This is a genomic window from Chryseobacterium nakagawai, assembly GCF_900637665.1.
In the GTDB taxonomy this organism is placed as follows: domain Bacteria; phylum Bacteroidota; class Bacteroidia; order Flavobacteriales; family Weeksellaceae; genus Chryseobacterium; species Chryseobacterium nakagawai.
Genome location: NZ_LR134386.1, coordinates 2883329 through 2998671, shown reverse-complemented (window position 1 = coordinate 2998671; position 115343 = coordinate 2883329). Strand labels below are relative to the sequence as shown.

General features: G+C 34.9%; 105 protein-coding genes and 1 pseudogene (2 of these 106 running past the window's edge). 43 read left to right on the top strand and 63 right to left on the bottom strand.

Translation table 11 applies throughout. The features are described from left to right. Positions 1–230: the 5' portion of a helix-turn-helix transcriptional regulator gene (locus tag EL260_RS13555; RefSeq protein WP_123855857.1), read on the bottom strand. 112 nt of this gene lie to the left of the window's left edge; the window shows 230 of its 342 coding nt (coding positions 1–230); its start codon is at positions 228–230; its stop codon lies off the left edge, out of view. Between the two features lie 601 nt (positions 231–831). Here EL260_RS13555 and EL260_RS13550 point away from each other — a divergent pair. Beyond that, on the top strand, positions 832–1425 hold the full coding sequence (locus EL260_RS13550) for a Crp/Fnr family transcriptional regulator (protein ID WP_123855856.1): 594 nt from the start codon (positions 832–834) through the stop codon (positions 1423–1425). A gap of 37 nt (positions 1426–1462) precedes the next feature. Here the strand turns inward: EL260_RS13550 and EL260_RS13545 are convergent, their stop codons facing one another. Continuing rightward, positions 1463–2089, bottom strand: a complete 627-nt coding sequence (locus tag EL260_RS13545; RefSeq protein WP_123855855.1) for a chloramphenicol acetyltransferase — start codon at positions 2087–2089, stop codon at positions 1463–1465. Positions 2090–2354: 265 nt separating this feature from the next. Between EL260_RS13545 and EL260_RS13540 the strand changes: the two genes are divergently transcribed. The 9 genes from EL260_RS13540 to EL260_RS13500 all read left to right on the top strand — a co-directional run bounded on the left by EL260_RS13540 (position 2355) and on the right by EL260_RS13500 (position 11664). Further along, positions 2355–2810 (top strand): PPC domain-containing DNA-binding protein, encoded by a 456-nt coding sequence (locus tag EL260_RS13540; RefSeq protein WP_123855854.1) that lies wholly within the window; start codon positions 2355–2357, stop codon positions 2808–2810. A 141-nt stretch (positions 2811–2951) separates the two neighbouring features. Continuing rightward, entirely contained in the window at positions 2952–3443 is a 492-nt protein-coding gene (locus EL260_RS13535; protein WP_232534809.1) for a Crp/Fnr family transcriptional regulator, read from the top strand. Between the two features lie 86 nt (positions 3444–3529). Further along, complete coding sequence (locus EL260_RS13530; protein WP_123855852.1) at positions 3530–4606, top strand: SDR family oxidoreductase; 1077 nt, start codon at positions 3530–3532, stop codon at positions 4604–4606. Positions 4607–4856: 250 nt separating this feature from the next. Then, positions 4857–5879, top strand: coding sequence for a ligase-associated DNA damage response exonuclease (locus tag EL260_RS13525; protein WP_123855851.1), 1023 nt, complete (start codon positions 4857–4859; stop codon positions 5877–5879). Beyond that, complete coding sequence (locus tag EL260_RS13520) at positions 5876–7456, top strand: ATP-dependent DNA ligase (RefSeq protein ID WP_123855850.1); 1581 nt, start codon at positions 5876–5878, stop codon at positions 7454–7456. Before EL260_RS13525 ends, EL260_RS13520 begins: the two co-directional genes overlap by 4 nt. Before the next feature lies 1 nt (position 7457). Continuing rightward, on the top strand, positions 7458–9890 hold the full coding sequence (locus EL260_RS13515; protein WP_123855849.1) for a ligase-associated DNA damage response DEXH box helicase: 2433 nt from the start codon (positions 7458–7460) through the stop codon (positions 9888–9890). Between the two features lie 122 nt (positions 9891–10012). Then, positions 10013–10624: a 2,3-bisphosphoglycerate-dependent phosphoglycerate mutase gene (locus EL260_RS13510; protein ID WP_123855848.1), complete on the top strand. Its 612-nt coding sequence runs from the start codon at positions 10013–10015 to the stop codon at positions 10622–10624. A 57-nt stretch (positions 10625–10681) separates the two neighbouring features. After that, positions 10682–11326, top strand: coding sequence for a ligase-associated DNA damage response endonuclease PdeM (pdeM, locus tag EL260_RS13505; protein ID WP_123855847.1), 645 nt, complete (start codon positions 10682–10684; stop codon positions 11324–11326). 104 nt (positions 11327–11430) lie between these two features. After that, positions 11431–11664 (top strand): hypothetical protein, encoded by a 234-nt coding sequence (locus tag EL260_RS13500; RefSeq protein WP_123855846.1) that lies wholly within the window; start codon positions 11431–11433, stop codon positions 11662–11664. Positions 11665–11814: 150 nt separating this feature from the next. Here the strand turns inward: EL260_RS13500 and EL260_RS13495 are convergent, their stop codons facing one another. Together EL260_RS13495 and EL260_RS13490 are read right to left on the bottom strand one after the other, a co-directional pair. Continuing rightward, positions 11815–12768, bottom strand: coding sequence for a nitrilase family protein (locus EL260_RS13495; RefSeq protein WP_198418044.1), 954 nt, complete (start codon positions 12766–12768; stop codon positions 11815–11817). A gap of 63 nt (positions 12769–12831) precedes the next feature. Further along, on the bottom strand, positions 12832–13653 hold the full coding sequence (locus EL260_RS13490; RefSeq protein WP_164466518.1) for an AraC family transcriptional regulator: 822 nt from the start codon (positions 13651–13653) through the stop codon (positions 12832–12834). A gap of 275 nt (positions 13654–13928) precedes the next feature. Between EL260_RS13490 and EL260_RS13485 the strand changes: the two genes are divergently transcribed. Continuing rightward, the gene (locus EL260_RS13485) at positions 13929–14435 is read left to right on the top strand and encodes a pyridoxamine 5'-phosphate oxidase family protein (protein ID WP_123855844.1); all 507 of its coding nucleotides are present in this window, start codon (positions 13929–13931) and stop codon (positions 14433–14435) included. Positions 14436–14489: 54 nt separating this feature from the next. Here the strand turns inward: EL260_RS13485 and EL260_RS13480 are convergent, their stop codons facing one another. The 3 genes from EL260_RS13480 to EL260_RS13470 all read right to left on the bottom strand — a co-directional run bounded on the left by EL260_RS13480 (position 14490) and on the right by EL260_RS13470 (position 16217). Then, positions 14490–14723, bottom strand: coding sequence for a thioredoxin family protein (locus tag EL260_RS13480; protein ID WP_123855843.1), 234 nt, complete (start codon positions 14721–14723; stop codon positions 14490–14492). Positions 14724–14732: 9 nt separating this feature from the next. Next, entirely contained in the window at positions 14733–15617 is an 885-nt protein-coding gene (locus EL260_RS13475) for a dihydrodipicolinate synthase family protein (protein ID WP_123855842.1), read from the bottom strand. 144 nt (positions 15618–15761) lie between these two features. Then, entirely contained in the window at positions 15762–16217 is a 456-nt protein-coding gene (locus tag EL260_RS13470) for a cupin domain-containing protein (RefSeq protein WP_123855841.1), read from the bottom strand. A gap of 101 nt (positions 16218–16318) precedes the next feature. Here EL260_RS13470 and pdxR point away from each other — a divergent pair, with 101 nt between their 5' ends. Further along, positions 16319–17752 carry a MocR-like pyridoxine biosynthesis transcription factor PdxR gene (pdxR, locus tag EL260_RS13465; protein ID WP_123855840.1) on the top strand — a complete coding sequence of 478 codons (1434 nt, stop codon included), beginning with the start codon at positions 16319–16321 and terminating at the stop codon, positions 17750–17752. Positions 17753–18071: 319 nt separating this feature from the next. Here pdxR and EL260_RS13460 read toward each other — a convergent pair whose 3' ends face one another. Next, positions 18072–19151 (bottom strand): Atu1372/SO_1960 family protein, encoded by a 1080-nt coding sequence (locus EL260_RS13460; protein ID WP_228445452.1) that lies wholly within the window; start codon positions 19149–19151, stop codon positions 18072–18074. 141 nt (positions 19152–19292) lie between these two features. Between EL260_RS13460 and EL260_RS13455 the strand changes: the two genes are divergently transcribed. Further along, positions 19293–20081, top strand: coding sequence for an AraC family transcriptional regulator (locus tag EL260_RS13455; RefSeq protein WP_198418043.1), 789 nt, complete (start codon positions 19293–19295; stop codon positions 20079–20081). A gap of 68 nt (positions 20082–20149) precedes the next feature. Here EL260_RS13455 and EL260_RS13450 read toward each other — a convergent pair whose 3' ends face one another. The 5 genes from EL260_RS13450 to EL260_RS13430 form a co-directional block, all read right to left on the bottom strand. Beyond that, the gene (locus tag EL260_RS13450) at positions 20150–20650 is read right to left on the bottom strand and encodes a CinA family protein (RefSeq protein WP_123855837.1); all 501 of its coding nucleotides are present in this window, start codon (positions 20648–20650) and stop codon (positions 20150–20152) included. Positions 20651–20842: 192 nt separating this feature from the next. Further along, complete coding sequence (locus EL260_RS13445) at positions 20843–21220, bottom strand: hypothetical protein (protein WP_123855836.1); 378 nt, start codon at positions 21218–21220, stop codon at positions 20843–20845. A 142-nt stretch (positions 21221–21362) separates the two neighbouring features. Beyond that, positions 21363–21983: a Crp/Fnr family transcriptional regulator gene (locus tag EL260_RS13440; RefSeq protein WP_228445450.1), complete on the bottom strand. Its 621-nt coding sequence runs from the start codon at positions 21981–21983 to the stop codon at positions 21363–21365. Between the two features lie 46 nt (positions 21984–22029). Then, positions 22030–22626 (bottom strand): Crp/Fnr family transcriptional regulator, encoded by a 597-nt coding sequence (locus tag EL260_RS13435; RefSeq protein ID WP_123855835.1) that lies wholly within the window; start codon positions 22624–22626, stop codon positions 22030–22032. Positions 22627–22975: 349 nt separating this feature from the next. Beyond that, the gene (locus EL260_RS13430; protein WP_123855834.1) at positions 22976–23860 is read right to left on the bottom strand and encodes a DMT family transporter; all 885 of its coding nucleotides are present in this window, start codon (positions 23858–23860) and stop codon (positions 22976–22978) included. 95 nt (positions 23861–23955) lie between these two features. Between EL260_RS13430 and EL260_RS13425 the strand changes: the two genes are divergently transcribed. Then, positions 23956–25377 (top strand): aminotransferase-like domain-containing protein, encoded by a 1422-nt coding sequence (locus tag EL260_RS13425; protein ID WP_123855833.1) that lies wholly within the window; start codon positions 23956–23958, stop codon positions 25375–25377. 127 nt (positions 25378–25504) lie between these two features. Here the strand turns inward: EL260_RS13425 and EL260_RS13420 are convergent, their stop codons facing one another. The 5 genes from EL260_RS13420 to EL260_RS13400 form a co-directional block, all read right to left on the bottom strand. Then, positions 25505–26101 (bottom strand): Crp/Fnr family transcriptional regulator, encoded by a 597-nt coding sequence (locus EL260_RS13420; RefSeq protein WP_123855832.1) that lies wholly within the window; start codon positions 26099–26101, stop codon positions 25505–25507. After that, complete coding sequence (gene ytxJ, locus EL260_RS13415; RefSeq protein ID WP_123855831.1) at positions 26101–26478, bottom strand: bacillithiol system redox-active protein YtxJ; 378 nt, start codon at positions 26476–26478, stop codon at positions 26101–26103. Before ytxJ ends, EL260_RS13420 begins: the two co-directional genes overlap by 1 nt. Next, the gene (locus tag EL260_RS13410) at positions 26475–26936 is read right to left on the bottom strand and encodes a DUF1569 domain-containing protein (protein WP_228445448.1); all 462 of its coding nucleotides are present in this window, start codon (positions 26934–26936) and stop codon (positions 26475–26477) included. Before EL260_RS13410 ends, ytxJ begins: the two co-directional genes overlap by 4 nt. Beyond that, positions 26930–27466, bottom strand: a complete 537-nt coding sequence (locus EL260_RS13405; RefSeq protein WP_123855830.1) for a YfiT family bacillithiol transferase — start codon at positions 27464–27466, stop codon at positions 26930–26932. The genes EL260_RS13410 and EL260_RS13405 overlap by 7 nt, the downstream gene beginning before the upstream one ends. A gap of 194 nt (positions 27467–27660) precedes the next feature. Then, complete coding sequence (locus tag EL260_RS13400) at positions 27661–28803, bottom strand: DEAD/DEAH box helicase (protein WP_123855829.1); 1143 nt, start codon at positions 28801–28803, stop codon at positions 27661–27663. Between the two features lie 238 nt (positions 28804–29041). On the opposite strand from EL260_RS13400, the gene pncA reads away from it, so the two are divergent. Next, entirely contained in the window at positions 29042–29647 is a 606-nt protein-coding gene (gene pncA / locus EL260_RS13395; RefSeq protein ID WP_123855828.1) for a bifunctional nicotinamidase/pyrazinamidase, read from the top strand. A gap of 79 nt (positions 29648–29726) precedes the next feature. On the opposite strand, the gene EL260_RS13390 is transcribed toward pncA, so the two are convergent. From EL260_RS13390 to EL260_RS13380, 3 genes are all read right to left on the bottom strand, one after another. Further along, on the bottom strand, positions 29727–30569 hold the full coding sequence (locus tag EL260_RS13390) for a sialate O-acetylesterase (protein ID WP_123855827.1): 843 nt from the start codon (positions 30567–30569) through the stop codon (positions 29727–29729). Continuing rightward, complete coding sequence (locus EL260_RS13385) at positions 30566–31135, bottom strand: TetR/AcrR family transcriptional regulator (RefSeq protein WP_123855826.1); 570 nt, start codon at positions 31133–31135, stop codon at positions 30566–30568. The genes EL260_RS13390 and EL260_RS13385 overlap by 4 nt, the downstream gene beginning before the upstream one ends. A gap of 167 nt (positions 31136–31302) precedes the next feature. Continuing rightward, a complete protein-coding gene (locus EL260_RS13380; RefSeq protein ID WP_123855825.1) occupies positions 31303–32487 on the bottom strand; it encodes a pseudouridine synthase in 1185 nt (394 codons plus the stop codon). A 101-nt stretch (positions 32488–32588) separates the two neighbouring features. Here EL260_RS13380 and aroB point away from each other — a divergent pair, with 101 nt between their 5' ends. After that, the gene (gene aroB, locus EL260_RS13375) at positions 32589–33635 is read left to right on the top strand and encodes a 3-dehydroquinate synthase (RefSeq protein WP_123855824.1); all 1047 of its coding nucleotides are present in this window, start codon (positions 32589–32591) and stop codon (positions 33633–33635) included. Between the two features lie 109 nt (positions 33636–33744). Here the strand turns inward: aroB and EL260_RS13370 are convergent, their stop codons facing one another. Then, positions 33745–35601, bottom strand: a complete 1857-nt coding sequence (locus tag EL260_RS13370) for a tail fiber domain-containing protein (protein ID WP_123855823.1) — start codon at positions 35599–35601, stop codon at positions 33745–33747. 568 nt (positions 35602–36169) lie between these two features. Between EL260_RS13370 and EL260_RS13365 the strand changes: the two genes are divergently transcribed. From EL260_RS13365 to EL260_RS13350, 4 genes are all read left to right on the top strand, one after another. Further along, positions 36170–36799, top strand: coding sequence for a porin family protein (locus EL260_RS13365; RefSeq protein ID WP_123855822.1), 630 nt, complete (start codon positions 36170–36172; stop codon positions 36797–36799). Positions 36800–37048: 249 nt separating this feature from the next. After that, entirely contained in the window at positions 37049–37636 is a 588-nt protein-coding gene (locus EL260_RS13360) for a porin family protein (protein WP_123855821.1), read from the top strand. A 415-nt stretch (positions 37637–38051) separates the two neighbouring features. Continuing rightward, positions 38052–38756 carry a porin family protein gene (locus EL260_RS13355; RefSeq protein WP_123855820.1) on the top strand — a complete coding sequence of 235 codons (705 nt, stop codon included), beginning with the start codon at positions 38052–38054 and terminating at the stop codon, positions 38754–38756. Positions 38757–39103: 347 nt separating this feature from the next. Next, positions 39104–39805, top strand: coding sequence for a porin family protein (locus EL260_RS13350; RefSeq protein WP_123855819.1), 702 nt, complete (start codon positions 39104–39106; stop codon positions 39803–39805). Between the two features lie 181 nt (positions 39806–39986). On the opposite strand, the gene EL260_RS13345 is transcribed toward EL260_RS13350, so the two are convergent. The 6 genes from EL260_RS13345 to EL260_RS13320 form a co-directional block, all read right to left on the bottom strand. After that, positions 39987–40934, bottom strand: coding sequence for a glycerophosphodiester phosphodiesterase family protein (locus tag EL260_RS13345; protein WP_123855818.1), 948 nt, complete (start codon positions 40932–40934; stop codon positions 39987–39989). A gap of 233 nt (positions 40935–41167) precedes the next feature. Next, on the bottom strand, positions 41168–42667 hold the full coding sequence (gene purF, locus EL260_RS13340; protein WP_123855817.1) for an amidophosphoribosyltransferase: 1500 nt from the start codon (positions 42665–42667) through the stop codon (positions 41168–41170). A 141-nt stretch (positions 42668–42808) separates the two neighbouring features. Further along, positions 42809–43531 (bottom strand): phosphoribosylaminoimidazolesuccinocarboxamide synthase, encoded by a 723-nt coding sequence (purC, locus tag EL260_RS13335; protein WP_068943250.1) that lies wholly within the window; start codon positions 43529–43531, stop codon positions 42809–42811. A gap of 36 nt (positions 43532–43567) precedes the next feature. Then, positions 43568–44263 (bottom strand): DUF3307 domain-containing protein, encoded by a 696-nt coding sequence (locus EL260_RS13330; RefSeq protein WP_123855816.1) that lies wholly within the window; start codon positions 44261–44263, stop codon positions 43568–43570. 2 nt (positions 44264–44265) lie between these two features. Next, entirely contained in the window at positions 44266–44871 is a 606-nt protein-coding gene (locus EL260_RS13325; RefSeq protein ID WP_123855815.1) for a SatD family protein, read from the bottom strand. A 418-nt stretch (positions 44872–45289) separates the two neighbouring features. Then, positions 45290–47209, bottom strand: a complete 1920-nt coding sequence (locus EL260_RS13320) for an endonuclease (RefSeq protein WP_123855814.1) — start codon at positions 47207–47209, stop codon at positions 45290–45292. A 192-nt stretch (positions 47210–47401) separates the two neighbouring features. Between EL260_RS13320 and EL260_RS13315 the strand changes: the two genes are divergently transcribed. From EL260_RS13315 to EL260_RS13270, 10 genes are all read left to right on the top strand, one after another. Continuing rightward, positions 47402–48541, top strand: coding sequence for an acyl-CoA dehydrogenase family protein (locus EL260_RS13315; RefSeq protein WP_123855813.1), 1140 nt, complete (start codon positions 47402–47404; stop codon positions 48539–48541). Positions 48542–48558: 17 nt separating this feature from the next. Further along, the gene (locus tag EL260_RS13310) at positions 48559–49056 is read left to right on the top strand and encodes a DinB family protein (RefSeq protein WP_123855812.1); all 498 of its coding nucleotides are present in this window, start codon (positions 48559–48561) and stop codon (positions 49054–49056) included. Between the two features lie 204 nt (positions 49057–49260). After that, entirely contained in the window at positions 49261–52194 is a 2934-nt protein-coding gene (locus EL260_RS13305; protein ID WP_123855811.1) for a reprolysin-like metallopeptidase, read from the top strand. A 178-nt stretch (positions 52195–52372) separates the two neighbouring features. Next, positions 52373–54604 carry a reprolysin-like metallopeptidase gene (locus tag EL260_RS13300; RefSeq protein WP_123855810.1) on the top strand — a complete coding sequence of 744 codons (2232 nt, stop codon included), beginning with the start codon at positions 52373–52375 and terminating at the stop codon, positions 54602–54604. A gap of 439 nt (positions 54605–55043) precedes the next feature. After that, entirely contained in the window at positions 55044–55760 is a 717-nt protein-coding gene (locus tag EL260_RS13295; RefSeq protein ID WP_123855809.1) for a glycohydrolase toxin TNT-related protein, read from the top strand. Positions 55761–55771: 11 nt separating this feature from the next. Continuing rightward, entirely contained in the window at positions 55772–56191 is a 420-nt protein-coding gene (locus EL260_RS13290; RefSeq protein WP_123855808.1) for a hypothetical protein, read from the top strand. A 250-nt stretch (positions 56192–56441) separates the two neighbouring features. Further along, positions 56442–56909 carry a pyrophosphohydrolase domain-containing protein gene (locus EL260_RS13285; protein WP_045496588.1) on the top strand — a complete coding sequence of 156 codons (468 nt, stop codon included), beginning with the start codon at positions 56442–56444 and terminating at the stop codon, positions 56907–56909. 3 nt (positions 56910–56912) lie between these two features. After that, a complete protein-coding gene (locus EL260_RS13280; RefSeq protein WP_123855807.1) occupies positions 56913–57476 on the top strand; it encodes a TlpA family protein disulfide reductase in 564 nt (187 codons plus the stop codon). A gap of 3 nt (positions 57477–57479) precedes the next feature. Beyond that, on the top strand, positions 57480–58085 hold the full coding sequence (locus EL260_RS13275) for a DUF4230 domain-containing protein (RefSeq protein WP_123855806.1): 606 nt from the start codon (positions 57480–57482) through the stop codon (positions 58083–58085). 11 nt (positions 58086–58096) lie between these two features. Continuing rightward, positions 58097–58282 (top strand): hypothetical protein, encoded by a 186-nt coding sequence (locus tag EL260_RS13270; protein WP_123855805.1) that lies wholly within the window; start codon positions 58097–58099, stop codon positions 58280–58282. A gap of 123 nt (positions 58283–58405) precedes the next feature. Here the strand turns inward: EL260_RS13270 and leuB are convergent, their stop codons facing one another. Genes leuB through EL260_RS13250 form a run of 4 tightly spaced genes read right to left on the bottom strand, consistent with a single transcriptional unit; the run spans position 58406 to position 62710 of the window. Further along, positions 58406–59530 carry a 3-isopropylmalate dehydrogenase gene (gene leuB, locus EL260_RS13265; protein WP_123855804.1) on the bottom strand — a complete coding sequence of 375 codons (1125 nt, stop codon included), beginning with the start codon at positions 59528–59530 and terminating at the stop codon, positions 58406–58408. Further along, the gene (gene leuD, locus EL260_RS13260; RefSeq protein WP_123855803.1) at positions 59511–60119 is read right to left on the bottom strand and encodes a 3-isopropylmalate dehydratase small subunit; all 609 of its coding nucleotides are present in this window, start codon (positions 60117–60119) and stop codon (positions 59511–59513) included. Before leuD ends, leuB begins: the two co-directional genes overlap by 20 nt. Positions 60120–60127: 8 nt before the next feature. Then, entirely contained in the window at positions 60128–61516 is a 1389-nt protein-coding gene (leuC, locus tag EL260_RS13255) for a 3-isopropylmalate dehydratase large subunit (protein ID WP_123855802.1), read from the bottom strand. A gap of 30 nt (positions 61517–61546) precedes the next feature. Next, a complete protein-coding gene (locus EL260_RS13250) occupies positions 61547–62710 on the bottom strand; it encodes a 2-isopropylmalate synthase (protein WP_123855801.1) in 1164 nt (387 codons plus the stop codon). 148 nt (positions 62711–62858) lie between these two features. On the opposite strand from EL260_RS13250, the gene EL260_RS13245 reads away from it, so the two are divergent. Then, positions 62859–64403 (top strand): hypothetical protein, encoded by a 1545-nt coding sequence (locus EL260_RS13245; RefSeq protein WP_123855800.1) that lies wholly within the window; start codon positions 62859–62861, stop codon positions 64401–64403. 290 nt (positions 64404–64693) lie between these two features. Here EL260_RS13245 and EL260_RS13240 read toward each other — a convergent pair whose 3' ends face one another. Both EL260_RS13240 and EL260_RS13235 read right to left on the bottom strand, forming a co-directional pair. Then, positions 64694–65668, bottom strand: a complete 975-nt coding sequence (locus EL260_RS13240; RefSeq protein WP_123855799.1) for a dipeptidase — start codon at positions 65666–65668, stop codon at positions 64694–64696. A 22-nt stretch (positions 65669–65690) separates the two neighbouring features. Continuing rightward, positions 65691–66878, bottom strand: coding sequence for a DUF4932 domain-containing protein (locus EL260_RS13235; protein ID WP_123855798.1), 1188 nt, complete (start codon positions 66876–66878; stop codon positions 65691–65693). Positions 66879–66969: 91 nt separating this feature from the next. Here EL260_RS13235 and thrS point away from each other — a divergent pair, with 91 nt between their 5' ends. Both thrS and infC read left to right on the top strand, forming a co-directional pair. Continuing rightward, positions 66970–68889: a threonine--tRNA ligase gene (gene thrS, locus EL260_RS13230; RefSeq protein ID WP_123855797.1), complete on the top strand. Its 1920-nt coding sequence runs from the start codon at positions 66970–66972 to the stop codon at positions 68887–68889. 151 nt (positions 68890–69040) lie between these two features. Then, a complete protein-coding gene (infC, locus tag EL260_RS13225; protein ID WP_027372223.1) occupies positions 69041–69541 on the top strand; it encodes a translation initiation factor IF-3 in 501 nt (166 codons plus the stop codon). A gap of 151 nt (positions 69542–69692) precedes the next feature. Here the strand turns inward: infC and EL260_RS13220 are convergent, their stop codons facing one another. Beyond that, positions 69693–70253: a hypothetical protein gene (locus EL260_RS13220; protein WP_123855796.1), complete on the bottom strand. Its 561-nt coding sequence runs from the start codon at positions 70251–70253 to the stop codon at positions 69693–69695. A gap of 148 nt (positions 70254–70401) precedes the next feature. On the opposite strand from EL260_RS13220, the gene EL260_RS13215 reads away from it, so the two are divergent. Together EL260_RS13215 and EL260_RS13210 are read left to right on the top strand one after the other, a co-directional pair. Next, positions 70402–71475 carry a resolvase gene (locus EL260_RS13215; protein ID WP_123855795.1) on the top strand — a complete coding sequence of 358 codons (1074 nt, stop codon included), beginning with the start codon at positions 70402–70404 and terminating at the stop codon, positions 71473–71475. A gap of 106 nt (positions 71476–71581) precedes the next feature. Next, positions 71582–72148, top strand: a complete 567-nt coding sequence (locus EL260_RS13210) for a hypothetical protein (RefSeq protein ID WP_123855794.1) — start codon at positions 71582–71584, stop codon at positions 72146–72148. A gap of 327 nt (positions 72149–72475) precedes the next feature. Here EL260_RS13210 and EL260_RS13205 read toward each other — a convergent pair whose 3' ends face one another. From EL260_RS13205 to EL260_RS13160, 9 genes are all read right to left on the bottom strand, one after another. Continuing rightward, positions 72476–73105, bottom strand: coding sequence for a response regulator transcription factor (locus EL260_RS13205; protein WP_123855793.1), 630 nt, complete (start codon positions 73103–73105; stop codon positions 72476–72478). A gap of 2 nt (positions 73106–73107) precedes the next feature. Beyond that, positions 73108–75438: an ATP-binding protein gene (locus tag EL260_RS13200; protein WP_228445446.1), complete on the bottom strand. Its 2331-nt coding sequence runs from the start codon at positions 75436–75438 to the stop codon at positions 73108–73110. Between the two features lie 86 nt (positions 75439–75524). After that, a complete protein-coding gene (locus tag EL260_RS13195) occupies positions 75525–76289 on the bottom strand; it encodes a hypothetical protein (RefSeq protein ID WP_123855792.1) in 765 nt (254 codons plus the stop codon). A 1-nt stretch (position 76290) separates the two neighbouring features. Continuing rightward, on the bottom strand, positions 76291–76740 hold the full coding sequence (locus tag EL260_RS13190; protein ID WP_185145911.1) for a hypothetical protein: 450 nt from the start codon (positions 76738–76740) through the stop codon (positions 76291–76293). A 21-nt stretch (positions 76741–76761) separates the two neighbouring features. Continuing rightward, complete coding sequence (locus tag EL260_RS13185) at positions 76762–77469, bottom strand: SMI1/KNR4 family protein (RefSeq protein WP_123855790.1); 708 nt, start codon at positions 77467–77469, stop codon at positions 76762–76764. A gap of 169 nt (positions 77470–77638) precedes the next feature. Next, positions 77639–78022 carry a hypothetical protein gene (locus EL260_RS13180; protein ID WP_123855789.1) on the bottom strand — a complete coding sequence of 128 codons (384 nt, stop codon included), beginning with the start codon at positions 78020–78022 and terminating at the stop codon, positions 77639–77641. A 31-nt stretch (positions 78023–78053) separates the two neighbouring features. Beyond that, positions 78054–78506, bottom strand: a complete 453-nt coding sequence (locus EL260_RS13175) for an SMI1/KNR4 family protein (RefSeq protein WP_123855788.1) — start codon at positions 78504–78506, stop codon at positions 78054–78056. Between the two features lie 25 nt (positions 78507–78531). Further along, positions 78532–79068, bottom strand: a complete 537-nt coding sequence (locus EL260_RS13170) for a hypothetical protein (RefSeq protein ID WP_123855787.1) — start codon at positions 79066–79068, stop codon at positions 78532–78534. Positions 79069–79589: 521 nt separating this feature from the next. Beyond that, the gene (locus EL260_RS13160) at positions 79590–81071 is read right to left on the bottom strand and encodes a hypothetical protein (RefSeq protein WP_123855785.1); all 1482 of its coding nucleotides are present in this window, start codon (positions 81069–81071) and stop codon (positions 79590–79592) included. A gap of 233 nt (positions 81072–81304) precedes the next feature. Here EL260_RS13160 and EL260_RS13155 point away from each other — a divergent pair, with 233 nt between their 5' ends. The 8 genes from EL260_RS13155 (at position 81305) to EL260_RS13120 (ending at position 89638) form a co-directional block, all read left to right on the top strand. Then, positions 81305–82126: an alpha/beta fold hydrolase gene (locus EL260_RS13155; RefSeq protein ID WP_123855784.1), complete on the top strand. Its 822-nt coding sequence runs from the start codon at positions 81305–81307 to the stop codon at positions 82124–82126. Between the two features lie 196 nt (positions 82127–82322). Continuing rightward, entirely contained in the window at positions 82323–82880 is a 558-nt protein-coding gene (locus tag EL260_RS13150; RefSeq protein WP_123855783.1) for a hypothetical protein, read from the top strand. Positions 82881–83004: 124 nt separating this feature from the next. Continuing rightward, positions 83005–84774, top strand: a complete 1770-nt coding sequence (locus EL260_RS13145; protein WP_123855782.1) for a glycosyltransferase family 39 protein — start codon at positions 83005–83007, stop codon at positions 84772–84774. 93 nt (positions 84775–84867) lie between these two features. Then, positions 84868–85065, top strand: coding sequence for a 50S ribosomal protein L35 (gene rpmI, locus EL260_RS13140; RefSeq protein ID WP_002979658.1), 198 nt, complete (start codon positions 84868–84870; stop codon positions 85063–85065). A gap of 119 nt (positions 85066–85184) precedes the next feature. Continuing rightward, on the top strand, positions 85185–85529 hold the full coding sequence (gene rplT / locus EL260_RS13135) for a 50S ribosomal protein L20 (protein ID WP_034694451.1): 345 nt from the start codon (positions 85185–85187) through the stop codon (positions 85527–85529). A 307-nt stretch (positions 85530–85836) separates the two neighbouring features. Beyond that, positions 85837–87018: a M20/M25/M40 family metallo-hydrolase gene (locus EL260_RS13130; RefSeq protein WP_123855781.1), complete on the top strand. Its 1182-nt coding sequence runs from the start codon at positions 85837–85839 to the stop codon at positions 87016–87018. Positions 87019–87088: 70 nt separating this feature from the next. Next, entirely contained in the window at positions 87089–88267 is a 1179-nt protein-coding gene (locus EL260_RS13125) for a M28 family peptidase (RefSeq protein ID WP_123855780.1), read from the top strand. 198 nt (positions 88268–88465) lie between these two features. After that, the gene (locus tag EL260_RS13120; protein ID WP_123855779.1) at positions 88466–89638 is read left to right on the top strand and encodes a M28 family peptidase; all 1173 of its coding nucleotides are present in this window, start codon (positions 88466–88468) and stop codon (positions 89636–89638) included. Positions 89639–90972: 1334 nt separating this feature from the next. Here EL260_RS13120 and EL260_RS26200 read toward each other — a convergent pair. The 19 genes and pseudogenes from EL260_RS26200 to EL260_RS13025 form a co-directional block, all read right to left on the bottom strand. Then, positions 90973–91158: pseudogene (locus EL260_RS26200) on the bottom strand (RHS repeat-associated core domain-containing protein); the annotation flags it as partial. A 101-nt stretch (positions 91159–91259) separates the two neighbouring features. Then, entirely contained in the window at positions 91260–91862 is a 603-nt protein-coding gene (locus EL260_RS13110) for a hypothetical protein (RefSeq protein WP_123855777.1), read from the bottom strand. Beyond that, positions 91831–92823: an RHS repeat-associated core domain-containing protein gene (locus EL260_RS25980; RefSeq protein WP_317126502.1), complete on the bottom strand. Its 993-nt coding sequence runs from the start codon at positions 92821–92823 to the stop codon at positions 91831–91833. Before EL260_RS25980 ends, EL260_RS13110 begins: the two co-directional genes overlap by 32 nt. A gap of 185 nt (positions 92824–93008) precedes the next feature. Further along, positions 93009–93437, bottom strand: a complete 429-nt coding sequence (locus tag EL260_RS13100) for a hypothetical protein (protein ID WP_123855776.1) — start codon at positions 93435–93437, stop codon at positions 93009–93011. A 3-nt stretch (positions 93438–93440) separates the two neighbouring features. After that, positions 93441–96884: an RHS repeat-associated core domain-containing protein gene (locus EL260_RS13095; RefSeq protein ID WP_228445444.1), complete on the bottom strand. Its 3444-nt coding sequence runs from the start codon at positions 96882–96884 to the stop codon at positions 93441–93443. 4 nt (positions 96885–96888) lie between these two features. Beyond that, the gene (locus tag EL260_RS13090; RefSeq protein ID WP_123855775.1) at positions 96889–100152 is read right to left on the bottom strand and encodes a hypothetical protein; all 3264 of its coding nucleotides are present in this window, start codon (positions 100150–100152) and stop codon (positions 96889–96891) included. 5 nt (positions 100153–100157) lie between these two features. Then, positions 100158–103271, bottom strand: coding sequence for a hypothetical protein (locus EL260_RS13085; protein ID WP_123855774.1), 3114 nt, complete (start codon positions 103269–103271; stop codon positions 100158–100160). 169 nt (positions 103272–103440) lie between these two features. Then, positions 103441–105057, bottom strand: a complete 1617-nt coding sequence (locus EL260_RS13080; RefSeq protein WP_123855773.1) for a T9SS type A sorting domain-containing protein — start codon at positions 105055–105057, stop codon at positions 103441–103443. A gap of 233 nt (positions 105058–105290) precedes the next feature. Then, a complete protein-coding gene (hisIE, locus tag EL260_RS13075; RefSeq protein WP_123855772.1) occupies positions 105291–105878 on the bottom strand; it encodes a bifunctional phosphoribosyl-AMP cyclohydrolase/phosphoribosyl-ATP diphosphatase HisIE in 588 nt (195 codons plus the stop codon). After that, on the bottom strand, positions 105875–106627 hold the full coding sequence (gene hisF, locus EL260_RS13070; RefSeq protein ID WP_123855771.1) for an imidazole glycerol phosphate synthase subunit HisF: 753 nt from the start codon (positions 106625–106627) through the stop codon (positions 105875–105877). Before hisF ends, hisIE begins: the two co-directional genes overlap by 4 nt. Next, the gene (gene hisA, locus EL260_RS13065; RefSeq protein WP_123860530.1) at positions 106620–107342 is read right to left on the bottom strand and encodes a 1-(5-phosphoribosyl)-5-[(5-phosphoribosylamino)methylideneamino]imidazole-4-carboxamide isomerase; all 723 of its coding nucleotides are present in this window, start codon (positions 107340–107342) and stop codon (positions 106620–106622) included. Before hisA ends, hisF begins: the two co-directional genes overlap by 8 nt. Then, complete coding sequence (gene hisH / locus EL260_RS13060) at positions 107342–107923, bottom strand: imidazole glycerol phosphate synthase subunit HisH (RefSeq protein WP_123855770.1); 582 nt, start codon at positions 107921–107923, stop codon at positions 107342–107344. Before hisH ends, hisA begins: the two co-directional genes overlap by 1 nt. Position 107924: 1 nt before the next feature. Beyond that, a complete protein-coding gene (gene hisB / locus EL260_RS13055) occupies positions 107925–109019 on the bottom strand; it encodes a bifunctional histidinol-phosphatase/imidazoleglycerol-phosphate dehydratase HisB (protein WP_123855769.1) in 1095 nt (364 codons plus the stop codon). 2 nt (positions 109020–109021) lie between these two features. Further along, on the bottom strand, positions 109022–110047 hold the full coding sequence (gene hisC, locus EL260_RS13050; RefSeq protein WP_123855768.1) for a histidinol-phosphate transaminase: 1026 nt from the start codon (positions 110045–110047) through the stop codon (positions 109022–109024). A 1-nt stretch (position 110048) separates the two neighbouring features. Then, a complete protein-coding gene (gene hisD / locus EL260_RS13045; RefSeq protein WP_123855767.1) occupies positions 110049–111326 on the bottom strand; it encodes a histidinol dehydrogenase in 1278 nt (425 codons plus the stop codon). 152 nt (positions 111327–111478) lie between these two features. Then, entirely contained in the window at positions 111479–112336 is an 858-nt protein-coding gene (gene hisG, locus EL260_RS13040) for an ATP phosphoribosyltransferase (RefSeq protein ID WP_123855766.1), read from the bottom strand. Positions 112337–112584: 248 nt separating this feature from the next. Next, on the bottom strand, positions 112585–113682 hold the full coding sequence (locus tag EL260_RS13035; protein WP_123855765.1) for a glycosyltransferase family 4 protein: 1098 nt from the start codon (positions 113680–113682) through the stop codon (positions 112585–112587). Further along, the gene (locus tag EL260_RS13030; RefSeq protein ID WP_123855764.1) at positions 113679–114455 is read right to left on the bottom strand and encodes a polysaccharide deacetylase family protein; all 777 of its coding nucleotides are present in this window, start codon (positions 114453–114455) and stop codon (positions 113679–113681) included. Before EL260_RS13030 ends, EL260_RS13035 begins: the two co-directional genes overlap by 4 nt. Next, on the bottom strand, positions 114456–115343 hold the 3' portion of the coding sequence (locus EL260_RS13025) for a glycosyltransferase family 2 protein (RefSeq protein WP_123855763.1). It continues 42 nt past the right edge of the window; only the last 888 of its 930 coding nucleotides appear in the window; its start codon lies beyond the right edge, outside the window; its stop codon occupies positions 114456–114458.

Genomic DNA, 115343 nt, shown 5'->3' with positions numbered 1-115343 from the left:
GCTATTTCTTTTGTTGTCATGTTAAGCTTAAGGTAAATACAAAAGATCAGTTCAGAATTTTTAAGGCCAGGCTGTATAGCAGATAACTTTTCAAAAAAATCCGGATAGAACAATCTGAATTTGTTAAGCAGACGGGGAGAATTTGCCTTGGCTAATGCTATGATTTCATCTTGTACAAGAATCTTTTGATTCAATTCCTCTAAATTCGGTTCAGTTTTTTTGTTTTTCATAATACTTTCTCATCTCTACTCTTTTCTGTTATGCATCTTTTGCATAGCAGTACAAAATCTTTTTCTTTATAAGTCTGTGTTTAATAATTGATTACAGGGAAATAAAATAGTTTTCATGTATTCAAAACCTCATTGTTTTTTAGATAATATTTAATAATTTTAATACTTTGCCTAGTAGTTATTAAATGATTAAGTTAAAAAATTCATACATCTGAATTTTCATTCATTTTTGTATAGGGCAAAGAAATAAAAAATGATTAAAATTTTATTAAAACAGAGTACCACATACATACCACGTTATGTTTTTCAACAAAATATCCCAACTGCTTTTATCAGCCTGTTTATAATCTTTTTTGCAGGATATAAATGTAGGAGGTTACATCTTTCACTTTTTATGATTCAAATCAATAGTTTTTAAAATTATAGTATGATAAAAATAAATTTTTGTGGTATTTGAATGGTACCTTATGATATGGTTAATGAATGAAATAAACGTTTCTTTATTTTTTTAAAATCCTAAACGTACTTATAGCATTTAAATGCTGTAAGAATTTGTGTTTATTAAGGCTTTTGAAATTGTAACTGGCAATAAATCAGAGATATGATCGTTGAAAATTTATTAATATCATTTGGAGCAGAAACAAAGAACTACAAAGCAGGAGAAATCATTTTCCGTGAAGAAGATCTGCCATTACACTATTATCAGATAGAAAAAGGAAAAATAAAACTAAACAATTATACCGAGGAGGGGAAGGAATTTATTCAGAATATATTCTCTGATGGACATAGTTTTGGAGAATCTCTTTTATTTGTAGAACGTCCCTATCCTATGAATGCTGTAGCCATAGAAGATTCATCTGTTTTCAGATTACCCAAAGCCAGCTTTCTGAATTTGATACAAAGCAATCCGGAAATCTCTTTGAATATTTACCAATGTCTGGCTGAAAGAATGTATTATAAGTATATTATGTTCTACAATCTTTCCTTTCAGAATCCGGTATCTAAACTGAAATTACTATTAGATTACCTGAAAAGTTACCATGATGATAAAGTTCCTTATTCTTTCCAGATTCCCCTAACAAGACAACAATTAGCTTCATTGGTAGGACTTCGTGTAGAAACAGTAATCCGGACCATTAAACAGATGGAAAAAGATAAGATTGTAAAGATTGAGAAAAGGAAAATTTATTATTAAAAATATCCTGTTTTTTTAATTCTAAAACTCTATGTCTCTACAGATCAAGCTGTCTCTGGAATTCTGCCAGGTATTTTGCAATATGAATACCATCTGCCAGTCCGTGGTGAGCTTCAATAGAAACTGGCATGTATTTTCTGCCATCGCGGATATTGAATTTACCAAAAGAAATCTTTGGTACCGATTCATCATTGTTAAAATTTGTTGGGTGAAGAATTGCACTGAATGAATTCCATGGAATAGTCGTGTGTCTTACATGATCCTTTCCCAATCGTTCATTACTTAATCTAAGTCCTGTAGAATGGTGTACACCTCTAATTTCATCTTGTAATGCAGCATTGAATGTTTCAAAGTCCTCTGAAAAAGGAGTGAATGAAAAACCAAAAGTTCCATCCGGTCTACCAATCGTACTTCCGGCATGAACCGTATCAAACTGAACAACCTTCCCATCAATAATCCTCAGTTTTAATTCATCAACCATATTAATGGCCATCATCGATTTGTGATAGTAATAAGCAAAGAAAGAGTATCCGTTTTCTTTAGCTTTTTCATAAGCTTTTGTACAATCTACTTCGGTAGTGAAACCAAAATATGGACTTGCCATTTGAGAGAAAAATTCAAAATGCTCCTTTCTGTTCCATTGCTCGAGGTCTACAATCTTCATTGATTTTAATTTTCGGCAAATTTCCGCAATTTTTCTCGATTTTATAAAGGAAAGCTGCATTAATTTTTTATTAATAGCTTGTTTTTGGATTAAAAATATCATTCAATAGAGAGTGAAAAGCATGATTGTTGCATTAATTGTAGCTGTCGAAAATACTAAGAAGCAAGGATTTTATCTGTGATGATATTAAATGTGGCGCATTGTATTGCTGATTACGTAAATTTTTTGCCCTTGCTTTTTTTCAATAGATTAAATATACATCATTATGGAAATACAAAATTTCAAAGGAAACCAATGGTCTGCAAGAAAGGTAGATCAGATTTATATTGTCAGTATTAAGAATCATTCCGGCATTGTAGAAGCTTTAATGGATTTTGTTCAAAATCAGAAGATTCAATCAGGAGAAGTTACCGGAATTGGAGCTGTGAGTGAAGCAACACTTAGGTTTTTTAGCTTTAAAACCAAAAAATATGTGGACAAAACATTCAATGAACAGATGGAAGTTGCCAATATCTCAGGAAATGTTTCTGTAATAGAGGAAAAACCTATACTTCATTTGCATGTTACCTTGGGAAGAGAAGATTATACAGCGTTGGCTGGACATCTTTTAGAAGCAAAAGTACATGGAGCCGGAGAGTTTATCTTTTATCCTTTAAATACCCGGACGGTAAAAACGAAAGATTTAGAAACCGGAATTAACTTCTATGATTTTGAAAAATAAGACTTCAATTACTTATGAAAGCAGTATTTTTGATGAAATATTTTTCGGATGTTTGAGGTGCTACTGTCCCATATTCAGAATAAAGTTGAGATTAATGATGAACAGAAAGATCTGATTCAGTCCTTTTTTACAGTCAAAAAATTGAAAAAAAAACAATACCTACTACAGGAAGGAGATATTTGTAAATGTCTTTCATTTGTAAGCAAAGGATTGTTAAAGTCTTATTTTCCTGATGAAAAAGGAAATGAGCATATCAATATGTTTGCTTTTGAAGGCTGGTGGATCTCCGATTTCAATAGTTTTATTCATCAGGAAAAAGCAGTTTTAAATATTGATGCGGTAGAAGATACTGAAATATTAATGATTACCTTGGAAAACTATGAAAAAATGATGCTGGAAATCCCCGCAATGGACCGTTATTTCAGAATTCTGTACCAAAACAGTCTCGTTACCAAGGATTACAGACTTATAGTGTACAATGGTTATACTGCTGAAGAAAAATACCTGCAACTGGCCCATAAAAATCCGGAAATGATTAAACGGGTTCCTCATAATCTCATCGCATCTTATCTTGGACTAGCTCCTGAAACCATAAGCAGGATCCGTAAAAAGAATTCCCTGAATAATACTTGATTCAGATCAACTCAAATGGATGATCCAGATCAAGGGTATACGCCTGTATATGATCATAATTTTGCCATAGAATTTTTACAATACTTATGGAAAATACAGAAAATATCGCATTGGTAGTAGGAGCTACCGGAATTACAGGGAGTAATCTGGCTGAAGAACTCATTGCACAGGGCTGGAAAACGTATGGGCTATCAAGAAATCCCAATGATTGTATTGCAGGTCTTCTTCCTGTAAAAGCAGATTTGTTGGATGAGCATAGTCTTATCGAAGCATTGGAGGGCATCTCTCCTACTCATGTTTATTTCACAACCTGGATGCGAAATGATACGGAAGAAGAAAATATTCGGATCAACAGTATGCTTGTACGAAATCTGCTGAATGTAGTATCTCCTAAAAAATCAGTTCAGCATGTGGCATTAGTGACCGGATTAAAACATTACCTGGGGCCTTTCGAATCTTATGTTAAAGAAGGGAAATTACCGGAAACACCTGTCCGTGAAGAACATCCAAGACTTCCGCTTCCCAATTTTTATTATGCTCAGGAAGATGAAATTTACAAAGCGTCTGAAAGAGATGGCTTTACATGGAGTATTCATCGCCCTCACACCGTTGTAGGATATGCTGTTGGCAACTTAATGAATATTGCTGCAACCCTGGCAGTCTATGCCAGTATCTGTAAAGAAACAGGAAGGAAATTCATTTGGCCTGGATCTGAAGCACAATGGAACGGGATTTCAGACATCACAGATGCTAAAATTCTGGCTGAACAATTAGTTTGGGCTTCCAACACAGAAACTGCAAAAAATCAAGCTTTCAATATTACAAATGGAGAGGTTTTCCGATGGAAATGGCTTTGGAAAAGACTGGCAGATTGGTTTGGTATAGAAGCAGAAGGTTTCAACGGTACAATAAGACCTCTTGAAAAAGAGCTGGAAAACGATCAGGAAACTTGGAAAGTCATTGCTGAGGAGTATAATCTGAAAGAGAAAAATTTAGACAGATTATCTTCGGCTTGGCATACCGATTTAGACCTTGGCAGACCCCTTGAAGTGATGTGTGATCTGTCAAAAAGCAGGAAATTGGGCTTCACTGCCTATAAAAGGACAGAAGATTCTTTTATCGAAGTATTTGAAAGACTGCGCGCTGAAAATATAATTCCATAATTACGGGGAAATACAATCGCTACGAATGCACGAATTATTTTTATTCGTGCATTTATGTCAATTATAAAAGCTGTCTTCAACCTTTATGACCAATAAAATAACAATGTAAGCTTCTTTACATTTTTCTATTTTCCAGCACAAAGCATTTCACCCAATTTTATTTTGATATAGCAATAAATAATAATAAAATTAACAGTTTATCGTAAATTGGTTAAGTTTTTGAAGAAGTGTATACAAACCAATCACACCATTGAAGTTAATCACATTTACCAAAAAAGGAATTTATTGTCCTCAAGGGAAATTCTACATAGATCCCTGGAGGCCTGTGGATTTGGCAGTTATCACCCATGGACATGCCGATCATGCCCGTTGGGGAATGAAGAAATACCTTTGCCATCATTTTACCAAACCTATTCTATATCAAAGAATTGGAAGTGATATAGAATGTCAGGGGGTAGAATATGGAGAGAAAATCAATATCAACGGCGTCCAGGTTTCATTACATCCTGCCGGACATATTATTGGCTCTGCTCAGATACGGTTAGAGTACAAAGGATTTGTAACGGTAATTTCCGGAGATTATAAAGTTCAGGATGATGGTCTCAGCACTCCTTTTGAGCTGGTTAGATGTAATGAGTTTGTTACAGAAAGTACTTTTGGGCTGCCCGTTTATAATTGGTTAGAGATTAACGATTTAAATAAAAAACTGCAGAATTGGGTATTGAAAAATCAGGAAAACAGCAAAACTTCAGTATTCGTTGGATATTCACTTGGAAAGTCCCAACGAATTATGAAAGCTGTAGAAGGATTAGGCAAAATATATGTTCATTATTCTATCGGGAAGTTAAATGAAGCCTTTGAAAATGTAGGAATAGATCTTCCCGAATATACCATTGCCGATTTTAAAGAACGTCCAAAAGAAATGGAACATGAAATTGTCATTGTTCCTCCCGCTTTACTGGATAGTAATATAATCAAAAAAATCCCCGATTCTGCCACTGCAATATGCTCAGGATGGATGCAGGTTCGGGGAGCCAGACGATGGCGAAGCGCCGATGCAGGTTTTGCCATGAGCGATCATGCCGATTGGAAAGGACTTCTGCAAACTGTAAAAGCTACAGAGGCTGAACTCGTACACGTTACCCATGGACAGACAGAAATATTTTCAAAATATCTGAACGAAATTGGAATTAACGCAGATGTGATAGAAACGCTGTTTGGTGAAGATGAAGAAGTATCTGAAAAAGAAACCATTGAAAATCCAGAGCTATGAGACATTTCGCAGATCTTATCAACGCTTTGGAAACCACCAATAAAACCAATGCTAAAATTGTTGCCATTATTGATTATCTGGAGCGTGCTCCGGATGAAGATAAGGTGTGGTTTATTGCCCTATTTACAGGAAAAAGACCTAAAAGGAATGTCAATACTAACTTGATGAAGGAATGGGCATTGGAAATTACAGGACTTCCTTTCTGGCTCTTTCAGGAAAGCTATTCCTCAGTCGGAGATCTTGGAGAAACAATTTCTTTGATTCTTCCACCACCTGAAGAAAAGATTGAACGAAGCCTTTCCCAATGGATGAAGGATATTATGGCGTTAAAGGAGAAAAATGAGGCAGAAAAGAAAGAATTTGTGCTCCATTCATGGAATGGTCTGGATTATACAGAACGTTTGATTTTCAATAAATTAATAGGCGGAAGTTTTAGAATCGGTGTATCAGATAAGACCCTGATTAATGCATTGAGTAAATTTTCAGGTCAGGAATCCAGTACATTGACCCATAGTTTAATGGGGAAATGGCAGCCTGATGAAGTTTCATTTAAAGAATTAATTTCCGCTGAAAATATAAATCCTGATAATTCCAAACCTTATCCTTTTTGTCTGGCTTATCCACTTGAAAAGCAATTGGAAGAATTAGGAAAACCTGATGAATGGCTGGTAGAATATAAATGGGACGGCATCCGTGGACAGATCATCCGGAGAAATGATGAAGTGTTTATATGGTCCAGGGGTGAAGAATTAGTCACTGAACAGTTTCCTGAAATTGCGGAAGTTGTAAGAGCAATGAAAGGTAATTTTGTTTTAGATGGAGAAATACTTGCGGTGAAGGAAGGTAAAGTTTTAAATTTTAATGAATTACAAAAAAGATTAAACAGAAAAACTTTAACTAAAAAAATGCTCTCGGAAATTCCAATTGAAGTATTCGCTTATGACTTATTGGAACTTGAAAATCACGATGTAAGAGATAAGCCAGTTTCAGCAAGAAGAGCTATGCTGGAAGAATTACTGTTGAATGAAAAACCTAAAAACATACTACTTTCCCAGAGCATAGATTTTGAAAAATGGGATGAATTGAATGAGATCAGGGAAAATTCAAGAAGTGTGAACAGTGAAGGACTCATGGTAAAACAAAAAAACTCACCTTACCATGCAGGCCGGAAAAAAGGCGATTGGTGGAAATGGAAAATCAACCCTTTTACCATTGATGCCGTTCTGATCTATGCTCAAAAAGGTAGTGGAAGGCGAAGTGCTTATTATACAGATTATACTTTTGCTGTAAAAAATGAAGACAAACTGGTAACTATTGCCAAAGCTTATTCAGGATTAACAGACAAGGAAATTATGGAGGTCAGCAAATTTGTAACAAAGAATGCCATTGAGAAATTTGGTCCAGTACGAACTGTAAAAGCAGAGCTGGTTTTTGAAATTGCTTTTGAAGGCATCGGGTTCAGTAACCGGCACAAAAGTGGCGTAGCACTTCGGTTTCCAAGAATTGTAAGATGGCGGAAAGATAAGACGGTAGATGAAATTGATAACCTGGAAGAAATTAAAAAATTAATACAATAACGTGACAGCTTTTGAACATACCAACGGATTTACCATCATTCAGCAATGGATGAAGGATAAGCGCATCTCCCCTTTTAAATTTCAGACTGATACATGGCGGAAATTTGGGAGTGGGTATAGCGGTATGGTGGTAGCTCCTACAGGATTCGGAAAAACTTTTTCTGTTTTTTTAGCATTAATCTCGGACTTTTTAAACCATCCTGACAACTATAAAAAAGGATTGAAAATGATCTGGATCACTCCCCTTCGATCTTTATCCAAAGATATTGCGAAAGCAATGCAGGAAGCGATGGATGAGATCGGTATTGATTGGGTAGTTGGAGTAAGAAATGGAGATACAGATCCTAAAGTAAGACAGCAACAGGTCAGAAAAATGCCTGAAATTCTTGTTGTAACGCCTGAAAGCCTGCACCTTCTGCTGGCTCAGAAAAATCATGAAACTTTTTTCAAGGAGATGAAATGCATTGTTGTAGATGAATGGCATGAATTGTTAGGTTCAAAACGCGGGGTTATGGTAGAATTAGGAATATCACAACTCAGAAAGTACGTGCCGAAAATGCAGATTTGGGGAATTACGGCTACCATTGGAAACCTGGAGGAAGCAATGGAAGTGTTGATTCCTTATGATATTAAGAAAACGAAAATTACGGCTAAAGAACATAAAAAAATTGATATCATTCCTGTTTTTCCAGATGAAATTGAAATACTGCCGTGGGCAGGACACCTTGGTCATAAACTTGCTGATAAAGTAGTTCCCATTATCCTTGATTCAAAATCCACCATTGTTTTTACCAATACCAGAAGCCAGAGTGAAATGTGGTATCAGTTACTTTTAGATGCGTATCCGGATTTTGCGGGCCAAATTGCCATTCACCACAGTTCCATCGATGCTCATTTAAGAATCTGGATTGAAGAAAATCTAAGTTCCGGAAAGTTAAAGGCTGTTGTTTCCACTTCATCACTAGACTTAGGAATAGATTTTAAACCCGTTGATACCGTCATTCAAGTGGGCTCAGCCAAAGGAGTCGCCAGGTTTCTTCAGCGGGCAGGCCGTAGTGGTCACTCCCCTTTTGAAACCTCCAAAATCTATTGTGTACCTACCCATTCTTTAGAGCTAATTGAAGTTGCTGCTTTAAAAGAAGCGGTAAAACAAAAAGTAGTAGAACCCAGAGATCCGCAAGTTTTATGCTTTGATGTTCTGGTTCAGTTTCTAATGACCTTGGCCGTGGGAAATGGATTTTATCCCGATGAGCTGTATAAAAGGATTAAAAAAGTATATGCCTTTCAGGAAATGATGGAGGAAGAATGGAAAAGTATTCTTGAATTCCTCACTATTGGTGGCAGTGTTTTAAAAAACTATGAAGAATTCCATAAAATTGTGATTATGGAAGATGGATTATATAAAGTGACTTCCCGAAAAATTGCCATGCTTCATCGGATGAATATGGGAGTGATTGTAAGTGATGCCATGCTCAAAGTTAAGTTTATTTCCGGTGGTTATATCGGAATGATTGAAGAATACTTTATTTCCAAACTAAAAAAAGAAGAAAAATTCATTCTTGCAGGAAGAACTCTTGAAGTGGCGATGATGAAAGACATGACTGTTTATGTGAGAGCAGCCAAGGGAAAAGCACTGGTTCCGAGCTATCTTGGCGGAAGATTACCTTTGAGTTCAGATCTCGGACGTTTTTTAAGAGAACGGCTTTCGCATGCTTTAAACCCAAAAGCTTCCGAAAAGGAATTGAAGTTCCTGCATCCGCTATTGATTAACCAGGAAGAGAATTCTCACATTCCAAAGGAAGATGAATTTTTGGTCGAAATGATTAAAAATCGTGAAGGTTATCATCTGTTTATGTATCCTTTTGAAGGCCGTTTAGTCCATGAGGTAATGGCAGCTTTAATTGCCTTTCGAATTTCAAAACTGGCTCCTATTTCTTTTTCAATGGCAATGAATGATTACGGATTTGAATTGTTCAGTGATAAGGAAATACCGTTGAATGAAGAAAATTTACAGCAGATATTAACCAGAGATAATCTCATGAACGATGTAATTGCCAGTATCAATTCTGCAGAAATGGCAAGAAGAAAGTTCAGAGATATTGCGGTGATCTCCGGAATGGTGATTCAGAATTATGCAGGTAAACAAAGATCCAATAAATCATTGCAGAGTTCAGCCGGACTGATCTTTAAAGTATTGGAAGATTACGATTCCGGTCATTTTTTAATCAAACAGGCCTATACAGAGGTTTTCAATATGCAACTTCAGGAACAACGCCTCGTGGAAGCTTTTAAAAGAATCGAAAAATCCAGAATCATTTTAAAACATTCCCGTTCCTTTACTCCTTTAAGCTTTCCAATAAAGGTAGACAGCCTTAGACAAACACTTTCCAGTGAAGGTCTTGATGCTAGAATTAAAAGAATGCTGAAGCTTTGAAACGAATTGATACATGATGATTATCAGGTCTCAACGGTAAAAAAATGTCCTTTTTATAGCTAAAAGCTTTTAATAAGTTCGTAACTTAGAGTATCTTCTTAGAAGAGTAAAAAATTAAAATAATGGCAAAATTGTTTTTAGTCCGCCACGGACAGTCACTCTGGAATCTTGAAAACAGATTCACAGGCTGGCAGGATATCGATATTACAGAAACAGGAATTGAAGAAGCAAAAAATGCAGGAATTGCCTTACAAAAAGAAAAAATAGACATTGCCTTTACTTCAGTCTTACTCAGAGCTAAACATACCCTTTCAATTATTCTTGATGAAATAGGAAAGCCCAATATTCCCATTGTTATGGATAAAGCCTTGAATGAGCGTTCTTACGGGAATCTTGAAGGCCTTAATAAGGCAGAAACGGCATTGAAATATGGAGATGAACAGGTTCATACTTGGCGCCGGTCTTTTGATGTGGTTCCACCAGGTGGGGAAAGCCTTAAAGATACTTATAACAGGGTGATTCCTTATTTTGAAAAAGAAATTACCCCTTTATTGAAACAAGGTGAGAATGTATTAATTGTTGCTCATGGAAATAGTCTCCGTGCATTAATCATGTACCTGGAACACTTATCTCCTGAAGAAATTCTGGAAAGGGAAATTGCTACCGGAGTTCCAATTACTTATATTTTTGATGAAAAATTTCATGTAAGCAGAAGAGAGAATAATTATTATTAAAACAATCTTTTGTAAGAAAATTTAAACTTTACCCCCAAAACCTTTACCTAATCCGCCGTGTTTATTATCACTAAAGAAATTACCATTCAAAATGAAGTTTTTACGCTGACAAACCAGCGCGCACTGTTTCTGAAAAAAGAAAAAGCCTTAATTCTTTCTGATCTTCATATTGGAAAAACCGCTCATTTCAGAAAAAATGGTATTGCAATCGCTAATCATATCATGAAAAGTGATCTTGAAAGACTGTCTGCATTAATTGAGTACTTTCAGCCTGAAAAATTTATTGTAGTGGGAGATTTGCTTCATGCCGGTGACAATTCTGATGTAGATGAGTTTTGCCAATGGAGAAATCAATATCCTGACTTACAATTTTTTCTTATTGAGGGAAATCATGACCGTCTTTCAAAATCTTTGGAGAAAAAACTTTGTCTGGATTTTAAAGCATCGTTATTAGAATTGAAGGTATTTACATTAATTCATGATTTTGATAAAAAAAGGTCGGGCTTTCAGATTACAGGTCACATTCATCCCGGTATTGTTTTAAATTCGGCTGTAAAAAATATCAGGCTTCCCTGCTTTGCGCTAAGTGAAAATCAGTTATTACTTCCTGCATTTAGTGAATTTACAGGCTTGGATACTAAAAATCTGCCTAAGAAAAGTAAGTTTTTTGTGTTTACAGATACTGAGATCTATGAGATTTGATTTTTCTTATATTTAAAGAATAATCGATTCGTAAAAACATAAAATAAATAACGAAATATCATATAGTAATTAGTATTTTTACCCCTTAATGTAAAAAAATTACCATGAAAAAACTAGTTATTTTAGCGGCAAGTATTGCTATCGTATTTACACTTAACTCATGCTCTTCTGAACGAGATGAAAATGTTACTCCGAAAGATGCAGCCATGAAAATTGATGCGAATTTCAGTAAACAAGGGTCAAAAATAGAATCATCCACTTCTAAAATTACACCACCCATCCAAGGTGATAATCCAGATGAGACCATTGATCCAACAAAGCCAGACAGACCAAGATAGGATTATATTATTAGCTTCTTAGTCAAATCAACCTGTTGATTTCTCTCTTTGCTCCCTTTAAAATAGAGCAGCATGATAATAAAAATTTTGTGTCAAATTAAAATAAATCAGGGCAGGTCAAAGATCTGCCCTGATTCATAATCTTACATCTTAATCTTCTTTCTCATCCAGCCATACTACTTTTTGTATGGATGAATGCTCCTGCCCTATAATATCCTTGTAAAGTTCTGGTCTTCTTGCATTCAAATATCGGTATCCTCCTGCCTGAGTAAGCTTTTCAGGAATAATAACAGCTGATTCAAAACAATCTTCAAAAGAGTGACATTCCGCAATAATATCACCAAAAGGATCAATAATCATTGAGCATCCATTTTTAAGTTGGTCATCATCCATTCCAATAGGATTTGAAAAAACAATATAAGCTCCATTGTCGTAAGCCCTCGCCGGAAGCCATTTCATCAGCCAATCTCTTCCTTTCATCCCCTTGAATTCAAGTCTTAAAGAAGTAGGATCTTCTACCCTGTTTTCCCAAAGCTGAGGATCTACAAAACCAGCTCCAGGCCTGGTTGAGGGAGTGCACATAGTAACATGAGGCATAAAAATAATATCGGCACCCAGAAGCCTGGTGGCTCTTACATTTTCAATAATATTATTATCATAGCAAATCAGAATACCACATTTCCATCCCAGAATTTCAAATACACAGTATTCATTACCTGGAGTAAGGTGAGGATTGATAAACGGATGAAGTTTTCTGTATTTCGCTTTCAATCCGGATTGATCTACACATACATAGGCTTTGAAAAGATTATTATTCTCATCCTTTTCAAAAAGTCCGGCCAGGATTGTAATATTATATTGACTGGCAATTTGTTGTAGCTTTTTAATACTTTCTCCATCAGGAATAATCTCAGCAATATCCAGGAGTTGCTCTTTGGAAAGATTTCGGGCAAAAGTATATCCTGTAATAGAACATTCGTGAAAAGCAATTACGTCAGAACCTTCAGCAGAAGCCTGCTGAGCCAATTTTTCTATAACAGACAGATTATATTCTTTATCTCCACTCTTATTTTCAAATTGAGCCGTTGAAATTTTAATATTCATTATTTTTTTCAGCAAATCTATTTCAATTTGTCAAAGAAAAATTGTATAAAACCGACATGAGTACTATAACTCAATAAAGTTCACAGCCATTTTATTTTCTGTTTTCACATACTGTAGCGGGGTAAGCCCTACATTCTTTTTAAATTCCCTGATGAGATGAGATTGATCAGAATAGCCGGCATAGTAAGAAAGAACGGTCATATTTTCACTACTGATTCCTTTATTCATAAGACTCAAAAAATAATGAAGGCGAATGATATTAGTATATTTTTTAGGAGAAGCTCCCATATAGTTTTCAAACTTTCTCTCCAGCTGCCTTTCAGAATATCCGGTGAACCTTTCCAAATCTTTTGATGAAACAGCCCCTCTATGCTGAAGAATATATTGTTGAATGGCTGCTATAAGCTGATAATCATTCCCCATTTCTTTCGATATAAATCGGGTGAAAAAAATATTCAAATCATCAATAATCGTTAATAGGTTTATTTTATAAAATAGTTTTTCCTGGAAAGGGATGAGTTTGTCTTTTAATACCTCTTCAACAGAAATAATCTGATCTTTAATTTCTTTTGCAGAGATTTTCAAGAGCATATTTAGAAAATAAGGTTGAAAAACCACTGCTATGAAGGAAAATTTACCTTTTGAAGAGAAATCTTTATAACTATTCAAGGCTCCATAAAAAAAGGAAGTAGGAATACGCTCCTCAGAAAGATCAGAATACAGGCTCATATTAGCGGACAAGATCAATCCGGTACTTCCATCAGTAAATAATCTGACGTTTTTTATATCTTTTTTATGGTTTTCCAGAAAAATATAATGTCGGATAAAAGGAGCCAGATGCTTCGGAGGGGAAATCTGCATATTCAAATGTACGCAAAATTTCATCACCATGATTTCACTAATCTTATTACTTGCTGCGAATGCAACCAACCTTTTTATGAGTGTATTCGTGGCGATTAAAATAAATATAATTTACTAGAGATTTTCTATGATTGCCTGCAAATACAAAAAACGATAAAAATTTATAAAAATTAGATAAAGTACCACACTTTTCTTTCATTTGGTCAGGTATTTGAATGTTTTAATAAACATAATTAATTCTATTTTCTGTAATAGAATTTTCTTTTTGATAATCAACCAATCACTTAAAATATAATAAAATGTCAACACAGAATTTAACTCATCTCGAAGCGATTAAAAAGATCAAAGAACTGTCGGAAAACGCAAAAATATGTATGTTCTGTACAGAACTGGAAACGGTACCGGTCAATTCACGGCCTATGACTTTACAGGAGACGGATGACAGTGGGAACCTATGGTTTATCAGTAGCGGAACCAGCAATAAGAATTTTGAAATAAAAGAAGACCGAAGAGTACAATTATTTTTTATGAATAATAGTGATTCTCAGTATCTTTCAGTGTATGGAACAGCTTCTGTTTATAAAGACAAAGCCACTATAGAAGAAAAATGGTCACCTCTTGCAAAAGCCTGGTTTGATGGAAAAAATGATCCTAATGTAACGATTATCCGTGTAGAACCTAAAGAAACCTACTATTGGGATACCAAAGCTGGAAAACTGGTCAGTCTCTTTAGTTTTGTTGCATCAGCAATAACAGGTCATAAAACTAATAATGCTGACGGTGTAGAAGGAAACGCTATCATTTAAAAAATTAAAATAAACGGCTCAAGAAATTGAGCCGTTTATACAAAATTAATAATCCTAATTTTTCACATCTTCTATGGAAGCTCCAAAATTAATATGAAGAACGTTTCCGTTTGGCGTTACTAAAGCAGGTACAGATGTTACCCCTGCCTTTTCAGCATCCTTAATTTTATTTTTTTCATTACCTAAGTGGATAATTTCAACATTTTCCAACCCTATTAGGCTGATAATATCATGTTCTGCACTGATGCATACAGGACATCCTGCATGATAAAAAATGGATTTTTTCATAAAGAAGTATTAATTAATAAGGGTTTGAATAATATTTTTTAACTCTTCTGCGTCTTTTTCATGTAAGGGTTTTAAAGGACTCCTCAAATTCCCGCCATCTTCCCCCAAAATATTCAGACCAGATTTCACAGCTCTTGGCAATCCTTTACTGACAATAAATTTTAAAAGATCAAACTGTTGATAGAAAATAGTTTTTGCTTTCTCAAGATCCCCTTCTTCAACCGCATTATAAAGACTGATATTAAGTTCAGGGATAAGATTGGGTGCAGCCGTACACCATCCTCTTGCTCCGGCAGAAAATGCAGCCAGAGCCAAAGGGTTTGAGCCGTTATAAAAAGCCACCTCTTCTCCCAATTCTCGTCTCAGATAATGCATCCTTTGAATATATCCCGTGCTTTCTTTAATCATGGTTACATTAGGAATTTCAAGCAGCCTTTTCAAGAGAGATGGTGACATATCTACTCCACTCGTTGCGGGATTATTATAAGCCATAATCGGAATAGAAATTTTATGGGCTACGGCATCATAGTGCGCAACAATTTCGTCATCTGTGAGTTTCCAATAGCTCATTGGAATAATCATCACGGCATCTGCCCCTGCTTTTTCTGCAAATTGAGCATGGTGAATCGTTTTCTCTGTGGTCAGGTTGGAAACCCCTACAAGAGTTGGAATTCTTCCTTTTACCTGTTGTAATGTAGCTTCTGTAACGGCTTTCTTTTCTTCATCAGACAGGTAAGGCATTACCCCTGTACTTCCCAATGGAGCGATACCATGACTTCCAGAAGTGACCAACCTTTCTACCAGATGTTTGAAAAGAGGAATATCTACTTTTTCATTTTCATCAAAAGGTGTTATGGGATAAGCTATAATCCCTTTAAATGGTACATTTTTCATGTTTTATTCATTTAAAAATTTAAAATAATTTTTAGCAAAAAAAATTTCAACCACTAAGAGAGATTTCATTTTGAAAAAGAAAATCATATCCATTATCAATAAAATCATCCAAAAATCGTCTCTTAATGGTTAAAAGCATAGGTATTAAAGATCTCTACCCTCCTCTTCTCTCAGAGCAACACCTAAGTTCTGTAATTGAGGAGCATTTTCACAGGCTATGTATTTTGCAGACTCGATATCACTTAAGTTGTGGTGCTTATGCCATGCCCATGAAGGAATATATACTGCATCTCCAGTTTCCCAGTGTACTCTTTCATCCTCTACTTCAGTCCAGCCTCTTCCTTCAATGACAAATAATACGGTTTCATAAGTATGACGGTGTCTGTTGGTTTGTTGTCCCGGAAGTAGTCCACCGATGGTCATACTTACATTTTTACTGGGAAGATCAACAAAGAAAACCGGATGCTTTCTTTCTGTTGAAAACTGATTATGTTCCCCTGCATTTTCTACATTTTTATGAATTAAATGGCTTGGTTTTACATACTTTGGTCTTGCATATGTCTCGTGAAAGTCTTTTGAACTGAATTGCTTTTTGTTCATAATTTCTAAAGTTTTAAAGTTTTGTGCTTTATTGCAAGACAAAATTATTCTATATTTGGACTGTTTAAATGATTCAGTTTTTACATAAATAGATAGTCCAGATGTTAAGACCTTGGAAATTAGAATTCGAAATCGATAAAAAGCTTAATAAAGCCGTGTATTTACAAATAGCAGATACCATTATTGCTGATATCCGTTCAGGAAGGTTGAAGTCTGGTGATGCCCTTCCGGGAAGCCGGAATCTGGCAAACATATTGAAAATCAATAGAAATACAGTCGTAGAAGCTTATCAGGTCTTAATCAATGAAGAATGGGTGATTTCTAAAGAAAGAAAAGGAATTTTTGTTTCAGATCAGCTTCCTGCTTTACACGAAAATAGAACAGAAAAAAGGTTTGATACGTTGGATAATCCCATAATGGTTCATGGGGGTATCATTAATTTTGATGATGGTCATCCGGACAGTAAAATTGCTCCTGTAACTGAATTGGCAAGAGCCTATCGCCAGATTTTTGGGATAAAAGCAAAGTGGCAGATGATGGGATATGGAAATGAGCATGGTGATGTAGAATTCCGGAAAATGATCTCTCAAATGTTGAATCATCAGCGCGGTATGCAAATTAATGAATATGAAATATCCATTACAAGAGGAAGTCAGATGGCAATGTTTCTGACTGCTCAAAGTCTTTTAAGTCCAGGAGACTGTGTCATTGTTGAAGATCCAGGCTATCAGCCGGCATGGCAGGCCTTTGAATATGCAGGAGCCAAGCTTTTCCCAGTTTCTGTAGATGAAGAAGGAATCAATGTAAAAGCTATTGAAAAGCTTTTATCTCAACATAAGAATATTAAAGCCATCTATATTACTCCGCACAGGCAGTATCCAACAATGGTTACTTTAAGTTTACCAAGACGTTTAAAATTGATCGAACTTGCCAATCAACATCATATCACAATCATTGAAGATGATTACGATAATGAATTTCATTTTGGATACCGCCCTATTCTGCCTATTTCCAGCTTTCCTGAGCTCAACCATTATGTATACGTCGGAACTTTGAGTAAAGTAGTAGCGCCGGCATTAAGAATTGGATATCTTGTAACGAAAAACCAAGAATTATTACAAAAGATTGGAAGCTTAAGAAAAATCATAGATGTACATGGAGATGTTATCATGGAACAAGCTGTTCTCCAGCTTATTAAAGATGGCGCTGTAAAAAAACATATCAGAAAAGCCACAGCACACTATAAACATAAAAGAGATTTTGTCTACAGCCTTTTGAATAAGTATATGAAAGACGTTGCTGATTTTGCTTTGCCTGAAGGAGGATTGGCTTTCTGGATTGTTCCAAAATTCACATTAGATTGGGACAAGGTGGCGTCACTACTCCTAGAGAAAAACATTAAGATCATTCATCCAAAACAATACAGTAGAAATCACATTAATGGATTCAGATTAAGCTATGGTTCAGTCTCAGAAGAGCAATTGGAACAAAGCATACAGATTATTGCAGGTGTCTTTTCTCAGCTTTCTCAATAAAAGGTATCACCGATTACAAATAATACAGATTTATATCCTATTCTGTCCACAATCATCTGTGTTCATCTGCGAAAATCTGCGGTTGAAAAACTGTAAAAAATTAAAAATAAGTTCCCACAGATCTCACAAATAACACAGATCTTTATCTGTTTTTCCGTCTGCAACAATTAGTGATTAAAAAACTATTACAAATAGGCAAGAGATTAAATATCATTTCTAAAATTATACAAATAGCGCAAACAGGTGAATGTTTGCGCTATAATTTATCTGCTAATGATCCACATCGTCTGTGAAATCCGTGAGATCTGCGGGAAAATAACTACTCTACTTCAAAAATAGCCTGAATCTCAACAGAAGAATTCACAGGGATAGAAGATGCTCCAAATGTAGCTCTTGCATGTTTTCCTTTGTCCCCGAAAACCTCAGCGGTAAGATCAGAAGCTACATTCATCAGATCTGCATGTTTGGTATAATCGTCCTTTGTATTGAAAATTCCGGTAAGCTGTACACATTGTTTTACTCTGCCCAGATCTCCGCCAACAGCTTCATTCAGTACCGAAATAACATTCAGCATCGTAACTTTGGTGGCATCCTTTACCTGTTGTTCGCTAACATCTACACCTAATTTTCCGGCATTGAAAATCTTTCCGTCTTTTAAGGCAACCTGATTAATAAAAACAAGATTCCCTGAACGTACAAACGGCTGATAATTTCCTGCAGGTTTCGGAACTTGTGGAAGTACAATATTTTTCTGTTTTAAAACTTCATTAAAATTTTGGTGGTTTTCAACGATGGAAAAAACTTTTTTCGGGCGTGTATCTTTTAGAGCCAATGATACTTTTGCAAAATTTTTCCCTTGAAGTTCTGCCAAAGATCTTTCTCCTTTCGTAGGACGTTCAACGTCTTTCAGAGAGGCCATGGTAGTAACGCCTAGTACTGTATTTCCTTGTGGGATTGCTTTGTTCAATTCTTCGGTTCCACGGATTCCATTCGATACAAGGACCATTCCGTGTACAGCGAGACTGTTCCAGAAAGCCTGAAGGGCTAATTCTTTTCCTGCACCACTTCCTGCAGACATAAAAACAGTTGCCGGAACTCCTTCCAGTGCATGATGGGTCCAAAGCTGAACGGTTTTAGATAAAAACTCACTCATTCCGGTACTGATATTCCCGAAATAAACAGGTGATCCAAAAGCAATCCCATCATAACTGGTAAGCTCATCTACCGTTGCAACAGGAAGGTTTTTCAGATTGGGATTCTGTGATGGTTTAACCAATTTGATGTAAGAAGTTGCGTTGTTATCACTCTCAATACCTTTAGCAATTTCCTTGGCCAATTCATAGGTTCCACCATTATCTGAATGAATAAGAACCAGTATTTTAGCTTTATTCTGTGCCATAATCTGTGTGGTGTTAAATAGTAAAATTAAAATAAAAAAAGAACATATTTTTTTCATTCTGAACAAGATATAAATTAATAATACAAAATTAATAATGGCGTTTTTATTAAATTTGCCAAAAAACATATCCAAAACGACAATATGAAATGCGGACTGATTGAAAAAACAGAAAGCCAGTTTGTAGACACCATCGAAAAAGAAGCTTATGTATGGTGTGAAAAAGATTGGAAACACGATGACTATGAGCATGTTCACAACCGTGCTCAATTAACCTTTGTAGAAGATGGATATCAGTATTTTCATATTGATCAGAAAACTTACCTTGTCCCACAGCACCACGTGATCTGGGTTCCTTCCGGGAAGGCACATAAAATTACTTCAGAAGCTAAAACGGTTAATCTAATGGTTTTTCTATTCAAGTCTGTTTTCGAAGAAGAATTTTATCAGAATATTCATGTATTTACAGTTCCTTCTGTTTTGAAGGAAATGCTGCTATATGCTTCAAAATGGAACCAATCTCTGGATGAAAATGAAGAACAGGATATTTTCTTTAAAGCAATTCTAAAAAGTCTTCCTAATTTTTGCAAAGAAAGTAATGGCCTTGAAATACCTATCCCCAAAGACACAAGATTAATTCCGGTTTGTAATGATATCAATTCCAATTTTAAATATAATCTGGATATTGATTCTCTAGCTGCCAAGGCACAGATGTCAGTACGAAGCCTTCAACGGATTTTTAAAAATGAGACAGGAATTACCTTACAAAAATACCTTCAACTGACCAGAATTTTAAAAAGTATAGAACTCATCGATGCACAGCAATATACTTTAAGTGAAGTGGCCTACAAGGTAGGTTATCAAAGTTTATCTGCTTTTACCTCATCATATTTTGCTGTGATGAAAGCAAAACCTAAAGTGCACAAAAATTAAAAGTCCTTTATTTAACAAGATCATTATTAAATTTATATAATGAAAACATTATACATTGTTTAAAATGATTATTTTAAAATTAAAAGCTTATTGAGTTCACTTTTAAAACATCCTAGAATAAATTCTGTATAATAGAGCTGAGCGTTCAATGCCTGAGTTTTGGGATGCAATTCCAATTTTTTAGTAAGGATAATCTCTCCTTTGTATGAAAATGAAAAAAAAGCAAATATTCTATAAGATGAATTGCGGATTGGATTACAATAACCTGTTACAGAAATAGACCAATCGGATTCAAAAAGATGAGCCACTTGTAAGGCCATAGCTTCTGCAATATTTTCCGAAACACAATCATATTCTTCTGCTTCTTTTTTGCTTACTTTTAATAATCTTACTTGTTCTGGCAAAGTATAGGCTGTTATCCCACCTTTGTATAGCAAAGAAGCGTTGGGCATCTGTGAAAAGGCCAATTGCAGGCATCCTGATGTTACACTTTCAGCAATAGAAATGGTTTCATCAGCTGTTATCAGGCAATGGCTAATATATTCGAGAAGATTTTTTTGAAATTCCATAACATTATTATTTAATAAATTTTGATGGGGATTTCTACACATTCATTTTAAAAATTGTGGATGTGAAAATTCCTTTTGATTAGTTATTATCAATAATACCAGGAGCTTTAAAGGTAAAAAGTGTTCTTTCACAATAGGAAAATATAGTGGGTGTGAAGGAGTTTTTATAGATGACATTAAAAGAAACACTATTTATTTTTTACTATGCTCCAGCATATTAAGCAGTTTATTGATAGATTCTTCTTCTTTCAATACTTTATAATAAGCTGTTTTGGCATATAAAGTAAAGGATGGGGTTTCACCTCTTATTTCAGTATCTATATCAGAAAAAAACATTACATTTTTAGTGTGAAATTCACGAATGTGCAGAAGATATTCTTTGATAGAATTGTCAATATTCTTTTTTAAAATCTCACATTTTGTATTGTTTTTAACCTTTTCTAAAGACTTGATCAGAAAGGCCGTTACTCCATACGAATTCATAATACTTGGAAATAATGACTCATTTTCAATCGCATTATTTTTATCATTCAGCCCGGAATGTTGTAATGTATCGTTTTCAAATACCATATGTAAAAGTTATTAGTTGTTAGAATTCATTATTGATTCTGATTTCTACGATGCCTTCGTACTCCGGACCTTTATAAACTTATTAATCAAATATACGTCCGAATAACTCACTTTTTTATGACTTGAATCATGTTTGAGAATATTAATATAGAATTTTCCTGTCTTTAAATATGATATCTCCACCCTGTTCCATTTTTTTCAAAGTCCGGATCACTGTTTCTACACGTAATCCTGTGAGATTGGCAAGTTGTTGTCTTGTAAATTCTATCGTAAAACAATGAGCACATTCACCATCATGATAGCTTTTTAGATAATTAAGAAGTCCTTTTAGGCGCAGTATCGGATTTTGAGCAGACATGCTTTGCATCATAATGAGCTTATAATAAACCTGTTGGGAAAAACAGGCATTCATTTCAATAGAAAGGTTAGGGTGTTTCTTTATCATTTCTGTGAAATTACCTCTAGGCAATCTTATAATTTCAGCCCCCTCCAAACATACTGCATTCATTGGATAAAGATAGGTCTGATCTAAAAAAAGAAGCGGATCTCCAAAACTCTGGTTTTTGCCCAAGATATTATGAATAAATTCTTTTCCATCTTCATTGTAATTGTTAAGCTTTACTTTTCCTTGGGAAATCTGAAAATAATATTGTGCATGGTCTTCTTCTTTAAAAACCATCTCTCGTTTTTTGTACGTTCTTAGCTCTGCACCAAATGCATACAGAAGCTCCTCATCAATATTCATGCAGCTTATTGTTTTCATAATGCCATATAAATTTTAGTAAAAAAATTGTAAATCTTTATATCTTTTAATACAATATTTTACGGTTTTCAATTCTTAGGATTTTATCCCTTTCCATGTTCTTGATAGTCCTTATAGCAGTTTCCACACACAGACCTGTAAGGTTTGCCATCTGTTGTCTTGTTAATGGAATGATAAAAGAATAGGGACTTTCATCATCTTGAAAACTTTTAAGATAATCCATCAGTCCTTTCAATCTGATGGTAGGATTTTGAGATGAGATGTTTAACATCATAACAAATTTATAATAAAGTCGTTGTGATAAAAAACTAGTTACCTCCATACATAACTTGGGAGAAGTACTTAATAAATTGAAAAATGCAGCTTTAGGAAGCCGTAAAATACTACAGTCTGTAACCGCTTCTGCATTCATCGGATAAGGTTTATTTATAAATAGAATAGATTCTCCACAACTTTGTCCTTCCGATAAAAAATTTTGTATGAATTCTTTTCCCTCTTCATTATAATTGTTGAGCTTTACTTCTCCGGTAATGATCTGATAATAATAATTGGGAGGATCTCCTTCCTGGAATATATTTTCTGTGGGTTTATAGTCTCTTACTTCTGCTCCAGCTGATCTTAAAATATTTTCGTCAATAACCATAATAATAGTTTTTCAATGTTGTTTCCTTCTTTCTAGTCTTAGTAAAAATATCATTAGGAATTGAAGATAAACATATACAAAAATCAAACCTTAACTATTATTGTAGATGTTAAATAAAGTTAAAAACATTATACGATACATAAGTAATATCTTTTATTGCTTTTTATTTATTATTTAATTAGCGATTTTTTTATTAACTTAAATATATAACTTTTATATTAATAAAAAAACCCGTTTTCACATTTTTGAAAACGGGTTTTTATCCATTGAGATAAACTTTATATCGGTAATAACACCCTTGAATCTCTTAGATAAGTCTGTCTAGAAGCTTTGGCTTCAACATTCTTAATTATTTTGCAAACTTTTTAGTTCCTGCAACACACAAAATGACTCCCACAGTAATTCCCAACATTCCTATACTTACCTGCTCGTGAAGAAGATATGCTGCTAAAGCAAGCCCAAAAAACGGTTGTAATAATTGCAGCTGCCCTACAGTGGTAATTCCACCTTGTGCCAATCCTTTATACCAGAATATAAACCCTATAAACATACTAAACAGAGAAATATAACCTAAGCCAAACCATCCTCTAAAGCTTATAGATTCCACGTTGGATGGAAAATAAATGAAAAATAAGGGAAGCATAACAGGCAGTGATAAAACAAGTGCCCATGAAATAACCTGCCATCCGCCTAATGTTTTAGAAAGTTTAGCGCCTTCTGCATATCCCATTCCACAAAGGATAATAGCAAGAAGCATCAGAATATCACCGATCGGAGAAGCTGAAATTCCCTGAGAAAAGGCATAACCAATCACTAAAAGACTTCCGATTACAGAAAAGATCCAGAATACAGGATGTGGCTTTTCTCCACCACGGAAAACTCCAAAAATTGCAGTAGCTAATGGCAACATTCCCAAAAATACAATAGAATGGGCAGAGGTAAGATATTGCAAGGCTAATGAAGAAAGCAAAGGAAATCCTATCACACATCCTATGGCAACCAGAACCAGAGAAAATAACTGTTTTTTTGCAGGACGCTTTTCTTTATAGATCAATAAAACTGAAAGGGCTAGAATTCCTGCAATTACAGCACGGGCAATCGTTGCAAATATAGGACTCATTTCCATCACTGCAAGCTTGGTAGCCGGCATAGAACCACTAAAAAGCAATACCCCTATAAAACCATTGATCCAACCGTTTACAGCCTGGTCTTTTGAAATTGTATCTGTCATCATTTTGATAAGTTTTAATTATTGAACAAAATTAAAAAGGATAATTCGACAAACACAGTATCAGTTTTGTATATTTGTATGAGTACAGTTGAAAAAAGATGAGTAAAGAATTTTTATATACAGAAATTGCAGACGGCATTGCCACTCAGATCAGAAACGGAGTGTTGAAGGCAGGTGACAAACTTCCTTCTGTAAGAATGCTATGTAATGAACATCAGGTGAGCATGAATACCGCAAAACGTGTTTTCCTTGAACTGGAATCTTTATCTTTAGTAGAGTCAAAACCACAATCCGGATATTTTGTAAGTCAGTTATTATCTGTAAAACTTCCATTGCCTGAAGTGAGCCGTCCATCGTTGATTGCCAATAATGATGAACCTGATGAATTAATCAGTAAGGTATATGAAAATATGGGTAAAAAAGATATTACCTTCTTCTCAATTGGAATTCCTTCAGGAGACCTCCTTCCTCAGGCCAAACTGAAAAAAGAAATTGTACATGCTATAAGAGAATTAAAAGAAGGAGGAACAGAATATGAAGAACTGCAGGGAAATCTGAAACTCAGAAGAATGATTGCTGTACGCTCATTGCAATGGAGCGGAAATCTTAATGAAAATGATCTGGTAACTACAAATGGCGGAATGAATGCTCTATCATTCTGCTTAATGGCTTTGGGAAAACCAGGCGATACCATTGCTATTGAAAGTCCGTGTTATCCGGGGATTTTACAGTTAGCTAATGGATTAGGATTAAAAGTCCTTGAACTTCCGACCCATCCTACTACAGGGATAGAAATTGATGCGCTAAAGAAATTAATTCCAAAAATTGATTTGTGTCTCTTAATTCCCAATTTTAATTCTCCCTTGGGAAGCTGCATGCCTGACGGAAATAAGAAAGAGATTGTAAAAATCCTGTCAGAAAATAATATTCCGTTAATTGAGGATGATGTTTATGGAGATCTATATTTTGGCTCCAGCCGTCCGAAATGCTGTAAATCTTTTGATAAGGATGGAAATGTGCTGTATTGCAGCTCCATTTCAAAAACATTGGCTCCAGGATACCGTGTAGGCTGGATTGCTCCTGGAAAATACAAGGATAAAATATTAAAACTTAAACTTCTACACTCCACCTCCTCCATTTCGATTGTGAATGAAGCTGTAGCTAATTTCATGAAATCCGGAAGGTATGAAAAACATCTTCAGCAGCTTAGAAAAACATTACAAAGTAATTATCAGAATTACGTACAAACCATCGCAGAGCATTTTCCTGAAGGAACTAAAACCAGCCGTCCACAAGGAGGATTATCCTTATGGGTAGAATTTGATAAGAAAATCCGAACCACAGAACTTTATGATCTTGCCATTAAGCAGAACATAAGCATTGCACCGGGAAGAATGTTTACCTTCCAGGATCAATTTGAAAACTGTTTGAGACTATGCATCGGACTTCCATGGTCAGAAAATACACAGTCAAAACTTAAACAGATTGGGCAACTGGCAAAAAGGATTTATATAAAGTAAGAATGTTAAAAGCTGAAAGATGGAAGTGATTGAGATCGTAGAATATCTTAAGTGCGTTCTTATCATCTTCTACTCAAAAGTTCTTTTGGGTTCAACAGAACTCCCTGCCTCCTTCTCTCAGCCTTTTTTATTTATTATCCGGAACAAAGTTCTTTCTTGCCAGTTCTTTCCTTACGCGGCTTAAGCTTTCGGGAGTAATGCCAAGATAGGAAGCAATCATCCATTGAGGGACTCTAAGAAGCAGATCAGGATACATTTTAATAAATTTCATATATCTTTCCTCGGCAGTCTCACCCAGTAAAGAATTAATCCTGTTCTGAAGACTTCTGATATGTTTCTGAAGCAGAAAATCACTACGTTCGATACTGTTTGGAAATTGTTCTACCAGTTTATTAAAGAAATCAGGATGCAAAAACAAAACTTCCGAATCTTCTACCGCTTCTATATAATAATTAGATTTTTCATTGAAATAAAGACTGCTTCGGTCAGAAATCAACCAACTTTCAGGGGCAAACTGGATAATGTGTTCTTTTCCATTTTTATCAATGGAATACATTTTCAAAAGTCCTTTCTCTACAAAGAATATATGTCTGCATATTTCGCCGTACTGAAGAAGAAATTGGTTTTTAGGAATCTTTTTTACTTCATAATGCAGACTGCAGGCATTCACACTTTGAAGGGGAACGTTTAAAACTTTGGCTAAATAATTATTAATATTCTTCATTATATGATCTGGCTTAAAGAAATGTCCTGGTGCGAAGCGCTATTAACGGGCTTTCCGTTTTCAATAACAATCAGCTGCGGACTTTCATGTCTTATTCCAAAATCCTCAGCAATTTTATTCGAAAGAGGGCGGTAAGACAGTAGATCTAGGTAATAGACTTCTACCTCCTCTGGCGAATTTTCAATCTCTTTTTCAAAATTTCTCAATACAGTCTTGCTGATAAAACAGCTTGTAGAATGTTTGAATATAGCTATTTTATGCTGATAAGAACTCTCAATGGCCCTTGTTAGGTCTTCTTCAGACCTTATATTTTTCCAGAAAGACTTTTGATCAGAGGTTTGATTATTTCCACCGAATATTTTATCAAAAAAACTCATACATTAAATTGTTTTAAGTGATGATTTAGATGTTTATACTCTAAAAATTCCCAGTCTTTTTCAGTCATGTTTCCGAATAATCTGTGGCTCTCCGGCAGTTGTCTGTTTTTACAGGCTTCTCGGAATTCCTCCAGCGTTTTCAGTAGATTGGTCTTTGATTCATCAAAATCACACTCAAAATTAACGATTAGTTTTTGAAAAGTAGGCATGTTTCTGGGAATTCCGTTATTGAAAACACACATTTCCAGTTTTGTAACGATTCCTATTGTCTCAAACAGAGGATTAATACGGGGAAGTTCAATTTTTCTCAAAGCAACCTGAAGAACTAGATCACAGTGAGTTAGCATCTGACAGACTTCCATTTTCCCCCATTTTCTTTGGCTGTCTGCAGATAATCTGGAAATTCTGTCTGTAATTTCCTTAAAATATATTGGATGAGTCAGATATTTTTTTACCAACCTTTTTCTTTCTTCAGATTTTCAATATGGGCAAAATGATGGTTGCAGTGCCAGACATACAAAGCAAGATTATCCCTTAAATTATAATTTCTGTTATGTTCAGGATGATGAAAAGTTCTTTCAAACTGTTTATTGGTAAGGCTTTTAAGAAGCACAGTCCATCGTTGGTGCGTTCCCTTTATCATTCTCATAGCCGGTTTTATAGGCATCTCAATACTATCCTGAAGCTCAGCCCATTTGGCCTCATCATAAGGCTTAATCGTTGGGTTATCTTCAGTAAGAGCTAGCTTAAAGCGGATAAAGCTGTTCGTATGGCTGTCAGCAATATGATTAACAAGCTGTCTTACTGTCCATCCTCCTTCTCTGTAGGGCGTATCAAGTTGTTCATCTGTAAAATGTTCAATGAGGTTCCTAAGTTTTCCAGGAAAGTCTTTAATAGCTTTAATATAGGTGTCTAAAATTGTATCACAAATATTTTCAGGTGCTTCAAACGGTCCTATTGGAAATTTTTTGTTCGTGAGATCACTCATTGTTCAGGTTTTAATTTTTAATTATTGTAGATCTGTCCCTTCTTTCAATTTGAGGCAAACCTTTATCTGGTTCTGTAAATTTATTAAAATTCAAGAAATTTAAATATGAAAAAAATGTTAATTATAATGATTATATATGGAATACAAAAAGCTCCAATTGTGTACAATTAGAGCTTTTTATTTAAATTTATATTCTAGTAACCATGTAAATTAATGCCTTCTGTTCTTTCTAAGGTCACTTTTTTACCCATTTTCTTTTGAATGACCCTGAAATGCTGCAATTCATCATCCGTCAAAATATTTATAGCAATACCTTTTTCATTGGCGCGGCCTGTTCTACCAATACGGTGAATGTAGTCCAAAGGCGAACGTGGTAATTCATAATTGATCACGCAAGGTAAATCATCGATATGAATTCCGCGGCCTATTAAGTCTGTCGCTACCAAAATTTGTGCTCCATTAGATTTAAATTCTTCTAAATTATTTTTTCGGGCACCTTGAGATTTCTGACTATGAATAGCAACCGCTTTAATTTTATTCTTTTTAAGTTTTTCCACTAAATTATCTGCAGCTCTCGTAGACGAAACAAATATCAATGCTTTTTCGACCTTCTTTTCTTTAATTAAATATCTTAAAAAAGGGCCTTTGTCTTCAGGAGAAACATGGTAAGCGAACTGCTCGATATTATCAATTTCAACTTCTTCTTTTTTAATTTCAACGATCGTAGGATGAATAGATAAGCGTTCTTTCACCTCAGAAACTTTATCATTTAAAGTCGCTGAGAATAAAGTGGTTTGCTTCACTACAGGCATTAAAGCAAAAAGCTTATTCATCTCTTCGCCAAAGCCTAATTGAAACATTTTATCCGCTTCATCAATGACTAAATGTTGAATTTCTGAAATACTCAATGCATTATGATCAATCAAATCCAACAAACGTCCGGGAGTTGCTATCAGAACTTCTACACCAAACAAGCCTTTCATCTGTGGATTGATAGAAACTCCTCCATAAACAGCCATAGTACGAATTTCACGCTTCAGATTTTCAGTAAATGCTCTGAAAACTTCATCAATCTGAATAGCTAATTCACGAGTTGGCACCAATATTAAAACCTGAATATTACGTCCTTTTTTAGCTTCTGAATTTTGTAATTTTTCTAAAATAGGCATCACAAAACAAGCTGTTTTTCCAGAACCAGTCTGCGCAATTCCCATCAGATCTTTTCCTTGTAAAATAACTGGTACAGCTTGTTCCTGGATTGGAAAAGGTTTTAAATACCCAAGTTTTTTAACGGAACGAATAATATTGTGTGATAATCCTAACGATTCAAATGACATAAAAACTATTTATTTACTGCAAAGATACGCTAAAAGGCTGGATGGTGGATGATGCGAATAATGATACTCCTTTTAAAGGTAACAGTTAGTAGTGGTAAAACTAAAAGTAACTTACAGCCTCATTCTTCCAGCTTGTCGCCTTTAGCTTTTTTATTGTCGATTTGTCCGATAATTTGATTTTGGACAAATTTTTGCCAATTAGTTTTGTAAATTTATCAAAAATTCGAGAAGTCAAAATATGAAAAAAGCATTAATAATAGTCGATGTACAGAATGATTTTTGTGAAGGCGGAGCATTAGCAGTACCGGGAGCCAATGAGATTATTCCTTATATCAACCTTCTGATGGATGAAAACGAATATGATCAGATCATTTTAACTCAAGACTGGCATCCTGTAGGACATAAAAGCTTTGCTAGCAGTAACGGACGTCAAGTAGGTGAAAGTATTATTCTAAATGGCGTTCCACAATTTATGTGGCCGGATCACTGTGTACAGGGAACTTTCGGTGCTGAATTCCATAAAGATTTAAACCAAAGTAAAGTTACCCATATCATACAAAAAGGAAAAAACATTGAAATAGATAGCTATAGTGGTTTCCAGGACAACAATCATTTCATGAAAACCGGATTGGATGATTTCTTGAAATACCATGATATTCAATTAGTGGAAATTGTAGGATTGGCAATGGATTATTGTGTAAAATTTACAGCTCAGGATGCTGTGACAAATGGATATATTACTTGCCTTCATTTCAACGGAACCCGTGCGGTAAATGTAAAACCGGATAATGGCAGAGACGCAATCTATGAAATGATTGAAAAAGGAGTCACCGTACTTGGATAAAATAATAATGATATACTAGAATGTATCAAAAAAACAGCATCATCATTGGTGCTGTTTTTTAATATGAATATATTACGCTCTATCTAAGTATAGCTAATTCTGACAGAAAATCTTTAGGTTCAATATTTCCAACTGCAAATTCATGCTCCAATAGTTTGATTTTTTCGGTTTGGGTATAAGGACGGTTATAGATTGTTGTTAATCTATTTTCTTCATCATTATGAGATTCAAGAAGATGTTTTAAATCACGAAAAGCGCTATAATATCTGACCCCCAATATTCTTTGTGACAAAGCATTAAAATGAATATTGTCAGCATTAGCAGTAAGCCCTTCTGCAGTAACAAAATAACAGTCTGCATGAGCTTTTGCAAAGTCTTCTAATGCCTGATTAATTAAAGGATATGAAGCGAAATATTGCCCAAAGATACCACTGGACAGGAAGTCTCCTAAGCCACCTATTATAAGAGGAATTTCCGGAACATTTAATTCCTGACGCAATGTCTTAATTATTACAGCAAATTTTTCACTATATCTCTCAGCTTTTTCCGGAGAACAATCATTTTCGCCCTGATGCCATAAGATCCCGGAAAGCTGACTTGTTCGTTGTGCAAGTTTTGCTTGTGATATAGCATTTTCAAATAAAGCACCACCTACAGCCCAATCATCAAGACTGGTTCCTCCATCAGCACATGGGATCAATCCTATCTCCTCTTCCAGGTTATCGAGCCTCCAGGATGCGGCAAATGAAGCGGCAAGTCCCACACCGGAACTGGGACGGTCAAAATTAATAGGTTCGGACATGATTTGCCATAATCCGTTTCTTTGCATTTTAATATGCTCATCATAAATAGACGGAACTTCTTTTAGATAGCCCCGACCAGCCATATTTGACTGACCTATCATTAAAAAGGAATGTATCATTTTTTATTTATTTGTATACCAATACTTCTGCTGAATGAATACCAGGCCAGTTTTTTTACTTCATTTTGAGCAATATCTCCGGATCTGAACGCAGTAATTGTTGCCGTAATAACACTGGTGAAAAGAATTCTTATCCAGGGTAATGGAAACTCATCATCTACCATCTGCTGTTTTTGTAATTCCTTAATAGCATCAAACAATTGATCTCTTCTTTTAAAATACGCTTCACTTTGCTCATTTTCATACATCACTGAAGAGGCTTTTCCATTATCATTCAGTTTAATAAGAAAAGCATATTTTGTTCCGCTGTCAATTCCTGCATATAATAGATGTTCAAGTTGTACTAAGGGATCTTCTGAGCTATCACAAGCTTTAATAGCTGCTAACTCCCATGCCTCCATCATATTCTTATTACAAGCTTCCAGTAATTCATTTCGATTTTTAAAATATCGATGGATTGTTCTTCTGTTTAGTCCACAATTTATCGCAATATCCTCTAATGTTGCTGAAAAATTATCATTTAAAACTGATATCGCTGCTTCGATAATTTTCTGCTGAGTATTCATAAATTCTTTATTGACCCCCAAAATTACGACAAATGTCTCAAAAATGAGACATTTTATTTTAAATAAGACAAAAGTTCAAATAGGTGGAGCATTTTATTCAATTAATAATACAAAAAAGCGCAGAGATAAATCTCTGCGCTTTTTATTTACAATACCTTAAAATTATTTTAAAGCATTTTAAGATTATTTACTTCCAGTTCTGAAAGAATTCTCCAGTGTCCTCTTTTGATGTTCTTCTTCGTTAATCCAGCAAACATTACTCTGTCTAATGATTCTACTTCGTATCCTAATCTTTGGAAAATTCTTCTGATAACACGGTTCCACCCGATATGGATCTCAATTCCGATTTCATTTTTAGGCTTACCTTCAATGTAAGAAATCTGATCAACCACTGCTACCCCTTCATCAAGACGGATTCCTTCTGCAATAAGACGTAAATCTTCACCAGTCAGTTTCTTATCCAACGTTACATGATAGATTTTCTTAGCATCAAAAGATGGATGCGTCAGCTTTTTAGTCATGTGTCCGTCATTAGTCAATAAGATAACTCCTGTAGTAGAACGGTCTAATCTTCCCACTGGGAAAAGTCTGTAAGGAGAAGCATTCGCTACAAGATCCATTACAGTTTTTCTTGCTTTATCGTCCTTAGTGGTAGAAATATACCCTTTTGGTTTGTTCAGAAGTACATACACAGGTTTTTCCGGTGTAATGCTTTGTCCGTCAAAAACTACTCTGTCGGTTTTCTGTACCTGATATCCCATTTCAGTTACTACTTTTCCGTTTACCTCTACAAGCCCTTGAGTGATTAGCTCATCAGCCTCTCTCCTGCTGCATATCCCGGAATTAGCAATATACTTATTAAGACGGATGCTGTCTTTATGAATGTCTTTATCAATCTTGTTCAGCCTTCTTTTCTGTACATAAGATCTTGTTTTATCATCATTCTTATCATCTCCATTAGCAGAAGGCCTTCTACCATATTTCAGGCTGCCTCTTTCATACTTATCTCTTGTATCAAAGCTTTTACCACCTCTTTTAGGTCTTCCAAAAGATTTCTTTTCGTAGCTTTCACTTTTATTCGTGATATAAGCCCTACTTTCAGATTTTGATTCAGAATCATCACTTGAGCTATTAAAACTCCCAGTATTTTTCTTAAACGGTTTCTTTTCAAATCTTGAGTTGGATCCTGAATGTTCGGGACCTTTTCTTCCTCCGTCTTTAGAGAAAGGTTTTTTAAAAGGTTTTGATCCTGAAGAATTTCCAGATCTGGAAGCACGAGAATCATCAGAACTTTTCTTGGTTGAAATTCTTGGTCTCTTTGGTCTGTCTGAATTATTATTATCTCTGCTCATTCTAAAAATTTCTGCAAAGATAGTAATTTAGTTACGAGTTAAAAATTAAGAATCATAACTTTGCAGAATAGTTTACATTTTAACCTTACATATTTTCGAAGATGATAACAATATTAAACGATAATTTTTCTCAACTTAACGATTTTCTTCACGAGAAAACATTCAGTAAAATTTTTATTTTGGTGGATGAAAATACTCATGAATATTGCCTTCCCGTTCTTTTAGGCAATATGGAAACAGATCTTGGGTTTGAAATTCTGGAGATTGAAGCAGGAGAAGAAATGAAGAATATCCAAACAGCCAATCAGCTTTGGGAAATTCTTACAGAAATGCAGGCAGACAGAAAAGCATTGGTTATTAATCTGGGTGGCGGTGTTATTACAGATATGGGAGGTTTTGTAGCATCCACCTATAAAAGAGGAATCCAGTTCATCAATATCCCTACTACTCTTTTATCTATGTGTGACGCTTCTATTGGTGGAAAAACAGGGATTGATCTGATGCATTATAAAAACATGGTGGGAACATTTGCTTTTCCTGAACAGATTTTTATTTATCCTAAATTTTTAGAAACCTTACCTTTTAAAGAATTAAGAAGCGGATTTGCTGAAATGTTGAAGCATGGACTAATTGCTGATAAAGCACATTGGAATCAGTTAATCCAGATTCACAAGATTGATGTAGAATCAGTAACCCCTTATATCCAAAATTCTATGGATATCAAACAGGATGTTGTAGAAAAAGATTTCCATGAAAGCAATATCAGGAAAACCTTGAACTTTGGACATACAATAGGTCATGCTGTTGAAAGTCTTTGTTTACAACAAGGAAATCCGATTCTTCACGGTGAAGCTGTTGCTATGGGAATGATTAGTGAAGCTCACCTTGCATTTCTTGAAAACCTTATTTCAGAAGAAGATTCAACAATCATCATTGAAAACATCCAGCGTTACTATCCTTATTTAGATATCAGCGATTTTAAAGATGAAGATATTACTGCTTTATTATTAAATGATAAAAAGAACGTGGACAGTAAGATTAACTTTTCTCTGCTTACAGGAATCGGATCATGTAATTATGATCACCAGTGCAGTCAAAAAAATATCCTGAAAGCTATTCATTTTTACAGAAAATTGAATGATCTTTAAATCATCTTTTCTTTGGTTTAACGAATAGTGATGGATAATAGACCTTAAAGCACATAGAGCCTGATTGTAAATAGTCAGGCCTTTTTATTGATGATTGCCAGAATTACTTTTATTTCGAGAAGGAAGATTCTAAGTGTTTTAAACGTTCTTCAAAAATAGACTGTTTATGTTGCATTTCTATATTCGAATTTTTCAATGCTTCATTTTCCTTTTCTAATGTCTCTATTTTTTTTGCCAGTTCCTGAGTTGCAGAGATATTCAACATAGATAGAGCATCGTAGTCTACAGTTCTCAAATCAGACACTTCAGTTCCGTAAACAAATAGCTTTCCTTTAAGGTTTTTATCCGCTAAATTAACTGTAATGCTATTAGGCGTGCTTGCCTGGATCTCCAAAATAACTTCTCCTGTTTCATCATATATTTTAAGAAATTTGTCCTCCTTTGCAATAAGAATGGGCTTTTCAAAAATAAGAATTCCCCCATTTTGTTTTGCCAACTGATAGATATTAGGAATAAAAGTCTTTACACCACTTCTACTGACTGCTTGCGGATATACAGCCTCTACCTCCTGAGCAATCACCTTTTTAAACTTCTGCTTACCATATACCCATTCATCTTTCATAAAATAATTGGTAATGCTGAGCTTTTTTAAGAGTTCCAAATCTTTTGCACCCTCTGACTTTCCTATGATATTTTTGATTCTTTTATCTGAAAAAAGAGAAGTTTGTGCTACACTCAGTTTCCCTACTGATATAATGTTTCCATCCGCATAAATAGACGTGTTGGTATTAAAAGTACCAATATCATTGGTATAATTAGAATAAGTAGTTAACGTTCCGTCAAAAGAGCCTGAATCCGGACTTATTCCATAATAAGTAAGGCTTGATGCCGCTAAAGGCCATACAGTAGTTTTTAACCTAATATCCAGTGGAAATTTTGGAGTATTTGTTCCAATACCAACATTACCGTTCTGGTCAATATTGATTCTTCTGTTTCCGTCACCATCAGCAATGATGATGTTATTCGAAAGCAAAGCTGGTAACCCGCTGACATTAGCTCCGATAATGGTATTGGATTTTCCGGAAACAAGTCCGGCCGCCGCCCGGAAGCCAATAAAAGTATTATAATTATTTACAGAATTTAAATTATATCCTGCTGATCCACCAATCGCTGTATTTCCTCTTCCACCAGGCATCATTCGGAAAGAGTCACCTCCAATTCCTATATTGTCGTCTCCTGAAACAAGCTCACGAAGAGAACTAGCTCCAATACCAACATTGCCTATTGTACTTTTAGCAGAAAAGAGTGAAAAATAACCGTTGGCAACATTATTATTTCCATCCAGATTCGAATATAAAGCTCGGTATCCATACCCTGTATTTTGTATCCCCGATTTGTTACTACTCAATACATCTGCTCCTATGGCAGTATTCATGCTGCCTATGGTATTTGAAATTAAATTATTCACGCCTACGGCAGTATTGTTAAGTCCTGTTGTATTAGCTGTCAGGCTATTCACTCCAAAGATGGTATTCGTGGTATTTAAGACCCCGGATACAATATTATTTCTTTTAAAAATAACATCTACATTATCAGAAGTTCCTATAAAATTAATTCCGTTTACCATACCCGAGTTCCCCGTCAGGCTCCATCCTGTCATCACAATAGGAGTTAAGTCATCCAACACTTTCGTCCATCGTCCAGCACTGGCACTCCAATAATAATATCCTGGAATAACACCGTTTACAGCAGCTGTATTATAAATCATTAAAGAATTGGCAGGTGATGGTATTGTAGTAGTATCTGAATTTCCAGTTAATGCGATCCTTGGGATTAATATTCCTTTATTAGAACCCACGACATCTAATACAGAGGATGGATTAGGTGTTACCGTATTGATCCCAATCTGAGCTTGTAAGTTATTTTCAAAAAAAAGAAGTAACAGCAGCAATGTGCATTTTTTCATGTTGTAAAGGTTAATGAGTTCTTACAAAATTCAATGAGATGTTTTGTAAGAGTATCAGGTTATCATTGTAAAAGAAATACAAAATTAGTAAAGCAAAATGGTTTGGTAATGCTCTTTTGCAGAAATTTGGGTTTATATAACTGTCTTCCAATAAGATTGTAATTTGAGAGAAAGTCTCATTTTATCAAATGATGCTAATGCTTAACAAAATAGGGAATCAAAAAACGGCTGGTAAGATCCAAAAGACATCCTTGAATCTATTAATTCTTGCAAAAATTCATATGATTCACCAAAGAATTTTGATCTTTAAGTCAATTTTTCAACTCTTTTTTAGGTAAGACTATTAATTTAGCCTCATTCTAAACAAATGTTTAATTAAATATTCAAAATACTATTAATCAATTACTTAAATCAAAACCAAATATGGAAAACAACTGTTTTTTTATTGATTTTAACCAGTGAAAATATTTTTTGGCAAGCAATTTGAAAGATCTCCAGCGTTCAACAGAAATGTGAACAAGTAGTAAAATTTAAAATTAAGAAAGAGTAAAATTAAAAATTTAAAGTTATGAAAAAGTTAATTTTAGGATTAGCAGTAACTGCAGGAACATTAGCGTTCGCTCAACAAACAACTTCTTCTAATCCGGTAACATTTGGGGTAAAAGGAGGAATGAACGTTTCTTCACTTTCAAAAGACAATGGGTTAGATGACCAAAAATCTAAAATCGGATTCAATGCTGGTGTATTTGCCAACATTCCGGTAGCAAGCTCATTCAGCGTACAACCAGAGGTATTATACTCGCAGTATGGTGATAAAATCGACTATACTTTAGCAGGTACAAAATATTCATCTTCAAGAAAGCTAGATTATATTACAGTACCGGTAATGTTCCAGTATAATGCACTCCCTAACCTTTATTTAGAAGCAGGACCAGAATTTGGTTTCATGGTAAGCGCTAAAAATAAATTCAAGAACGAATCTAACGGGAACTCCTCTACATCAGACAACTACAAAGATAATTTTAATACATTCAACTTTGGTATTGGCTTAGGTGCAGGATATTATTTCACTCCTAATCTGGGAATCACTGCAAGATACGTTGCAGGTTTAACAGATATTGCTAAAAACAGACCTAGTGGATCTGATGCAACAAGAAATAATGTATTCCAGGTAGGATTAGCTTATAAATTTAAATAAGCTTCTTAAACATTCAGTAACAAATTTTATATTCAATAAAAGATCAGATTAAAATTTAATCTGGTCTTTTTTTATTACAATCTTAAATTGTGTTAATGAAATATAGTTTTTTTTATTAGTGTAATTCTTTAAAATTTAATGACTAATACCCTATCATAAAGATAAATAAAGGGAATTTGTATTTTTGGCACGCAATTTGAAGATAAAGAAATTGTTAAACAAAACTTAAAAACTATTAAATAAAAACTTATGAAAAAGATTCTTTTTGGTCTTGCATTAGTAGCAGGTACTTTCTCTTTCGCACAAAAAACTTCAAGCAATACAGCATCATCTTCTCCAGTTAGATTCGGGATTAAAGCTGGTCTTAACGTTTCAACTGTTTCTAACTATAACGCTAATTCAAAAGCTGGATTTTATGGAGGTTTATTCGCTACTATTCCAGTAGCTCAGGATTTCTCTGTACAACCGGAAGTATTATATAGTGGTATGGGTGCTAAATCTAAATATGATAGCAGCGATAAAATTAATCTAGATTATATCGCAGTACCGGTAATGTTCCAATATAACGCACTACCTAATCTATATTTAGAAGCTGGTCCTCAATTTGGATTCCTAGTAAGCGCTAAAGCAAAAGATAATAACGGTTCTTTAGATATTAAAGACGGATTGAAGACTTTTGATTTCGGACTTGGTCTTGGTGCAGGATATTACTTCACTCCTAACATCGGAGTTAACGTAAGATATGTTGCTGGATTAACTGATATCGTTAAAGACAGAATCGGTGGTGATTCTGCTAAAAACGGAGCATTCCAAGTTGGTTTAGCCTATAAATTCTAAGCCTGGCACTTAGCTTTAATAACAAAAATATAACCGGATTATCTATTTAATCCGGTTTTTTTATTTCCAAATTTCATTTTTAATTTTTTGGCAAGGAATTTGCCTATAGAGTACTAATTATATCTGTTTAGAAATCATTTTAAACCTGTATTTTTTTACTTTAGGATTTTAAAATTGAAAAGTAATTATTGATGGCTTAAAATATTTGTTGGAAGTTGATTTAAGAAACTGAAAGGCAGATAACGGAAATATAATTTTATATTTTCCAATAATTTAGAATACATTTTGATTTCAATAGAAAAAGTCAGGTTTACTTGTTAAATCTGACTTTTTCGCTTTTACATGATTTTTATCATTTTTGTCTCTTTGGCGGGACTTTTGATGCAGCCAGAGAGAAAATTTAAATTTTATAACCATGAAAAAAATATTCATAGGATTGGCATTTGCAGGAAGCCTTTTTATTAATGCACAGGAAAAAACCAAATCATCTTCTCCTATTACTTTTGGAGTGAAAGGAGGATTAAATCTATCTACTGTTTCTGAGAACAATAACAATGGTGAGTATCATGATGATGAAAATAAAATGAAAGCTGGTTTTCATGCAGGAGTCTTTGTTAATATTCCGGTGGCAGAAAAATTCAGTATTCAACCGGAACTTCTTTTCAGCCAATTAGGGGCAAAAATAGAAGAAAGAGAAAGATATCTTGTAGCTGACTACAGCTATAAAAGGGATTCTGATTATAAAGCAAACTTTAATTACCTTGTTCTTCCGGTGATGGTTCAATACAATATTCTTCCGCAGCTTTATGTTGAGGCAGGTCCTGAGTTTGGATATTTGATGGGGGGAAGATTTAAGGGTGATGATGTAACTACAATCAGAAAGTCAGCAGGGAGCTCAACAGTTATCACTAAAGAAAGTCTTTCTGAAAAATTAGATACTGATCTTTATAACAGATTCCAATTTGGATTAGGGATTGGTGCAGGATATTACTTTACTCAAAACTTTGGAGTAACAGCAAGATTTACGGCAGGTCTTACCAACATTCTGAAGGATACTGATGGGGATTACAAGGTAAGAAACAATGCCTTCCAGGTGGGTGTAGCTTATAAATTCAAATAGATATTTATTATTTTTCGATGTAGGCCAGGTATTTTTCAATACCTGGTTTTTGTTTTTTTGGTATTAGACTTATAAATTGAAGATTTTCATCACTAAAGAAATAAAAATATTCTCAATTAAGAAATATCATCCAAATGGAATAGATTTAACATAAAATTTATCATAAATACTCCTTATATGTTGAAATATTTTATATAAAACAAAATATAATAATTCTTTTTTAAATTGAAAAACCTATTGAAATAGCCTGTACATCTAGGTTTTTTGAGTTTGGCAAGCATTTTGCAAAATAAACCGCGAATGGTTGAAAGACCATCACAAGTAGTAAAAATTAAAAAATAAAAATTATGAAGAAGTTATTTTTAGGACTGGCATTAACTGCTGGAACTTTAGCCTTTGCTCAGGAATCAACAACTGTAAATACGTCACCTCTTAAAAAAGATGCTCAACCTGTAAGATTTGGTATTAAAGCCGGAGGTAACTCAGCGTATTTCAGTGAGCAAAAATTCGGAATGAACAGCCAGAAATTAGGTTTCCACGCCGGAGCTTTTGTAAACATTCCTATCTCTAAACAATTCAGCTTCCAACCGGAGGTATTATACAACCAAATGGGGGCAAGAGATGTAGCTTATTCAACAGAAGTAACAACAGGAGCAACTACTGTAAAAACTAAAGGAGAAAGTAAAGTAACAATGAACTATATTTCAGTTCCTTTAATGGTTCAGATGAGACCTATGGATAAATTCTATGTTGAAGCAGGTCCTGAATTCAGTTACTTTATCAACGGTAAAACTAAAGGAGAAGCTACTGTAGCATCTACCACAGGAGGAATAACTACAACTACCTCACAATCTCAGTCTGATGATCTTAATAAAGATGATATCAATAAATTCAACTTCGGTTTAGGTCTTGGTTTAGGATATGATATCACCAATAACATTGGGATCAGCGCAAGATATGTTAACAGTTTAACAAAGATCGATAAGAGCAGACCAGCTGCTGAAAACAACAACAGAGTTTTCCAATTAGGTCTGAACTATAAGTTCTAATAAAAAATAAACCAATTTTTTAACTTCAGATGCAGGTTTCTGCATTGCATAAAATAGCCGGAAGAATTTCTTCCGGCTATTTATATTTTGGTGAAGTAGCTGTTGCAATATTGATGTATAATTTTATATGGGGTGTCAATCTGAGTTAAATGAAGAATCTCTTTCAACCTTTTGAGAATATTTATTCAAATATTCGGGGATCATCACTGATTGCTCCATCAATTCCCATATCTTTCAACGCCTGTAGTCTTTCTTTGGTATTCACAGTCCATGGGATCACTTTCATTCCTAATGCATGACATTGCTGTACAAGCTCAGGAGTAACCAGCCTGTGCTCTGGGCTATAAATGGTTGGAGTAAAACTTAAAAATTTCATATCACCTGCTACTCCATTAAGGTGATCCGGATATAATTTAAATTTTTCCACAGGAATATTCTTGAAATTAGCCCGTTGTTGTGCTAATTTTTTATCATTCACTTCTTCTACAAGTAGAGTGGTCATCATTTTAGGATATTCTTTATGGATGATCTCAAGGGTTCTGGGATCAAAAGACTGAATAATAACTCTATCCTGAATTCCTTTTTCTATAATAATCTTCATCATCAGATTTACAAATTCTTTAGGCTCAGGATGAAAAATATTGTCCGAAAAGGGGCGTGTCTTTGTTTCTATATTATAATAAGGTAAAGGTCTTTTCAATTCACGGGAATAGTTTTCCACAGCATCTATTACTTCAGAAAAAAGAGGTTTCTGAACTTTCACTTTCTTTTGATCAGGATAATTTTCAAGTTTCTTTAATCCTACATCAAATGTCTGAATCTTTGCATAGGGCATTTCATAAATCTTATAGTAAAAACCTGAGTCTTTCGGAATATAGGTTCCATCTGGTTTGGTAATTAACTCCGGTGATAGAAATGAATCATGGGAAAGGATCACTTTTTTATCTTTTGTAATTGCCAGATCCATTTCGAGGGTTGTAACATTCATTTGTAAAGCATTTTTCATCGCCGGGATTGTATTCTCCGGATACAAAGACTTTCCGCCACGATGTGCCTGGTTATCAAAAGACTGCGCTGAATACAATTGAGTGGCAATAATAAATATACCTGATAAAAATGCGTTCTTCATATTCCTGAAATTTTAATCTAATAAAATTAAAACTTACTGGTGTATTTTATAATACCGGAACATTAAGGTTATGCTACATTTTATGGCGTTTTGGAGAAAAAAAAGCAGACCGAATGGAGGCAAATATACTGAGAAGCGAGATGAATATTCTTGAGATTTCCCCGGAATGACATAATACAACAAAAAGAGCCAGATAGTAAATACCTGGCTCTCTATTATATGTAAGAAATATTTTAATTAAATAGTTCTACCTCTTCTCCTTTTCCTACCGGATATTCTTCTGTAAAGCATCCAAAGCAGTGATTAGAAGATCCTAAAATATCTTTTAGGTTGTCTATGCTTAAAAACTCTAAAGAATCTACTCCTAAATAGTTTCTAAGTTCTTCTGTAGACATGTTTGCTGAGATCAGATCATCTTTTGACGGAGTATCAATTCCCAGATAACATGGAGCAATAATGGGTGGAGAAACACTTCTGAAGTGAATCTCTTTTACGCCTGCATCTTTTAAAATTTTAACCAACCTCTTAGATGTTGTTCCACGAACAATAGAGTCATCAATAATAACTACCCTTTTATCTTTCATTTCTGAAATAATAGGATTAAGCTTAAGATTTACTACTCTTTCTCTCATTTCTTGTGTAGGAACAATGAAACTTCTTCCAATGTATCTGTTTTTAATTAAAACAGGGCGGAAAGGTATTCCTGAAGCTTTTGAAAACCCGATGGCAGCAGGAACTCCGGAATCCGGAACCCCAATAACCAAATCAGCTTCTACAGGAGCTTGATCCCATATCTTTTCACCCGATTTTTCTCTAATCTCATAAACATTAATGTTTTCTAAGGTAGAGTCAGGTCTTGCGAAGTAGATGTATTCAAAAGAGCAGATTCTCTGTTTTCCTTTGGCTTCATCCATCATATAAGAATGAAGTTTTCCAGGTTCATTTTCGTTGGTATAAATGATTTCTCCAGGAAGAATATCGCGTACATATTGAGCTCCTACAGCATCTAATGCTACAGATTCAGAAGCAACTACATAAGAATTTTCATTAATCGCTCCTAAAACTAATGGACGAATCCCATTGAAATCTCTGAAAGCGAAGAATTTATTTCTTGTCATTCCTACTACGGAATAAGCTCCTTCAATCTTCTCCATAGTAGCTTTAATGGCTCCACGAAGCCCAAGATCAAGATTTTTCTGGATTAATCTTAAGATCACCTCAGAATCGGAAGTTGCTCTGAAAACTACACCTTCAGCTTCTAATTCGTTTTTTAACTCTTTCGCATTGGTAAGGTTACCGTTGTGTGCTATAGAAAGTATAATCTGGTCATATTCGTTTTTCGCGAAAAATGGCTGGAAGTTATATTTCTTTTTATCTCCTGCAGTGGTATAACGAGTATGCCCAATTGCAGAATTTCCCATAAAAGCTTCAGGTTCCTGAATGTCTTTATAAACGTCTAAAACCAATCCTTCATCTTTCATGTTGGTGATTCTTCCGTCTTTTAAAACGGAAATACCACAAGCTTCCTGGCCTCTGTGCTGTAATGCAAAAAGCCCGAACTGTGAAAGAGAAAACGTATCCAGATCTTCATCTGAATAGAGTCCGAAGATTCCACATTCTTCATTAGGAGCATCTAATCTTTCCTCTTCCTGAGTTCTGAAGAGATTTCTTCCGTAGACCTGGTTTTCAAACTGTTTTAAATATTCACTTTTATGAATGTCTAAACTTTTCATTTCTATTTTTTCTAATTGTAGATCTTAGAAGTCAGATTTCAGATCTCAGACTAAAAGCTAACTTCAAATTTTAATTTTGTTTTAACTAACAAAGTATTTTCAGTACCAACATCTGATATCTGAAATCTGGTGTCTGAAATCTTATTTCTTTAAAAGATTTTTAAGACGGTTGTAAATTTCAACATATGCCTCAGTTACTTCTCCTAAGTCTCTTCTGAATCTATCTTTGTCAAGCTTTTTCATGGTATCTTTATCCCAAAGTCTGCAAGTATCAGGAGAAATTTCGTCAGCTAAGATGATTTCCCCGTCAGAAGTTTTCCCTAATTCGATTTTGAAATCTACCAGGATGATGTTGATCTTATCAAAAAGGTCGATAAGGATTTCATTAATGTCTGATGTTAATTCATACATTTCATCAAGCTCTTCGTAAGTAGCAGCTCCTAAGAAAACAGCGTGGTGATCATTGATAAGCGGATCTCCCAATTCGTCTTTTTTATAGCAGATATCGAAGATGGTTACCGGCGATTTGATTCCTTCCTCCACTCCTAATCTTTGTGCCATGCTTCCCGCAGAGTAGTTTCTTACCACCATTTCCAAAGGAATGATAGATACTTTTCTTACCAACTGCTCTCTTTCGTCTAATTGTTTAATGAAATGAGTTTTGATTCCTTTTTCATTTAAATATTCAAAAATAAGGGTTGTGATGGCGTTATTCATCTCTCCTTTAAGGTCAACCTGGCCTTTCTTTTGAGCGTTAAATGCTGTAGCATCGTCTTTGAAACGTACTACTACTTCATCAGGATTATCGGTAGCAAATACTTGTTTTGCTTTTCCCTCGTACAACATTTCTTTCTTTTGACTCATAATTTTACTTTCTAAATTGTAGTTAGATTTATTGATTTACTTTATTATTATTCCTGTTAAGACAGCCAGTCCAAAACTTAACAATGTACCAATTAATACATATTCCGTAAGTTTTCTCTGTTTTGCCTGTGCAAGGTCGCTGAATCTGAAAACAGATTTGGCAGCCACCATGAAACCTACGCCTTCCCAGTGATTCACCATAATAAAGGTAAATACCAGCAGACGTTCTAAAATTCCGATATATTTTCCGGCACTTGATAAAGATTCGGTTTGGATCGTATTGGGGCCATCCGGAGCAGGTGTCCAGGATGATAGCAGGATTTTGATAAAAATAGAAGCCGGTGTTGTCAGAAACAAAGCTGCCATAAGTATCTTTAAAAATTCCTGATTTTGTAAAAAGGCGAAATTATATTCAGCGAAATAGAATGACACTCCTGCAATCACTAAGACATGAAGCATCTGATCGATGAAAAACCATCTTTTTTTTGTTTTTACAGTTTGGAAGCTAAGTTTAGCAGCATCAATGATGAAGTGAGTAACTCCCACTAAAATAGCCACCCACCAAAGCTCCAGATCCCAAAGAAGAATGAGGTTTAAAACAATGTGAATCAGAACATGAAAGTATAAATACTTACTTTTCAGTTTATAGTTCTCCTTATCAGCAACCCATGCATTTGGCTGAAGTATAAAATCTCCGAGTAGATGTGCCAATATGAGTTTAATAAAGATCATGCCTATAGTTCTGAAATTTTCTTTCTAAAATACTGATTGGTTTCCACGATGAGCTCATAGTTGGCTCGTTTCAGTCTCTGGCTGATAGAAGACTGTGAAATAGCAAATCTTTTAGCAAGATCTTCCTGGGTAATATCTTGATTCATAATCATTTCATGAATGATTTCAGAGGTAGCCATAGTCCAATTGTCAAAATCTTTGGATGACCATTTCAATAAAATATTGAGATCTCTGTCTACAGAATCGTTTGATGTTTTTATAGCCACCGTATGCCCATCACTCTTCAAGTCATTCAGAAGTCGTCCGGAATTTACATAAGCGGTACCGTTGGATTCGGTGATCTTTTCAGAAGAAAAGCTTTCTTCTCCAATCCCTATGGCCATTCTTACATCCAGATTTTCCTGACTCTTAATAAGTGATTTTATGGCTAGAAAATGCCAGAAAACAGAGTCAATACTGCATTTAAACTGAAATTCATCCCCCCGGTAGATCTCCCATGTGTAAGGAGCGCTTCCCCAGGTGTCGAGAAGATTTTTAAGCTTGGTAATCCAAACTTCAGTGTCTGCATGCTGTGAATTTATAATATCACCGGTAATGACCGCTATCATCCTGCAAATATAAGCATAATTACTTATAAATAAAAAATATAAGCAGAAACACTTATAGATATTGATTATTAGTGAATCTGCTTATATCAATTATACAGTAAACATAAGGCTTTTAAGACTTTAAGTGAAATTAAAAAATTAGACAAAGACAAAATAAATGAAAAATTTTCATGAGAAGTTGAATATTAACTCAATTTCTTTACTGTTTTTTTATTTGAGAAGCTGTTTCCTGCTATCCGCTCATACTCCTCGCTCCCCTCTTCTCCCATTGCTTGCTGTGGGGTAACCGCTACTATCAGGGCTATTATCCTCGCTGGGATTTCAAACCCTGGCAGGATTAAGACTACGATCTCTAAAAAAATAAAACCTAACAGGTTTCAAAAACCTGTTAGGTTGGGTATCATTAAAATATTAGTTACTATTTCTTAATAAACTGTTGTACATGATCATCCAGTCTTAGAATATAGGTTCCTGTAGGAATTGCCTGAACAGAAATATCTTTCTTGTTTCTGAACGGATCTTTCTCTGTAAAGATCACTTTTCCCGAGAAGTCAATGATCTGGGCCGTTTTGATTTTTTCAATTTCTCCATTTACAAAAAGACGATCATATACAGGGTTGGGATATATTCCTAATTTTTTATCCTTGGATGCAATAAGCTCTGTAGTAGATAATGTTCCAAGGTTTTGACAATAATTGGATGGATAAGAGTCCCATTCTCCGATACTGAATGTACTATTAGGTTGATTAATGGTACTTTTTCTATATAATGAAACATTGCCATTGCTATTGGATACGTATTTTGTACCAATCGCATCTACAGTAATTGTTTTATTATAAGCAAGCTCTACATAATTCTCTCCCTTGAAAGTCATAGGATCAGAAGCCGTTACAAATTTAGCCTGGTCATTGGAATAACATGATAAAGTAGCTTTGGGATTCAGGATTACAAAAATTTCGTTATTTCCTATTTTTCCCTCCAATTCATAAGTATCTGCATTATAAATAGCTCCTGAAGTGTTATTTTTAAGTTGAATATTAATTCTGTAGTTATTTAAATTAACTTCATGTCCCGTTTTATTTACAATTTCCAGTGCGTTATTCTTAATAGTATTGGCCACATTATTGGTTCCTGATATATACTTTGTGATCATAAGATCGGCAGCATAGGAGTCTGAAGCAATAGTGGTAGCTGTAGCAGTATTACTGAATGGAGATTCCAGATATCCCTTATCAAAAGCTTTTACTGTAAATGTATAGGTTGTAGACGGACTCAGGTGATCTATCGTTATAGAAGTCCCCTTTGTAATAGCAACAGGCGTTGTTGAGTCATTCATATATATCCTGTATCCTAAAACATCTGTATCCGTAGAAGCAGTCCAGTTCAGATTGACAAAATAAGCATTCTGTTGTGTTGAAACCAGAGATTGCGGAGCTGCAGGAGCAATATTATCCGGAGTTTCAGACCAGATCATGTCAATCCATTCAGGATGATCAATGAAAGGATTTCTGTTTTTCTGTATGGCATATATTGCATTATTCCTATCGATTTCTCTCTGTGAAACAGGGTCCATTGCACTCCATTGCTTTAGCATCGCAACATAAGGAAGATCAATTGCTCTTTCTTCCGTTCCATCAAGCGGACATTGGTCTGTAGCTGGGGTTATGGTTGCAGATGTACTGTATGCTGTATTAAACGAGCCTAATTTACCTTCATATCTAACAGCAAAATACAACAATGTTCTGGCAACATCTCCTTTGAATTCATCAATAGGTTCATACACTCTTCCTGCATAAGGATAATTAGGGATGGCTGCTTTAGATATCTTCGAAGTATTAGTAAAAGTATAATAATTAGTAGTACCTGCTATCCCATAAGGATAGTTATTTCTCAATTGATTGATTCTGGCATCTGCAGGAATAATAAAATTCAGATCTGAATACATTGGGTAATCACTGATTTTAGAGCTTGTACTGAATGTGCTTTGAGGCATCATATGCTCCCTGTTATACCCCAACCCTTCAGCATTGGCACCAGATATCATTTGATTAGATTTATATTCATATGCATCTGGTCCTGATGGAATTTCTGAATAAATATCCAAAAGATATTCTGTGTTCGAAGAGTCGTGATCATAATATTTATCTAGATCGGTTTGATTATAAAGATTCGGAAGATCATCATAATGCCAGTTGACCATTTTTGCTGAAATAATATCATGAATCTTAGATTTCAGGGCATAGCCGGTTAATCCGGCCGTTCCATTATAATATCCGGCAGGAGCCTGCGCAGAAATATAACAAGAAATCAGTAAAATAGGAAGTAGAATTTTTTTCATGCCTTAAAAATTGGGAAGCTAAATTAGTAAAATAAAATAGGCAAAAGCTTGAATATCTTATTAAGAAACCATTAAGTTTTGAAATATAAAAAATTGGAAATTAAAATATTGACATGATATATATTATGGATGTGATAATTTTTTTTAGCATTCCGTCAATTTAATTATCTTTGGGAACTAACTATTATCAATATGAATACAGAGACAATTGACAACATCAAAATGATAGCGGAGACAGCTAGAGAATTTGCAGAAAAGAATATCCGACCGAATATTATGGAGTGGGATGAAAGCCAGACTTTTCCAAAAGACTTATTTCACCAGTTGGGAGAAATGGGCTTTATGGGAATTGTAGTTCCTGAGCAGTACGGAGGTTCCGGTTTAGGCTATCACGAATATGTTACTATCCTGGATGAAATTTCTCAGGTAGACCCGTCTATTGGGCTTTCTGTAGCAGCGCACAACTCTCTTTGTACCAATCATATTTATGAGTTTGGAAATGAAGAACAGAGACATAAGTGGCTTCCTCAATTAGCTTCCGGAAAGGTAATCGGAGCTTGGGGATTAACGGAACACAACACTGGTTCAGATTCAGGAGGGATGTCTACCACTGCGGTAAAAGATGGTGATGACTGGATCATCAGTGGAGCTAAAAACTTTATTACTCATGCTATCTCAGGTGATATTGCTGTAGTAATGACCAGAACAGGTGAAAAAGGAGCTAAGAATAACTCTACCGCTTTTGTATTAGAAAAAGGAATGCCTGGATTTACTTCCGGTAAAAAAGAAAATAAATTAGGAATGCGTGCTTCTGAAACCGCAGAATTAATTTTTGATAATGTACGTGTACCGGATTCTCACCGTTTAGGTGAAGTAGGTGAAGGTTTCAAACAGGCCATGAAAATTCTTGATGGAGGTAGAATTTCTATCGCTGCATTAAGCTTAGGAACTGCAAGAGGAGCTTACAAAGCAGCTTTAAAATATGCTAAAGAAAGACATCAGTTTGGAAAATCAATTTCTGAATTTCAGGCCATTAATTTTATGCTGGCTGATATGGCAACAGAAATTGATGCGGCAGAACTTTTGATTCAAAGAGCAGCAACCTTGAAAAATGCTAAGCAAAAAATGACAAAGGAAGGAGCAATGGCGAAATTATATGCTTCTGAAGCTTGTGTAAGAATTGCTAATAATGGTGTTCAGATCTTTGGAGGTTACGGATATACAAAAGATTTCCCTGCTGAAAAATTCTACAGAGACTCTAAGCTTTGTACGATTGGTGAAGGAACTTCTGAAATCCAAAGATTGGTGATCGGAAGAGATATTACAAAATAATTTTAACCCTCATACAAATGATTAAACAGGCACTTTTAGGTGAATTTCTGCACGAAGCTGAAAACACCAGAAAAATTTTGAAAGCAATCCCCGACAGCGCTTTAGATTGGAAACCGTCCGAAAAAAACTGGACAACCGGTCAGCTGGCGTCTCATATTGCAGAAGTTTATAACTGGTACGACCCTACCTTTAATCAGGATGTCTTTGACATGGGTAAATATCAGTATGATAAAGGTGATATTTCCAAGGCTGAAAATATTGTAGCAAAATTTGAAGAAAATGTAGCTAAAGCACAAAAGGTTTTGGAAAACTCTGATGAAAGCACTTATTTTAATGATTGGAAGATGGAAGTGAATGGAAACGCAATTTTTCCTGCTTCTCCAAGAGTTCAGGTAGTAAGAGGTTTTCTTTATAATCATTTGTACCATCACAGAGGCGAGTTGGTTGTTTATTTAAGATCAACTGGAAATAAAGTTCCTGGACTTTATGGTCCCACTGCTGATGATGTAAGATAACCGATAATTATTATAATTAATAAAAAATGACATGCATAATTGATGCATGTCATTTTTTCATTTTGAGACATTATCGTTTTACATATATTCAATGTATCGCATAATATATTGAACGTATGTTCTAAAATTTTCTTAAAAATTTTTGTTTTTCGTAATATAATTTTTATTAATTTCGATATACCATAATAAAAACAAATATTTAATATGAAAAGACAACTAACCCTACTGGGGATGCTTCTTGTTACAGGAGTTTCCTTCGCACAGACTGATCGTCTTTGGTCTCAGGAAGTTTCAAGAACAGCTTCACAGCCTTTTGAAAACAAAACCAGCATCCGAAATCCCAAACTATTCAGCTTGAATATCAATGGATTGAAAAATGCTTTAGCTAAAGCTCCAAAGAGACTCGCAGTTGGCGAAAAATCTGAAGTCATCATTTCCTTTCCGAATTCTGATGGCAGAATGGAAAACTTTAAAGTCAAAGAAAATTCCAACTTCACTCCCGAATTAGCAGCCAAATACCCAGACATTAAATCTTATGTAGGCCAGGGACTTGAAGATCCTAACTCAACCGTGTATTTCAGCGTTTCTTCATTAGGACTATCATCCATGGAAATCTATGGTGATAAATCAGCAGTCTTCATTGAGCCTTATGCTAAAGATCTTTCTACGTATGTTGTTTACAAAAAATCTGACAAAAATGATGATCTTAGTAAATTTGAATGTACAGTAATAGATGTTGCTAAAAAAGGAGTATCCAATGCAAGTATTGCTGCAAGACCTAACGCTGACGACGCAAAATTAAGAACATTCAGATTAGCGTTATCTTGTACAGGAGAATACACTGCTTACTTTGGTGGAACAAAAGCTCAGGCTCTAGCTGCTATGAATAACACAATGACTCGTGTCAATGGTGTTTTTGAAAAAGATTTCGCAGCAAGAATGGTTCTTATTGCGAACAATGACGCTGTAATTTATACGAATGCTTCTACAGATCCTTATTCTGCAGCCTCAGGAATGAGCAGCTGGAATTCCCAATTACAAAGTACCCTGACATCTGTTATCGGAGAAGCTAATTATGATATCGGCCACTTATTCGGGGCTACCGGTGGTGGTGGAAATGCTGGATGTATCGGATGTATTTGTACCAATGGTTCAAAAGGAAGCGGTTATACTTCCCCTGCAGATGCCATTCCATCGGGAGATAACTTTGATATCGATTATGTAGCTCATGAAATGGGGCATCAGTTCGGTGGAAATCATACTTTCTCAATGAGCAATGAAGGAACGGGGGCTAATATGGAACCAGGGTCAGGATCAACAATCATGGGATATGCGGGAATTACCAGCCAGGATGTTCAGCCACACTCTGACGCATTTTTCCATGCAATAAGCATTCAGCAGATTACCAATAATATTAAAGCTAAAACCTGTTCAGTCAATACAAATACAGGAAACTCTATTCCAACAGCCAATGCAGGTTTAGATTATACGATTCCAAAAGGCACTCCATTTGTATTAACCGGAAGTGGAACTGATGCAGATGGTGATTCTTTAACCTATGTATGGGAACAGATGGATAATGCTTCCTCTTCGCAAACAGGAGCAAGTTCTGCTGCAAGTGCTACCAAAGCTTCAGGACCTAATTTCAGATCATGGACACCTACAACCGTTCCTATTAGATATTTCCCAAGAATGGCATCTATTCTAACTGGAGCTACGACTACTGCAGGTTCTGAAATTACAGTGGAAGCACTTTCTTCTGTAGCCAGAACATTAAACTTCAGATTTACTGTTCGTGATAACAAGGCTGGAGGTTCAGGCAACAATTCAGATGATGCTGTAATTACAGTAAACAGTACTGCAGGACCTTTTGCGGTTACTTCTCAGAACTCTGCAATTACTTATGCAGGAGGAAGTTCACAAACCGTAACTTGGGATGTAGCAGGAACTACAGCAAATGGAGTAAACACTGCCAATGTGGATATTCTTTGGTCTACAGATAGCGGAAATACATGGACTACCCTATTATCTGCAACGCCTAATGATGGTTCACAAGCTGTAACAATTCCTAATTCTTCTACTACTACAGGAAGACTTATGGTAAAAGGATCCAATCACATTTTTTTTGATGTAAATAACGCCAATATTACTGTAAATGCAGGATCTGGAACACCTGATACGATTGCTCCTACAGCACCAACCCTTGCGGCTTCAGGAACTACTTCTACAAGTACAAATCTTTCCTGGTCAGGAGCCACGGACAATGTAGGAGTGACAGGATACGATGTGTATTTGGGAGCTTCATTAATCGGTTCTACAGCTTCCACTACTTATACTGTGACAAGTTTAACTCCATCTACTACTTATAGTTTCTCTGTGAAAGCAAAAGATGCAGCAGGTAATGCATCATCTTCAAGTAATACAGTGAACGTTACAACACTTGCTGGTGGAGGAAATGTAACTTACTGTTCAGCTTCAGCATCCAATACCGCTGATGAAAGAATCGGTAATGTAAAATTCGGAACGATTAACAATACTTCAACAGGAACAGCAGGTTATGAAGACTTTACCTCTATTTCTACCAATGTAACAAGAGGAGGTGCCTATACACTTTCTATTACTCCTACGTGGACTTCTACGAAGTATAATGAGGCTTACGCAGTGTATATTGATTATAACGGAAACGGAAGCTTTGCAGACAGTGGCGAACTTGTTTGGTCTAAAGCAGGTTCCACAACAAGTCCGGTGACAGGATCAGTTACTATTCCATCGACAGCAACTCTTGGTGCAACAAGAATGAGAGTCATGATGAAATACAGCACAATTCCTACTTCATCTTGTGAGGCTTACACTTATGGGCAAGTGGAAGATTATACCGTAAATATTACTTCTTCAGGAAGAGGAGAACTTTCTAACACGAAAGATCTGATTACAGATATTAAATTATACCCTAACCCGGTAAAAGATATCATGTATATCTCCAATACAACTTCTGAAGATTACAAAATATTTGATATGGGTGGAAAAGTTGTTGACTCAGGAAAACTTCAGAGAGGGTCTGTGAACGTAAGCAATCTGATTAAAGGAGCTTATATGATTCAAATTGGAGAAATTTCAAAACGATTTGTTAAAAACTAATCACCACAAAAATTTTAAACGATGTGAAACTGCTCTACTATAGAGCAGTTTTTTTATTTACTTACATTCAGAGAGTTGTATTTTTTATTCAATTATTATTTTAAATTATTCTAAAGAAAAATAATATTTTAATAATATTTTCAGTAGTTTTGAATGATATAAAAGAATTCACGGCAACATGAAAAAACAATTATTAATGATGGGGATGCTGGCATTATCTGGCGTTTCTTTTGCACAAACGGATCGTTTATGGTCCAGAAAAACTCAACAAAACTCATCTTTAGTCTTAGAAAATATGAAAAGTATTGATGATCCAAGAATTTTTCATCTGGACATTAATGGATTGAAAAGTGCGTTGACAAGAACACCCAAAAGAGCAACGGAAAAATCATCGGTTATTATTTCTCTTCCCAATTCATCGGGAAAGATGGAGCGCTTTATAGTAAAAGAAAATTCAAATCTTGATCCTGAACTGGCTGCTCAATACCCGGATATTAAGTCTTATATCGGCCAGGGAGTAGAAGGTAAAACTTCAACAGTTTATTTCAGTATTTCTCCTTTAGGCCTGTCTTCTATGGAAATTTATGGTGATAAATCAGCTGTTTTTATTGAGCCTTACACTAAAGACCTTTCTACTTATGCTGTTTATAAACGTTCTGACAGAAAGAATGATCTGAATGATTTTGAATGTAAAGTACTGGAATCAGCTCAAAAAGGAACTTCTCATGTGAACACCGCTAAAAATGCTGATGATGCTGTTTTAAGGACATATAGGCTTGCATTATCCTGTACGGGAGAATATGCAACTTATTTTGGAGGAACAAAAGCTCAGGCGTTGGCAGCCATGAATAATACATTAACCCGTGTGAATGGTATTTTTGAAAATGACTTTGCCGCAAGAATGGTCTTGATTCCTAATAATGATTCTATAATTTATACTGATGCGAATACTGATCCTTTTTCACCATCCAATAAAATGAACAAATGGAATTTTGAACTTATGAATGACTTAAGTTCAAAAATAGGAAATGCCAATTTTGATATTGGTCATTTATTTGGTGCTACTGGTGGAGGTGGAAATGCCGGATGTATTGGCTGTATATGCAGTGATGATATGTCAACCTATAATTATATGGGAACTACTTATCCGGAAAATTATAAAGGAAGTGGATACACTTCTCCTTCTAACGGTATCCCTTCAGGTGATACTTTTGACATTGATTTTGTCGCTCATGAAATGGGACACCAGTTTGGAGGGAACCATACATTTTCATATACTACACAAGTTGGGCTACAGCCTGTAGAACCAGGTTCAGGATCTACTATTATGGGATATGCAGGAGTTTCCCCTTATAATGTACAACAAAATTCAAATCCCTTTTTCCATGCCAGAAGTATTGAACAGATAACCAATACCATTAAAGCAACCACCTGTTCTGTAAATACTCCTACAGGAAATTCAATTCCTACGGCCAATGCAGGAGCAGACTATACCATTCCTAAAAGTACACCATTTGTACTGACAGGTTCAGGAACTGATGCTGATGGAGATTCACTTACCTATATCTGGGAACAGATGGACAATGGAACCTCTTCCCAAACAGGAAGTAATTCTGTAGCTACAGCTACTAAAACTGCCGGACCAACATTCAGATCATGGGTACCTACAGCTTCACCAATAAGATATTTCCCTCAAATGGGTAGTATTCTAAAAGGATCAACAGAAACCCGAGGAGAAGAGATAAGAGTTGAAGCCCTATCTTCAGTTTCAAGAGATCTGAATTTCAGATTTACAGTTAGGGATAATAAATTAGGTGGTGCAGGAAACAATTCTGATGATGCTAAAATAACGGTTAATGCTCTTGCTGGACCATTCCTTATTACGTCTCAGAATGATGCTGTATCTTATGTAGGAGGAACTTCCCAAACAGTGACTTGGGATGTAGCTGGAACAACTTCCAATAATATCAATACTGCCAACGTAGATATTCTTTGGTCTACAGATAACGGAGATACCTGGACTACTCTATTAGCGGCTACTCCTAATGATGGTTCGGAAGCTGTCCTGATTCCGGATGTTGCTACCAATTCAGGAAGAATTATGGTAAAAGGAAGCAACCATATCTTCTTTGATGTGAATAATGCTAATATTTCTGTAACTACTAGTGAGCTGTCTACATCGGAAACTCAATTGAAAGGCTCTACAGAAATTAAATTGTATCCAAATCCGGTGAAGGATATCTTAACCCTTTCAAATACAGGATCAGAAAGATTTAAAATCTATGATATGTCCGGAAAGCTTGTTATTGAAGGCTCTCTTCAAAATGGAACGGTGAATGTAAGCAGGCTGGTAAAAGGAAATTATGTAATCCAGATTGAAAAATTCTCCAAAATGTTCATTAAAAACTAAATCCAATTCAAATATAAATAAAAAGACTGCTCTAAGAGTAGTCTTTTTCATTTGATCCCTGTACCAATTTTAAATATATTATCATTTAAAAGGCTAACATTCATTGAATTAATCACAACAATAACGTTTTATTAAAAATAATATTACATGTAATTATATTTTTAATTAAATTTATCACTCAATATTATTCTTTTATTGTACCGTTATCCGTTTGTATTTAGGGGAAGCTTTTCAAGCGCTTTTTTAACAATGGATCTTGCTCTATTCTTTTGAGTTCTTTTTTCAATGTGAGAAACTATTCATCCTATTGAAAATAAACCATTTTTATGTTTAAGAAAAACGGCACAGATGTAAAAGATAATCTTCTATACCTAAGCTTGACATTGGTCTGCATCCCTGATAATACCTATTTAATTTTCACATAATTTAATTTTTTTATATGAAACATTTATTTAAGTACTTCTTTTTTCTGGCCATTGCTTCATTTTCAATAGCTTGTAGTTCTGATGACAGAGAAGAAGAAATCGTTATCCAACCGAGCCCGGTTAAAATTGTATTTTACAAAAGTGCGGATGATTTTGCCACCAGTTATGATCCTGATAACAAAGTAAGTCAAACCGTCAGAATTCAGGCATTTGACCTATACAAACAGGGAAATTGGAAAGAACTGGAAAAACTATTTCAGACAAATAACCTGAACGGCGGTTGGCCACCAGCAAACGGAGGATACAATATTGTAGATGATGTCGCAATACAAGCCGGTCAAAAATATGACAGGTACAGCGGTGCTGTCGGGAGTTATAACGGCACCGGAAACCCAACATTGGGAGGAAACTTTACCAGCCCAATCATTAATGGGTATGTGTATACTTTCGCAGAAAGAGCTTTGAATCAACCTGAAAACAAATATGATTTCTATTACCAGATCGACGTTCTTAATGCATTACCTTTTAAATCTCAGACGGCAGATATCATTCCTTGGTTTAACCAGGTTGGAAACGGAAAACAGACTATGTGGAAAATTCCTATCGATATCAATACCGGATTTCCGAAAACTTGGAATAAATTAGCATCAGAAGGGTATATAAAAATTACCATTAAAAAAAGCCCTAGTGGAAAATATCCTAACCTGGAAGGAACCGTTATTCAAAACTAAATTAGATTCAGATGTATTCAATATCAAAAAAGATAAAGATTGGTAAAAAAGCTTTAATCCAAAAAGACAGATTCATTAATGATGAGGCCATTCCGGCAGCAGTCACCCTATTTAGCTGCTGTGAATGTGGTCACGAAAATCGCATTGAAATATCACCTTATCAATCGGGATTTCCAATTCTTCAAATCTACCATGAAGACAAAGTACTATCAAAATCTGAGTTATTAAAGAATCAAATGATTACTGAAACATCACCGAGAATGCAGCATTACGGAGAATTAACGGTAAATGATTTGCCTACACTATATTTTGGAACCAGTTGTACATCCTGTAACACAAATTATATTTGCCTATTTAGCTATGGAGAAAAACAGCCGAGTTTAGAAATTTTAAATATCTCAGGGATCTGGGAGTATCAGGAAGTTGAATAATTGAATACCATCAGCATATTTTAAAACAAAACCACAATTATGAATTGTGGTTTTTTGATTGTCATTTTTAATCACAGATTAGCACGGATGATTACGCTTAAGAATACTTTATGGGCTATTAATCAATAGGATTTTAAAACTCAAAAACCTGTATTCATCTGTAGTTAAAAAAATTAATGATTCTTATTTTACCTCCTACATTTCCCAATTAGCAAATGGTTTTCTATCTTTGTCATAAATAAAAAATTTCATGGATAAAATTGATAGTTTGAACCAAGTAGCAGAATTCCATACTACTTTTAAAGCCCCTATTCTAGACACCCCACAAATTCCATCCCCGGAAAGATGTAACCTTAGAGTAGAGCTTCTACAGGAAGAACTTAATGAATTAAAGCAAGCCATTGCAGACAACAATATTGTAGAAATTGCTGATGCTCTTTGTGATCTACAGTATGTTTTAAGTGGTGCTGTACTGGAATTCGGACTTGGCAACAAATTTGTAGAGCTATTCAACGAAGTTCAGCGTTCTAATATGTCGAAAGCATGTGATAACGAAGAACAAGCTAATGAAACCGTTGAATTCTATAAAGAAAAAGACGTTGAATCTTTTTATGAGAAATCTGGTGAAAAGTTCAATGTGTACAGAAAAGCAGATCATAAAGTATTAAAAAACAAATACTACTCTCCTGCTGATCTAAAGTCAATTATTGAGAAATAAAATATGAAAAAATTTATTACCCATATTGTTGCCGCTTCAAGTTTATTTTTAGCTACTCAGCAGCTTAGTGCTCAAAAAGTAGTGGTTAACCGTGAAGTTACTACCGAGAAAGACGGTAAAATGCTTCTGGGCCATCAATTGAAAGAACAGTTTTTGAAAGCGCCTTATGCTGATTGGTATGTCAAGGAACATGATGAATATGCTCTGGATCAGAAAGCGATCAGTGAACTTAAAAAGAAAAAAATAGGCACTTATGATATTGTCGTTTTTATGGGAACATGGTGTGAAGACAGTCACAGAGATTTTCCAAGACTGATGAAGATTTTGGATGAAGTAGGTTATCCGGAAGGAAAACTGACTATTATTGCTGTTAACCGTAAAAAAGAATCTCCAAGTGGAGATGAATCTCTTTACAACATCCAAAAAGTTCCAACCATTATCGTGAAACAATATGGAAAAGAGCTAGGCAGGATTATAGAAATGCCTACCACTGGATATATTGAAAGAGATTTAGTTGAAATTCTGAAAAAGGATAACTCATCTGTAATTAAAGAAATTTTTAAATAGATTTTGAGAAATTATAAACCAATTATATCGTTTGCAGCCGGTGCCGGTGTTATGGTCCTTTTGTTCTTTGGACTTAAATCCTGTCTTAATCTTGGGAAGAAAACGGAAAAGTCGGATTATTATATCCTGACTAATCAGATCTCCAAAATGAACAAGATGGTGGTGATAGAACAAAACAATTCTAGCATGCAGAAAACCAAAATGGGCTATGAATTTATGGGCAAGGAAGTTTCAAGTAACAGTATCATTACCTTTACCAAAACCAGCGCACAGGTTTCTTATGATCTGAATAAAATGAAGATTGAAGTAGATTCCATCAACAAAAAGCTGGTGATCACTGAACTTCCTGATGCAGACATAAAAATTATACCTAGCGTTGAGATTCAGTCTCTGGATGATTCTTTTTTTAATAGAATTTCTGAAAAAGACATTAAAAACGTTACTGCAAAAGCTAAGGAAACTGCGATTAAATCTATTGATCAAAATCAGCTGAGAACTGAGGGGCGTAAGCAATTAATGGAAAATCTTGATAATATTTTTGTTTTGGCAAAGGCTTTGAATTATACTATAGAAGATAAGACCGGAAAGATCGGTATTCTTGGACTCTAAAAATTCAGACAATGGACTCAAAAGGAAATAACAAGAAAAAGGAATCTGCCAACACTGCAGAAACTCAAAAGCAAAATCAGGATTTCCAGAATATTCCTGCTTCGTCGAAAAAGGTTAATCCCCCAGACATTGATAAAGAAGACATTCAAAAGGCTTCCAAAAACAAATCGGGAAAAACGGATAATACAAAAGAGTAACATAAATCATTGAAATTCATTTTTCTTATTGATTTAAAATATTTCAGAAAATAAAATCGAAAGGATCTGTCTCTTATGAGGCAGATCCTTTCTTCTAACTATCTATCTAAGTGAACTATAAATCTATACAATGGTGGATTTTCCAATTTTTACATTCTCGAAATTATAATATGATTTCTCGGAATATTTAATATGGTCTGCAATAAAGCTTCCTACTTCGCTCGTAGAATAATATTGCTTAGTATTAAGGTCTATTGTAACATATTTGTTTTCAATAGCGTGTTCTACAGACTGTCTCAGCTTATTGGCAGCAGGCTGTAATCCAAGATGATCAAGCATCATCGCCACGCTTAAAATAGAAGCTATAGGATTAGCAATTCCTTTTCCTTTAGCCTGAGGGTAAGAACCGTGAATAGGCTCAAACAAGGCATTCTTCTCTCCTACTGATGCTGAAGGAAGTAATCCGATAGATCCTCCAATCACACTCGCTTCATCAGAAATAATATCCCCGAACATATTTTCCGTCAAAATGACATCAAACTGTTTAGGATTAAGGATCAACTGCATGGCTGCGTTATCTACAAACATATAGTCTAATTGTACATCGGGATATTCAGAAGCGATTTCCTGACAAATCTTTCTCCATAATCTTGAAGTATCCAAAACGTTGGCTTTATCAATTAATGTCAGCTTTTTATTTCTTTTCTGTGCTTCCTGAAATGCCATATGAGCAATTGGAAGAATATCTTCTCTGCTGTATTTGCACACATCATAAGCATAAGCACCTTCCGGATCTGTAAATTTCTCACCGAAATAAATTCCGCTTACCAATTCTCTGAAAATTTGAATATCAGCTCCTTCAATGATTTCTCTTTTAAGCGGGCTTTTTTCAATCAGGGAAGCATACGTTTTTAAAGGACGGATATTGGCAAATAATCCTAATTCTTTACGAAGTTTCAATAACCCTTGTTCTGGTCTTACCTTAGCTTCAGGATTATTGTCAAATGCAGGATCTCCTATCGCTCCAAAAAGTACAGCATCTGATTCTTTACAAATCTTAAGTGTTTCTTCAGGTAACGGATCTCCAGTTTTAAAAATAGCTTCCGCCCCAACCAGCCCATAATCGAATTCAAATTTGTACTGAAAAGCTTCCGCTATCACATCCAAAATTTTCATGCTTTCGCTGATAATTTCCGGCCCGATTCCATCTCCTGGAAGAACTGCGATTTTAAAATAATTGTTGTTCATTTTTTTTCTGTGTTTTTAGTTCAAATTCTGTGATCGCCTGTTTTTTGCTGATTAAAAAATCAATATCGTCATAGCCATTCAAAAGGCATATTTTCTTATAAGAATCCAATTCAAAAGTTTCGGTGGTTTCTTTAAAACTGATAGATTGCAATTCTACATCAATCGCAATTTCATTGTTTGGACTTTCATTAATTCCCTCTAAAATTTCTTTTAAAAATTCTTCAGAAACTTTTACAGGAAGAAGACCGTTATTTAAAGCATTTCCCTTAAAAATATCAGCGAAATAACTGGAAATAATTACCTTGAATCCATAATCTGTTAATGCCCAGGCAGCATGCTCACGGCTGCTTCCACATCCAAAATTATTTCCCGCCACTAAGATTTCACCTTCAAATTTTGGATTATTCAGAACAAAATCAGGATTAGGTTCATGAGTATGAATATTATACCTCCAATCTCTGAACAGGTTTTCACCAAACCCTTTTCTGTCAATACTTTTTAAGAATCTTGCCGGAATAATCTGATCCGTATCTATATTTTCTGCCGGCAATGGAACGGCACTAGATTTTATAATAACTAATTTTTGCATGTACTGTTTTAATTTAAACTTTCAAAAGCTGAAATTCTACCTTCTATAGCAGCCTTTGCTGCTGTAAGTGGGCTTGCCAGAATAGTTCTTGAACCTTGCCCCTGTCTTCCTTCAAAATTTCTGTTGGAAGTAGAAACACAATATTCCCCTTCCGGAATTTTATCATCGTTCATCGCCAGACAAGCTGAACATCCAGGCTGACGGATCTGGAATCCTGCCTCGTTAAAGATTTTATCCAGACCTTCTTCATAAATTTGTTTTACCACTTGCTGAGAACCGGGAACAATTAGAGCTTTTACAGCTTCAGATTTGCTTTTACCTTTGATATACTGAGCTGCAGATCTGAAATCTTCAATTCTTGCATTCGTACAACTTCCGATGAATACATAATTAATTTTTATACTGGATGGGGTTTGTCCAGCTTCAAGTCCCATATACTGTAAAGCTTTCGCTTCAGATTCATTTTGAGGTACAGGAATCGTTTCATGAATTGAAATTCCCATTCCTGGATTCGTTCCATAAGTGATCATTGGATAAATATCTGCAGCATCGAAAGTAAGTTCCTTATCAAAAACAGCATCTTCATCCGTCTTCAAGGTATTCCAATAGGCCACCTTTTCATTCCAATCTTCTCCTGTTGGAGCAAACTCTCTTCCTTTTACGTATTCAAAAGTAGTTTCATCAGGAGCGATCATTCCGCCTCTTGCTCCCATTTCAATACTCATATTGCAAACGGTCATTCTACCTTCCATTGACATTTCTTCAAAAACATTTCCGGCATACTCACAGAAATATCCTGTTCCGCCGTCTGTTCCTATTTTTGAAATGATGTAAAGAATAACATCTTTAGATTGAACATTCACATTAAGCTTACCATTTACGATAATCCTCATCGATTTAGGCTTGTTAAGCAACAGGCATTGGCTGGCAAAAACCTGAGCTACCTGACTGGTTCCGATACCAAAAGCAATGCTTCCAAATGCCCCATGAGTTGATGTATGGCTATCACCACAAACAATGCTCATTCCTGGCTGTGTAATCCCAAGTTCGGGAGCAATGATGTGAACAATTCCTTGATATGGATGTCCCAATCCAAATAATTCAATATTATTTTTCTGACAATTTTCAGTCAATTGCTGAACCTGGTTTCTTGATAATTCATCACGAATTGGCTCTTCCTGGTGAAGCGTGGGTACATTATGATCTGCAGTAGCTACAATCTGATCTGGTCTGAATATCTCCAGATTTCTGGATTCAAGTTCTGCAAAAGCCTGTGGGCTGGTTACTTCATGGATCAGGTGTTTATCTATATAGATGACTTGTGGCCCATCAGGAACAGTATCTACCACATGTGCATCCCAAACTTTATCAAAAAGTGTCTTTTTATCGTTGTTCATTTTTACTTTATCTTTGAATTAAATCAAACCCTATCCTATTTTTCTGCTGCATGTTTCCATGATCAATGCCAGATCTTCATTGCCTATCTCCTTTTTAAGGTCTGCTATTTTTAAGAATTCCTGATATAGATAATCCAGTTCATCTTTGGTAACATCATGACCAATATGCTTAAAACGATAAGCTAACGCCGAGCGCCCGCTTCTTGCAGTAAGAATGATAGAAGAAGCATTGACACCCACTTCAGCCGGATCAATGATTTCATACGTTTCCCTATTTTTGATGACACCATCCTGATGAATTCCTGAACTGTGAGCAAAAGCATTCGCCCCTACAATTGCTTTATTCGGCTGTACAGACATTCCCATCAGATCAGATACCATAGTGCTCATTGCATTCAACATGATAGCATTAACGCCTGTGTACAAATTCAAATGTTTATGTTGCTTCAAAATCATGACGACTTCTTCTAATGCCGTATTACCTGCTCTTTCTCCCAATCCGTTAATCGTACATTCAATCTGACGGGCTCCATTGATCGCTCCGGAAATAGAATTGGCTGTTGCTAACCCTAAATCATTGTGGCAATGGCATGATAACACTGCTTTTTCAATCCCTTTTACATTTTCTCTCAGATATTTAATTTTCTGTCCGTATTCTTCCGGCAAACAATATCCTGTAGTATCAGGGATGTTGAGTACAGTAGCACCAGCCTTAATGACAGCTTCGCAAACTTGTGCCAGATAAACATTATCTGTTCTTCCTGCATCTTCTGCATAAAATTCTACATCTTCTACATATCTTTTGGCATATCTTACTGCTTCTGCAGCACGTTCTATGATATTTTCTCTTGTTGAGTTGAACTTATATTTGATATGTGAATCAGAAGTTCCGATTCCTGTGTGTATTCTTGGTTTTTTTGCAAACTGTAAAGCTTCTGCAGCAGTATCAATATCTTTTTTGTTGGCTCTTGTCAATCCGCATACTTTTGCATTTCTTACGAGTTTTGAAATTTCAGAAACAGATTCAAAATCTCCCGGACTGGAAATCGGGAATCCTGCTTCAATGATATCAACTCCCAGTTCATCAAGCTTTTCAGCAATAATCAGTTTCTGTCTTGTATTCAATTTACATCCAGGAACCTGTTCTCCATCTCGCAATGTGGTATCAAAAATTTCAATTTTTTCGGAATTCATAAATGAAGTTTTTTACTTAATTTTGGTTCAAAACTACAGCTTGCAATATTTTTTCGTTTTCAGTTTTTCAGAAAATTACAATATTCAATAGTTGAAGAAACAATCATATATCACTGATATCTAATTATTTAAATTTTAAAAATTTACAATGGCAGAATTGCAGAAAGATTTTTTGTTTGTATTGGTAAAGTCATTGACGACTTCCGAAAAACGACAATTTAAGCTGTACGTAAACCGTCTCGGAATTAATGTAGATGCTAAATTTTTACTTCTTTTTTCTGAAATGGATAAAATGAAGGAATATGATGAAAGCATCATTATTGAAAAGAAAATATCTACTAAACAGCAACTTTCCAACCTTAAGGCACACCTTTACAAACAAGTATTGGTAAGCTTACGAATGAACCCAAGTCATCAAAACTACAGGATCCAGCTGAGAGAACAATTGGATTTTGCAAATATTCTGTATCAAAAAGGGCTTTATAAACAAGCTTTGAAGATACTCGATAAAACCAAACAATCTGCCCTGGAATTGGATGAAAAGAGTATTGCCTCAGAGGTGATAGACCTTGAAAAAGTAATTGAATCTCAGTTTATTACAAGAAGTATTGAAGGACGTGCTGAGGAACTCATCAGACAGTCTCAGGAATTAAGCAAACAAAACCGGTATACGACAAAATTATCCAATCTTTCTCTGAAGTTATACAGTGAAATGCTAACCCACGGATATGTAAAAAATGATGCAGACCGTGAAGAAGTTTTGGAAGTCTTCAATGCTCAAATTAAAAACATAAGATTTGACAAGCTGAATTTTACTGAAAAACTATGGTACTTTAAGGCCCATGTCTGGAAAAACCAATTGCTTCAGGATTATAAATACACCTTGAAGTATGCCTATCAATGGGTAGACTTATTTCATAAAAATCCGGAAATGATTTTCAGTCATCCGGTTTGGTATATTAAAGGAAATACATACTTGCTGAAAATCCTGTTTCTATATGGGAACATTGATATTCTGGAAGAGAATTTCGAGGAATTTAATATAAGAGTGAATGCTGAAAATTTTGCTCAGAATGAGAACCTTCAGTCCCTAATCTTTCTTACCCATTATAATACGCTAATGAATATTCACTTTGTAAAGGGTGAATTTTTTACAGGAACAAAGCTTATTCCTGAAATTGAGCTGAAAATGGAAAAGCTTCGTGAACGAATTGACGAACACCACTTTATGATTCTTTATCTTAAAATGGCTGCCATGTTTTTCGGAAGTAAAATGTATAAAAAAGCTATTGAATACTCTATGAGGGTCATAGAATCTAAGGGAAATGTACAGGAAGATCTCCTCTTTCATACAAGGATACTGATTTTAATGTCCAAATATGAATCCGGAAATGATGAAGATTATGATGAATTCATTACTTCTACGCTGAAGTTTGCTAAGAAGATGAAAAAACCTGAAGAATTTCATTTTGAAAGCATTCAGTTTTTTAAAAATGTAAATAATCAGTTACCAGATCAAAGACAGAAGGCCTTTGAAGTTTTTGATAAGAAGTTAGAAGATTTTTCTCATAATGAATACTATAGAAGATCGTTATTTTATATTGACATCCATGGGTGGATAAAATCTAAGGTTCACAATGTGGATGTAATCGAGATTATCAAACAGAAAGTAAAGTATAAAAGAAAGCATTAAATAAGATCACATAAAAAGCTGTTTTACTGCATTTTATTTCATGTAAAATAAAACATACAATCTATTTTCTTTTTAATATAATTTCACAGATTTAGGTATTAACACGTCGCTCCTCAGGAGCTTTCTTTTTAAAGCACTTCATTTTTTCTACTATCAGTAGATCCCGATGGGATCAAATCCAGCTCCAAATAGGAGCTAGCTGTTAATAGGAAGTATTTGGTTTTAAAATTAGAGCTCCTGAGGAGCGACCTGTTGTAATTATGCATTGATTTAATCAGATAAGAATAATTTTATTTATACATATTCTCTATGAAATCCAATGCATTTTTGTGACTGATCTTTTCTAACAATTCGGAAAAGAACCTTTTTTCAATTTCTTTATTAATCTCCAGATAAACTGATGCATTGGAGTGTTCTTCAAAGAAAAACGGATGACGGGAAGTATCCGGGTGATCTTTCCAATAGAAATAGTCTGCTCCATAGGCAATACTGTTTTCTCCACCCAGATCTAATCCATATTGGATATGTTCATATAATCTTTCGGGCTGCTCAAGATCAATATAATCTTTGATAAAATTGAGACCAATTAGTCCCTTTCTATTAATAACTTCTTTTGCCAATTCATCAGGAAGATTTCGGTTATTTTTATAAATGGCCCTGTAATTGGAATGGCTTGCCAGAATAGGAATTGAATAGTTTCTCTGGTCTATATAGCTGAAAATATCATAAGCCAACTGATCACTTGTGTGAGCCAAATCTATAGCAATTTTCCTGTCTGCAATATAATCAATCAAAACTTTTCCATCTTCTTTTAGTCCGGCAGTAGCACTATTTCCACCACCGAAACGATTTTCTAAATGGTGGGTAATTCCAATATAAAGCACTTTCTGAGTATTTTCAATAATAGTTTCAAGATTCTTAAATCCTGACTCCAGACTTTGGCTTTCATCACAGAAAGCAGATGCATTTTCAATGGATGCAATAACTCCTACCCGGTTTTCATTCTCCGGATTTTTATAGTTTCCATTTTCAAACAGGAAAAAGTTTTCATTTTTAATGAGATTTGAAAACAATTCGCTTTGCTGCAATCCATAAGTCGTACTTCCTTCACCGGTTCCGGCATACATAGCCATTACCTGAAGTTTTACATTTCCTTCCTGTAAATAAGGCAGCGAACATCCAAGTTCTTTATCATCAATTGTTGAGTTTGACCTTAGTAAATGATATAACAGGTCACAGTGTAGATCAATGTTTATTGTATTCATAGTAGCAGGCAATTTATCGTTTTTATTTCTTGTTTTGATCTAATGCATTATTGATAAATTCAATATTTGTTTTTTCAAAAACCTCTAACAATTGAGGAACAAAGTCCCCAAATTTCTTGTATTTTTTTCTGTTGGAATTATATTCTTTTACCTTTTCCTCTAATAAGGGAAGGAAGATAAAATTGTTTTTCAAATGATAGTCTTCAAGTTTTTTAGCTCTTTCAAAATCTTTCTGGATTTTTGCAGTCTGAATTTCACCAAGCCTAACTAAATGTTCAGCTACACAGGTCTGGTAATCTCCATATCCTCCGGTTTTTATCATAATCTCCTTTAAATTTGACTTTTCAAATAAATCCTTGAATTTTTCAAGTTGATCTTTATGGGGATATACTTCTTTATTAACAAAGGAATGCCCAAACTCATGAACACTTAGGAACCTTGCCTGAAACTGGTTATCATATCCGAACTGTCCTTGTTTTTCAGCTCTTACAAACGGACTTGCTATTTCATAAATATCTGTTTTACCGGATTTAGAAATTATATTTGTTCCAATCCCTCTTCCTTCATGATCTTCTATGGGCCACATCATCATGGGAGAAATCAGAATGGTATAGGAATCAAAACGTTCACCATAGAATTGTTCCATTGCATCAGTAAATCCAACAGGAATATGTCTATAATACTCAGCTTCTCCTCCTTTATAAAAGGCTTTGTTTTCAATAAAAAATTGCCCAATATTTTCTTTTGTATAAAATTTTGAAAGCTCGGAAAGATAATTTTTAATTAATTGAGTTGCTTCTTTGTTCTGTTTCTCCGTTAAATTATTATTATGAAACTGATAATCATTGATCCATTCTGTGGCTGGAAATTCCTTGTGATACATTAGCGGTTTCATCAAAACATCATTTCCAGAACCGTATTTTTCCATTAGAATATCATTAATTTTTGCTGTTGCAACGGCAATCTCTGAGTTTTTCAGATGCTCATATTTTTTCAATACATTATTTACAATAGGTTGATAAACAGAACATTCTTTTATTTTATAAAGTTCAAAATCTTTATTGTTTTTCCGGTGTTCTGCTGATAGAATTTCTGCAAGAAAATAAGTCTCAACATTTTTATTGTAATCAACGAAAAATTTAGATGTTTTTTTCTGTGAAAAACTAAATGTGGAACTCAGCGAAACTAAAATAAACAGTGCTTTTTTCATTGGTAATATTAATTCTCATTCTAAATAGTTGCTAATATAGTATTTTATGTAAAAAATGCGTATTTTTGCATCTTAAATTTTTTAGTAAACAATGATAAAAATTACACTTCCAGACAATAGTGTCAAAGAATTCGAGGGAGCAGTTACTCCTCTAGATGTGGCAAAATCTATAAGCGAGGGATTGGCTAGAAATACCATTTCCGCAATTGTTAATGATAAACAAGTAGAAATAACCACACCTATAACCACGGATTCTACGGTACAACTTTTGACCTGGAATGATGATCTTGGAAAGAAAGCGTTCTGGCATTCTTCTGCCCACCTTTTGGCACAGGCTATCCTTGAATTTTATCCTAATGCTAAATTGACTATTGGTCCGGCAATTGAAAACGGATTCTACTATGATGTGGATTTCGGGGATGAAAGCTTATCTGAAAAAGATTTTGAAAAGATTGAAAAGAAAGTTCTTGAAAATGCAAAGAAAGGATCAACGTTCTCTTTATATCCGGTTTCTAAAGAAGAAGCTTTAAAGACCTATGCAGACAACCCTTACAAAGTAGAACTAATCTCTAATCTGAATGATGGGGAAATCACTTTTGTAACTCACGATAACTTCACCGATTTATGTCGTGGAGGGCACATTCCGAATACAGGAATTGTAAAAGCTGTTAAAATTTTAAATGCTGCAGGAGCGTATTGGAGAGGAAATGAAAAGAATCCTCAATTAACAAGAGTTTATGGTATTTCTTTCCCTAAGCAGAAAGAGCTTACTGAATATCTTGAAAGATTAGAAGAAGCTAAAAGAAGAGACCACAGAAAGCTTGGTAAAGAGCTTGGTATTTTCGCATTCTCTGAAAAAGTAGGTGCTGGTTTACCTCTTTGGTTGCCAAAAGGAACTGCTTTAAGAAGAAAATTGGAAAATTTCCTTAGTGATGCTCAGAAAAAAGGAGGATATGAATTTGTAATGTCTCCACACATTGGAGCTAAAGAACTGTACGTAACTTCCGGCCACTGGGATAAGTATGGAGCAGATAGCTTCCAGCCGATCAAAACGCCGAATGAAGGAGAAGAATTCTTATTGAAGCCTATGAACTGCCCGCACCACTGTGAAATTTACAAAACCTCACAATGGAGCTACAGGGATCTTCCTAAAAGATATGCAGAATTCGGAACTGTATACAGATATGAGCAAAGTGGAGAACTTCACGGATTAACAAGGGTTCGTGGATTTACTCAGGATGATGCTCACTTATTCTGTACTCCGGATCAGCTTTCTGAAGAATTTGAAAAAGTAATTGATTTAACGCTTTATGTTTTCAAATCACTAGGTTTTGAAGATTTTGTAACTCAGGTTTCTTTAAGAGATCCTGAAAACAGAGAAAAATATATCGGTTCTGATGAGAACTGGGAAAAAGCAGAGAGTGCCATTATCAATGCTGCTCAGAAGAAAGGTTTAAAAACAGTTGTTGAATACGGTGAAGCTGCATTCTATGGCCCTAAACTTGACTTCATGGTGAAAGATGCATTGGGAAGAAAATGGCAACTTGGAACGATCCAGGTAGATTATAACTTACCGGAAAGATTTGATCTTCACTATATTGGAAATGATAACGAGAAGCACAGACCGGTAATGATCCACAGAGCGCCTTTTGGTTCTATGGAGCGTTTTATCGCAATCTTATTGGAGAATACTGCCGGAGATTTCCCATTATGGTTGAGCCCAGATCAGTTTATTATTCTTCCAATCAGTGAAAAGTATGTAGATTATGCAAAAAAAGTTTCACAATTTTTGGAAAATCACGATATTAGCGGTCAGATTGATGACAGAAACGAGAAAACGGGTAAAAAGATCCGTGATGCTGAATTAAAGAAGATTCCTTTCATGCTTGTAGTAGGAGAAAATGAAGAAAAAGAAGGCACGATTTCTGTAAGAAGACGTGGTGAAGGAGATCTTGGAGTAATGAATCTGGACGATTTCGCAGCTTACTTCAAAAAAGAAGCAGCCATTTAAAAAAATAAAATCAAAGTATTGGGAACCAATAATAGCGTTCTCAATACTTTAATCTAATAAATAAGTAGTTAACCAATAAAATTATAATACAATAGCACAAAGATTTAACAACAGGGGCCCACAAAGACGTCCTGTACAGGAGGACTTACACTTGATCAACGATAAAATTCGTGTGAGAGAGCTTCGTTTGGTGGGCGATAACGTAGAGCCGGGAATTTATCCAATTGACAAAGCAAGACAGATTGCGGCGGAACAAGAATTGGATCTAGTAGTAATTTCTGACAAGGCAGAACCTTTTATTGCAAGAGTATTGGAATATAAAAAATTCTTATACGAGCAAAAGAAAAAACAGAAGGAACTTAAAGCTAAGCAAGTAAAAGTGGTAGTAAAAGAGATTCGTTTCGGACCTCAGACTGATGACCATGATTATGAATTCAAAAAGAAGCATGCTGAGAAATTCCTTGAAGAAGGTTCTAAATTGAAGACCTACGTATTTTTTAAAGGACGTTCGATCATCTTTAAGGATCAGGGAGAAATCTTACTTTTAAAACTGGCTCAGGAACTAGAGCATGTTGGTAAAGTAGATCAGCTTCCTAAACTTGAAGGAAAGAGAATGATTATGATGATGAGTCCTAAAAAACCGGCAAAATAATTCAATCATTATTTTACATATAAAAACCTCAAATTACTTTGAGGTTTTTTTATTAAAGTTTTCATGGTATTGTTTCATCAGAAATAGAAAGAGGGGTTATATGGACATCATTTGTATTTGTTCCCCCCTTTCTACAGGCTATTATTAGTTCTTATCCTTCAAAATTGCCACAGTCATGCTCTTTAAAATGAGGTAGTGCTTCTTTAGTGGTAAAGTATTTTGCTATTCTTTTATTATTTAATTCGAGTTTTTGACCTTCTACAACCAATTCATAAATGGGTGCTTTATCAATTTGAGTTAAAATATAGGTTCTGTCTGACGTTTTCAAAATAGTTTTGTTTCCTTCACCAGAAGTAGTGAGATTATTAATTTCAAAGACATCTTTTTCATCACATATGTTCGTCCATATTATTCTATTCTTGGTTATGGATAAACTTGCTAAATCGCATGAATAACAATTGCCAGAGAACTCTATACCATATTTTTCATACACGTTTGTACTTTTAGTTTCCAATACATCAATAGGAACCAATGCTAAAAAATCACTTGGTACTTCTATTTTTGAAATCGTATTCTTTTCCAGGGCTAGCTTAGTAACTGTATCTGTTTTTGAAGCTGTAAAACCTGTTTTGTCCACTTTTTTTTCTGGGGTAGGTGAACAGGAGGCTAACAAAGCAATCGCAACTGAAAAGCTGGTTATTATGTTTCTCATGTACATCAATACTTAGTTTTATCTTCTGCAAAATTGTCCAAAATATAGGATTCAATATATCCCTGTTTTCAGCCATTTTTCATCCATAATCAGAGGTTTTATTGGCTCCCGGTTTGAATACCGATACATTTGTCAAAAAAAATATAAAATGAAACCTTTATATCAATTTTTCATCTCTTCTACTGTTGTTCTTATGGGATGTAATCCACAGAATAAAACACCAGAAACCAACAAACCTGGAACTGAAGTCACACAGAAGATCATAACATTTGCTGATTTCAAAAAGATAAAAGGGGTGGATAATGTGCAGGAAGTGCCCTTTGAATTATTTACTAAGTTAGATTCTGTACAATTTTTTGTATCTCCCAATAAAGATGCTGCCCACCTAAAAATAGCATACAATAAGTTTGATAACTATTACGGATTTGAAGAGTTTGATGACTTCTACTCTATTCACTACAGCATTAATAATACTATTTCGAACAGCATAGAAGCTTTTGTTTTAAAGTCAGAATTTACAGCCTCATTTGATCTGACCTTACAAGGGGCGAATCTTGGTGAAATCAGAAGCAGCACATTCAAAGGATCTCAGGATTTAAAAAATAAGTCATTCAGTAAATATGGGACCATAACGGAAGTTTCAGAACAGGAATTTGCAGCCGCTTCTAAAAATAGAATTGATGAAACTTTGGTAAAAAACCCTCAGGTTAAACTAAAAGGAGAAAATTGGATATCTACCGAAAATTCAAAAGAAACCGTAATTACACAGCATGAAAACGTATCCACAGAAGATGGATATTTATCCAATGAATATATTGGACAGTCTCCTTCCCTGCACCTGGAAGTTTTCAAAGAAAACTCAGTAGAGACTACAGATATGTATTATTCTTTTTATGATGTAAAATCAACCGCTAATTTTGCCTTATTTACAGGTGGATATCCACAGATTCTTCCTGGTAAAAAATGGATTTCTTCTATCTCTTCAAATAATGATGTCGGGAGTAATTTTGAAATCACGACCTATATGGACCAAAGCCATAATCAAGAAAACCTCTTGTATATAAACTTTACCAAATTCAAAATTGCTGATGATACAAAAGCTTTCTGGAAGGATGATAAAACCTTTTATGCAGAAGTTTTTCCTACCAACTCAGCAGCATCTGAGGGAAAAAAACAAAAGGCAGCTTTCATAAAAATTCAGTTGAAGGCTAATCTGTTGTAAAGGGAACTGTCATTGGCACCATAATAAAATAAAAAACCCCTGAAATCAGCCAGTGTTTATGGTGATAAAGTCCAATATCTTTGCAGCAGTTATTTAAAGATATACCATGAGAAAAATAAGTTTAGCATTTCTTTTTTGTTTACTTAGTTTGATAACTTTTGCTCAATCATTAAAAGTAGTTATTAAACAAGATGGAAAAGTAATTGAACCTGTAAATGATGTTTATGATTTGAAAAAATCCCCTTTCATATTTGAGTTTACAGGAACCAACCTTGAAGGATTTTTAGTGGGAGCTACTACCAATAAAGATATTTATGCAGGAGCTTTAGGACTTTTCAATACAGAGGTTCCGTGGTTTCAGAGTACAGGTATGGCAGAAGAACTATTTAACAAGGATAAAGAGCTGTTTTTGATGGATTCTGCACCATCTTATTGGTACTATACAGGTGCGAAGGATCACAGATTCGATAAAGACCCTAAAGGGAATTCAAAACAATGGACCGCTACGCGTACTATTACAAGATTTTATGACATTATGGTAGATCAGCCTGTGAATTTAAAAAATTTTGATGGAAGAGTTTATCTATTCATGTATGAACCCGTTTATAATGAAGAATACGATTTAACAGGAAAGAAAAATCTGTTTCAAGCTGCGTTGAGATTCAGAGACTAAAAATTACACACCTAATTATTTGATTATATATAGAAAAGGTCTGCTTTTACGATGTAAGCAGGCCTTTTTGTTGGATAAATAGGGATCAGTTTCAAAAGTCTTAAAAATATTATAAACCATTAAGAGGTTTAAATTTTATCTTTTTTGATGCGCAAATGAATTGATTATGTAGATCTTGATAAATCAATAGTTTATAATACTTTAAAGGTATTTTAACCTGATATACACATAGATTTTGAAATAATTATCATAATGTTTCAATATCATCTGTGAAATCTGTGGGATTCAGATTTAGACTCCTACAGATTGCGCTCCCTAATCAATAGATTATTCGATAATCAAACCGTATTCTATGGCCAGTTTAATGGCAGAACTAAGATTAGAGGTCTGAAATTTTTCAATAAGATTTTTTCGGTGACTTTCTACGGTATGTGGACTGATAAAAAGTTTTTCAGCCATCTGATTGGTGGTAAGCCCCTTGGCAGCTTCGGCCAGGACTTCCTTTTCTCTTCGGGTTAATTTAGGAACCTGATTCAATCCATCAGCTGATTTTTTCTCTAAAACCGATTGGGTTTGCGAGCATAAAAATCGGTTACCGGCATATACGGTATTTATACCTTCCAGAATTTCAGAAACAGAAGCATTTTTCTGAATGTACCCTAATGCTCCTTCAGCCAAAGTACTGTTAATGACAGGAAGTTCATTATGAACACTAAGCATAATAATCTGAAGATTTTCATACTTTTTCTTTAAAGGCCTGATGAGCTCAATGCTATTGATATCTGCTAAATTGATGTCTAACAATAAAATATCGACCGCTTGCTTTTTCAAACCAGCATTCATTTCTGAAACGTTTTTGAAACAATCTACGACATCTATATTATCGTTATTTCCTAAAATATTTTTCAGCCCTTCTAATAGAAGTGGATGATCGTCTGTTATGGCTACTTTTATCATGCTTAATGAGTAGGAATTTGAAGTTCTATACTGGTACCAATATTTAATTGGGACGTGATATTCATCGTTCCTTTTAAAAACTGGACTCTTGATTCTATATTATGAAAGCCTGCTGTTTTTCTAAAGTCCAGGTTAGCGAGTTCAAAACCATTACCATCATCTTCTACCGTAAGGTATAGCATCTTTTCTTCTTCACTGATCTGAATAATGATTTCTGAGGCTTTAGCGTGTTTTATGGCGTTGTTCACCAATTCCTGAATGACTCTGTAAATAAGCAGTTGTTTTTCTTCTGATAAGGAATTACTGTAATTGATAAATTCGGTATGGATATTCAGTGCGCTATTAGACATACGGGAAGCAAATTCCTGAATAGCGGCTACCAAACCATATTTCATTAATAAATCTGGCATTAAATTATGGGCTACCCGTCTCAATTCTTCTACAGCTCCATCAATCTGGTTGATTGATTTTGAAATCCCTTCTTCTATGTTTTCGGATTGATGAGGATCTAAAATAGATAACTGAAGTTTGGTTCCTGAAAGCAACCCTCCTAATCCGTCATGGAGATCACGGGCTAGACGTCCTCGCTCCTGCTCCTGCCCTTCAAGCAATGCGGTAAGCGTAGATATTTTAGAGTTTTGTTTCTCTTTTTCCAGGGCCAAGGCATGCAGTTCATCTCTTTGCTTAATTGACTTTACACGTTGTTTATACGCATACAGCAGTAAGAATATTAAAACGATAAAAATGACAATAAAAATAATGTAGTAAGTATTGATTTTTTCCTTGAATGCCAGCAGCTTTTTGTAGCTGTAAATATCGTTATTCTTTTGTTCGGTTTCCAATTTTGCCAAACGAAGTTGCTGCTCTTTTTTCTCGGATTCCAGTTCTGAAAACTTTAGACGTTCCCGCTGGTTTTCCTCTACCAGTTTTAAGTTATTGTACACTTGCTCACGTTGAGCACGAAGAATATTGATCAGTTTAATTTGCTGTGCTTTTTTATCACTTTCCAGCTGCAGCTTTATATACTTCTGTTCCTGTCTTTCTTTCTCAAACTGAGATTCTAATCTTTTAGTGATATCCAGCTTTTCCTGATCGTATACGCTTTTGTATTTATCAACATAACTTTTATAATAGGTCAATGCTTCTTTGTAATTACCCTGTTCTTCGCTCACACGGGATAGTGATTCAAGAATAGAAAGTTCAATATTATGATCCCTGACAGAACTTTTTCCAATTTCCATAGAGGCTTTCAGAAAATAAGACTTTGCTACATCATAATTTTTATCCTGTATAGCTAACTCTGCCAAAATCCCAAATGAAGAAGCGATATGAATAGGATCTCCGGTTTCCAGACTTATCTTATTAGCTAATTGGGCATATTGCATTGCCTTGTCCGGGTTAAATTCTGTATATAAATTGGCCAAATTAATAGCTGCATAAGAAAGATTGCTCTTGTTGACCATAGACCCCTTATTTTTATTGAAAGTGGTAATAGCCTGCAGATAATACTGTTCTGTCTTATTTCTCAACTGTATATCTGATGGGTTTTGAGCATATTTTTGTTCGTACATATAGCCCATTCGCATATATGCATCGAAAATCAGATTAGGATCATTTTGCTTGGAGGCTAATAACAGAAACTGTTTGCTATATTTTTCTTCAAGCTGATATTCATTCAGGTTAGAATAGATTGTGGATAATTCTTTGGCTACATTCCCAAACCTTCCATACAATGTAGAAGTTGTTGGTGAATTTTCATAATAATTAATCGCTTTCAGGTAAGCTCTAACAGCCTCTGTAGTTTTATTATTACGGACTAAAATCCATCCTTTCGCATATTCCAGGTAGCCTTTAGCTTCGTTACTATTGGTTTTCAGGCTATAGATTCTGGCCATGTCCAGGCTCTTTGACGATTCAGTTTGTTTACTGTCAAGCCTGTAATTCATGGCCTGAACAGCATACAAAATAGTGGCATACTTTCCATCGGACTGCTTTGTGGCAATGGAAATATTATTAGCTAAAATCTGATAAGATTTCGGTTTAAAATTATGGAAGAATAAGGCAGTAGCATATTTGGGAGCCAGACTCAACTGCTCTGTAGTTTGGTTGGAAGCATTGTTATACTCCTTCTCTAATTTGCTTAAAACCTCTTGTGCCGGAACAAAAAACGGACAAATCAATACTGTCAATATAAATAATAACCTGTACCTCAAACCCTTTTCTTTATTAAGTTTTATTGTAGTAAAGAACGTAAATATAAGTAAAATACTTCTACTCCATTTTGAAGCGATGCTGCTCAGTAAAAGAGTTCCATTTTGGAAGATTTTTTTCATTTTTTAAACACCACCTCTTTACTTAAACTACTATTTTATTCTTGTCAAGGTTTGAAATCTTGACAAGGATCGCAGCTTCTATTTCATTACGTGTATTCTAAACAAATGACCGCTTTTTTAAGTTCTTTGTCATAAAATAAAAATACTTGGTCTGCTGAATTTTGTTGAAAATCATAACCTTCCAAACATGCAATATAATCCATCAGGGTTCCGTCAGGTTTAAAGGGTTTTTCAATGAGGTTTTCACCTCCGAAATTGCATTCTTCTAAGGGGAACGAATTGGTATTAAGTTCTTCAAAAATACCGAAAATCTTATTTTGTAATCGTTCCTCTGCATATTCTGAATCATTATCTTTCTCGAGATCTTCAACTGTAAGCTTACGTAAACGCTCTAAGCGGCGAATGTCGTAAACCTCTAAGCCCGGACGATTAAAGTCTTTGTCATAAAGCTTATTATGTTTCTGATAATATTCTTTTTTCAATTGATACATTGCCTCATTCATATTGTATTCAATCTCTAAATCCGAATAACTGTTTCCATAATCTTCCGGAGAAATCTCAGTATGTGCTGAAAAATAATTCCAATCTGCATCAAATTTGTATTTACCATCAATCACATCAAAGCCAAACATATCTGCTTTGGTATATTTTGTATGATATTCCGGTTTGTCTTCTCCAACGCAGCCATCATAAATTTCCTTTACAGAAACAATATGCAGCCATTGATCTTCTGATGGATTGATGATTTTTAAATTAATTGAACAAATCGGAAGAAAATACTTTTTGTGATTCTCTATATCATCATAAAATACCTCTTCGTATTCCGGGAAAATTTTTATTAAATCTGTCATTTTATTTTCTTATAAGCTGTAGCTGGACTCCTCTTTTTACAAGGTCAAAAACCATTTCTTTCGATGGGTTGAAAATCTTTGTGGGTACATCACAGAACTCAGACTTCCTAATACTATCGACTTCCATTTGTATTTGGTTCTTTTCTGTGAAATAATACTTTCCGTATACTCCTGTAAAACAATCATTTCCACATTGCCAGGAATCATAACTATTGAAATGCTCTGCATCTGAAAAGTTTACCCCATGAAAGTTGAAGATCAACGCAGTATCTCTTGGAGATAAATCATAACTTTTCCCACCCTCCGGAATGATAAGTCCGCCTTCATTTACAATCCACTCCGTATTTTTCAGATAATTTGGGAAGTTTGCTTTTTTCGGCGCAGATTCTTTGCAGCTGAATATTGTAATCAACACCGCAAACAGAAATGGGAAAACAAAAATCTTTTTCATTGTCATCATTTTTCTAGTTACTTATTCAAGATAATCGAATCTTGTGTTCAATTTTTCAAAAGCAATTTCCTGATTAATAATGTTTTCAAGTTCATCAAAAGTCAACATGCCTTCAGCTTCAAATTCGCTACCATTAGACGTTTTATAGGTATATTTAAAAATATCACGTGTATAAATATCTTCTAAAATTTCAACTTGCTTAGGGGTTAAATATTTCCGGTGTGTGTTTAATTGGTTTTGCAGATGAATCTTAATTTCTTCTTCGGAATCCCCTTCAAACATAGAATATTCATCCATTTCGGTCAAAGACTCCAAAAGTTGTCTGAAAATAAAATCCTGAAGATTTTTAGCTAAAATTTCCGCTTCTGAATCGTCATGTGGGAAAAAAGTAATGGGAACTTCACCATTGGTTTCCATATCCAATTGAAAAACGTACAAATCCCCCGCTCCATTTTTTGCAAAAGGAACCATCCTGTATTTAGGATTGATATCATATACTTCATGGTTAATAATCTCCCTGATTCCGTTCTGATAAACGATTGGATCCCAGATCTCAATATCGTTTCCAAACAAAAGCAAAGGCGGATTTTCTTTTAGAGTGGGAAAAATATTGGTATACCATCCGTTTCCTTCGGCACCCCAGTCGAGCATTTTATTATCATACAACTGTCTGTAAAGTTCTGGATAGGTGAAATTATATTCTTTTTCTAAATCTTGCAAAGTATTCATATCTATTCTTAAACAGGTTTTTCAAATATTTTGGGGATTTCCCAAGCTATTTCGCAGCTGTCTTTTAATGTTGTGTCCTATTTATATTGCAAAAAATCCTGAGGGCTGAGCCAGCCAAAATAATTCTAAAACAGTAGTTTCACTGAATGAAAGACTTCCTAATTACGTTTTATTTCTTTATTACAATTTCATCGCTTCCAAAATCATTTTCTATCCATCCATGAAATCCCATACACATTCCATCACCATCAATGGTGTTCAGTTCTTCTATTATTTCATCTTCTTTATACAAGACAATATGAGATTCTAAGGCTAAACGATAGTTTTCATTTTCTAAAGGATTAAAAACTCCGTCCATTTGCATCATCATTCCATAAATCGTATTGTCGATGGTTTTTAGATGAGCTTCACGAAGTGTTTCATCTATTTCTGTCGGAATTTTCCCAATGGCATATTTCCTAATATTTTCAAAGATAATATATCCTGCTCCATGCTGCATCCACAGTTCACGATCACGTTCATCTGATGGTGGGTTTGCTAATTCTTTTTTCATATTATTAATAGATAGATATGTTAAGTTTCGTTTAGTACTCTTCAATAAGAGCATTCCACTCCGTTAAAAGGTAATTCTCAAAACTGGGATACAATGTTGAACTCCTGTTTTTTGAGAGCATCTCATAATTGTATATAAGTCCGCAGTGAGTATCTAAAACCAAAACATCAGAAGGGAAATTAGAATTGATAACCAAAAAATGTTGTGGTAATTGAAACTGCTGACGTGCATAAACAGTAGTACCATAAAGTGTACAAACATCATTACTCAATGGGTTTTCCGGTAAAATTCCATTAGTGTACAGTAAATCGGAAATCCCCCCACCTCCAAACTCCTGGAGATAGGTTTTCAAAAAGACATCAAACTTCAACTGTAAGGCATGTTCTACTTTGCTGATATTTTCTTCTGAATTAGACCCGTAAAATTTTGGTTTTTTCTCCAGTTTTTCAGCTTTTTTGATCAGTTCTTTAAATTGTTCAAGCATACTTTTTATATTAGTTTTAAGGTGCTTAGATCCTGGCAAAGAAATTAAAAGTTTGTTGAATGATAAGCTTTGGTTTAGTATCTGAAATATCGTTGATTGGGTCTTCGTACAATTCAACTTTTATGACTTTCACATCATTAGGTAGTATGTAAACTTCATCTTTTGTATAATTATATCCTTGTATGTTCGCACTTTCTTTACCGGGAATCTTTTTAATCTCCACATAATATCTCAGCGTAATGGTATTACCATTTTGCGTTCCTTTTTCAAAACGTATTTTTCTTATCTGATGAATAGTATGCCCACCTGAGCTAATATTTCCTTGTAGACGAAATTGAAGTGCTTCCGTATTTTTGGAAACCATGAAAATCATTGGATTAAGTCGCTCTGTAACCGTCTTACGGGTTGTATAGGTATGAATTTTACCCGTTTCTGTAATTTCTTTTGTGACCCTTTCGGGTTCACTATAAATGGGAATAATCTGCACTCTCTGAGTATTGTTTTTACAACCCAAAACTGCCAAAACTGCCAAAAGTGAAGTTAAAATTACGAAATATTTCACTCTCTTATCTTTAATAAATCTTCGAATTAAAGGTAACGAAAGATGGTGAATCAAAATATCCCTGATAATAGTGGTTTTTTTGCTTCAATTCGTCTGACCCCTTTAATAGGTATAGGATTCATTAATGAAAGTAATATAAAAATAGAATGCAGCTAAACCTATGGCAATAATTCCAGAAATCAAAAACAAAAGAAAATAATAAAGCGGCTTCTTATTTTTCTTCCGGATAGAATTAATGATAAAAATAATGAGTGTACATAAAAATCCCGCTCCAAAAAAGAGGGTCAAAACAGTAATGAATAATAGTCTTTCCAAATGTAAATCTACGGATGACAGCATATTTTAAATATTTAAGTTAGAATGTAATGGTTGAAAATTCAGACCTGGAAAAAGGAAGTCATGATGAACATAAGCAATAACAGTTGATCTTTGTTAAGGTAATTTAATCATATATTGCTAATGAATAAATGATAACCCAAAGAAACTTCCACCTTCTCTCTTCCAGCTTCCAGCAATATTTATTATTCTTTATATTCTTTTCCGGAATAAATATCAATATAGTAATAAACCGTTTTTCCTGAACGATCTTTAACCCCCACCAAGCCATCTGAATTAATGGATTGATAAGCTTTTGATCCTATATTTTTTTTCATCATATTGTCAAAAAGTACATACAAGCCATCCTGCTCTTTTTGAAGCACATAGATTTGTTTTTCGGTATCCAAAACTGAGACATCATGGTATTCAGGCTTAATTTCCCAAATATGTTCACGCCTGTTCCACAACCCCATCGTTCTCCATTGTTTTTCATTTTCAATCCGGATAAGGTATAAATCATCCATGCCTGTATAATAATTTATTTTTCCGAATTTCCAGCTTTTGTCAATGTATTGATCAGGTAAAATCATTTTTCTATCAGGCCATACTAAATTCCCCACCTGATCCAACACTTTAAAGTCATAATTACCAATGGAATCTACAACATTTCCTTTAGTATCAATATAAAGCCAATCATAAGCCCAAATATCATGATCATAATTAAATATTCCCAGTAAAAAATAAGGTGAATTAGTGATGGAATACACTAAAGAAGCCTTTTTAATAAAATCAATCTGTGAAGCTGTTGCCTTTTTAATTTCTTTAGGAAATACCTTTTCATATTGTGGAAAGGGGTAAACATCATTAGTTTTGCTATCTACCAAAAGCTTAGGAACTTCCGGTTCGTAACGTTCTTTATTAACTTCTTTCAGCGTGATGGTTTCCTTCCCAAATAGGATTGAAAGTGTTTCGGTACCTTTCAGTTCGTTGTGAATCGCTTTTTTTTGACCTAATTCATACATTGAAAATTTTGAATTTGAGCCTTTAATGAATCGTTTATTTTCCAATAACTCGGTAATATTATTTTCAATTTTATTCAGACGGTTCTTTTTGATTTTGTAAAGAGTTCCGTTCCAAAATATGTGATTTTCATCTACAGAAATAAAATTGAGATAATAATTATCTTCCAAGTACGGAACATCTTCATGAAGTAAAACTTGTTGACTTTCTACAATACCAATCTCTATTTTATGGTAGGTTTGTTCTTTTTTGATGCCACCTCCCAGAATATTCCAATCCCATTTCCATGCAGGCATTTTCTTTTCGTATTCAATATCTTTTTTATAGAATGTAAGCCCATTAACGACATTTAAATTGATTTCCTCAGCAGAAAAATCCAGCACTGTTTTTCCACTTTCATCAACAACGGCGTATTCATTTTTTTCATTGAGAACTACGGCAAAACCTGTAGGCGTAAAGGGTGATGCACTTCGGTATTTTTGATTATTAATAGGTTTCAGGCTGTTTTTATCTACGTAGATAAAGTTATTCTGCTTAGTAAAAAAAGGAATGTTATTTATTGTCTTCATTTTTGAAGGAACTGCTGAAAAATTATCTTTTTTTTCCTGGGTGCAGGCCGTAACGGATACCAGCACAAAAAGGATACTGCATACTATTATTTTCATTCTTCGAAAATTTATTCATCGTATTTATCAATATTAGAAAGAAGTGAAGAGTAATACAATCCCGATTATCAGCTATATTTTAGGAAGCGTACATGATCACTTTTTAATTTTTAACACAATGTTTACTTTTATATTTGAACTAATTATTATCTTAGATCAAGATCTTATGTAGATTTTCTATCTACATTTGTAAATACATAAAGTTCGATAAACTAATTCATAAAATAAAAACAATGAGCACATTAACATTAAAAGACGGAACAGAAATCTATTACAAAGACTGGGGAAAAGGTCAAACTATATTTTTCCACCATGGCTGGCCACTATCCAGTGATGATTGGGATGCACAGATGTTTTTCTTTCTGGAACAAGGCTATCGAGTAATTGCTCATGACAGAAGAGGACACGGAAGATCCGGGCAGGCACCTTATGGCCATGATATGGATACTTATGCTTCCGATGTTGCAGAAATTGTAGATGCGCTGGATTTGAAAGACGTTATCCATGTTGGACATTCTACTGGTGGTGGCGAAGTGATTCGATATGTTGCAAAACATGGAAATGGAAGAGTATCTAAAGCTGTTTTGATAAGTGCAGTAACCCCTATTATGGTTCAGAATGAGAATAACCCGAATGGTGTTCCTATTTCTGTTTTTGATGATATCCGAAATAATACAGCCAATCATAGACCGCAATTTTTCATCGATATTACGTTTCCTTTTTACGGATACAACAGAGAAGGAGCAAAGGTTTCTGAAGGAATTCAGAGAAATTGGTGGAGACAAGGGATGAGTGGTTCTATAAAAGCTCATTATGATTGTGTGAAAGCATTCTCTGAAACAGACTTTACGGAAGATCTTAAAAGTGTAGAGGTACCGGTTCTGGTCATGCATGGGGAAGACGATCAGATCGTTCCATTCGAAACCACAGGAAAAGTAGCAGCTACCTTACTTAAAAATGGTAAACTGATTTCTTATCCAGGCTTTCCACATGGCATGCCAACAACTGAAGCTGAGACGATCAACAAAGATCTTTTAGCTTTCTTGAAATCATAAATAATCAAAATTATATAATTACCAAACCACAGTCATATTGATTGTGGTTTTTTAATTCTAATTACACTTACAATTCTTTCAGATATAATTAAAAATTAAAAACTACCATTAACACAGTTATTACAGTTAAATATTATATCTTTAATTGGTGACTTAAATTAATTATTTATATATTTGCCGCGTCAAAAAATAACCTATGAAAACAAAATTAATGACTTTTTTAAGTCTTTCGATGCTTCTAACATCTTGTGCTCAGGATGAAACACGTGATAATGTAATATCAAGTGAAAAAACAGTTTCTGTAAATGAAAATAAAACCTCTCGTATTGGTCTTACCACTGTTGAATTTATAAAGGAAGTATATAATCCTTCGGTATTAAATGCAGAGGAAGCAATAACCTTAGAGCATGGCGACAGAAAATACCAACTTATCATGCAGTATGATAATAATCTTGTCTTATATATGACAAGGTTTGGCCACACTTCTGTACTATGGAGCTCTAACTCCTATACCACAATGGGCAGCATGTCGAAACTGATTGCACAAAACGATGGAAATATGGTTATTTATAGAAATGGAATTCCTACTTGGAATACCAATAAAACGGTTAACTTTCATGTGAATGACCCACACATGAAGCTTCAGCTTTTCTCAAGAAAAGGAACATTTATTACTCCAGGGTATAGAATGAAGTTTGTTTTGGGAGGAAATAACCAGAATATTAATGACGTTTTCCAAGTAGACTTCGACTAGATAAGTTTACATATAACAAAATAACTACAGGTATTTTTTATCTGTAGTTTTTTTATATTTTCGTTATTTTGCAGTCGTGATCCTAAAAAGTTTAGGAAACGATTCGCATAAATACATATCAACCATGAGATTGGGATATTTATCCTTTTTTTTCATAGCAACCATTATTTTTTCTCTTGGATGCTTTTATTACTTCCCTTTTTTTTCAGATGACAGTTTGATTTCATTACGGTATGCCCAACGCTTTATTGAAGGCAAAGGATTAACCTGGAATGATGGTCAACCTGTTGAAGGATACTCTAATCTGCTTTGGGTTTTAGGTTTGTCTGCATTGGGAAAACTGGGAATGGATCTTATTCTGGCAGCTAGAGTTTTAGGCATTGTATGCTCATTGGGAACCATAGGAAGTATTCTTTATTATTTTAGAAATAAAAATATACAGAAAGAGTATGTTTTTCTAGGAGTGGTATTATTAGTGACAACTCCATCCTTTGCTGTCTGGGCCATTGGTGGTTTGGAGCAGCCTCTATATGTGTTGCTTCTTGCTTTAATTTTAATTGAGGTTTCAAAGATCATTAATGATAAGAACTTCAGAACAATTTATCTCCTCTCCTTTTGGTTAGGTCTTTTAACACTCACCAGACCGGATGGATTTTTATTTACATTGCTTACCTCAGGGTTTTTATTGGTAACCTGTAAAAAGAGCAAAAAGCAGTTCATTACAATAGGAATGGCTACCGCTATTATTCCATCTTTATTTTTATTGGGGCAACTTGTATTTCGGTATAATTTTTACGGAGAATTAGTACCTAATACAGCTTTGGTAAAGGTAAAGGTAACCATCCATCACATTTTACGTGGAGGGTTTTATAATTTTAAAGCTTTCTTCAGTACCCTATTGCTGTCTGGATTAGGGGGCTTATCTCTTTATTATCTTGTAAGAAAAGAGCTTCTTTTCGGATATTATTTATTAGTGCTAACTGCTGCCTGGGTGGGCTATGTAACGTTGGTTGGCGGAGATATCTTTCCTGCCTTCAGACATTATTATGTTGTGCTGATTCTGTTTGTTTTCTCAATTATTTTGGGGTTGCAATATTTCAAAAAGATCAATTTGACATCAAAAAAGGTAAGTTTGAGTTTGATTTTTCTTATAGTAATAAATGCATTTATTCAATCCATAATTCCTGATAATCAGCGCGCAACAGATGAAAGATGGGAGTTCAGAGGAATGAAACTGGGAGAAACTTTAAAGAAAACATTTCCCAACTCGACTCTTGTTGCCGTTACAGCAGCAGGTTGTATTCCTTACTCGTCTGAATTACCTATCGTTGATATGTTGGGGTTAAATGATTATTATATCCCAAGGCATCCGCCTAAAAACTTCGGAAACGGATCTTTAGCCCATGAATTGGGAGATGCCAATTATGTGATGAACCGAAATCCTGATATTATTATTTTCCATATTGGAGGCGAACTCAATTTTAATATTGGCGATCAGCTAAAGAGCAATAAGGTTTTCAATAATAATTATATTAAGGTAAAAACAAAAGAAAAGGATCAAGAATATCAACTATTCTTTAATAAATATGGGAAGAATACTGGCATTAAAAACAATGGAAACCAATTAATTATTCCCGGATATCTGTTCCAGGCTTCATCAGATAACCTAAGTATATTTTCAGGAAATAAACTGGTAAAAAGAATGGATAAGGGGAAATCTTATACTCTATCTCTTGACCATCTTTCTTCCGGAAATTGGAAAATCTCTGGTTCAGAAGAGAAAATTGTAGATTTTAATACTAATATTCATATAAAAAATGGGCAATTAACGATTGAAATTATCCCACAAAGTAATATGTTTTTAGAAAGTATTGTTCTGGAAAGGGAATATTGATATTTTTTTCGTACTTTTGCAAACTATTATTCCTAATGTCTTTAGGAAACCATAAACAGATATTGATAACAAAAACAATAAAAAAGCAAAACAATGCCAAAATTAAAAACGAAATCAGGTGCTAAGAAACGTTTTGCTCTTACCGGATCTGGTAAGATCAAAAGAAAAAACGCTTATAAAAGTCACATCTTAACTAAGAAAGAAACTAAGCAGAAGAGAAATCTTACTACTACTTCTTACGTAGCTAAAGTGGACGAAAAAAGTGTTCAACGTCAATTAGCAATTAAGTAGTTTTTATAAATCTATATTCGGTTTATAAGAATTCAAAACAAATTCAAAATTTTAACCCTGAAACGGTGCAAATAAGAGTAACACCAGTTGCCGCCCTTTTCAAAAAAACAATTTAAATTATGCCAAGATCAGTAAATGCGGTAGCTTCAAGAGCTCGCAGAAAGAAAATTTTTAAGCAAGCTAAAGGTTTTTTCGGTAGAAGAAAGAATGTTTGGACTGTAGCTAAAAACGCGGTAGAAAAAGCAATGCAATATGCTTACCGTGGTAGAAAAGAGAAGAAAAGAAACTTCAGAGCACTTTGGATCACTCGTATTAACGCGGGAACTAGAGAGCACGGAATGTCTTACTCTCAGTTTATGGGAGCTCTTAAAAAGAACAACATTGAGCTTAACAGAAAAGTTTTAGCAGATTTAGCAATGAATCACCCTGAAGCTTTCAAAGCTGTTGTAGATCAAGTAAAATAATGTAGAACACTATTTTTGTTATCAATATAGTCCCGGGATTTCCCGGGATTTTTTTTATGTATACATTCCATTTTTTGTATCATTCAATGGTTTAGCATTAGATATTCAGTATTCTTTCATACTAAATGTAAAAAATAAGCCTGAAATGACATTTGAATTAAAATAAAATTAATTTTAAGAGTAAATGAGATTACAAGTTATATCATTATGAAAAGATTAGTTAAATACGAATAAACAACATTAATTATCAACATAAAATCACCATTAATTCTTATATTAGCAAGCGAAAAATAATTCAATTGAATAAATGAAAAAAATTGCTGTTTTTTTATTCACCTCCATAGCACTACAGAACATCGGAGCCCAAAATCTTATCCAGGCTTATAAAAACAGGGCAGATATGGTTTCGCAAGCCAATATCACAACCAATCTTACTGATTTTGAAAATCTAGGTGTGAAAACTACTGGCTCAACGGCCAATACTAATGCTCTTAACTGGCTAAAAAATAAGTATATTTCTTATGGATATGCTGCGAGCCAGATTGAAGAAGATCCGTTCAGTTTTGGAACTACAAATTCAAAAAACCTGATAATTACCAAGACCGGAACAGTATACCCTGATAAATATGTGATTATTTGCGGGCATTATGACACAATCTATGGCCCCGGAGTAAGTGATAACGGCAGTGGCACTTCTATTCTTTTAGAGGCAGCAAGAATATTAAAAAATGTTCCTACTGAATATTCCATTAAGTTCATTCACTTTTCCGGAGAAGAGCAAGGGCTGAAAGGAAGTTATCATTATGCAGATTATATTGCTTACCAGGGAAATACCCGTAAGCTAGATATTAAGTTAGTCCTTAATATAGACCAGGTAGGAGGGCAATTGGGAAATAACAACAATACGATTACCTGTGAAAAAGATATCAGCGGAATGTCTGGAAATAATGCAGCATCTGCTACTGCTACACAGGAGTTAGCTGTGTGTACAGGGCTTTATTCTTCGCTTCAGACTTTTATTTCTAATGCATATAGTTCGGATTATATTCCTTTTGAAGCCAAAGGGTATACCATTACCGGTTTTTATGAATATATCAGAAGTGAAAATGAACACAGTACAGCTGACACGTTTGCCAATATAGATCCTGTTTATGTCTTTAATGTAGGTAAAGCAGCGGTGGGGGCACTACAACATTTTGCTGTAGCTACTACGGCTAATAATATTCTGGGAACCCAGGAAACCAGAGTTCAAAATTCATCTGAGAATGTAAACATTTACCCTAATCCAGCCAAGAATCTTTTAACGGTAGAGTTTCCGCAAAAGACTAATCAGTTCAATATTGAGATTTCCGATATGACCGGAAATATAGTGCTTCGTGCGGAAAATAAAAACAAAATAGATACCACCCCATTGAGCAATGGAGTTTACATGATCTCTGTAAAAACAGACAAAAACCATATTATTAAAAAGATAATCATTGATAAGTAACCTATATATGATGATAATGAACTGATTTCAGTTCTTATGAAATGTATTATTAAGTCTTATAAATCATACGATGAAAAAAATCGCCTCTTTTTTGTTGATTGCTATCGCCTCTCATAAGATGAGCGCACAAAGTTTTATTCAAGCCTATCAAAACAGAGCGGATGCTGTTTCTCAAACGGATATTATCACCAATCTGCAGGAATTTGCCAGTTGGGGAGTAAAAAAAACAGGTACCCAAGCCAACGTAAATGCACTGACTTGGCTTAAAAACAAATATCTTTCTTATGGCTATACAGCCAGTCAAATGACTGAGGATACATTTCCTTATTCTAATACTACTTCAAAAAATTTAATCATAACCAAAACAGGAACAGTCTATCCTAGTAAATATGTTATTATTTGTGGACATTTTGATACTATTACGGGCCCGGGTGTGAATGATAATGGAAGCGGAACTTCTATTATTTTAGAAGCAGCAAGAATTTTAAGAACAATTCCTACAGAATATTCTATTAAATTTATTCATTTCTCAGGCGAAGAACAAGGGCTTTTAGGCAGCTATCATTATGTGGATAATGTTGTTTACCAAGGAAACAATCGTGTTCTGGATGTTAAAATGGTTTTCAATCTGGATCAGGTTGGTGGTGTGATGGGAAATATCAATAATACAGTGTACTGTGATGAAGATCAAAGCGGACTTCCCGGTAATAATGCTGCTTCTGCTACTATAACTCAGGAGCTAAGGAATTGCACTTCTTTGTACTCAACACTTCAGACAGCTGTAGACCCCGCAGAAGATACCGATTATATACCTTTTGAAGAAAGAGGCGAAATTATTACAGGCTTTTTTGAAAGAATCAGAAGCTCTTTTCCACATACCGTTAATGACACTTTTGCCAATACTGACCCAGAATACATTTATAAAATCGGAAAAGCATCTGTGGGAGCATTACAACACTTTGCAGTTGCTGCTACACAAACTTTAGGAACCCAGGAAGCTGTTTCAAAAAATACTCTAGAATCCATCAAGATTTATCCTAATCCTGCAAAGGATTTTATCAATATTGAATTTCCTGATTCTAAGACAAAGAATTTCACTTTTGAAATCACTGATTTTGAAGGACGTTCCTTACTTAAAACAGTTAATGAGAAAAAAGTGAATATCTCAAGCCTTGAAAATGGAGCTTATGTTGGAATTGTAAAGAGAGGTAACCAGACTGTAGTAAGAAAGTTGATTGTAGCTAAATAAAGCTTTTCCTCAAAAAAAATATTTAAATAGTAAACCCCTTTGAATTATTTCAGAAGGGGTTTTGTTTGATATAGTGAATATAGCCCTCTTCCCTTGTATTTCTATTTTCGAGATGAAACTTTATGGTATTCATAATATTTTAAACACTTTGTTGTGATTTATTCACTACATTCGTAATACCAATTAAAAATTAATTATATGAAAAGAATTACCACTCTTTTATGCACTTCATTGATTGTGCAGAGCATTAGTGCTCAAACTTTTATCCAGGCTTATAAAGACAGGGCTGATATGGTAACCCAAACTAACATTACAACGAATCTTCAGGATTTCGGTAATTTTGGAATTAAAAAGACCGGAACCCAAGCCAATACGAATGCTTTAAACTGGATTAAAAACAAATATCTATCTTATGGATATACTGCCAGCCAAATTACGGAAAGCCCTTTCACCTATGGTTCAGCAACCTCAAAAAACCTGATCATTACGAAAACCGGAACCCTTTATCCTAACAAGTATGTAATTATTTGCGGGCATTTTGATACCATTAACGGACCTGGAGTTAATGATAATGGCAGTGGTACTTCTATCATTCTTGAAGCTGCGAGGATATTACAAAATGTACCAACGGAGTATTCTATTAAGTTTATTCACTTTTCCGGAGAAGAACAAGGGTTAATTGGGAGCTCACATTATGTTAATAATGTAGTCTATCAAAACGGGGTTCGTAAACTGGATATTAAACTGGTTTTTAATCTTGACCAGGTAGGTGGTGTAAAAGGAAATAATAATAACACGGTGTACTGTGATGAGGATCAGGGAGGTCTTTCCAGCAATAATGCGGCTTCAGCTGCAGTAACGCAACAACTCAGAAACTGCACGGCTTTGTATTCTCCGCTTCAAACCGCTGTAGACCCGGCAGCTGATACTGATTATATTCCCTTTGAGCAGAAAGGTGAAATCATCACCGGCTTTTTTGAAAGAATAAGAAGCAGTTTCCCACATAGCTCCAAGGATACTTTTGCGAATGTAGACCCTGTGTATGTCTATAATATCGGGAAGGCCACTGTGGGAGCGTTACAACATTTTGCAACTGCTTCTACCACTTTAACCATGAATAAGACAGCATCACAAAATGGATTGGAAAATGTGAGACTCTACCCTAACCCGGCTAATAATATCCTAAATATTGAATTACCAAATAAACCAGCAAATTTCAGTTTTGAAATCACCAATGTATCAGGAAGAACACTATTGAAAGTCAATAATGAAACAAAAATTAACGTTTCTACCCTGGAAAGAGGAGTTTATATAGGAATTTTAAAATTTGGAGATCAGACGGTTGTTAAGAATATTTTGATTGAAAGATAAAACTATGTTTATAAAATGATAATAGACTAGAAAACAATAAACCACTACAAACGTAGTGGTTTTAAAATTTATCTGAGCAAAAATCTTTGACTTTGAGCAGTAGGCCTTCACGGTGTTCTCATCGGTAAATATGAACATGAGGAAGCAAAACCGTCTATTAAGATAGCCTATATGTATAACTAGCAGAGGTTCTGGAAGTGTCTCTAGATTATCTCGTAAGATCTACGGATATTCTATTGGATAAAATATCATTGCTAAAGTTTTAGACATACAAAGACTAAAAGAGAACGATAGACAGCATGTCTTGCTTTCGTTGATGCTTTTCTTAAACAAACTAAGCATTTTATAAAATAACAAAGCCACTCGTTTGAGTGGCTTTGTTATTTTATTATGGAGTATTCCATATTTCATTCCAAGTTATAAAAAAATTATATACAACCTAAATAATGAAAGAGAATAAAATAATTAGAGGTATTACAGAATATAATAAATTAGTTCTGTCATTCTTATATTTGAAAATATTACTTATAAAAAAAATAAAAAACGTAACTATTCCTGGTATAAAAATAATCCAGTTTAATATCAAATCAATAAAAGATCTTCCATCTCCAATATTTCTAATTAGATAGAAAAACAAAGAAAATACTAAAAATATCAGTATTAAATTTTTAGGGTATTGAATCTTTTTTAGCATGTTAATATTTCCTTCCTTTTTTTATTGCATTTTGATCTGCTCCAGAATCCAAGCTGCCTTTTCTCAACTCATTTGCTTGTGAACCTGTCGAAACTTCTATATCTGTTAAACCAATTTCTTTTGTCCAATTTCCCCACATAAAATTCCCTGCATCATAAAGATTGTAAACATCATTTGCCCCTTCAAATTTAAAGAATGCTTCATCTTCTACATAGTGTGTTCTAAAAACTCCTCCATCTTCTGTTAAACCATTCTTTCCTCTTTCAACTTGATTTGTTAAAAAACTATGTGTAAAATCAGCATCATTATGAGATTCAAAGGCAATCATTGCATTTGCAATTCCATAAGCCGCCGCTTTCATTTCATTACTTGGCAATGCTACAACTGCTCCTCTAGCTTTTTTTATTTCATCATTTAACCCTACACTATTTACAGCTTTATCTACTTGCCCTGAGCTTATAGCATAATAAACCCTATCTCCTTTTTTAAATTCAGAATTTAAGAATTTCTTATCAACACCTTTTGGGTCATTGAATTTAAGTTCATTTCCTTTCATGTTAAAAAATCTATTGGGTTGATTATTTTGTTTTACATATTGAACTTTGCCTGAATTATTAACCGTAATATCATTTTTAGGGGCTCTACCATCAGGATCAATAAACCTAGTCGGATTGTTATAAGCATAATTATACGGGCTATGCCTTGTCATCTTTTCAGCCAACGGATCTACTACACCCCATCTTCCCAGATCCGGCATGTAGAATCTCGCTCCGTAATCATACATTCCCGTCTCCTGCAGCTCCTTGCCGTTGTACTTGTACTTGTACTTGTACTTGTACTTATATCCAAAATTTTAAAACTAAACAGGCTTTTAGATAAACAAGAACCCACTCAATGAGCGGGTTTTGTTTTATTATTAACTCAAAGTCATGGACTTTGTTTAGCTGGAGTAAATTTTGAACAATCAGGGGAGGAATATGAAACATCTTTATATGTATCTGAAAATTTTAAATTTTTACTCTTTAAAATTGATTTCATACATCCTGAGATTACACTAGGTGATAAAAAATTGATCTCATCTATTTTATTAAAGACAATATGCCAACTTTCAACTTCGTAATCTACTTCTATTTCAGCCTGATTAAAATTTTCATATGAAATTTTCTTAAACATTTTCTGTATTGCTTTGCATTCATTATCAGGTAATATAAGCTTATATCCTTCAAATGTATAAACATGGTTATATTTCATGTTTTTCATCACTTTAGGATCAAAAAATGCAATATCTACCGAATATTCACCTTTCTCTTTTGTTTCATCATGAAAAGCTAATACCAATATCCCGTTCTTAGGGTTGACCTTTCTTTTTTTAGAAATATATTCTATATATCCCTTAATAATATTATGTAAATCTTGTTTTCTAATAGCACTTTTATTAAAAGTAAAAAAGAAAATAAGAGTTATTAAAATTATTTTTTTCATTGATTTTCTAATTAAATTATTTTTTCTTACCTGTATAGACTGCTGCATTGTAATCATATTTTACATACCCTCCATTTGCTCCATTATTTTTCAGCCATGTACTATATACATATTTAGATATTGCGCTATTACTTTTTGAACGTCCTTTATCCCCAGCATCCTTGTACGCTATACCAAATGTTGGATTTCCCTTATTCCAATTTCCTTCACTGAATCCTGAGGGATTGTATTCAAATCCGGGATGTGAATGAACAGCTTCGGAATATACACCATCTTTGGTTATGTGCATTGTCGTAGACCCCATACTCAGATTATTATTCGCTAGAACATCGGCAGCACTTGCATGTTTAGTTTCATTGTAATTTGTACTTATCACATTTGTAGAAAACCCATCTGAAAAATCAAATTTATCTTGTCCAAATTCTACAGAAGTATTATCAGCTATAAACTCAAATACTTGTGTTGCTGTATCATAATTATTAATTTGAAAATAACCAAAATCAGGACCTACCCCTGCAATTGAAACTTTTTCATTCTTCAACTCTCCTATCTGAGATTCTCCTGTTGGATTCTTTTCTGTAACATTAGTCCGTGCAATTTGTATTGATTTAGATTCATCTTCATTCGTAACAGTATCGTATGTATTTGTATCGGCAGTACGTTCTATTTTACCATTATTAAAAATCTTGATCTTATCTTCTGCTTGCATTCCATCCGGATCAATAAATCTGATTGGATTATTAAAAGCATAATTATAAGGACTATGACGAGTCATCTTTTCCGCCAACGGATCCACCACACCCCATCTTCCTAAATCTGGCATATAAAATCTCGCCCCATAATCATACATCCCAGTCTCCTGGAGCTCCTTTCCGTTGTACTTGTAACTATATAACCCTCCAAAATTAGAAGTTCCAAACATTCCTGAGATATGGTTGAGACCAAAAGGATAATAGTTATTGGTATCCGTAACTTCTAGAGCACCTGCGCTGTCTTTTGCAAAACTCACCCTCGTATTTCCTAAGTGATCTTTATACTGGTAAATATAATGGTTTCATTACACTAAAAGGAAAAAAGACCATTGTAAATACAATAGCCTTTTTTTTATTTATGAGACACGAGCTACAAGCTAGCGTCAGCAAGGGGTTATTTACTAATAAATAAAACTAACATCTTTTTGAAGTATTATTAAATTTATTCTACTGAGGAGCTATCATAAAATTTTCCTATTGTATTATGTGAAATAAATATTAAAGGCAGTTCTTTATACGATTTAGCTTTACATACAGTATCATTTTCAATAATAATAAAAGCTCCTAGTTGTTCCATTGTTGATACAGTTGGTTTTTTTTCAGATAGAATAAAATCATAGGATTTATCTATGGTAATTTTTCCAACCAATTTTAACTTCGGCTTTTTATGATTGTATTTATCATAAAAATTATCTTTTAATGATATTACTAATAAAGTGTCTTTTCTATCATTTAATACTTTAAAAGCAAAAGCATACTGATACTCTTGTATCCCTACAACTTTATAATGAAAAGTATTATAACTTATTTTATTTTTTGTAGAGACACAACCCATAAAAATAATAAAAATAATGCAAATTAAATTTTTCATTTTTTATTTAGATAAATCGTTAATAAGTAATTCTATGTAGCTCTGTGGGCTTTTAGGATCAGGTTTATTTATATATAATTTCCCATCGGTAGGATCTTGAGATACATCAGAAGCAATATGTCTTGGATCTATTTTTTCTGTACTATCGTGTGCATTTTTATATGCTATAAATTCAGGAGTTGTTTGATCTAATGTAGGAGCACCTATGCCGGGAGAATTAACACCTCCAATATAAGATTCTAGAACTTCATGAAGAACAGAAACTCCTTTTTGAACGTTATAAAAATTATCTATTTTTTTAGTTTGTTCAGGATTTATGGTTTGTTTTGTATATGTTTTCCCATCTGATTTTATTTCACTCCCTCCATATGCACCACCTATATACCAACGACCAACATTGCTATAATTAGATGACGTTGCATTTACATTTACTATTACATTAGAGTCAGTTGTAGCAGATAATAATTTTTTATCTGCATTTGTTTTTGCAGTGCCAGAGGCAGTAACTTTACCCTTATCATCCATTTTTAATTCTAAAGATGTTGATTGTTGTAGTTGTTTAAAGGCTTCCTTTTGCTTGTCTCCTGTAATAATAACATCTTTTGCTTGTTTCCCATCCGGATCAACAAATCTTAGCGGATTGTTAAAAGCATAGTTATAAGGAGAATATCTTCTCATTTTCTCCGCCAACGGATCCACTACACCCCATCTTCCGAGATCCGGCATATACATCCTCGCCCCATAATCATACATACCTGTTTCTTGCAGCTCCTTTCCATTGTACTTATAACTATATAACCCTCCAAAATTAGAAGTCCCAAACATTCCTGAGATATGGTTGAGACCAAAAGGATAATAGTTGTTAGTATCGGTAATTTCCAGAACACCTGCGCTGTCTTTGGCAAAACTTACTCGGGTGTTGCCTAAGTGATCTTTATACTGGTAAATATAACGGTTTTCTGTGAAACTGTAAAAGCCTTCTGAAGTGGGCACAAAATCCAGCTTCCATGCTGGTGGATCTCCTATATTAGGAAAGGTTTTTCCGAGATTTCCGTAAGCCTGTTCTTCAAAAGCAGACTCGGTACGACAGGTTAGACAGAGTCCCCCACCTTCCCGGTATGAGTATTGGAAGCCATCCAGATAATCGGTCATACTGGTACTAACCGATCCTCTCGGAGGCCGGGTTGAATACGTTTTTCTTAGTTTGGTTCCATCTGCACGGTATAAATATCCAAGATTAGCACTTGTTTGCTGACCAACAATAATAGGATCCGGATGGCTCATTGCAAATGTATTGGGAAGGCTGAGATGATTATAACCAATAGTGTTGATTCCCTTATCTTTCATATTAATCATATTTCCATTCACATCATAATCTATTATATTATTTCCGCCTTCATACCCGGTATCGTTCATTGCAGATTCTATCACCTGATTCAGGCGGTTTCCGGTATATTTATATTCAAGGTTATCTACCAATGCAGGAGTTTGACCTGATATTGGAGTGGCTTTTCGTTGCAGGGTATTAATGTTTCCATTCAGGTCATAAGTAAGATATTCATCAAAATTACCATTGCCAGGATTAGTGGCATTAGGTTCTGAGTAGAATCCATTTTTTAAACGGTTCAAAGGATCATATTCATAGTTGTATCTTTTCAGAATGTCTTCTGAAGAATTCTTCCAGTCGATCTCTGCAATATTTCCGTTAAACTTCCCGGGTGATTTTGCTGAAGATATAGGATTATGATATTTTATTTCATAGCCAAACAATCTTCCATTTAGATTCAAAGGATCATTGATCTTAGTCATCCAACCACGGATATTGTACTTATAATCTATCTGCTGAAGCGCAGATCCTGCAGCAATTCCACCCACTTTTTTAGATTCCAGCTGCGAAAGTTCATTGTACGTATTCTGGGTAAGGATTTCCACAGGATTAGCATCTACCTGATGTTTGTGAACCAAAAGTCTGTTCTGGTGGTCATAGTCAAAGGTTTCGGTGATGACTCTTTCTGTATCGGTTTCTAACCTCTTATGTTTGGTGATCACCGTTTGGGCTAGTCCTGCAAAATCCAGCTTGGATTCTGTTTTGGTATAGCCTCCCAAATGATTGATGGAATGGGTGCCTATCACTCGTCCTTTGGTGTCATAATACGTATAATTCTTGGTCCAGTTGTCATCTTCAATATTTTTTACCAGCCTCATTACAGCAAGTCCTTTGGTGCTTTTTCCTTCCGGGGATACCGTTTCTTTTAATGTTTCTACTTCCTGGATGGTGGAAGGAAATGTAGGATTAAAGTTATACCCCGGATAAGTATCATAATAGTTAACCGAAAAGACTGTTTCAAGATAAGGGAAATTGGTGTTAGTATAAAATATCTGCATTCCGTTTTTTGTAAAGCCGGTGGCAGATCCATTCTCAGTCATCACTGTATCTCCAATCATTGTCTGCATATAAGCTCTGCTGCTCCCACTCACAATACCTGTTATGATTACTCTCCCTAATGCATCGTATTTTGTAAATAACCATTTATTCGTTAGACTCATATTAGCATCCTGGGTAAAAACTAATCGGTCAGCCTTATCATACACCATATATTCCCAGCCCTTTCCGGGAAGTTTCTTTTCTACCAGTCTTCCTCTTCCGTCGTAACGGTACTGGTAACAGAGATCATTGAGCAGAGCTTCGCTAATAGGTTTTTGAACCGCATTGGGAGGAATCACAAAGGCCAGCTGATCGTATTCGTTATACACATAGTAAGTATCTGCCTGCTCGGTGGAGCCCATCAGCTTTCTTACCAGCAAGGTTTGCCCTTTTCCGTTTTTGAACTCTACCGTTGGGTTTCCATCTTCATCTGTCACCGTATTTTTATACAAGGTACCAGGTGCATATAAAACTGCCGGAGATAAACTTATCCCACTTTTAGTGGCCCCGTTTTCCCAGGTGGTGGTGGTAATATGCTGGTACACTTCATTGCCTATATTGGTTTCATACCCAAACTTCACAGGCTTTGTACTCCAGTCATTCCCCACCTGGATCTGCTGCTGAAGCCTGTTCAAAGGAGAGTTTTCCAATATTTTCTCAGAATAGATCTTTTCTGAGCCATAAGGAGAACTGCTGGCATTGGATAAAGGATTGGGAATAATCCCTCCATTCAAAGTTCCTGATTGAGGTACAGGAAGATAGTCTTTCACCTGTCTTCCGAACTGGTCATATTCAATGTGAGTAACCACATCTTTTCCCAAGGGAGAGGCTTTTACATTCACTACCTGCTTAGGTCTTCCCAAACCATCAAAATACTGGACGGTTTCTGAGGTTTTTGAAGGGTTCGTTCCATTATAATCAAGATAGGTCCTGGATTGGATATAGTTTTCTCCCGGGGTAAGCTGGGCATGGACTGAATAGCTTATCAACAGCATGCCTATGGGAATTATAAGTTTTTTCATCGTCTTAGTTTTTGTAATGGTAATTGAATTCTTTTAATAGCTTTCCAGTATTGTTGTGCTCTCTGACTTCTTTAAGCCTGCCGGCAGCATCATAAAGGTAAACTTCTCGGATTCCGGAGGGAGGGGTAATGCTTCTTACTCCAATTAATGGATCATAACTGTAGGTTGTAATCTGATAAGCTGACAAGTTATCTCTAAAGTTCTTAAAGGCATTGTGCAGATTGGTTTCATCATTATTCCTTTCAGCGGCAGCATCCAGATTAGAAGCATTCACAATGCTATCTATAAAAGGTTGCCCAATTCCTTCCAGTTTTGTATTGTCAATCTTGGCAATAGGCTGAGTTTGGTTGTACCCCCAGATAATGACTGTTGATACTCCCGCTCTGTTAGTATACTGCACAATATTCCCTTTAGAATCATACTTATCATAACTCAATTCTGTTGATCCCTGACTAGGATTCTGGAGATCGTAAGACAATATTGAGGTCGGGAGTACCAAAAATCCTGTTTGAGAAATTGGAAGGCTCGTAGGGAAAATTGTTTTGCTTTTTGATACTATATTGCTAACTCCATTAGCGGTTTTGGTGGTCGCTGTTTCTAAGGGAATAGCAATCATATTTCTATCAATTAACAGCTGATTTCCGGCTTGGTGAGCATATTGATATTCTGTTTTTATATTCTCCCCGGATGGTAAAATATTTTCAGTACTTTTCACATTGAAAGGTTTGTTAACATCAGTATCCCAATAGGCATTTAATGTCTTTGTTAGAATAGATTTATTTCCAAAAAACTCCTTTGTTGTAGTTTCCACATGTTCTATTTTTGCAGATTCAATCATATACATTTTATTCTCAACAGCATAGATCTCCACCGGAACATCTAATACAAGGGCGGTTCCTCTTGTAATGTCAAAATCTGTAGAAAAGGCAGCTATTTGGGGAACACTGGTGGTAAATTCTGACAAACTGTTTTTTAAGGTATTTAGCTGATATCTGTTTGTAATTACTTTTAAGGTATCGTTGGCCTTATTCAGATAAATTTCTTTCTTTAACCTCCCGCCTTTCCATTTATTGTATACATAATTTGAACTGCTGGAAATTTCATATTCTCTTATAATTTTTCCTTTATCTGTAATTTCTACTACAGAAGGATAATTAATGACATCCGAGCTTCCATAGCTGGTGTTCCCCTGACTGGAATTGTGAAGACGGTAATATTTTTCAAAAGCATATCCAGTCTCCTTACCTTCAAAATATTCTTTTACCTGTCTTTTAATAATAGATGAAAAATTATATTTTTGTTTCAACTGAAAATCAGGAATAAAAACTCCATTTTCATATTTTCCGTAGGCATACTCATAAACGTTTGAAACATTATTGGCATCAATATCTTCTATTTTCCGGATACGAGGGCTACCATATTTTTTCGTTTCATCAATATAAGTTGGGTATTTATATCGAATTGCACCAGCAATCGCACATGTACATTTTCCTATTTTCTGCAACTGCAATACCAAATTTTTACCAGGTGATATATTCCAATCTACGGTTTTTGAGCGCCATTCAGAGAACTGTTGAGGGGAATATATTGCAGTTCCCGTACATTGGGTTTCTGCTATCGTTTGATTATCACCCGGATTACTGGCATTTAAACAAGCATTACTAAAGTTTACTTCAAGTTTTTCAGGCTCTGCATTAATTCCCAGATTTATTATTTGCTGCATATGTGCTGATGTAATTGTTAAAGTCTTTTTTTCATAAAAATCTTCTTCCGATGGATCCGTTTGCATTCCCCCTATTGGTAAATAATCCCAAGCATATCCTGTAGATCTTTTTCCTGAATTGTAGGGAAGTTCATAGTAAAAATTTTTCTTGGCTCCTGTGGGATATTTTATAGATGCCAGCGCCCCCAAAACAGCATACTCTTCATTCGGTTCCCTATCTCTTTTAGCAACAGCACTTAATTCTGTTAAAGGAATTTCGTAATCGTAAACCAAATTCGGAATATTGGGTATTTCTCTGTTATGGATGCTATTAATATATCCCCAGTAATCATCATTACTACTGCTGCGTTTAGGAAGCTTATACTTCTCATTGTACTCAAATGAATATTCCGTGTTTTGCAAATTATCACGAACACCCAGGAGTTTAAGCCTGTAATCTTCATAGGTTTTATTCGCATTATCCGTTTCAAAATAACTATAATTAAGACTAATATCTTTTACAATAACCCCAGCTTTATTGGTTACTATAATTCTACGAAGTGCAATTCCCTGCCCTCCGCTCAAGTCTTTTCTGTACGATGAACCATCTGAAAATGCCGCATTAGTATCATTGGAATACAAAAAATTAACTTCCCCATTATCAAAACTTATTTTACTGATCAGAGATTCTGAAAAAGAAGTAGAGGTCTCTGTTTTTTCATATCTGGGAAGACGAATCAGTTGTTCATACCCTCCACCTAAATTTGGGGTTAGTTTAAAATTGGCAACCTGGTTGATATTCCTTTCTCCATAACCATGGGTTTTATTATAATAAAACAAAACTGATTTGTTATTAATTTTAAGTTCATCTAGATTATATAATGTTTTATGCAAGACTGTAGGTCCCCCTATACTCCAGGGCATAACCGAATTTCTTGGAGACATCCAGTATTCTGTCCCCTGCGTATCTTTTATATAAAATTTACCATCATTTCTTGTGATCACAATATCATCATTGGGAATCAAGAACGTCTGATTATTCTCTTTCAGCAGGAAAGAACCTGATGCAGTAGGCAGGTTGTAATCAAAAATATCTTTTTGGGTATCGTAAGTACCACTGTATATACTTTCAAGATCAGCCCGTATCTGATTGTTCATATAAGATTCAGTAATGATCCCATTATAAGCTCCATATTCTGAAATGTTTTTCTTAAAAAAAGGGACATCCAGATCATCGAGACCTACTACATTATGAGAAATCGTTCCGGGAATACTCAACGACCAGCCTAATCCTACCGTAGTCGCTACCTCGTTTAATTTGATTCCTCCTGTATTATACGCAAGAGAAATAGGAATGCTAATTCCGTTAACGTTTATTGTATAAATTGGGATATTAATATTGGCTTTTCCTCTGAAGTAATCCATAGGTATAGCCTCCACTTTGGAAAGGCTGTAAGACTCTGCGCTGGCTGGTAAAGGAACAACCTGCTTGGTTTGTTCGTCACCAATTGTAAGCTGTGCTTTACAAAGCGCCCCAATTAGTAATAATAATATTATTTTCTTCATCGATTTTAGTTTTTATAATGGTAATTGAATTCTTTTAATAGTTTTCCGGTATTATTATGCTCTCTGACTTCTTTAAGCCTGCCGGCAGCATCATAAAGGTAAACTTCCCGGATTCCGGAGGGAGGGGTAATACTTCTTACTCCAATTAATGGATCATAACTGTAGGTTGTGATCTGATAACTGGACAAATTATTCCTAAAGTCCTTAAAGGCATTGTGCAGATTGGTTTCATCATTATTCCTTTCAGCGGCAGCATCCAGATTAGAAGCATTCACAATATTGTCTATGAATGATTGTCCAATTCCTTCCAGTTTTGCATTTTCAATCTTGACAATAGGCTGAGTCCCGTTATATCCCCAGATAATGACTGTTGATACTCCCACTCTGTTAGTATACTGCACAATATTCCCTTTGGAATCATATTGATCATAGCTCAATTCTGTTAATCCTGAAGAGGAATTCTCAAGATTATATGATAAAACAGATGTAGGAAGTACCAAATTCCCTGTTTGAGAAGAAGGAAGAGTCTTAGGATAAATGATTTCCGATTTTGAGAGTGTTTTTGTGGATCCATTAGCAGTTTGTTTCGTTTCTGTTTCTAATGGAATGGTAATCATATTTTTGTCTATCATAAGCTGATTCCCTTTCTCATAAGCATATTGATAGGACGTTTTTATTTTCTCTCCACTTGGCAATATATTTTCTGTGCTCTGGAGATTGATTGGTTTAGTGATATCTGTATCATAATAATTATTTCTAGAGGTAGTAATTATTTTTTTACCATTTAAATAATCTATAACCTCTGTAGTATCATTTTCTATTTTTCCTGACTCGATATTAATATATTTATATTGAACATTAAAAGCATCTACAAAATTTCCGGATACACCTTGTTCTTTTTTTATTTTTGTAATATCTAAATTAATTGCAAAGCTTATTTCTTTATTAGTAATAGGACTGTAACCAGAAAGAGAGTTCTTCAATGGTTTGAAAGAATAAGTATATATTTCTTTACGCAAAGTATCATTGTTTTTCTTATAATATTGAGAAAGTAATAAGCCACTTTTCCAACTGTCATAATCGGATATTGTTATTTCAGAAGCAGATTTGCTTTCATTACTTTGAGAAAAATTATAAATAATTTCACCTTTACCATTATATTCAGTGACTGTGGAATAAGTGATTAAATCCGAACTTGAATATGAACTGTTTGCAGATGATGAATTACTCAGTTTTAAAAACTGAAAATAAGCCGGAGCAGAATGCCCATCTGAGTGTGGGACTTCCCTATATACAGTTTTGGCATATGCAAAAGGTTGATTGATAACACCTCCATTATATTGGTAATTATAAATATTTTGTATGTTTTTTCCGTCATAATCTTCTACTTTTAATATTCTAAGTCCCCCGATATTCTTTATTTCTGTACTCTCATTACGTATCTCATGAAGGATATTCATATTAATATTACAGCCGCACTCATCAACTCTATACAGCTTTAAAGTTATTGGAAGTGTTGTGGCTGATTGTACATTAAGAAATGGTTTTCCATTAGATGTATATACATTGCTGCCATTACTTGTAATAACTTTAGCAGATCCAAGACAACTGGTAGGGTGTATTGTACCTGTATTGTCATTATTATTATCACACCAGTTAACAAATTGAAATTCAAATTTTGGTTCAATTAAACTGTTAAGTAAAGTGGAAGGGACTGAAAACGTTTTTTCAGAAGCATTATCTCCATATACTCCATCTTGATAAATATTTTCTAAAATTTCATATTCATCTCTTTTTATTGTTGTAGAATATTGCTTTGTTTTTGTTTGATTATTTTCATAATACAAATTTCTATATCCGCCAGTAGGATAAGTTATTTTTTTAAGAATACCCAATTGTGAATAAAGAGTATTTACTTCTCGATCTCTTCCATTTTGGTATATTTTGACTAAAGGATTAAAAGTTTCTCGTGGGATATTATGATCATCATTTAAATTCCCAATTCTGTTAATATATCCCCAGTAATCATCATTTGCTGTCGATCTTCTTGGTAGCGGAATACTTTCATCATATGTAAAATGATAAAACGATTTCTGTAAATTATCATAAACACTATTTAATTTCAGACGATAATCCTGAGGAATATCTGAAGAGGCCTGAGGATTGAAATATGAATAATTGAGAATAAAATCTTTTGTAGTTTCAGAGGTTTTATTCATTACTTTTATTCTTCTAAGAGCCAACCCATTTTTTATTGTTGAAGTGCCAATAGTAGTACCAATATCTTTTCTATACTTATCGTTATTTTCAATGGCTAATTCTAGGTCGTCAGAATATTCGAAAATAATCTCTCCTTCAGGGAATACAATTTTAGTAAGTAATTTTTCTGCATAATCAATTCTTGACCGTGTAATATCATATTTTGACAATCCATTAGGATTATAAGAGCCTCCTGTTTGTGTTGTTAAATTGATATATGCATTTTCATTAACTGTTTTTTCAATATAAGATTGATTTTTTGCATAATAAAATTTTATCATTTTTCCTTGAGCAGTTTGAAGACTGTCTATTCCGTATGAATTAACATACGGTGCTACCCCTGGAGTTCCTCCATTTATAAAATTCTTACCTGAAATCCAAAACTGATTACCCTGCTCATCTATTATTTTAAAAAGATCAGTATTAACTTTATTTATTTTTATATCTACATGCGGAATGGTATATCCGGCATTATTATTAACTATAAATCCACCATTAATTGTAGGTAAGTTATAATGAAATATATCCGGCATTGTATCATATGAAGAACCATTATATAATTGTTCTATAGTAGATATTCTGGGATCATTTGTACTATAATCTATAATACTATTTAGATACTGTGAAGATTCATTAAAATTTTTAAACCGTATAGAATAATTATCATCATCCTTTCCCATTATATTTTTGGAAATACTTCCAGGAATGGAGAGACTCCACCCTAAACCAACTGCACTTGCAACTTCATTAAGTTTTATTCCTCCTGTATTATATGATAATCCTATAGGAATATTAATTCCGTCTACACTGATGGTATAAAAAGGAATAGATATGTTAGCTCTCCCTCTAAACATATCCATGGGCAATTTAATTTCCCTACCTTATCAAGACTGTAGGCATTTGCTGTTGTAGGAAAAGGAACAATATTAGTATGTTGGGTTTCCTTATCATTTCCTATTGATAATTGAGAAAACGTCCAGCCAAAACAAAATAATAATATAAAATTTATAATTTTTCTTTTCATCTGTTTTATTTCTTAATCAGCTTTGCATTCGCTGTTTTATTATTATCAGTTTTTATAGTTACCAAATAAGCGCCTTGTACCAAAGCCTGGGTATTGATCTTAGTCACTCTGTTCTTGGTTTTGAAATTCTGAAGCTGTCTTCCACTCATATCATACAGCATAATATCTGCTTCTTTAAAATCAAAACCGATTTCTACGTAGGCATAGTCTGATACCGGATTCGGGTAGATCTTCATTTCATATTTGGCAATCAGATCACTTACCTGCTTGTCGCCAAGCTTTACGATCTTCCAGTTTTCTTTCCCTAATTCTTTGGCACTGGTTCCCGCTAACACAATAGAACCATCTCTATTCAGCTTTAAATCTGAAAGTCTTTCCTCTTTTTGTCGGGATTCTCCTGTTATATGTTTTCTCCACTGTTCATTTCCGTTGCCATCTAAATATAACATCCAGAAGGTCTCATCATCTTTTTGTATTCTTCCTTCGGCTTGAGTGTAACCTCCAAGTAAAATTCCTTTTGAAGAGTTGTCATCTGCGGAATGAATCACACTCATTCCCATCAGAATATCACGATTTTTGAAATTGTAGGACTTTTGCCACTGCTCCTCGCCTCTTTCATTAAGGGCAATCAGCCAAAGGTCTGTTCCTTCTTGGGTGCCTACTGTTTTGTTTCCTGATCGTTCTGATCGGGATTCTCCACCGATGATAAATCCGTTTGCAATTAAAGCCAGGGTTCTGATATGGTCGTCTCCCTTACCTCCAAAGTTCTTTTCCCACTCTACTTTTCCATTTTTATCCAGTTTGATGATCCAGTAATCCCCTTCACCGAAGTTGCTGCTGGCTTTTGGCATCTGGCTTATGGCTGTTGAACTCACTAATCTTTCATCTGAAGATTTTACTTCAGTATTTCTTATCCCAGAATCCTTAACCTCGGAACTTCTTGAATAAATACCCAATAATGCCCCGCCGTCTTTGGTTGGAATCATTTTTTCCACTTCATCTAGACCTTTTCCGCCTAATATTAATTGGGAAAGTTCTTTTCCCTCTTTGTCGAGTCTGGTTATCCAAACATCTTTGGAACCATAGCCCTTTGATGAGTTTTGAACATTTCCGGCGACAAAAAAGCCCAAGTCTGTCGTTTGAATAACAGATTTAGCTTCCTCATCAGAAGAAGTGCCCAATGTTTTCTGCCATAATTCATCCCCGAATTCATTGATTCGGATGAGCCATATATCGGAACCACCTTTGGAATCATCTTTCTTATCGAGTCCTTTTCCTGAATACGAAGTTCCGGCTAAGAGAAATCCGCCATCCTGAGTGCTTACTGTTGCAGATAAATAGTCGTGATTTTGCCCTGAAAAATACTTTTCCCAGGCCTGCTCTCCCTGTTGGTTCAGCTTCACCAGATGGAAATCATAGCCGTTGTTCTGTTTATTGCCTTGTTGGAATTTGTCGCTCTGTATAGAGCTGCCTGTAATAAGATACTGTTGATCGATGGTCGTAGTCACCTGACTTAGAAAATCTTGGGTAGTGGATTGGATGTCTTTCTGCCAGAGTACTTCCTGAGCAGACATACCCAGAACCGTGCATACAGTACATGCACCGAGATAAATTTTTTTCATTCCCGTGTTGTTTTTGAGTTTAATGATTAGGTTTTTAAATTCGAACAAATTTAACTTTTTTTCGTTAGCACAAATCATATCCATGTGATTTAACATGAAATATTTGTAATGAATTATCGAATTTCATTACACTTTCATGATCTTACACGATCTTATCCAAAGCTATCACATCACAACGACAGAACACGACGTATTTTTTCCATAAAAAAACCTTTGAAAAAATTTCAAAGGTTTTATTGATTTCTGCCTTGGAGAACTTCTTCTATCTCTTCCAGCGAAAATCCTTTTGCTTTTAATAAAATGAGTAAATGATATAAGAGATCAGCTGCTTCATTTTTAAAGAGAGTTTCATTATGATCTTTAGCTTCAATAACTAATTCTACAGCTTCTTCTCCTACTTTTTGAGCCATTTTGTTCATTCCTCTCTGATACAGTGAATAGGTATAGGATTCATCAACTTTGTCATCAATTCTTTGGGATATTTTTTCTTCCAGCTCGTATAAAAAGCCTTTTGAAGTCTTTTCGCCAAAACAGCTGAAGCTCCCGGTATGGCATACTGTATTTGTAGGAATGACCTTAATCAGTATCGTATCCTGGTCACAATCTATATCAATACTTTTTACGGTTAAAAAGTTACCCGATGCTTCTCCTTTTGTCCAGAGTCTGTTTTTGGAACGGCTGAAAAAGGTAACTATTTTTTGTTTTTTTGTTTTTTCAAAAGCTTCCTTATTCATATAGCCCAGCATCAGAACTTGCAGCGTTCGGTTATCCTGAATCACTACCGGAACCAATCCGTTATCTTTATTAAAATCAATATTCATCGTACTTGTATTTTTTGAGTTTTTAATTGTTGTTTTAAATCCTGAATTCCTATTTCATTAAAATGGAATATACTGGCTGCCAAAGCTCCTGTAGCCTTGGTTTCATTAAATACTTTAACAAAGTCATCTACAGCTCCGGCCCCACCTGAAGCAATCACAGGAATGGCTACCCGCTCTGAAACCTGCTTGGTAATATTGAGATCAAAACCGTTTTTAGTTCCGTCACCATCCATAGAAGTTAACAGGATTTCCCCAGCCCCCAAAGCTTCCACTCTCCTTGCCCATTCTACCGTATCAAGCTCTGTGGCCTCTCTTCCTCCTTTGATGTGAACAACATCAGTTGAGCCTACTTTTTTGGTATCTATAGCAACTACCACACATTGGCTTCCGAATTCATGGGCTAACTCAGAGATTAACTTCGGATTTTTTACAGCTGAAGAATTAATACTTATTTTATCCGCTCCCGCTTCCAAAAGCTTGCTCACATCTTCCACAGAGGCTATTCCACCCCCAACAGTAAACGGGATACTCAACTCCTGGGCGATCTTCCGTACCAACTCCACAAAGGTTTTCCTGTTTTCAATGGTGGCTGTAATATCAAGAAAAACAAGTTCATCTGCGCCCTCCAATTCATATTTTTTAGCCAGTTCTACAGGATCTCCGGCATTTTTCAGATCCTCAAAATTGATTCCTTTCACTGTATCTCCATCTTTAATATCCAGACATGGAATAATTCTTTTTTTAAGCATTTTCAATAAAATTTTGAAGTTGTTTCAGACTTATTTTTCCTTCATAAATAGCCTTTCCGATAATTGTTCCTGTACATCCTATATCTTTCATTTTATAAACATCTTTAATCCCTGAAATTCCACCACTGGCCACCAGGTGTAACGACGTTTTATATAAAATTTCAGTATAAAGACCTGTTGAAGGTCCTTCCAGCATTCCATCCTTCGAAATATCCGTGCATATGGTAGTTTTAATTCCCTTTTTCTGATATTCCAGAATAAAATCAATAATGTCTTTATCACTTTCTTCCTGCCAGCCGGAAGTTTTTATTTTTCTATTCTCACAATCAGCTCCCAGAATAATCTTATCCGGACCATATTTTTCAATGATCTGAAGACAAAATACAGGATCCTGTACTGCAATACTTCCTAGAGTGATCTGCTTTGCTCCTGAATTAAAGACTGTTTCAATATCCTGCGAGGTTTTTAATCCACCCCCAAAATCAATTTGTAGCGAAGTAGATTTTGCAATATTTTCAAGCACTTTCTGATTCACAATATGCTTTGATTTTGCACCATCAAGATCCACCAGGTGAAGAAACTGAATACCAAAGTCTTCAAACTGCCTGGCCACTTCTACAGGATCTTCATTGTATATTTTCTTTGTGTTGTAATCCCCTTTGGATAAACGCACACATTTTCCTTCAATAATATCGATAGCCGGAATAATCTTCATCATGATAAGTTTATAAAGTTGTTAAGTATCTGGCTTCCTACACCTCCCGATTTTTCAGGGTGAAACTGCACCGCATAAAAATTATCTTTCTGCATAGAAGCACTAAATGGAAGGATGTAATCACAAACGGATGTGGTAAATTCCGATAGCTCACAATAATAGCTATGCACAAAATATACACCATTTTCGGGTTCAATTCCTGAAAATAACGGAGAGATTTGTCCTGAAACCGTGTTCCAACCCATATGGGGAACAAGCTCCAAAGGCGGGAATCTTTTGACATCGATATTGAAAATCCCCATTCCCTCCGTATTTCCTTCTTCGTTTCCTTTGCACATGAGTTGCATTCCCAGACATATTCCCAAAACAGGTTGCTTCAATGTTGGAATAAGTCGATCAAGTCCTTTTTCTTTCAACAACTTCATGGTAGACGAGGCCTCACCTACACCAGGAAAAATCACCTTATCTGCTTTCAGGATAAGTTCAGGGTCATCTGTAATGACTGAGCTGATATTTAACCTGTTTAAAGCATTCTGTACAGAGCTTACATTACCTCCGTTATATTTTATTATTGCAATCATATTATAAACTTCCTTTAGTGGAAGGTAAATTATAGTTGATATCAGATTGATTAACCGCCATTTTCACCGCTTTGGCAAAGGCTTTGAAAATAGATTCAATCTTGTGATGTTCATTCTCTCCTTCTGCTTTAATATTTACATTGGTTCTCGAAGAATCTGTAAACGACTTAAAGAAGTGAAAGAACATTTCCGTGGGTACATCTCCTATCTTTTCTCTTTTAAATTCAGCATCCCAAACCAACCAGGGTCTGCCCCCAAAATCAATGGCTACCTGCGAAAGGCAATCATCCATAGGAAGCAGAAAACCATATCTTTCAATCCCTTTTTTCTTTCCTAATGCCTTTAAAATGGCTTCCCCCAAAACAATGCCCGTATCTTCAACCGTGTGGTGTTCATCTACCTGAAGATCCCCATTAACTTTGATCTTAAGATCCATATTTCCGTGTCTGGCAATCTGTTCCAGCATGTGATCAAAAAAATGAAGCCCTGTAGAAATTTCAGATTTGCCTTTTCCATCGATATTTATCTCAATTTCTATTTCCGTTTCATTGGTCTTTCTGTAGACTTTTGCTCTTCTCATTCCGGATTTTAAGAACTGGTAAATCTCAACCCATTGCGTTGTTGTCAGATCAGATTCACTATTAAAGCTTTGGTTAAGAAAAATAGATTTAGAACCCAAGTTTTTAGCAAGTTGCACATCCGTACTTCGATCACCAATTACATAAGAATTTTCGAGATTATAATCACCATATATATATTTCGCCAACATTCCTGTTCCAGGTTTTCGGGTGGGCAGATTCTCATGTTCAAAACTTCTATCAATTAAAATATCACTGAAAATGATGCCTTCATTTTCAAAGGTTCTGAGCATTTTTTCATGAGGGACCGTAAAGGTTTCCAGAGGAAAACTCTCTGTTCCTAATCCATCCTGATTGGTCACCATGACCAATTCAAAATCCAGTTCATTGGCAATTTTTGAAAGATTTTGCAAAACTCCAGGATAAAACTCCAGTTTTTCCAGCGAATCCACCTGAAAATCAGTAGGAGGTTCAATAATCAAGGTTCCGTCCCGATCGATAAACAATACTTTTTTCATACTTATATGTTTTTTAAAAGGGTTACCAGCTTCTCATTCTCCTGGCGGTTTCCTATATTTATTCTGATGCATCCCGGAATAGCCGGATCTCTTCTGCTTGTCAAAATTTCCTGTTCCAGCATTTGTACATATACATTGTCAACATCCTTTAGCCTGATTAAAAAGAAATTAGCATCTGTTGGAAATATTTTACCAATACATGCAATTCCTTTAAACTGATCCCTCAGCCATTCACGCTCTGCTACAATATCACGTACATTCTCTTTCAGCTTATTTTCATCTTCAAGAGCATTCAGAATTAGCTCCTGGCTCAATGCATTAACATTGTAAGGTGCTTTCACGGTATTAATCAACTGAATAATCTCTTCCGAAGCATAGGCAACACCTACTCTGGCTCCTGCAATCCCCCAAGCCTTCGAGAAGGTCTGAAGAACAATTAAATTGGGATACTTTGCCAACAGCTCAAGACTTGATTTTTTCCCGGAAAATTCTATATAAGCTTCATCCACTACAACAATTCCATTGAAGTTTTGAAGGTAAAATTCAATATCTTCAGTACTATTTCCGGTTGGATTGTTGGGAGAACATAGAAAGAAAACCTTGATAGATTCTTTCTGTACTATTTTTAAAAAGTCATCTTTCACAATATCAAAGTTCTCATCCAAATTCAACTGTAAAACCCTGTTTTCATTGATCGTGGCATAAAAACCATACATTGCAAACGACGGGTTCATCATTAGGATAGAGTCTTTTTTAGGTTCACAGAAAATCTTAATGATTAAATCGATCAGTTCATCACTTCCGTTTCCTATCGCTATTTGCCCGGGAGAAAGATTTTTAAGCTCAGATAATCTGGTTTTAAGTTTTCTTTGGGTAGAGTCCGGGTAACGGTTCCATTTTCCAAAAGGGCTTTCATTAGCATCTAAAAAAGTAGGATCATTAAACTCATTATGATCTCTGAAGCTTATATAAGGTTTTAATTTTAAAATATTTTCTCTTACTAATGTATTGATACTGATTGTATTCATATTATCGTTTTAATCTTATTGATACTGCATTTTTGTGGGCAAGAAGCCCTTCTGCCTCTGCCATTATTTCTATTGTTTTTCCTAAACTCTGAAGTCCTTTCTTCGATAAATGCTGGAAGGTAATTTTCTTCACAAAACTGTCCAGGGATACACCACTGTAATTCTTTGCATAAGCATTCGTAGGAAGGGTGTGATTGGTTCCGCTTGCATAATCTCCGGCACTTTCACAGGAATAATTCCCAAGGAATACAGAGCCTGCATTCTGGATCATAGGGATATATTTTTCAAACTCATCAAGCGCAAGAATAAGGTGTTCCGGAGCATATAAATTGCTGAACTCAACAGCTTCCTCAAGACTATTTAACAAGATAAAACAACTATTTTCAAGTGCTTTTCCTGCCATTTCATTTCTCGGTAAGCGTTTGATTTGATGTTCAACACACCTAATAACCTCATTAAAAACTTTAAAGTCTGTGGTTAGAAAAACCACCTGGCTGTCACTGCCGTGTTCTGCCTGTGAAAGCAAATCGGCAGCACAGAATTCCGGAATAGCTTGCTCATCAGCAATCACGAGAACTTCACTAGGTCCTGCCGGCATATCAATAGCGACTCCATACCGTTGGGTATACTCTTTTGCTGCTACTACGAATTGATTTCCAGGGCCAAAAATTTTATATACTTGTGGAATACTTTCAGTTCCTAAAGCCATAGCTGCAATGGCCTGAGCGCCTCCGGTTTTGAAAATTTTTGAAACCCCGCAGAGCTTTGCCGTATATAAAATGGCAGGATTAACATCTCCATTTTTATCTGGTGGTGTACACAGAATGATTTCCTCACATCCGGCAATATTAGCAGGGACTGCAAGCATCAAAACTGTTGAGAATAAAGGAGCTGTTCCCCCCGGAATATAAATTCCTACCTTTTCTATCGCTCGGTTTTCTCTCCAGCAAACCACTCCTTTTGTTGTTTCAATTTTCTGAATCTCCGGATTTTGTGAATCGTGAAATTTAAAAATGTTTTCTTTTGCTTGTTGGATAGCCTGCTTTAAATCATTACTAAGTTGATTTTCCGCATTATTTATTTCCTCTTCTGTAACAGCAATGTTTTTGGTTTCGGCTTTATCAAATTTTTTATTGAATGCTATTAAAGCTTTATCTCCTTTATTTTCAACTTCAGCAAATATTTCAGCAATCAGTCCGGAAATCTCTTCCCGTTCAAAAACAGGTCTCTGTACCAGCTTTATCCATGAATCTTTTGTTGGATATCGATATATTTTCATTTGTATTATTTTTTATTGATCTCTCATTTTTTGAATCATTAAGTTTATTTAAGCCGCTAAGAATCATCTAGATCATTGTTGAATTTATTAAACTTAACTTATCTTAATTTTTCTTTACTGTTCGTTACTTTTCTTAACAGTATTATTCTTCTTTAAATCACCATTTTGTCAATGGGAATAATGAGTATATCTTGAGCTCCATTCTCCTTCAGCTCATCGATAACTTCCCAGAAACGCTCTTCATCAATCACAGAATGAATACTACTCCAGCCTTTTTCTGCCAATGGAATCACCGTAGGGCTTTTCAGTACAGGAAGTACATCTGCAACTTTTTGGATTTTATCATTGGGAACATTCATCAGGATGTATTTTGAATTTTTTGCCTTTAAAACGGCTTTGATTCTGAAAAGGAATTTATCCAGAATAGCTGCTTTGTCGGATGATAATTGTGGCGTTTGAGCCAGAACTGCTTCTGATTTCAAAAGCGTTACCGTTTCCCTCAATCCGTTTTTGAATAAGGTACTTCCGGAACTTACGATATCGCAAATTCCTTCTGCAAGCCCGATATTGGGAGCAATTTCTACGGAACCGGAAATCACGTGGATATCTGAAATGATTCCTTTTGCTTCTAAAAAATTCTTAAGAGTGTTAGGGTAAGAAGTGGCAATTTTTCGGCCTTGGAAGTAGCCAAGATCATCGGTTTCAACTTCTTTTGGGACAGCAATGGAAACACGGCATTTTGAAAACCCCAGTTTCTCAACAATTTGAAACTGCTTTTGTTTCTCAATCAAAAGATTTTCACCTACAATAGCAACATCCACCACTCCATCTTCCAGATATTGAGGAATGTCTGAATTCCGAAGGTACATGATTTCCATCGGGAAGTTATCTACCGAAACTTTTAGCTGATCTTTTCCATTGTTGACAAAGATTCCACAGTCTTTAAGAAGCTGCAGGGATTCTTCGTACAGCCGTCCACTTTTCTGAATCGCAATTTTTAATTTACTCATTTCGTCTTTTTGAGTCCGAGCAAATAAAAACTGATCTGTTGAAATTTCTGAAGAGAATTCAGGAAACAAAAAAAACCGTCTATTTACTCAGACGGTTTTTAAATATTTTTGATTTTAGCACAAACATATATCAATCAATTCCGCCTAACAGAGATGATGATAATAATGATGTAATGCTAAAAATATTGGTTTCATTGTATTGAATTATGATGCAAATGTAGGATTTATTTTTAAAATCCAAAGTTTTTTTAAATAATTTTTTGATAAAGTTCCATCAGATTCTTGGCAATGGGTTCATCATTGAACTGTTGGACAAACTCAAAACCCCTTTCCTCACGGCGTTTTCTTTCGGATTCATTTTCCCACAAAAATTTGATTTTGGCTTTGATGTCAAACTCATTGTTTGGATCAATATATACCGAATCTTTTCCTCCTGCTTCCGGCAAACAACTTGTATTGCTGGTTACCACTACTGTTTTGGAGAAAAGTGCTTCTATGATAGGAATTCCAAAGCCTTCAAAGAAACTTGGATAGACAAAAATATCTGCCAGCTTATAAATCATAGCAAGTTCATCCATAGAAACTCCCTCCAGAAACTGCACCTGTGTTTCCATTTTATTTTTTTTCAGGAAGCTTTCTATTTTTTGATAATATTTGGTTTTTTTTCCTACTACAACCAACGGAATTCCGGTGTCTTTGATCGCTTTTACTATATTCAGAAGGTTCTTACGATCTTCAATGGTTCCTACATTCAGAATGAATCTTTCAGGAAGTTTGAATTTGTCTTTAGCCCCCTGAATCTGTTCCGCAGACTGTTGTTCTTTAAATGCTTTATGACAGCCTTGATAAATAACTTCAATTTTACTTTCAGGGACTTTTAAGAACTCGATAATGTCTCTTTTCGTCTGTTCTGAAATCGCAATGATCTTATCTGCCATATCAGCCGCTTTTTTAAACTTCCAAAAGTGGATTTTACGATCAAAAAAAGAATAATATTGAGGATATCGTACAAAGATCAGATCATGAATGGTAACGATCTTTTTAATCGGTTTCTGATCCCATTTCAAAGGCAATTCACCAGATAAGCCATGGAAAATATCTGCCCCTACCTTTTGGGCATCTTTTCCCATTTTCAACTGGCGTGAAAACTTTCCTTTTGAGGTTTCTATAAACTTAACATTGGAGCGTTCAAGAATGTCTTTTCCACGCTCAGACTTGTTCTTGTTGAGCAGCAGATATTCATTGTCCGGTTCATATTGAGAAAGTATTCTTACCAGATCTCTTGAATAATTACCTAACCCTGAGGTGTTATGGAAAAAACGTTTTGCGTCAAAAGCAATTTTCATGCGTGTACCTGTTTTTGAAATTCTTGAAAGGTACCAAAGGTATGACCTTTTTCTTTAAGCCATTCTACAAAGGCATCAAACCTTGCCACCATATCTTTCCCGGAATTTTTCACCGTAAAACCAGGCAATTTGAATGCTTCATCCTTAATGGATGAGAATTCCCAGGGATGAAAATAAATATTCAGATACTTATCTTTTTTCAATACATCAGCTGCCAGCTTTTTATAGAAAGCTAAAGGGAAATTGTGAAAGCTTAACCAGAATAAGGGAATTCTGAAATTCGGTGAAACAGAAGCCGGAACCTGCATGACATTTCCTTCATTAAAGTAAGTTCTTGAAACTTTAAGGTTGTTATATCTTCCCGGTAAAAACGTAGGATTAATGGATGAATTGTATAAATATCCTGCTTTTTCCACTTCTTTTTCATCTACCTGCATCATTCTCGGCATTCTTAATCCGGTCACTTTTGTGGAGAATAACTCTTCCAGTCTTTCTCTGGATTCTTTCAGGTGTTTGTCTTCAAATTCTGAATGAAACCAAGTATGAGAAGCCAATTCATGTCCTTCGTTTAATAATCTTTCAATAAGATGTTTGCTGTTTTCTGCAAAGACTACGGTAGAAAAAAAGGTTGCTTTTACTCCGTGTTTTTTAAGAATATTTAAAATATTTTCAAGTCCGTGCTGAGATATAGAGATTTGTTTATCAAAAGAGATCTCTCCTTTATATTCTAAAGGCATGTCAAACTCCTCGATATCAAAACTTAATAAAACCATTTAAAAATTTTTGTTTTTTATAATATAATTAGGTCTTTCTTTAACCTGTTTAAAGATCTTACCTAAATAAATGCCAATGATTCCCAGGATAATCAGTTGCAGCCCTCCAAAGAATACAATGGTCATAATTAACGATGCCCAACCTGAGATTTCAGTATGCACCACAAATGAATGGATAACATAAGCAACATATCCAATCACTGAAAGCAGTGAAAATAAGAACCCCAGATAAGCCGCTAAGTAAAGAGGTTTAACACTAAAAGCAGTAATTCCTGTAAAGGCAAATTTGAGCATTTTTTTCAGGTTATAGCTGCTCTCTCCTGCTAATCTTTCTCCCGCTGTAAAGTCTATTCCGATTTGTTTGTAGCCCATCCAGCTGGTTAGTCCTCTTAAAAACAGATCATCTTCTTTGAAGCTTCTCATAGCTTCTACGGCATTGGCATCCATCAATCTGAAATCAGACCCACCTCCTTTGGTAAGATTGACATCTGAAAGACTGGATAAAAGTTTATAGAACACATCTGAAGTTTTCCTTTTAAAATAAGAAATCTGTTTAGGGTAAGTTCTTACCGTATACACAATATCATATCCTTCTTCCCATTTCTTAATCATTTCAGGAATCAATTCAGGGGGATGCTGAAGATCTCCATCCATTGAAATTACCGCATTTCCATCTGCATAATCCATTCCGGCTTTTACTGCCGGCTGGTGTCCAAAGTTTCGGGAAAACTCAATAAATTTTACTTCTTCATACTTTTGTGACAGTTCCTCTAACTTCTTCTGTGTGTTATCTCTGCTTCCGTCATTCACAAAAATGATTTCAAAGGTATAATTCTTCAGTTCCGAAAAAACTTCTTTTATTTTTTCATGAACTAAAGCAACATTCCC

Excerpts from the sequence above, each read along its gene's own strand:
- EL260_RS13550 (WP_123855856.1), top strand. The coding sequence starts at position 832 with ATGATCGTTGAAAATTTATTAATATCATTTGGAGCAGAAACAAAGAAC.
- EL260_RS13545 (WP_123855855.1), bottom strand. The coding sequence starts at position 2,089 with ATGAAGATTGTAGACCTCGAGCAATGGAACAGAAAGGAGCATTTTGAA.
- EL260_RS13540 (WP_123855854.1), top strand. The coding sequence starts at position 2,355 with ATGGAAATACAAAATTTCAAAGGAAACCAATGGTCTGCAAGAAAGGTA.
- EL260_RS13530 (WP_123855852.1), top strand. The coding sequence starts at position 3,530 with ATGGAAAATACAGAAAATATCGCATTGGTAGTAGGAGCTACCGGAATT.
- EL260_RS13520 (WP_123855850.1), top strand. The coding sequence starts at position 5,876 with ATGAGACATTTCGCAGATCTTATCAACGCTTTGGAAACCACCAATAAA.
- EL260_RS13510 (WP_123855848.1), top strand. The coding sequence starts at position 10,013 with ATGGCAAAATTGTTTTTAGTCCGCCACGGACAGTCACTCTGGAATCTT.
- EL260_RS13500 (WP_123855846.1), top strand. The coding sequence starts at position 11,431 with ATGAAAAAACTAGTTATTTTAGCGGCAAGTATTGCTATCGTATTTACA.
- EL260_RS13495 (WP_198418044.1), bottom strand. The coding sequence starts at position 12,768 with ATGAATATTAAAATTTCAACGGCTCAATTTGAAAATAAGAGTGGAGAT.
- EL260_RS13490 (WP_164466518.1), bottom strand. The coding sequence starts at position 13,653 with ATGAAATTTTGCGTACATTTGAATATGCAGATTTCCCCTCCGAAGCAT.
- EL260_RS13485 (WP_123855844.1), top strand. The coding sequence starts at position 13,929 with ATGTCAACACAGAATTTAACTCATCTCGAAGCGATTAAAAAGATCAAA.
- EL260_RS13480 (WP_123855843.1), bottom strand. The coding sequence starts at position 14,723 with ATGAAAAAATCCATTTTTTATCATGCAGGATGTCCTGTATGCATCAGT.
- EL260_RS13475 (WP_123855842.1), bottom strand. The coding sequence starts at position 15,617 with ATGAAAAATGTACCATTTAAAGGGATTATAGCTTATCCCATAACACCT.
- EL260_RS13470 (WP_123855841.1), bottom strand. The coding sequence starts at position 16,217 with ATGAACAAAAAGCAATTCAGTTCAAAAGACTTTCACGAGACATATGCA.
- pdxR (WP_123855840.1), top strand. The coding sequence starts at position 16,319 with ATGTTAAGACCTTGGAAATTAGAATTCGAAATCGATAAAAAGCTTAAT.
- EL260_RS13460 (WP_228445452.1), bottom strand. The coding sequence starts at position 19,151 with ATGGCACAGAATAAAGCTAAAATACTGGTTCTTATTCATTCAGATAAT.
- EL260_RS13455 (WP_198418043.1), top strand. The coding sequence starts at position 19,293 with ATGAAATGCGGACTGATTGAAAAAACAGAAAGCCAGTTTGTAGACACC.
- EL260_RS13450 (WP_123855837.1), bottom strand. The coding sequence starts at position 20,650 with ATGGAATTTCAAAAAAATCTTCTCGAATATATTAGCCATTGCCTGATA.
- EL260_RS13445 (WP_123855836.1), bottom strand. The coding sequence starts at position 21,220 with ATGGTATTTGAAAACGATACATTACAACATTCCGGGCTGAATGATAAA.
- EL260_RS13440 (WP_228445450.1), bottom strand. The coding sequence starts at position 21,983 with ATGAAAACAATAAGCTGCATGAATATTGATGAGGAGCTTCTGTATGCA.
- EL260_RS13435 (WP_123855835.1), bottom strand. The coding sequence starts at position 22,626 with ATGGTTATTGACGAAAATATTTTAAGATCAGCTGGAGCAGAAGTAAGA.
- EL260_RS13430 (WP_123855834.1), bottom strand. The coding sequence starts at position 23,860 with ATGATGACAGATACAATTTCAAAAGACCAGGCTGTAAACGGTTGGATC.
- EL260_RS13425 (WP_123855833.1), top strand. The coding sequence starts at position 23,956 with ATGAGTAAAGAATTTTTATATACAGAAATTGCAGACGGCATTGCCACT.
- EL260_RS13420 (WP_123855832.1), bottom strand. The coding sequence starts at position 26,101 with ATGAAGAATATTAATAATTATTTAGCCAAAGTTTTAAACGTTCCCCTT.
- ytxJ (WP_123855831.1), bottom strand. The coding sequence starts at position 26,478 with ATGAGTTTTTTTGATAAAATATTCGGTGGAAATAATCAAACCTCTGAT.
- EL260_RS13405 (WP_123855830.1), bottom strand. The coding sequence starts at position 27,466 with ATGAGTGATCTCACGAACAAAAAATTTCCAATAGGACCGTTTGAAGCA.
- EL260_RS13400 (WP_123855829.1), bottom strand. The coding sequence starts at position 28,803 with ATGTCATTTGAATCGTTAGGATTATCACACAATATTATTCGTTCCGTT.
- pncA (WP_123855828.1), top strand. The coding sequence starts at position 29,042 with ATGAAAAAAGCATTAATAATAGTCGATGTACAGAATGATTTTTGTGAA.
- EL260_RS13390 (WP_123855827.1), bottom strand. The coding sequence starts at position 30,569 with ATGATACATTCCTTTTTAATGATAGGTCAGTCAAATATGGCTGGTCGG.
- EL260_RS13385 (WP_123855826.1), bottom strand. The coding sequence starts at position 31,135 with ATGAATACTCAGCAGAAAATTATCGAAGCAGCGATATCAGTTTTAAAT.
- EL260_RS13380 (WP_123855825.1), bottom strand. The coding sequence starts at position 32,487 with ATGAGCAGAGATAATAATAATTCAGACAGACCAAAGAGACCAAGAATT.
- aroB (WP_123855824.1), top strand. The coding sequence starts at position 32,589 with ATGATAACAATATTAAACGATAATTTTTCTCAACTTAACGATTTTCTT.
- EL260_RS13370 (WP_123855823.1), bottom strand. The coding sequence starts at position 35,601 with ATGAAAAAATGCACATTGCTGCTGTTACTTCTTTTTTTTGAAAATAAC.
- EL260_RS13365 (WP_123855822.1), top strand. The coding sequence starts at position 36,170 with ATGAAAAAGTTAATTTTAGGATTAGCAGTAACTGCAGGAACATTAGCG.
- EL260_RS13360 (WP_123855821.1), top strand. The coding sequence starts at position 37,049 with ATGAAAAAGATTCTTTTTGGTCTTGCATTAGTAGCAGGTACTTTCTCT.
- EL260_RS13355 (WP_123855820.1), top strand. The coding sequence starts at position 38,052 with ATGAAAAAAATATTCATAGGATTGGCATTTGCAGGAAGCCTTTTTATT.
- EL260_RS13350 (WP_123855819.1), top strand. The coding sequence starts at position 39,104 with ATGAAGAAGTTATTTTTAGGACTGGCATTAACTGCTGGAACTTTAGCC.
- EL260_RS13345 (WP_123855818.1), bottom strand. The coding sequence starts at position 40,934 with ATGAAGAACGCATTTTTATCAGGTATATTTATTATTGCCACTCAATTG.
- purF (WP_123855817.1), bottom strand. The coding sequence starts at position 42,667 with ATGAAAAGTTTAGACATTCATAAAAGTGAATATTTAAAACAGTTTGAA.
- purC (WP_068943250.1), bottom strand. The coding sequence starts at position 43,531 with ATGAGTCAAAAGAAAGAAATGTTGTACGAGGGAAAAGCAAAACAAGTA.
- EL260_RS13330 (WP_123855816.1), bottom strand. The coding sequence starts at position 44,263 with ATGATCTTTATTAAACTCATATTGGCACATCTACTCGGAGATTTTATA.
- EL260_RS13325 (WP_123855815.1), bottom strand. The coding sequence starts at position 44,871 with ATGATAGCGGTCATTACCGGTGATATTATAAATTCACAGCATGCAGAC.
- EL260_RS13320 (WP_123855814.1), bottom strand. The coding sequence starts at position 47,209 with ATGAAAAAAATTCTACTTCCTATTTTACTGATTTCTTGTTATATTTCT.
- EL260_RS13315 (WP_123855813.1), top strand. The coding sequence starts at position 47,402 with ATGAATACAGAGACAATTGACAACATCAAAATGATAGCGGAGACAGCT.
- EL260_RS13310 (WP_123855812.1), top strand. The coding sequence starts at position 48,559 with ATGATTAAACAGGCACTTTTAGGTGAATTTCTGCACGAAGCTGAAAAC.
- EL260_RS13305 (WP_123855811.1), top strand. The coding sequence starts at position 49,261 with ATGAAAAGACAACTAACCCTACTGGGGATGCTTCTTGTTACAGGAGTT.
- EL260_RS13300 (WP_123855810.1), top strand. The coding sequence starts at position 52,373 with ATGAAAAAACAATTATTAATGATGGGGATGCTGGCATTATCTGGCGTT.
- EL260_RS13295 (WP_123855809.1), top strand. The coding sequence starts at position 55,044 with ATGAAACATTTATTTAAGTACTTCTTTTTTCTGGCCATTGCTTCATTT.
- EL260_RS13290 (WP_123855808.1), top strand. The coding sequence starts at position 55,772 with ATGTATTCAATATCAAAAAAGATAAAGATTGGTAAAAAAGCTTTAATC.
- EL260_RS13285 (WP_045496588.1), top strand. The coding sequence starts at position 56,442 with ATGGATAAAATTGATAGTTTGAACCAAGTAGCAGAATTCCATACTACT.
- EL260_RS13280 (WP_123855807.1), top strand. The coding sequence starts at position 56,913 with ATGAAAAAATTTATTACCCATATTGTTGCCGCTTCAAGTTTATTTTTA.
- EL260_RS13270 (WP_123855805.1), top strand. The coding sequence starts at position 58,097 with ATGGACTCAAAAGGAAATAACAAGAAAAAGGAATCTGCCAACACTGCA.
- leuB (WP_123855804.1), bottom strand. The coding sequence starts at position 59,530 with ATGAACAACAATTATTTTAAAATCGCAGTTCTTCCAGGAGATGGAATC.
- leuD (WP_123855803.1), bottom strand. The coding sequence starts at position 60,119 with ATGCAAAAATTAGTTATTATAAAATCTAGTGCCGTTCCATTGCCGGCA.
- leuC (WP_123855802.1), bottom strand. The coding sequence starts at position 61,516 with ATGAACAACGATAAAAAGACACTTTTTGATAAAGTTTGGGATGCACAT.
- EL260_RS13250 (WP_123855801.1), bottom strand. The coding sequence starts at position 62,710 with ATGAATTCCGAAAAAATTGAAATTTTTGATACCACATTGCGAGATGGA.
- EL260_RS13245 (WP_123855800.1), top strand. The coding sequence starts at position 62,859 with ATGGCAGAATTGCAGAAAGATTTTTTGTTTGTATTGGTAAAGTCATTG.
- EL260_RS13240 (WP_123855799.1), bottom strand. The coding sequence starts at position 65,668 with ATGAATACAATAAACATTGATCTACACTGTGACCTGTTATATCATTTA.
- EL260_RS13235 (WP_123855798.1), bottom strand. The coding sequence starts at position 66,878 with ATGAAAAAAGCACTGTTTATTTTAGTTTCGCTGAGTTCCACATTTAGT.
- thrS (WP_123855797.1), top strand. The coding sequence starts at position 66,970 with ATGATAAAAATTACACTTCCAGACAATAGTGTCAAAGAATTCGAGGGA.
- EL260_RS13220 (WP_123855796.1), bottom strand. The coding sequence starts at position 70,253 with ATGAGAAACATAATAACCAGCTTTTCAGTTGCGATTGCTTTGTTAGCC.
- EL260_RS13215 (WP_123855795.1), top strand. The coding sequence starts at position 70,402 with ATGAAACCTTTATATCAATTTTTCATCTCTTCTACTGTTGTTCTTATG.
- EL260_RS13210 (WP_123855794.1), top strand. The coding sequence starts at position 71,582 with ATGAGAAAAATAAGTTTAGCATTTCTTTTTTGTTTACTTAGTTTGATA.
- EL260_RS13205 (WP_123855793.1), bottom strand. The coding sequence starts at position 73,105 with ATGATAAAAGTAGCCATAACAGACGATCATCCACTTCTATTAGAAGGG.
- EL260_RS13200 (WP_228445446.1), bottom strand. The coding sequence starts at position 75,438 with ATGAAAAAAATCTTCCAAAATGGAACTCTTTTACTGAGCAGCATCGCT.
- EL260_RS13195 (WP_123855792.1), bottom strand. The coding sequence starts at position 76,289 with ATGACAGATTTAATAAAAATTTTCCCGGAATACGAAGAGGTATTTTAT.
- EL260_RS13190 (WP_185145911.1), bottom strand. The coding sequence starts at position 76,740 with ATGAAAAAGATTTTTGTTTTCCCATTTCTGTTTGCGGTGTTGATTACA.
- EL260_RS13185 (WP_123855790.1), bottom strand. The coding sequence starts at position 77,469 with ATGAATACTTTGCAAGATTTAGAAAAAGAATATAATTTCACCTATCCA.
- EL260_RS13180 (WP_123855789.1), bottom strand. The coding sequence starts at position 78,022 with ATGAAAAAAGAATTAGCAAACCCACCATCAGATGAACGTGATCGTGAA.
- EL260_RS13175 (WP_123855788.1), bottom strand. The coding sequence starts at position 78,506 with ATGCTTGAACAATTTAAAGAACTGATCAAAAAAGCTGAAAAACTGGAG.
- EL260_RS13160 (WP_123855785.1), bottom strand. The coding sequence starts at position 81,071 with ATGAAAATAATAGTATGCAGTATCCTTTTTGTGCTGGTATCCGTTACG.
- EL260_RS13155 (WP_123855784.1), top strand. The coding sequence starts at position 81,305 with ATGAGCACATTAACATTAAAAGACGGAACAGAAATCTATTACAAAGAC.
- EL260_RS13150 (WP_123855783.1), top strand. The coding sequence starts at position 82,323 with ATGAAAACAAAATTAATGACTTTTTTAAGTCTTTCGATGCTTCTAACA.
- EL260_RS13145 (WP_123855782.1), top strand. The coding sequence starts at position 83,005 with ATGAGATTGGGATATTTATCCTTTTTTTTCATAGCAACCATTATTTTT.
- rpmI (WP_002979658.1), top strand. The coding sequence starts at position 84,868 with ATGCCAAAATTAAAAACGAAATCAGGTGCTAAGAAACGTTTTGCTCTT.
- rplT (WP_034694451.1), top strand. The coding sequence starts at position 85,185 with ATGCCAAGATCAGTAAATGCGGTAGCTTCAAGAGCTCGCAGAAAGAAA.
- EL260_RS13130 (WP_123855781.1), top strand. The coding sequence starts at position 85,837 with ATGAAAAAAATTGCTGTTTTTTTATTCACCTCCATAGCACTACAGAAC.
- EL260_RS13125 (WP_123855780.1), top strand. The coding sequence starts at position 87,089 with ATGAAAAAAATCGCCTCTTTTTTGTTGATTGCTATCGCCTCTCATAAG.
- EL260_RS13120 (WP_123855779.1), top strand. The coding sequence starts at position 88,466 with ATGAAAAGAATTACCACTCTTTTATGCACTTCATTGATTGTGCAGAGC.
- EL260_RS13110 (WP_123855777.1), bottom strand. The coding sequence starts at position 91,862 with ATGCAGCAGTCTATACAGGTAAGAAAAAATAATTTAATTAGAAAATCA.
- EL260_RS13100 (WP_123855776.1), bottom strand. The coding sequence starts at position 93,437 with ATGAAAAATTTAATTTGCATTATTTTTATTATTTTTATGGGTTGTGTC.
- EL260_RS13095 (WP_228445444.1), bottom strand. The coding sequence starts at position 96,884 with ATGAAAAAACTTATAATTCCCATAGGCATGCTGTTGATAAGCTATTCA.
- EL260_RS13090 (WP_123855775.1), bottom strand. The coding sequence starts at position 100,152 with ATGAAGAAAATAATATTATTATTACTAATTGGGGCGCTTTGTAAAGCA.
- EL260_RS13085 (WP_123855774.1), bottom strand. The coding sequence starts at position 103,271 with ATGGATATGTTTAGAGGGAGAGCTAACATATCTATTCCTTTTTATACC.
- EL260_RS13080 (WP_123855773.1), bottom strand. The coding sequence starts at position 105,057 with ATGAAAAAAATTTATCTCGGTGCATGTACTGTATGCACGGTTCTGGGT.
- hisIE (WP_123855772.1), bottom strand. The coding sequence starts at position 105,878 with ATGAATATTGATTTTAATAAAGATAACGGATTGGTTCCGGTAGTGATT.
- hisF (WP_123855771.1), bottom strand. The coding sequence starts at position 106,627 with ATGCTTAAAAAAAGAATTATTCCATGTCTGGATATTAAAGATGGAGAT.
- hisA (WP_123860530.1), bottom strand. The coding sequence starts at position 107,342 with ATGAAGATTATTCCGGCTATCGATATTATTGAAGGAAAATGTGTGCGT.
- hisH (WP_123855770.1), bottom strand. The coding sequence starts at position 107,923 with ATGATTGCAATAATAAAATATAACGGAGGTAATGTAAGCTCTGTACAG.
- hisB (WP_123855769.1), bottom strand. The coding sequence starts at position 109,019 with ATGAAAAAAGTATTGTTTATCGATCGGGACGGAACCTTGATTATTGAA.
- hisC (WP_123855768.1), bottom strand. The coding sequence starts at position 110,047 with ATGAATACAATCAGTATCAATACATTAGTAAGAGAAAATATTTTAAAA.
- hisD (WP_123855767.1), bottom strand. The coding sequence starts at position 111,326 with ATGAAAATATATCGATATCCAACAAAAGATTCATGGATAAAGCTGGTA.
- hisG (WP_123855766.1), bottom strand. The coding sequence starts at position 112,336 with ATGAGTAAATTAAAAATTGCGATTCAGAAAAGTGGACGGCTGTACGAA.
- EL260_RS13035 (WP_123855765.1), bottom strand. The coding sequence starts at position 113,682 with ATGAAAATTGCTTTTGACGCAAAACGTTTTTTCCATAACACCTCAGGG.
- EL260_RS13030 (WP_123855764.1), bottom strand. The coding sequence starts at position 114,455 with ATGGTTTTATTAAGTTTTGATATCGAGGAGTTTGACATGCCTTTAGAA.